81 protein-coding genes are annotated in these 81,064 nt (G+C 40.2%); 9 read left to right on the top strand and 72 right to left on the bottom strand.

Annotated features, from left to right (window positions below):
* Window positions 1–196 precede the first annotated feature (196 nt).
* The 17 genes from glf to yaaA all read right to left on the bottom strand — a co-directional run bounded on the left by glf (window position 197) and on the right by yaaA (window position 18,062).
* Window positions 197–1,309 carry a UDP-galactopyranose mutase gene (gene glf, locus K5Q22_RS07945; protein ID WP_205014365.1) on the bottom strand — a complete coding sequence of 371 codons (1,113 nt, stop codon included), beginning with the start codon at window positions 1,307–1,309 and terminating at the stop codon, window positions 197–199.
* A gap of 581 nt (window positions 1,310–1,890) precedes the next feature.
* The gene (locus K5Q22_RS07950) at window positions 1,891–2,601 is read right to left on the bottom strand and encodes an NTP transferase domain-containing protein (RefSeq protein WP_024407540.1); all 711 of its coding nucleotides are present in this window, start codon (window positions 2,599–2,601) and stop codon (window positions 1,891–1,893) included.
* Window positions 2,601–3,677, bottom strand: coding sequence for an alanine--glyoxylate aminotransferase family protein (locus tag K5Q22_RS07955; protein ID WP_024407539.1), 1,077 nt, complete (start codon window positions 3,675–3,677; stop codon window positions 2,601–2,603). The genes K5Q22_RS07950 and K5Q22_RS07955 overlap by 1 nt, the downstream gene beginning before the upstream one ends.
* Window positions 3,678–3,729: 52 nt before the next feature.
* Entirely contained in the window at window positions 3,730–5,295 is a 1,566-nt protein-coding gene (locus K5Q22_RS07960; RefSeq protein WP_024407538.1) for a lipopolysaccharide biosynthesis protein, read from the bottom strand.
* Window positions 5,292–6,494, bottom strand: coding sequence for an EpsG family protein (locus K5Q22_RS07965; protein WP_024407537.1), 1,203 nt, complete (start codon window positions 6,492–6,494; stop codon window positions 5,292–5,294). Before K5Q22_RS07965 ends, K5Q22_RS07960 begins: the two co-directional genes overlap by 4 nt.
* A complete protein-coding gene (locus tag K5Q22_RS07970) occupies window positions 6,484–7,623 on the bottom strand; it encodes a glycosyltransferase (RefSeq protein ID WP_024407536.1) in 1,140 nt (379 codons plus the stop codon). Before K5Q22_RS07970 ends, K5Q22_RS07965 begins: the two co-directional genes overlap by 11 nt.
* Before the next feature lie 32 nt (window positions 7,624–7,655).
* The gene (locus K5Q22_RS07975; RefSeq protein WP_024400838.1) at window positions 7,656–8,186 is read right to left on the bottom strand and encodes a DapH/DapD/GlmU-related protein; all 531 of its coding nucleotides are present in this window, start codon (window positions 8,184–8,186) and stop codon (window positions 7,656–7,658) included.
* A gap of 28 nt (window positions 8,187–8,214) precedes the next feature.
* Window positions 8,215–9,051, bottom strand: coding sequence for a phosphorylcholine transferase LicD (locus K5Q22_RS07980; protein ID WP_205014366.1), 837 nt, complete (start codon window positions 9,049–9,051; stop codon window positions 8,215–8,217).
* A gap of 24 nt (window positions 9,052–9,075) precedes the next feature.
* Complete coding sequence (locus K5Q22_RS07985; RefSeq protein WP_050571174.1) at window positions 9,076–10,077, bottom strand: Ldh family oxidoreductase; 1,002 nt, start codon at window positions 10,075–10,077, stop codon at window positions 9,076–9,078.
* A gap of 9 nt (window positions 10,078–10,086) precedes the next feature.
* Window positions 10,087–10,689, bottom strand: coding sequence for a sugar transferase (locus K5Q22_RS07990; RefSeq protein WP_029743428.1), 603 nt, complete (start codon window positions 10,687–10,689; stop codon window positions 10,087–10,089).
* Complete coding sequence (locus K5Q22_RS07995; RefSeq protein WP_105134080.1) at window positions 10,686–11,510, bottom strand: aldolase/citrate lyase family protein; 825 nt, start codon at window positions 11,508–11,510, stop codon at window positions 10,686–10,688. The genes K5Q22_RS07990 and K5Q22_RS07995 overlap by 4 nt, the downstream gene beginning before the upstream one ends.
* Before the next feature lie 242 nt (window positions 11,511–11,752).
* The gene (locus K5Q22_RS08000; protein WP_044674302.1) at window positions 11,753–13,579 is read right to left on the bottom strand and encodes a nucleoside-diphosphate sugar epimerase/dehydratase; all 1,827 of its coding nucleotides are present in this window, start codon (window positions 13,577–13,579) and stop codon (window positions 11,753–11,755) included.
* A gap of 29 nt (window positions 13,580–13,608) precedes the next feature.
* Entirely contained in the window at window positions 13,609–14,340 is a 732-nt protein-coding gene (cps4B, locus tag K5Q22_RS08005) for a capsular polysaccharide biosynthesis protein Cps4B (protein WP_024400834.1), read from the bottom strand.
* Between the two features lie 40 nt (window positions 14,341–14,380).
* Window positions 14,381–15,064: a tyrosine-protein kinase gene (locus K5Q22_RS08010; protein WP_024407532.1), complete on the bottom strand. Its 684-nt coding sequence runs from the start codon at window positions 15,062–15,064 to the stop codon at window positions 14,381–14,383.
* Window positions 15,065–15,073: 9 nt separating this feature from the next.
* Window positions 15,074–15,763 carry a YveK family protein gene (locus tag K5Q22_RS08015; RefSeq protein ID WP_024407531.1) on the bottom strand — a complete coding sequence of 230 codons (690 nt, stop codon included), beginning with the start codon at window positions 15,761–15,763 and terminating at the stop codon, window positions 15,074–15,076.
* A 17-nt stretch (window positions 15,764–15,780) separates the two neighbouring features.
* The gene (locus tag K5Q22_RS08020; protein ID WP_105242330.1) at window positions 15,781–17,226 is read right to left on the bottom strand and encodes an LCP family protein; all 1,446 of its coding nucleotides are present in this window, start codon (window positions 17,224–17,226) and stop codon (window positions 15,781–15,783) included.
* A 101-nt stretch (window positions 17,227–17,327) separates the two neighbouring features.
* The gene (yaaA, locus tag K5Q22_RS08025) at window positions 17,328–18,062 is read right to left on the bottom strand and encodes a peroxide stress protein YaaA (protein ID WP_205014367.1); all 735 of its coding nucleotides are present in this window, start codon (window positions 18,060–18,062) and stop codon (window positions 17,328–17,330) included.
* Between the two features lie 122 nt (window positions 18,063–18,184).
* Between yaaA and K5Q22_RS08030 the strand changes: the two genes are divergently transcribed.
* Window positions 18,185–19,444, top strand: coding sequence for a PLP-dependent aminotransferase family protein (locus K5Q22_RS08030; RefSeq protein WP_205014368.1), 1,260 nt, complete (start codon window positions 18,185–18,187; stop codon window positions 19,442–19,444).
* A 253-nt stretch (window positions 19,445–19,697) separates the two neighbouring features.
* Here the strand turns inward: K5Q22_RS08030 and K5Q22_RS08035 are convergent, their stop codons facing one another.
* Complete coding sequence (locus tag K5Q22_RS08035) at window positions 19,698–20,549, bottom strand: DegV family protein (protein WP_205014369.1); 852 nt, start codon at window positions 20,547–20,549, stop codon at window positions 19,698–19,700.
* 126 nt (window positions 20,550–20,675) lie between these two features.
* On the opposite strand from K5Q22_RS08035, the gene K5Q22_RS08040 reads away from it, so the two are divergent.
* Window positions 20,676–21,080: a TetR/AcrR family transcriptional regulator gene (locus K5Q22_RS08040; RefSeq protein ID WP_044781820.1), complete on the top strand. Its 405-nt coding sequence runs from the start codon at window positions 20,676–20,678 to the stop codon at window positions 21,078–21,080.
* 24 nt (window positions 21,081–21,104) lie between these two features.
* Here K5Q22_RS08040 and proC read toward each other — a convergent pair whose 3' ends face one another.
* From proC to K5Q22_RS08060, 4 genes are all read right to left on the bottom strand, one after another.
* Complete coding sequence (proC, locus tag K5Q22_RS08045; RefSeq protein WP_205014370.1) at window positions 21,105–21,890, bottom strand: pyrroline-5-carboxylate reductase; 786 nt, start codon at window positions 21,888–21,890, stop codon at window positions 21,105–21,107.
* A 9-nt stretch (window positions 21,891–21,899) separates the two neighbouring features.
* Entirely contained in the window at window positions 21,900–23,138 is a 1,239-nt protein-coding gene (locus K5Q22_RS08050) for a glutamate-5-semialdehyde dehydrogenase (protein WP_205014371.1), read from the bottom strand.
* 64 nt (window positions 23,139–23,202) lie between these two features.
* The gene (proB, locus tag K5Q22_RS08055) at window positions 23,203–24,279 is read right to left on the bottom strand and encodes a glutamate 5-kinase (RefSeq protein ID WP_205014372.1); all 1,077 of its coding nucleotides are present in this window, start codon (window positions 24,277–24,279) and stop codon (window positions 23,203–23,205) included.
* 148 nt (window positions 24,280–24,427) lie between these two features.
* Window positions 24,428–26,896 carry a bifunctional DnaQ family exonuclease/ATP-dependent helicase gene (locus K5Q22_RS08060; RefSeq protein WP_398578141.1) on the bottom strand — a complete coding sequence of 823 codons (2,469 nt, stop codon included), beginning with the start codon at window positions 26,894–26,896 and terminating at the stop codon, window positions 24,428–24,430.
* A 107-nt stretch (window positions 26,897–27,003) separates the two neighbouring features.
* On the opposite strand from K5Q22_RS08060, the gene K5Q22_RS08065 reads away from it, so the two are divergent.
* Window positions 27,004–27,642, top strand: a complete 639-nt coding sequence (locus K5Q22_RS08065; RefSeq protein ID WP_024379851.1) for an MBL fold metallo-hydrolase — start codon at window positions 27,004–27,006, stop codon at window positions 27,640–27,642.
* A 46-nt stretch (window positions 27,643–27,688) separates the two neighbouring features.
* Here the strand turns inward: K5Q22_RS08065 and K5Q22_RS08070 are convergent, their stop codons facing one another.
* From K5Q22_RS08070 to rplK, 13 genes are all read right to left on the bottom strand, one after another.
* Complete coding sequence (locus tag K5Q22_RS08070; RefSeq protein ID WP_205014374.1) at window positions 27,689–28,192, bottom strand: GNAT family N-acetyltransferase; 504 nt, start codon at window positions 28,190–28,192, stop codon at window positions 27,689–27,691.
* Window positions 28,182–29,204, bottom strand: a complete 1,023-nt coding sequence (locus K5Q22_RS08075) for a PhoH family protein (protein ID WP_205014375.1) — start codon at window positions 29,202–29,204, stop codon at window positions 28,182–28,184. Before K5Q22_RS08075 ends, K5Q22_RS08070 begins: the two co-directional genes overlap by 11 nt.
* Before the next feature lie 78 nt (window positions 29,205–29,282).
* Complete coding sequence (locus K5Q22_RS08080; protein ID WP_009910192.1) at window positions 29,283–29,498, bottom strand: YozE family protein; 216 nt, start codon at window positions 29,496–29,498, stop codon at window positions 29,283–29,285.
* A 5-nt stretch (window positions 29,499–29,503) separates the two neighbouring features.
* The gene (locus K5Q22_RS08085) at window positions 29,504–29,959 is read right to left on the bottom strand and encodes a DUF1801 domain-containing protein (RefSeq protein ID WP_105212061.1); all 456 of its coding nucleotides are present in this window, start codon (window positions 29,957–29,959) and stop codon (window positions 29,504–29,506) included.
* A 9-nt stretch (window positions 29,960–29,968) separates the two neighbouring features.
* On the bottom strand, window positions 29,969–30,889 hold the full coding sequence (locus K5Q22_RS08090; RefSeq protein WP_205014376.1) for a 2-dehydropantoate 2-reductase: 921 nt from the start codon (window positions 30,887–30,889) through the stop codon (window positions 29,969–29,971).
* Window positions 30,890–30,898: 9 nt separating this feature from the next.
* Window positions 30,899–31,753 (bottom strand): RNA-binding virulence regulatory protein CvfB, encoded by an 855-nt coding sequence (cvfB, locus tag K5Q22_RS08095; RefSeq protein WP_024384950.1) that lies wholly within the window; start codon window positions 31,751–31,753, stop codon window positions 30,899–30,901.
* A gap of 131 nt (window positions 31,754–31,884) precedes the next feature.
* On the bottom strand, window positions 31,885–32,442 hold the full coding sequence (gene frr, locus K5Q22_RS08100) for a ribosome recycling factor (RefSeq protein ID WP_024384951.1): 558 nt from the start codon (window positions 32,440–32,442) through the stop codon (window positions 31,885–31,887).
* Between the two features lie 192 nt (window positions 32,443–32,634).
* On the bottom strand, window positions 32,635–33,369 hold the full coding sequence (gene pyrH, locus K5Q22_RS08105; RefSeq protein ID WP_015445263.1) for a UMP kinase: 735 nt from the start codon (window positions 33,367–33,369) through the stop codon (window positions 32,635–32,637).
* Between the two features lie 166 nt (window positions 33,370–33,535).
* A complete protein-coding gene (locus K5Q22_RS08110; RefSeq protein WP_044683815.1) occupies window positions 33,536–35,176 on the bottom strand; it encodes a polysaccharide biosynthesis protein in 1,641 nt (546 codons plus the stop codon).
* Window positions 35,177–35,430: 254 nt separating this feature from the next.
* Complete coding sequence (gene yghU, locus K5Q22_RS08115) at window positions 35,431–36,219, bottom strand: glutathione-dependent disulfide-bond oxidoreductase (protein WP_205014377.1); 789 nt, start codon at window positions 36,217–36,219, stop codon at window positions 35,431–35,433.
* A gap of 8 nt (window positions 36,220–36,227) precedes the next feature.
* On the bottom strand, window positions 36,228–36,518 hold the full coding sequence (locus K5Q22_RS08120; RefSeq protein WP_012775208.1) for a hypothetical protein: 291 nt from the start codon (window positions 36,516–36,518) through the stop codon (window positions 36,228–36,230).
* A 106-nt stretch (window positions 36,519–36,624) separates the two neighbouring features.
* The gene (gene rplA / locus K5Q22_RS08125; protein WP_004194879.1) at window positions 36,625–37,314 is read right to left on the bottom strand and encodes a 50S ribosomal protein L1; all 690 of its coding nucleotides are present in this window, start codon (window positions 37,312–37,314) and stop codon (window positions 36,625–36,627) included.
* 40 nt (window positions 37,315–37,354) lie between these two features.
* A complete protein-coding gene (gene rplK / locus K5Q22_RS08130; RefSeq protein WP_002935890.1) occupies window positions 37,355–37,780 on the bottom strand; it encodes a 50S ribosomal protein L11 in 426 nt (141 codons plus the stop codon).
* A 154-nt stretch (window positions 37,781–37,934) separates the two neighbouring features.
* Between rplK and K5Q22_RS08135 the strand changes: the two genes are divergently transcribed.
* Window positions 37,935–38,303, top strand: coding sequence for a DUF3397 domain-containing protein (locus K5Q22_RS08135; RefSeq protein WP_029171884.1), 369 nt, complete (start codon window positions 37,935–37,937; stop codon window positions 38,301–38,303).
* 369 nt (window positions 38,304–38,672) lie between these two features.
* Here K5Q22_RS08135 and K5Q22_RS08140 read toward each other — a convergent pair whose 3' ends face one another.
* The 10 genes from K5Q22_RS08140 to K5Q22_RS08185 all read right to left on the bottom strand — a co-directional run bounded on the left by K5Q22_RS08140 (window position 38,673) and on the right by K5Q22_RS08185 (window position 49,217).
* Window positions 38,673–39,059, bottom strand: a complete 387-nt coding sequence (locus tag K5Q22_RS08140) for a VOC family protein (protein ID WP_105151183.1) — start codon at window positions 39,057–39,059, stop codon at window positions 38,673–38,675.
* Window positions 39,059–41,428, bottom strand: a complete 2,370-nt coding sequence (locus K5Q22_RS08145) for a DNA translocase FtsK (RefSeq protein WP_205014378.1) — start codon at window positions 41,426–41,428, stop codon at window positions 39,059–39,061. Before K5Q22_RS08145 ends, K5Q22_RS08140 begins: the two co-directional genes overlap by 1 nt.
* 125 nt (window positions 41,429–41,553) lie before the next feature.
* Window positions 41,554–42,912 (bottom strand): glycoside hydrolase family 32 protein, encoded by a 1,359-nt coding sequence (locus K5Q22_RS08150; protein ID WP_205014379.1) that lies wholly within the window; start codon window positions 42,910–42,912, stop codon window positions 41,554–41,556.
* 18 nt (window positions 42,913–42,930) lie between these two features.
* On the bottom strand, window positions 42,931–44,541 hold the full coding sequence (locus K5Q22_RS08155) for an ABC transporter substrate-binding protein (protein WP_205014380.1): 1,611 nt from the start codon (window positions 44,539–44,541) through the stop codon (window positions 42,931–42,933).
* Window positions 44,542–44,795: 254 nt separating this feature from the next.
* Window positions 44,796–45,683 (bottom strand): carbohydrate ABC transporter permease, encoded by an 888-nt coding sequence (locus K5Q22_RS08160; RefSeq protein ID WP_029171889.1) that lies wholly within the window; start codon window positions 45,681–45,683, stop codon window positions 44,796–44,798.
* 9 nt (window positions 45,684–45,692) lie between these two features.
* Window positions 45,693–46,613 (bottom strand): sugar ABC transporter permease, encoded by a 921-nt coding sequence (locus K5Q22_RS08165; RefSeq protein WP_074391520.1) that lies wholly within the window; start codon window positions 46,611–46,613, stop codon window positions 45,693–45,695.
* Between the two features lie 155 nt (window positions 46,614–46,768).
* Complete coding sequence (locus K5Q22_RS08170; protein ID WP_205014381.1) at window positions 46,769–47,758, bottom strand: LacI family DNA-binding transcriptional regulator; 990 nt, start codon at window positions 47,756–47,758, stop codon at window positions 46,769–46,771.
* Window positions 47,759–47,861: 103 nt separating this feature from the next.
* The gene (locus K5Q22_RS08175) at window positions 47,862–48,401 is read right to left on the bottom strand and encodes a hypothetical protein (protein WP_174854217.1); all 540 of its coding nucleotides are present in this window, start codon (window positions 48,399–48,401) and stop codon (window positions 47,862–47,864) included.
* Complete coding sequence (locus K5Q22_RS08180; RefSeq protein ID WP_024407510.1) at window positions 48,402–48,779, bottom strand: VOC family protein; 378 nt, start codon at window positions 48,777–48,779, stop codon at window positions 48,402–48,404.
* A gap of 84 nt (window positions 48,780–48,863) precedes the next feature.
* Window positions 48,864–49,217 (bottom strand): DUF2500 domain-containing protein, encoded by a 354-nt coding sequence (locus tag K5Q22_RS08185; protein ID WP_044683780.1) that lies wholly within the window; start codon window positions 49,215–49,217, stop codon window positions 48,864–48,866.
* A gap of 143 nt (window positions 49,218–49,360) precedes the next feature.
* Here K5Q22_RS08185 and K5Q22_RS08190 point away from each other — a divergent pair, with 143 nt between their 5' ends.
* Complete coding sequence (locus K5Q22_RS08190; protein ID WP_205014382.1) at window positions 49,361–50,164, top strand: peptidylprolyl isomerase; 804 nt, start codon at window positions 49,361–49,363, stop codon at window positions 50,162–50,164.
* A gap of 264 nt (window positions 50,165–50,428) precedes the next feature.
* Here K5Q22_RS08190 and K5Q22_RS08195 read toward each other — a convergent pair whose 3' ends face one another.
* From K5Q22_RS08195 to K5Q22_RS08310, 24 genes are all read right to left on the bottom strand, one after another.
* The gene (locus tag K5Q22_RS08195) at window positions 50,429–51,304 is read right to left on the bottom strand and encodes a class C sortase (protein WP_136628142.1); all 876 of its coding nucleotides are present in this window, start codon (window positions 51,302–51,304) and stop codon (window positions 50,429–50,431) included.
* A gap of 21 nt (window positions 51,305–51,325) precedes the next feature.
* Window positions 51,326–52,864, bottom strand: coding sequence for a SpaH/EbpB family LPXTG-anchored major pilin (locus K5Q22_RS08200; RefSeq protein ID WP_205014383.1), 1,539 nt, complete (start codon window positions 52,862–52,864; stop codon window positions 51,326–51,328).
* A complete protein-coding gene (locus K5Q22_RS08205) occupies window positions 52,851–57,083 on the bottom strand; it encodes a SpaH/EbpB family LPXTG-anchored major pilin (protein ID WP_205014384.1) in 4,233 nt (1,410 codons plus the stop codon). The genes K5Q22_RS08200 and K5Q22_RS08205 overlap by 14 nt, the downstream gene beginning before the upstream one ends.
* A 343-nt stretch (window positions 57,084–57,426) precedes the next feature.
* Entirely contained in the window at window positions 57,427–57,957 is a 531-nt protein-coding gene (locus K5Q22_RS08210; protein ID WP_205014385.1) for an ECF transporter S component, read from the bottom strand.
* Window positions 57,954–58,802, bottom strand: a complete 849-nt coding sequence (locus tag K5Q22_RS08215) for a pyridoxamine kinase (RefSeq protein WP_205014386.1) — start codon at window positions 58,800–58,802, stop codon at window positions 57,954–57,956. Before K5Q22_RS08215 ends, K5Q22_RS08210 begins: the two co-directional genes overlap by 4 nt.
* A gap of 351 nt (window positions 58,803–59,153) precedes the next feature.
* Window positions 59,154–59,843 carry a 5'-methylthioadenosine/adenosylhomocysteine nucleosidase gene (locus tag K5Q22_RS08220; protein WP_015647163.1) on the bottom strand — a complete coding sequence of 230 codons (690 nt, stop codon included), beginning with the start codon at window positions 59,841–59,843 and terminating at the stop codon, window positions 59,154–59,156.
* An 8-nt stretch (window positions 59,844–59,851) separates the two neighbouring features.
* Window positions 59,852–60,172 (bottom strand): cell wall synthase accessory phosphoprotein MacP, encoded by a 321-nt coding sequence (gene macP / locus K5Q22_RS08225; RefSeq protein WP_029171900.1) that lies wholly within the window; start codon window positions 60,170–60,172, stop codon window positions 59,852–59,854.
* 10 nt (window positions 60,173–60,182) lie between these two features.
* On the bottom strand, window positions 60,183–60,728 hold the full coding sequence (locus K5Q22_RS08230) for an NUDIX hydrolase (RefSeq protein WP_004194850.1): 546 nt from the start codon (window positions 60,726–60,728) through the stop codon (window positions 60,183–60,185).
* Window positions 60,729–60,736: 8 nt separating this feature from the next.
* Window positions 60,737–62,119, bottom strand: a complete 1,383-nt coding sequence (gene glmU, locus K5Q22_RS08235; protein ID WP_205014387.1) for a bifunctional UDP-N-acetylglucosamine diphosphorylase/glucosamine-1-phosphate N-acetyltransferase GlmU — start codon at window positions 62,117–62,119, stop codon at window positions 60,737–60,739.
* Between the two features lie 304 nt (window positions 62,120–62,423).
* Window positions 62,424–62,738, bottom strand: coding sequence for a hypothetical protein (locus tag K5Q22_RS08240; protein WP_205014388.1), 315 nt, complete (start codon window positions 62,736–62,738; stop codon window positions 62,424–62,426).
* Between the two features lie 65 nt (window positions 62,739–62,803).
* Entirely contained in the window at window positions 62,804–63,277 is a 474-nt protein-coding gene (locus K5Q22_RS08245; RefSeq protein ID WP_205014389.1) for an ASCH domain-containing protein, read from the bottom strand.
* Window positions 63,274–63,555: a hypothetical protein gene (locus tag K5Q22_RS08250; RefSeq protein ID WP_162495987.1), complete on the bottom strand. Its 282-nt coding sequence runs from the start codon at window positions 63,553–63,555 to the stop codon at window positions 63,274–63,276. Before K5Q22_RS08250 ends, K5Q22_RS08245 begins: the two co-directional genes overlap by 4 nt.
* Window positions 63,556–63,565: 10 nt before the next feature.
* Complete coding sequence (locus K5Q22_RS08255) at window positions 63,566–64,264, bottom strand: 3-oxoacyl-ACP reductase (protein WP_205014390.1); 699 nt, start codon at window positions 64,262–64,264, stop codon at window positions 63,566–63,568.
* Window positions 64,257–64,493, bottom strand: coding sequence for a DUF2829 domain-containing protein (locus tag K5Q22_RS08260; protein ID WP_004194840.1), 237 nt, complete (start codon window positions 64,491–64,493; stop codon window positions 64,257–64,259). The genes K5Q22_RS08255 and K5Q22_RS08260 overlap by 8 nt, the downstream gene beginning before the upstream one ends.
* Before the next feature lie 347 nt (window positions 64,494–64,840).
* Window positions 64,841–66,496, bottom strand: a complete 1,656-nt coding sequence (locus K5Q22_RS09880) for an AAA family ATPase (protein ID WP_172047320.1) — start codon at window positions 66,494–66,496, stop codon at window positions 64,841–64,843.
* The gene (locus tag K5Q22_RS08270) at window positions 66,493–67,518 is read right to left on the bottom strand and encodes a hypothetical protein (protein WP_205014391.1); all 1,026 of its coding nucleotides are present in this window, start codon (window positions 67,516–67,518) and stop codon (window positions 66,493–66,495) included. Before K5Q22_RS08270 ends, K5Q22_RS09880 begins: the two co-directional genes overlap by 4 nt.
* 92 nt (window positions 67,519–67,610) lie before the next feature.
* Window positions 67,611–68,435 carry a hypothetical protein gene (locus tag K5Q22_RS08275; RefSeq protein ID WP_239514878.1) on the bottom strand — a complete coding sequence of 275 codons (825 nt, stop codon included), beginning with the start codon at window positions 68,433–68,435 and terminating at the stop codon, window positions 67,611–67,613.
* A 1-nt stretch (window position 68,436) separates the two neighbouring features.
* A complete protein-coding gene (locus K5Q22_RS08280; protein WP_205014392.1) occupies window positions 68,437–69,231 on the bottom strand; it encodes a hypothetical protein in 795 nt (264 codons plus the stop codon).
* Window position 69,232: 1 nt separating this feature from the next.
* The gene (locus K5Q22_RS08285; protein WP_024384973.1) at window positions 69,233–69,550 is read right to left on the bottom strand and encodes a PadR family transcriptional regulator; all 318 of its coding nucleotides are present in this window, start codon (window positions 69,548–69,550) and stop codon (window positions 69,233–69,235) included.
* Window positions 69,547–69,711 carry a hypothetical protein gene (locus K5Q22_RS08290; RefSeq protein WP_044668039.1) on the bottom strand — a complete coding sequence of 55 codons (165 nt, stop codon included), beginning with the start codon at window positions 69,709–69,711 and terminating at the stop codon, window positions 69,547–69,549. Before K5Q22_RS08290 ends, K5Q22_RS08285 begins: the two co-directional genes overlap by 4 nt.
* Before the next feature lie 176 nt (window positions 69,712–69,887).
* A complete protein-coding gene (locus K5Q22_RS08295) occupies window positions 69,888–71,891 on the bottom strand; it encodes an ABC transporter permease (protein WP_205014393.1) in 2,004 nt (667 codons plus the stop codon).
* Window position 71,892: 1 nt separating this feature from the next.
* Entirely contained in the window at window positions 71,893–72,651 is a 759-nt protein-coding gene (locus K5Q22_RS08300) for an ABC transporter ATP-binding protein (protein ID WP_024382815.1), read from the bottom strand.
* Between the two features lie 95 nt (window positions 72,652–72,746).
* The gene (locus K5Q22_RS08305; RefSeq protein WP_205014394.1) at window positions 72,747–73,739 is read right to left on the bottom strand and encodes a HAMP domain-containing sensor histidine kinase; all 993 of its coding nucleotides are present in this window, start codon (window positions 73,737–73,739) and stop codon (window positions 72,747–72,749) included.
* Window positions 73,732–74,415 (bottom strand): response regulator transcription factor, encoded by a 684-nt coding sequence (locus tag K5Q22_RS08310; protein ID WP_024384978.1) that lies wholly within the window; start codon window positions 74,413–74,415, stop codon window positions 73,732–73,734. The genes K5Q22_RS08305 and K5Q22_RS08310 overlap by 8 nt, the downstream gene beginning before the upstream one ends.
* Window positions 74,416–74,584: 169 nt before the next feature.
* Here K5Q22_RS08310 and K5Q22_RS08315 point away from each other — a divergent pair, with 169 nt between their 5' ends.
* Window positions 74,585–75,772, top strand: coding sequence for a DUF2974 domain-containing protein (locus K5Q22_RS08315; protein WP_205014395.1), 1,188 nt, complete (start codon window positions 74,585–74,587; stop codon window positions 75,770–75,772).
* 9 nt (window positions 75,773–75,781) lie between these two features.
* Here K5Q22_RS08315 and K5Q22_RS08320 read toward each other — a convergent pair whose 3' ends face one another.
* From K5Q22_RS08320 to K5Q22_RS08330, 3 genes are all read right to left on the bottom strand, one after another.
* A complete protein-coding gene (locus tag K5Q22_RS08320; protein ID WP_205014396.1) occupies window positions 75,782–76,912 on the bottom strand; it encodes an aminotransferase in 1,131 nt (376 codons plus the stop codon).
* 92 nt (window positions 76,913–77,004) lie between these two features.
* On the bottom strand, window positions 77,005–77,625 hold the full coding sequence (locus K5Q22_RS08325) for a DsbA family protein (protein ID WP_221868610.1): 621 nt from the start codon (window positions 77,623–77,625) through the stop codon (window positions 77,005–77,007).
* A 172-nt stretch (window positions 77,626–77,797) separates the two neighbouring features.
* Complete coding sequence (locus K5Q22_RS08330) at window positions 77,798–78,178, bottom strand: hypothetical protein (protein ID WP_205014398.1); 381 nt, start codon at window positions 78,176–78,178, stop codon at window positions 77,798–77,800.
* A 151-nt stretch (window positions 78,179–78,329) separates the two neighbouring features.
* Here K5Q22_RS08330 and K5Q22_RS08335 point away from each other — a divergent pair, with 151 nt between their 5' ends.
* From K5Q22_RS08335 to K5Q22_RS08345, 3 genes are read left to right on the top strand one after another with little or no spacing between them, the layout of a single operon-like run.
* Window positions 78,330–79,055, top strand: a complete 726-nt coding sequence (locus K5Q22_RS08335) for an ABC transporter ATP-binding protein (RefSeq protein WP_205014399.1) — start codon at window positions 78,330–78,332, stop codon at window positions 79,053–79,055.
* A gap of 1 nt (window position 79,056) precedes the next feature.
* Entirely contained in the window at window positions 79,057–80,163 is a 1,107-nt protein-coding gene (locus K5Q22_RS08340; protein WP_205014400.1) for an ABC transporter permease, read from the top strand.
* A gap of 34 nt (window positions 80,164–80,197) precedes the next feature.
* Window positions 80,198–80,812, top strand: a complete 615-nt coding sequence (locus K5Q22_RS08345) for a TetR/AcrR family transcriptional regulator (protein ID WP_205014401.1) — start codon at window positions 80,198–80,200, stop codon at window positions 80,810–80,812.
* The last annotated feature ends 252 nt before the right edge of the window (window positions 80,813–81,064 follow it).

Raw genomic sequence — 81,064 nt, forward strand, 5'->3', positions numbered from 1 at the left:
CAAGAAAATAGTCCAAGATAATAGAGATAAAAAGAAAAACACAGACAGTACGGCTGGATTTCATCAAAATCAGCTTGAATCTATCTGTGTTTTTTATTTACTGGCTAGTTTTTGCCCAGCCTCTTTTTTGATTAACATTTTAAGAGCATTCCGACTTCTGCCAAGAATCAATTACTACTTTGATGACTTCTCAAAATCATTCCCCAACTTCACTTCTCACACACTGCAAGGCTGCTCCGATGACTTGGTGCATATCGTAGTAACGATAATGACCAAGACGCCCACCGAATATGACATTCTCTTGTTGTTCTGCGAGGCGTTTATAAGCAGTATAAAGTTTGTTGTTACGATCATTGTTCACTGGATAATACGGCTCATCGCCTCGTTTCCAGGTCTTCGAATACTCACGTGTAATAATGGTTTTCGGTTGTGTACCAAATTCGAAATGTTTGTGTTCGATAATACGAGTAAATGGCGTTTCACTATCTGTGTAGTTCACAACTGCATTCCCTTGATAGTTTTCCATATCCAATACTTCTGGCTCAAATCGAAGGCTACGATATTCCAATTCACCAAGTTGGTAATCAAAGAACTCGTCAATCATTCCTGTAAAGACAATCTTTGGATAGGTAGCTAAATAGTCTTCCTTATTGGCAAAGAAATCAACATTTGTCTCCACATCAATATTATCATGTTCCAACATTTTTTCAACAATCTGCGTGTAACCGCCGATTGGAATACCTTGGTAGCTATCGTTGAAATAGTTATTATCATAAGTCAAACGCACGGGTAAACGACGGATGATAAAGGCAGGTAACTCCGTACATGGTTTTTCCCATTGTTTCTCGGTGTATGACTTGATCAATTTTTCATAGATGTCTGTACCAACTAGTGAGATGGCTTGTTCTTCCAAGTTCTCAGGCGTTTTTCCTCCCAAAACAGCTCGTTGCTCTGCAATCTTCGCTTCTGCTTCCGCAGGGGTCACCACGCCCCACAGTTTATTGAAAGTATTCATGTTGAATGGAAGATTGTAGATTTCACCCTTGTAGTTGGCGACTGGTGTGTTTGTATAGCGATTGAACTCCGCAAACTGATTCACATAATCCCAAATTTCTTTTTCAGAAGTATGGAAAATATGTGCGCCATATTCATGGACTTGAATACCTTCTACTTCTTTTGTATAGATGTTACCTGCAATGTGGTCTCGTTTTTCGATAACCTTTATTTTTTTACCCTTTTTAGCTGCCTCATGAGCAAAGACTGCACCGAACAGCCCTGCGCCAACAACTAGATAATCGTATTTTTTCATATTGTTTTTACATTTAACTTTCTAAGGAAGTCAATTCTCCAAATCTTTTACTAGACTATCGTTTATATCATATCTCATTACCAATAAAGAATGAGTTGTGATAATCTCTTCCCTAAAACCTTTCAATTAAAGCTTGCAATACCCAATATTATAACAGACAATACAACCTTCATCAAGTTTAGCAATAATAGAGAGAATAGTAGGAAATAAATAATATATAGTCATTTGAATTAGCTTTGATACATCGTCACTTTCGACTTGCCGTACTCTAGTACAGTCTGCGCCTCAGTTCCTTGTCTGAAAGCTAATTCATTCGACTATAAAAACTCTAAAAACATTTACTAAAAAATTTTTAAAACTATATATATGTTTACACTAACAACAATATGTAGTATTTCGAAAACATCAAAAAAGGCGACTTCCAAACTAGAAAATCGTCTTTTCTTGGCTCTATAATTTCTGCAGTGGGTAAATCCACTGTAGAGATTATGGAGCCTTTTTGAGTATAGAAAAAAAGAGAGAACGAAGTTCGTCCTCTCTATGTGTTAGCTGGCATTTACCCACTACAGTTGATAAAGAGCTCAAATACTGTTATTTTTCACGAAAGAAATGATATTTTCATAGTCCTCTATATAATCTACTTCTGCCCAAAAGTTACCTGTTACAGAAGAAACATAAATAGACTCATCTCTTGTCATTGAATACAGTATTTCTTCCCACCATTGTCCATGCTCTTGGTGGTTAATCTTATTGAGGAGAGTTCGATTAAATTTTGGTAAAAATTCTTTATTAATAATCGCTGCACCAATATATTCACCCGTTGTTTCTTCAACAGATAGCTCTTTACCATATTTTATCAATTTTTCAGCTTCATAATAAAATTTATAATCCGCTTCTTCTTTCCTCGATTCGTCCGAAAACAGGACAGGTGACTTTTTCTCACTAAGAATCTTATCTAATGTTTTGGTATCTAGGAAAACATCAGCATTCATGATGAATAAATCATCATTCAACTCTTCTCTAGCAAACCACAACGAAGCAATGCTATTTGTTACATCGTAAAATGGGTTATAGTAGAATTTCACATTATAATCTTTTAATACTTCTCTAATCACATCTTGACGATAACCAAGAATTATAGAAATATCATCAAAACCATATCGATTAAACATAGATACAGTATACTCAATTAATGTCTGTTTCTCCGTCAAATTCACTGTACATTTAGGTCTATCTTGAATATAACGACTAATTCTTGTACCTCTTCCAGCAGCAAGTAAAATAATTTTCATTATCTAATAATACCTTCCTTTTTTAACTGATCAAGTGCATTGAATAGAGTATCGTAGTCTGTTTTCTGCAGATTCCCGATATGTCCGACACGAAAAACCTTATCACTTAATTCTCCGCCATTTGGACAAATCCATATTCCAAAACGATGTTCCAATTCTTGAAAAATCCGCTTTGCTGAGACCCCTTCAGGTACACGTAACGCCGTGACTGCGTTTGATGGAGAAGTGGTAACAAATTCAAAATTATATTGAGAAACTTTTTTTCTAAAATAGGTTGCTAATTCTTGTGTCTTTTGAATTTGTTGTTCAATACCTTTTTGAGAAAGACGCAATAATTTTTCATGTAACTGCAAGATAATTCCGACAGCAGGTGTGAAGGGAGTTTGTCCTCTTTCACCATCTTTTAATGCTCTCTTTAAATTTTGGTAATAAGTTGGGTTGAGATTATTATTAATGCGGTCTTGAGCTTTTTCAGAACATAATATCAAAGAGACACCAGGTGGAAGCGCTAATGCCTTTTGAGAACCTGCAATCAAAATATCAATCCGAGCACTACTAATGTTAATTGGATCTGCTAAAAATGAGCTAATGGCGTCCACAACAAAAAATAAGTTATGTTCCTTACAAATATTCCCGAGCATTTCTATGTCATAAAGAACCCCTGAAGACGTTTCATCCGCATTAACAACTAGTCCTGTAAAATCTGAAAACTCGATATTTTGAAAATGCTCTACTGTCAATTCCTCACCAAATTGTAAGTCAATGGTTTCAAATGGTATACTATAACAATCTGCAATCTCGCAGAACCTTGCACCAAAACTTCCTCCATTGATAATTAATAATTTATCTTTTTTGGTAAAACAATTTAAAATAGTTGCATCCATTGCTAAAGTTCCAGAACCAGTCAATGTGATCAACCTAGTTTTTTCATCAGCCGATGTGAGTTGCTTCATCATCCTCTCGTTATCAAACATAATTTGAGAAAATGCATCTGTCCGAAAATAAGGTATCTCTTCTGAACCGATAGCACGAGTTGCTTCATCCATTAAAACAGGACCAACTGAAAAATTTATCATATTCTCTCCTTTAAATGCCAAAACTTATAGAAATTCTATTGTTAATAATTAGCTAGCTCCTACTAGTTTTCAAGTATTTTAAAATCATATTTTGAAATTTTAAAAGTAATTTTTTAAAATATTGGAATTCTTCAGTTTTCCAAAATAATAATGAAATGATACTTGAAACGACAACAACACATAGAACAACTCCTTGAATAAACCCCAAAAAGCCATTAAAGTGAAATAGGGTGACTAAATAACTACACACCAAACTTGCAACTAAAGTGATGACCGAATACTGCGCTAATCGTTTAAAATAAGTCACAGTCGAACGTTTCAAACCATATTTAAACAGAATATATGGTTCAATCCATAAACTTGTTATTGTTGTACTGATAATTGTTCCCAAAAAAATACCAACTAACCCTAATTTAAATCCAAGATAAATTGAAATAATAATATTTAAAATCGCTTCGGCCAATGCTTTGTACCTATCATTCCAAAACAAACCATAAGCATCCCTATATGTCATGACCGTTCTACGAATTTGATAAATATAAAAATTTATCACAATAGTAGCTAACACCAACTTATCAAGTATCAAATGATTACCAAACCATGAACCAATCAATAAGTCGATACAAGCAAAAATAGAGACCGATATAATGCAATCAATCCAAAAATTTAAAAAGAATATTTTATAAAAAATGCTTTCTGACTTTTCAACATTCTCTGTTGCACCTAAATTACCGATACTGGCTGTCAGGGCCATAAAAAACTGTGCAATAACAATATTGAGAGCATTTATAATCAGTTGATAATTAGAATATACCCCAACAGCGACAATTCCAATAATTTGTGCGATCAAAATATTATCTGTCGAATTGACTACAGAACTCCCTACTTTGTGAAATAAAAGTGCAACTGTATTCTTTTTAATGCTGTCTGTTGTCTCTTTACTAACTTTTTCAATATCTTTTTCTTTTAAGAACGGATATAACTGATCCGCTTTCCTTGAAATTAAAATATTCTCAAGTACTGTACTAAATAGTGCAATAAGCAAAAATATAATAAAATCTTTGGTTAGAATTAAGAAGATAATTTGAAGAACATTCATTAATACAAAGAAAATGTAACGATATAATGTCGCAAGATATCTTTTCTGATCTGAAATAACTAATGCTCTTTTAAAGCTATAAAAATACGATACTGATGAATTTAAAACAAATAGAAAAAATATTAGATGTTTATGTGGAATCTCTGAGGTCTCAGTTGCTTTCATAAACATATCTAAAAATGGTAATAAGAATATACCGATTCCTAGAATAATAAATCCAATTACTGTATAAACTTTGCGATATAGAGCCATCAAACTTTTTATTGCAGGAATATCATTTTCTGCCAAAGGCTTATATAAACTATAATTAATAGCAGTACCAACCCCTAACTCAGCTAGAGAAAGCAAACCAACAATATTAGTATACAGACTATTTATCCCTAAATAGACCTCACCTAATTGTCTAATAAATATAATCCTTGCAACAAAACTAACAATTATCCCTATACCTTGACCTGAAACTGCTGTAATAATGTTGATTAATGAATTTCTTGTTCTACTCTGTTTTTCCATAATCATTTTGTCCATCCATGAATCTGATTGTAGATAACATCCGATATTGGCTGGTCTCCACTAAAAATTGTATTATAGCTAAAATACTCATTCTCTCCTAAAAATATACTAATAAAAATCATATAAATAAACATGATAATATATAATAATATTTTTAAACGTTTCTTATTTTCAACTTCAAGTGATGAAAACATCGTTGGTAGAATCAAAATGATAAATTGGTAAAAATAAACTGCAATACGATTGATGATCCATTGTCTAATAGATAAAATATTTATTGCAAGTCCGATTATTAGAAATATAATTTCACGGTATCGCCTTTCATCTTGCTTTTTGATTTTATCTTTATACTTTAAAACATAATAAATAAGTATACCATGCATTATTGCCATTCCTAGTACAGCCAGTACTAGACGTATTTGATCAGAGCGTCGCCAATTAACATAAATTTCATAACCAGATGCAGAAGGAATTAATTTAAAAAATATCGCAAATAAAGTATTTAGGTTTAAAGCAACTACGAGTCCGCCTACTATTGCCAAATAATATTTATTAAACGTAGGCTTGAATCGTGACGCAAAAAATAAAATGACCAGAACTAAACCAGAAGAGTAATGAAAAAGCATTGCTCCTACAGCAAACAATATCGTTCTAAAATATTTTCTTCTACTAAAAGCGAGGTAAGTAGCCATTACAAAATTCATTGCAATATACTGTTTTAGTATATTATTAGAATATGCATAATAGCCAAGAAACATATACGTTAACAATGCACAAGTTGTATCCTCTACCTCTGATCTAATTAAATAAAAAAGGTAAGCATATGAAAATACTGCAATAACTGCAAAAATAGCATACTGATAATCTGTAATTTGCTTAATGATGTAGGATAAGGCAAAATACCCACTCTGTGATTGAAAAAAGACTTCTTCAAATGAGTTATATCGTATCAATATTTGGTCAAAATAAGTGTAATAATTATAAAAATCAGATCCTGTATTTAACCGTATTGCAGAAACGATTGTCATTATCAGATAGATAATCATATCTGAACTATGTAGTAGCGGTTGCTTCTTTCCATTGTTTCGTGACAAGTAAAGAACTGTCTCAGAATTTTGCAAAGTTCTATATAGAAAGACTAAACATAGACTGAAGGTGGCATAGAGCACTCCCCACGAAAACATATGCAAATATCTATCTATCATTTTGAACTCCTAAATAAATATTCCTCATCATCTGACAACAAACTTCGACGTTATAGGGAGACTGTCGCATTATTTTATTTTGCTGATGCCTATAGTCTTCCCTAGGTAACTCTTTCAATATAGCTTCCGCCCATAAGAACTCGCTACCATCAGAAAAAATCGGTAAATAACTAACGTTTCCTGTAACATTTGTCTCTATCGGAATAGTATCTGAAACAAGGGTTGCTGTGCCCGAAGCTTGAGCCTCTACTGTAACTATACCAAAACCTTCAAATAACGATGGTAAAATAAAAACATCCATTGCGGAGAAAAATCTATCCATGTCATTGCGCTCACCCAAAAATATAATATTCTCAGCTAAACCATACTCTACAACTTGTTCTTCAATAGTTTTTCTTAGTTCTCCCTCTCCTGCCAACATTAACTTCGCGTCAGGAGATTTTTTGATAACTTCTGCCATTATTTTCAGCATGAATGGATGGTTTTTTTGCTCTTGAAAACGTCCTATATTACCAATTAGAAGCTCATTTCCTATTCCAAATTCATTTCTAAAAGATTGTCGCTTCTCCAAGCTATATGCAAATTTGACCGTGTCAATTCCATTTGGAATAATTTCAACACTATTGGAATCCACTAGATTCTCTGGGAAAATCCACCTTGCTGCACCTGTTGAACAAGCTAAATAAACATCTCCATAGCGAGCGACTTGCCTCTTCATGACATTTTTCAATTTTTCCTTAAAACCACTTTTTTCTGGAATAAAATTATGAGAATGTAAAATAACTGTTTTTATTCCTACCGCTTTAGCAGCTCTGGAAGCTAGATAATGGAAGGATAGACCCCCACTATTAATGTGAACAATATCCGGTTGATTTTCACTATAATATTCCTTTAAGGCCTTATACAGCTTTACTTGTTTAGATAAGGTATCTGCAAAAATAGGGATTTCATCAATATGACCTCCTCTATTTTCAATATCATTCCTATACATATCATATGTTGTTTTACCGCAAGTCAAGAAAGTGACATCAAATTCCGCCGGTGATAAACTATTAAATATATTTAAAAGAAATGACTCTATACCACCATACAATCCCTGACAAGAATTTATTAATAAAACTTTTTTCATTTTCAATTATATGCAATCTAACGTGTAGTCCTCTATTTTTTAGACTCAAATAGACTCCACATCGCTTCATGCAACTCCTTACCTTCTTTTTGTTCAACAAATTGCTTATAAGAGTTTAGACGAGTTTCATAAAGTTCATCCATATCACCAATTTTTCGAGCTGGTACACCACCATAAATTCCAGATTCTGTAATCGAGCTTGCAACAAGAGCACCAGCAGCGATAAAAACATTGTCGCAAATCGAAACATTTGGTAAAATAGTCGCTCTTGCACCTATAAATACATTATTCCCGATTTCAATACATCCATAAAATTTAGGTAACTTCTCAGCTTTATAATTATTGAAAACCTTTTGCGACACATCGTGGTTGATAAACATAACATCTGTAGCCACTGCAACATTGTCATGGAATTTTATCAGTTTTGGATCTGCTGGGATTTTCCTAGGACAAAAATAAAAATTTTTCCCCGTTTGTCCAAAAATATTAAACTTTTCAATCCACTTTGTTCTAATAACACCTGATGGCAATAGATAGATGAACAATCTCATCAATAAATACATAGTATTCCCTCCCAATTACGATTCTCAATTAATTTAAAAACTCGAAATCAAAATCTTCATCAACCCATGCTTCAAATCCATGTTTTGGTTCCTGCTGTTCCACAGGTGGTAACTGCATATAATCACCATAATATTCTCTTAGATGGGAATCAAAATGAGAGTAGGTATAGCTAGCAATACCTTCAAACTCTAACGGTACTGCTCTTTCAAAATCTGTTTTTAGACAAATCTCTTTTGAAGCTTGATAATCTGCATTTGTTGAAATATATTCAGAAGTTTCATAGTTATATTTCTGTTGCAATTTCAAAATTTTTACTTTATATTTTTCAACGTTTGTCGCTTTATAGAATCTTTGGAAGAAAAAGCCAAAACGTTTTGCAATAGAAGTATGAACGTGATTGAAATCAGCTCTGCAAAGTGCATGCTCTGCTCGCAACAGAAACATACGTGCATAGTATAATTTTTGAATAAAAGGATTTGCACTAATACCATCATATACAAAAACACTGATACCGATTTTTAAGTCTTCTGGTATCTTATATTGTTTTGAGTTCATTTTTGAATGTTCATAGACAATAACAGGGATATAACCGTTAAAATCAGGATTAGTTGCCGGATCAATAATTTTACAATCTGAAGAAATTTTACCACCAGAAAGTGCTATCAATTTTTCATAATCCGTACGACTCATACAAATATCAATATCATCATCCCACGGAATATATCCACCATGTCTAATAGCTCCAATAAGAGAGCCTCCATGTAAGTATACATTTATGTCATTTTTACTGCAAAACTCCATTAACGTTTTGTAAATATAAATACTAATTAATTGCAGTTCTCTCAAAGTATTAACTTTTTTCATACTATCCAATCTATTCTAACTCTCTTAATCTTCAAAAATACGAACAAATTCAGTATCAATTAATATTCCATCGCGAATTGATTTTTTCAAATTTCTAACAGTTCCCTCGCCTGGATACCTTACATTCTCTTCAGAATGGATTTTTCTAATATATGTATCCATTTTTTGGTAAAACTCACTTCCTAAAACTTGCTTAGGATCGATTGCAATAAATGTTTGACCAACATTCATACCAGACTGCGTCTGTTCAGAACTATAAAATTTATTTACAGTATCAGCAAATGCTGCCCCACTAATAACACCAGATAATACGTCTAAACATAGTGCAAGTCCATATCCCTTATGTTCTGCCAAAGGAAGTACTGTTCCTGATAGTGCACAATTGGGGTCAGTCGTGGGATTTCCATCCTTATCAAGTGCCCAACCTTCTGGAATATCTTCACCTAGCTTCTGAGCGATTCCAATTTTTGACTTAGCCACCTTGCTAGAAGCCATATCGAATAAAATCGGTCCCTCTTGCTCTCCTGGGATTGCAATGGATATAGGATTAGTTCCAATTAACGGCTTTTTCCCTCCCCATGGAGCCATTGCTGCAGGTGAATTGCTAAAGGCAACCCCAATTAACCCTTTATCTGATGCCATCTTTGTATATGTAAACGCTGCTCCGAAAGTATTCGCATTGCGTGAAAAGACCGTATGCATTCCATATTTTTCTGCTTCTTCAATTGCAATCTCCATTGCCTTTGTTGCAGTATACATTCCAACTCCATTATCCGCATCTACAACTGTAAATGAGGGAGACGAATTTAGAACTTTCATCGATGGTGTAAGATTGTATTTCCCCTCTTTGACACGTTTTAAATGCGGTAAAACCATTCTTATACCATGCGATTCGATTCCGCCTGCTTCAGTCAAAATCAGATTTTTCGAAATAATTTCTGCATCTACTTCTGACAGTCCTGCCTCTACAAAAAGACTAGTAAGTTTTCCTGATATTTCTTCTATTGATAAATGCAACTGTGACATAAAACTCCTTTAAACCGTTTTATTCGTATTAATATTATCTTCATTCTTCAATACTTTGATAATAGTTGTAAAAAAAATCTTCACATCAAGCCAAAAACTAATATTATTAGCATACCAAATATTCATTTGAATTCGTTCATTCCAATTTACTGTTTTTCGACCGTGTATCTGAGCCCAGCCAGTAACACCTGGTCGAAGCGAAAACATCACTCGCTCTGCATCTGTGTATTCTTCAAACGTTTTTGGATGATAAGTAAGTGGCGGCCTAAATCCGATTAAACTCATATCACCTTTTAAAATATTGATAAATTGTGGCAATTCGTCAATACTTGTCTTACGAATAAAATTACCAACTTTTGTAACTCGTGGATCACCTTCAAACGAGTACTGACCTGACCCCATTTTCTCTGCACCGACAGTCATAGAGCGAAATTTATAGACGGTAAATTCCTTTCCATACCTTCCCAATCTTTTTTGTTTAAAAATAGCTGGTCCGGGAGAATCTAACTTAATCGCTAGATAGGTCAATAATAATACTGGTGATAAAGCAACTATTCCCACTACTGATACTAAAATATCAAAAATTCTCTTAACAATTAAGTATAATTTCATTTCTTTTTATTTCTCACAATCACATCTATTTTTTTTTGCATCGTTTCAAAATTTTCTTCAAATTCTGCGTCATTTAACTCTGATAAATTTTCTTCAAATTCCCTTAATTTTCTTAACTCATTTCTAAAAATATCCTCTATATTCGATAATTCTGTCACTTTCTCAGCATTACAGAAGCTACGTGAAAGAATTGCGCGAGTTGACCCAAGTCTATAATGCTCCTTAACAATCATCTCTGCTGGCAGCTCTCCTAACCCCAGTCTAGCAATCCCACCAAATCCATATGGAATTTTAGCCTTATTTAGTTTTTGTGTAATTTCTGCCACTACACCATTCGTCAGTAATTCAAACATGAATGTTAGTCCCATATCTAAATGAAGATCATTTAATCCAATATGAATTTCATCAATCCCATTCAGTGTTAAAATACTATCAAGGTTATTAAATGCTTCTTTTGTTTCTAATAAGAGAACAACTTTTGCTCTACCACCAACAAAATCAATAAATTGAGATACATCTGCCTTTGTTCGCCACATCGGCAACATAATTAAGTCAGCTCCCGACGCAATAACCTGCTCAATTTCTTGTTTGGAAGAATCATTTAAGGGGTTGACTCGCACTAACATCTCTGAAGTAGTCAATTTGCTAGAAATCAATCTTATATCACTGATCTTATGTTGAGATTGGACTGTGTCCATATTTTTTTGGCGTTCTGCTTTCCCAAGAGTCTCTAAATCTACCCAAATCCGTTCAACACCATACTTTTCAGCAATTAAAGCAACATCTAGCTGATTCGTAATATACATTAATGTTAGTCCCATAATATAATCTTCATCTCCTCTTGTAGCCTTACAAAAGTTCAGTTAAAATGTCGGAAACATTCTAACTTCTGTCAACCAAACTTCTCATAAAATCTGACAACAATACAAACTATTTGTAAATATCTAATTTTTCCGAACTCTACGAACTGGGTCATATCTGTTCACTTTTCGAGGTATTCCAACCTTCCTAGAACTTAAACATCGTTTAAACTCTAGGAAAGTAAAAATAACTTTTACTTTCTTTATTCTTGTTTTGCAAATTCAAGCAAGGCAGTTCTCAGTTCTTCCTTATCTTTTAATAGGAGACCATTGATAAAGGTTTGAACGACCTCTTCTTCTTTATTGGTGACACGACCGACGAAAATCTTTTCGTGAATTTGTTCGCTAACACGTTCTTCAGTGGATAGTAACTCTTCGTAGAGTTTCTCTCCAGGACGAATTCCAGATTCCACAATTCCAATTTCATCTTCTGTATGACCACTTAATAAGATAACTTTTCGAGCTAACTCTAGTATCTGTACTGGTTCACCCATGTCTAAGACAAAAATTTCACCACCTTTTGCCAAATGTCCAGCTTGGATAACCAAACGACTTGCCTCAGGAATCGTCATGAAATAACGAGTCATCCTAAAGTCGGTAACCGTAACAGGTCCACCTTTTCTAATTTGCTCTTTGAATAGCGGAACAACACTTCCACGACTACCTAGAACATTCCCAAAACGGACTGCTGCAAATTGAGTCTGACCTGGCTCGTTTAAACCTGTAACAATCATTTCTGCAACACGTTTAGTCGCTCCCATTACATTTGGCGGATTAACAGCTTTATCTGTTGAAACCATAACAAATTTAGTAACCTTTGCAGTTTTAGCCGCCTCAGCCACATTCTTCGTTCCAAAAATATTATTCTTCACTGCTTCATGTGGATTATATTCCATCAAAGGAACATGCTTATGCGCTGCAGCATGATAAACAACATCGGGTTGATATTCAGCCATTATGCTAAAAATCAATGCTCTATCTTGAATATCTGCAATGAGAGGGACCAACTCAATCTTACCTTGGTACTTTTCCAGTAACTCTCGATGAATGAGATAGATTGAATTTTCTCCATGTCCAAGCAACAACAAGCGTTTAGGCGTAAACTTAGCAATTTGGCGACATAGCTCTGAACCGATAGAGCCACCTGCTCCTGTGACAAGGATTGTTTTCCCTTTGAAAAACTGATTCAATTCATCCTGATCTAAAACAACCTCTGGTCGACCAAGAAGGTCTGCTACGTCAATTTCCTGAAAGGCACTGACAGACATGTTCCCCGCCATAATGTCTTCAATGCTCGGCATATTATTGACGGTCACTCCTGTAGTGTTACAGATTTCAACAATCTTCTCTCTCTCCTTACCATTTAAAGAAGGGATGGCAATCGTCACTTGGTCAACAGCTAATTCTTCTACCAATCGTGGAATATCATTACGATTTCCTAAAACTTTAGCGGTACGGATAAATGTTCCAAGTTTATTTGGATCACGGTCAACTATACCGACAATTTCAAAATTCAATTTTCTATCTTCGACGGTATTGATAAAAATATTCCCACCATCTCCAGCACCTACTACTAAGATTCTTAGTGGGCTATCCTTCTTTCGAATGGCATTTTTTCTCGTCTCATGTAAGACTTTCCAAATAATCCTCGGAGTAATGAGCATTACATACGACAAAAATAAGGATACTAAGATGAAACGATAACTAAAGGTCTGCCATAGAATCATTGAAATGATTAAAAATAATGAGTAAGCGGATATTAAACTCAGTCCTATTTTCACATAACTTTGATACCCAGTATACCTGGTAATTAGCGAAAAAACCTTTAGTCTAACTGAGATAATCAGATAGAATATTAAAACAAATAAAACTGCAAGAATGAAGCGTTCATCTGGAATGTCAATAATAACATCCAAAAACAGCCTGCTCAAAATCATGGAAACTGTAATAAGACACGTATCCATGCACATGAGTATCAATCGTTTACTGTTGCGCTCTAAAAGTTTATCGGTAACAGTTCCTAAATCCATTTTTCTCTCCACAATCTAGAGTAACCAGTTTAAATCGCCTGGTTTTTTAATAGCATAAGAGGATTCTTTTTCAGCAACGCTTTCGCTTTATCTTCGCCAAATTCCTCTGTTATTAACTTATAAGCCTCCCTCATAAACGGAGGTCTACTAGATAAATTATGCATATCACTGGCAACACAATGTACTAAATCCTGCTCTAAAAAATACCGAGTGCGTTTTTTAAATTCTTTTGCTCGATCGCCAATTAAAGCGGGCTTCAGCACATGGTTACTATTTACCTGAGTATAGCATCCCTTGTCAATTAGCTCTTCTACTCTCTCTGCATGAAACGCTAAGGCATCATATCGTTCTATATGAGCAAGTACGGGAGTTAACCCAAGTAGCGTCACTTCGTTCACTGCTTCTTGAATCTCTTTCCAAGGAGTATTCATACTGAATTCCAAGAGAATATAGCGCGAGCCATTAAGTGTTGGTACTTTCTTTTTTTCAAGTTTGCTTAAGATATCTTTACTATAATACAATTCAGCACCATAGCACAATCGTATTTCAGGATAAACTTCTGCTACTGCTTCTTTAAGTTGAAGAAAGTTAGTCATGATAACTTTTTCTGGTGTTTCAAACATTCCTTTTCGTCTATGAGATGTCGCTACGATATAGCGAACACCTTGACGATAAGCTTCGCCTATCAAACTTAGGCTCTCTTCAATAGTTTTGGGGCCGTCATCCACACCAAATATGATATGCGAATGAATATCAATCATATTAATACCTACTTATCAAACTTATACCATCAAGAGGAAATCATTTTCTGCCGTAATTTCCGTAATTTCCATATTCACCATATTTTTCAGTGACCACATCATACTTGTTCAATATAACTCCCAAGAACGGCGTCCCTGTTTGTTCCAGTTGTTCTTTTACTTTCTTAACAGCTGAGCGTCTTACATTCCCAGCTTCTACTACTGCAACCATCGCATCACATTTCTGCGCAATGATAGCTGCATCAATCACCAATCCTAGCGGTGGACAGTCAACAATGACATAATCATAGTAGCGACGAAGTGTAGCTATTAAATTCTCGAAATTCTTACTTTGTAACAGGGCAGTAGGGTTAGGTGAAACCTTTCCTGACTCAATGACGGTCAAGTTTGGAATATCTGTATCGCATAATCCTTGAGACAAGTCTGTTGTCCCTGCTAAGTAATCCGTCAAACCTGTAATCTTTGTAACAGGTTTGAAAAAACCAGACATGACTGAATTTCGGATATCCGCATCCACCAAAACGGTCTTATAACCTGAACGAGCATAGGCAATAGCGAGACTAGCCGCAGTTGTACTCTTACCTTCATTTGACTGAACAGAGGTAATACCAACAACCTTAATATCTGCTCCGCTAAGCTGAATATTAGTACGGATAGCATTGAAATATTCCTCGGTTTTATTTACTATCTCTCTTTTTGTACGTGCAATTTCTAACGTTGCCATATTGTTCTCCTATTTCAATTTCTTCGAATCTGGCACCACACCAAGCAAGGTCAAGCCCATAACTTCTTCCACATCTTGTGGACGTTTTACGCGATCATCCAAAACTTCCATAGCCAAGATAATTCCCGTTGCCAAGATACCCCCAGCTAATAAACCAAGCAAGATATTTCGTTTTGTATTTGGAGTGGTTGGTTCTTCTGCTGGGACTGCTTCTTCAAGTGTCGTCACATCGCTTACCTTGGTGACCTCAACAATCTTTTGTGCTGCAAAGGTGCGAAGGCTATTTGCAATACGTGCCGCTTCATTTGGATCCGCATCACGCACGGAAATAGAAACGATACGAGTATCAACAGGAATAGAAACTGAAATTTTTTCTTTCAGACTCTCTTTCAGATTCAATTCCGTTGCTACTTGTGTCAATACATCTTGTGATAGGATAATTTCCTTATAGTCTTTTACCAAATAGGTACCCGCTTGTAGCTCTTGGTTGGTCAACCCGGCACCAGCTTCTACATTTTGGCTTACTACATAGATACGAGTTGTCGCATCATATTGAGGTGCCACTAAAAAGCTACTGTAAACAAATGCCAACCCCGCAGTCAACACTGCAGTTAAGAGAATTAAAAATTTCTTTCTCCAAATTGTTTTTAGTAAGAATAAAACATCGATTTCGATTGCATTTACTTCTTGGTTGTTCATATTTTCTCCTAAAATCTTTATTTTTCAACAAGTACAGACTGAATCGCTGCCTTTGCTTGCTCCAGACTGTCTTGGTTAATTTCCATCATATAAAGTTGTGATCCAGGCATCGCATAAGAAGATAAATCTGAGCGTCCTGTTCCTGTCAATGCTTGTGACTCTACTGTAAATTGTGTTCCTGACTCTAATTGGGTATTTACCAAGCCCATAATCGTTTCTAAGCTCAAATCTGTTTGGATAGATCCTTCCAAACCAGTTAGAATAGCTTGATAATTCGCTAGATTATCTGGTGAACTCAATTTTTTTATGAGGGCTGCAATGACTTTCTCTTGGTTTTGACCGCGATCATTATCCCCTCCCTCAAGTGAGTAACGTTCCCGAACAAAACCTAGCGCTTGCTCTGCATTTAAGTGAACCTGACCAACAGGAAAATAATAGCCACCAACACGACTTGTAAATTCTTGGGTATTTTCTACATCAATACCACCAACCAAATCAATCAACTGTAAGAAGGAAGTGAAGTTGAGTCGGATATAATTACTGATGTCGATACCATAAAGATTTTCTAAGGTATGCACAGAGGCATTGACACCATAAATCCCAGCATGTGTTAGTTTATCGTATTGATTTTGCCCGCCATCTGCGATAGCAACGTATGAATCTCGTGGAGTAGTTGTCAATAAAATCTTATGTGTCGCACGATTGACAGTCATAATGATATTGACATCTGAACGAGAGACCGTAGAAATCGGTCCATAAGCATCAATACCACTAATATAGATATTAAAGCTATCTCCACTCACCTGCTCAGTAGCTGTTTCAACAGTCTGAGTCACTTTGAAACTATATATTTTTTTCACTTTTGAAGAAAAGTCTGGATCTTCATTTTCTAAAATATTGGTAAAAACCCCGTTGAAGACCATCGCTTGACTCTCACCATTTATCATAGATTGGTAGGCTGTCAGGTAAGAGGTCGCGGGGCTAGTCACTAGTTGAGTAGACTCCATTTTGGATATGTCATCCAATAAAGCGGTGATGTTATCTTGGTCGTATTCGGCAGGAGATAAAATACTAGTAAGCTGACGAACATCCGTAATATCACTATTTGCTGGGACGAGGATGCTCATTTCATATTCTGAAAATGTCGAATTTGAATTTAGTCGTGTCGAAAACTTAACAACTTCTTGCATTCCATATACTCCAACTGAAGTAATAAAGAGTGAAAAAACAAGTAAGAGTGCTGTAAAGACACGCGCTTTCTTACGCCACATCAATAATCCAGTCAATACTGCCACTCCTACTAGCAAAAGCGTCACAATATAATTTAAATACCGGAAATCTAAGATATTATAGCGATACATGGTCACTAAGAATAGACATAAAGTAATGGCGTAAAGTCCCCAAAGCGCAAAATTTATCAACTTGAGCTTAGACGATTTTCTCCGTCCGCTTCTCTTTTTCATAAACAACCTTCCTTTTTACTTATAACTTACCCATTATACCATAGAAATCAAGATTTTTCTAGATACGCTCGACATCAGAAAACGTTATCTTGTTCATTATTTCACATTTTGATTGATCGGATGAAGGTCAGTTGGTTTTCCGTTGATTCGGAAGCACAATATTCAAAACCATCCACCTTAAAATCTTGAATGTCCGATAATTTCTGAATATTGTTCTTAGCCAACCAGGACAGCAATCTTCCTCTACCTTTTTTTGATATAGTCGAGTGAACTTTTAGCTGACCTGCTTTTTCTTCCATGAAAAGAATTTTAACTAATCTTTTCTGAATCTGTGGAGAAAACACCTGCTCAAATTCTGACGAAGCCAACGAGAGAATCAGTTCATCATCACCAACTTCTTGGTCATAATACGGTCGCCAGTACTGTTTCAAAGACTGATTGCCTATCTTTAAGCTCCCTTGAAAATCTAAGCGGTGAGGTGAAATGAATTCAAAAGGATGAATCAATCCGTATAAGGCTGTCGCAACACGAACGTGGTCACGTAGGTAATTTTCTTCTTTCGAACCTATACCTCGCCTATCCATATAACGATACATAAGACCATCATATAACTGCCAGGCTGGATAGGTTTTTGCTTGACCTGTCCTGATTCGATGCCAACGATCAGCTTCTAACTCAGCCTTTTCTTCATTCAATTTATAAAAGGCAGCCATCTTTTTTACATCAAATTGACTTATGGCATCCAGCACCGGCTTGCTTCGATCAGACAGGGGATAAAACGAGGCATTCTCTAGATTTGTATTTACTTCTTTTGCATTAGGTATAATTATTTTCATCACTTAATTATACCATAGAGTAGCTTAATTCCTGAGCCTCAACCCCATTATTCATATATTGTATTTCTGCAACTTTTCCTATATACTAGCTAGTAACATAGTCTATAAAAAAGGGGGCCTAGATGAAAAAATATCAAGTTATCATCCAAGATATTTTGACTGGAATAGAGGAACACCGATTCAAACGCGGAGAGAAATTACCTTCTATCCGTCAACTCAGCGAGCAATATCATTGTAGCAAAGACACTGTCCAAAAGGCTATGTTGGAATTAAAGTACCAAAATAAGATCTACGCTGTCGAAAAAAGCGGTTATTATATCTTAGAAGATAGAGATTTCCAAGACCATACTGTAGAGCTCAATCCTGCAGACTTTCAAGAATTACCCTATGAAGATTTTCGGATTTGTCTAAACGAAAGTCTTATTGGGCGGGAAAATTACCTATTCAACTACTATCACCAGCAAGAGGGATTAGCAGAATTGATTTCCTCCGTTCAAAGTCTGTTAATGGACTATCATGTCTATACAAAAAAAGACCAGCTGGTTATCACAGCTGGTAGTCAACAAGCTCTATATATTCTCACACAAATGGAAACCTTGGCTGGAAAAACGGAAATCTTGATAGAGAACCCTACCTACTCACGAATGATCGAGCTCATTCGGCATCAAGGAATCCCCTATCAAACAATTGAACGGGATTTAGATGGAATTGACCTAGAAGAATTGGAAAGTATCTTCCAAACTGGAAAAATTAAGTTTTTCTACACAATTCCTCGCTTGCACAACCCTCTCGGTTCAACCTATGATATAGCAACAAAAACAGCCATCGTAAAATTAGCAAAGCAATACGATGTCTACATCATTGAGGATGACTATTTGGCAGATTTCGACTCTAGTCATAGCCTACCTTTACACTATATTGATACAGATAATCGTGTCATCTACATAAAATCTTTTACACCGACACTCTTTCCTGCCCTCCGAATCGGTGCAATCAGCCTTCCTAATCAGCTACGTGATTCCTTCATCAAACATAAGAGTCTAATCGACTACGATACCAATCTTATCATGCAAAAAGCTCTCTCACTCTACATTGATAACGGTATGTTTGCACGGAACACACAGCATCTTCATCATATTTATCACGCTCAGTGGAATAAAATAAAAGATTGTTTAGAGAAATACGCTTTGAATATCCCATATCGAATTTCCAAAGGGAGCGTGACCTTTCAGCTAAGCAAGGGGATTCTTTCGCCTAGCGTCCAACACATGTTTGGAAAGTGTTATTATTTCAGCGGACAGAATGCTGATTTCTTACAGATCTTCTTTGAACAAGATTTTGCAGATAAGCTGGAGCAACTTGTGAGATATTTGAATGAATGAAATCTAATAGCCTCATGCAAATAATCCCCCTCGAACTTAAAAGACGAGGGGGATTATTCTATAGTGGAAATTACATCCCAAAATTGTTATACTCTTCGAAAATCAACATTATCCGTTGTCAAGAGCCTTGATGAGTGAAAAGATCCAGTGGAGGTTTTCAGCCTGTTACCTTGAAATAAGATAGTAACAGAGTTCTATCTTCGACTTCATTTCCTAGGCTACTTTTGATTTTCATTGAGTATTACTCTGTGAATCACGCTTTCACTTCATAGCCCATCAAAAGTCCGCCTTCTTCAGCATAAAAACTGCATAGACCTGATGTTGCAACTTCGTCAATCACAGCCGTTGGAAAACTTGCTTTTACCAACTCTGAGAATTGTTGGAAAAACTTGGCATTGTTGCGGTGGGCCATGACAATTCGACCACCATCATAGCCTGCTTTTTTCATTTCTTCAAAGGCTGCTGTCACAGATTTCTTATGACCACGCGCCTTTTGAAGCAACTCTAATTTTCCTTCAGCACTTGCCTCACCAACCATACGGATATTGAGAAGACCAACGACAGTGCCTACCAATTTGCTCAGCCTTCCATTCTTAACAAGATTATCAACCTTCGCTAAAACAAAGAGGAGCTTACTGTGTTCCCGATAGTGAGTTATCGCTTCTACTACTTGTGGAAAATCTAATCCTGAACCAATTAAGCGATTGATTTCGTCTACAAGTAAATCCATCTCCCCACTGGCTGACAAACTATCTATCAAATGGATATTGACATTCGGATGCTCTTCGATATACATATCCCTAGCTACACGTGCCGCATTAAAACTACCCGATAGCCCACCTGTAATCGTCACAACGATAATGTTCTCAGCTCCCTCAAAAGCTGCCTGATAAGCCTGCGGACTTGGACATGCCGACCCAGCTGCAGACTTAGATGCTTCCATCACCTCCATCATGTGATCAATATCCAAGCTTGCATCATCAACAAATGCTTGATCTCCAACTTGGATGGTAAGTGGCACACTAATAAATTCCGTATCCGGAGCTAGATTAGCTAATTGACGATAGTCACAGCCCGAATCTGCAACAATTTTCCATTTTGACATAATATTCTCATTTCCAATTTTACTTTTTTATTTGACAATAAATCTCTATTTACTTACAATTATATCATTAAACTACCCTATCTGAAAGCATTTTCTTTCAGATGTGACACTCGGAAAAGGAAAACTATGGCAGGTCGTAAAATTTCACCCCAATCTTTGAAAAACCTCTATCAATCAAATAAAGAAGCGAATCAACTGACTAAGGAATCAATAGAAACTGCTCTGCTATTTCTCCTAGAGAAAAAGGAGCTCAAGCAAATTTCGGTATCTGAATTGGTTCGTAAAGCGGGAGTTTCTCGTAACGCTTTCTATCGCAATTATAAGTCAAAAGAAGAAATTTTAGAGATTTATTACGAACGGACTTCCAGCAACCTTAAAAAGAAATGGCATGATTTGCAGGATAAGGTTCAAAAGGACGGCGTCAAGCAAAGCTTTGCAGATTTTGTCCAAGAACAAAAACGTAAGGCAGAGCAAAGCAAAACCCTGTCCAACGTCAGTCAATGGATCAAGGAAAAAACAAAACGGGATTAAATGTCCCGTTTTTTTGCTTGCTTTCTATTTTTTACCCAATTTTCTCGTCTTTTTGAGGGCAGCAGCGACTGCCTTGATGATGGCGTAACGGAAGCCTTCTTTTTCAAGAGCTACCACGCCTGCGATGGTCGAACCGCCTGGCGAAGTCACTTCCTGTCTCAGTTGGGCTGGGTGCTTGTCGCTGTTCAAGACCATTTGGGCGGTACCTGTTAGGGTTTGAGCTGCAAGAACTTTGGCGTCTTGAGCCGTCAGCCCGTTCTGCACACCAGCATCCGTCAAGGCCTCAATCATCTGATAGACAAAGGCTGGACCGCAGCCTGCGATAGCCGTCGCTGCGTCAATTAGGCTCTCTGGCACCTGTTGGACCTTGCCTGATTTTTCTAGGATTTGTTCCAATAGCGGAGCGAGCTCTGGATTGACCAAGCTATAGGTTGTCATGCCTTGGCCGATAGCGACAGGTGTGTTAGGCATGATACGAATGAGTTTATCTGCCGATATAAATTCTGCCAGGCTGTCAATGGTCACTCCCGCTGCCATGGAAATCCAGATTGCTGAAGGATTCTGGCTAATCTGATCCTGCAAGCCTGACAAAACGGACTCAATCAGGTGAGGCTTGACCCCTAGGAAAATGACCTCGGCCTGCTCTGCTATTTCCCCATTAGAAAAAAGCTGACCGCCCACCTTCTCTTGAAGAGCCTGGGCTTTTGCTGGGTTGTGGTTGCTGAGGAGGAGCTGGATGTCTGCCTGCTGGCTGACCGCTTGGGCCAGGGCCGCTCCCATGTTGCCCAGTCCGATAAATCCAATCTTCATCTTGTCCTCCTAACGAATGTGGCCGTCGCCTGTGATGATGTACTTGTAGGTGGTCATCTCACGCAGGCCCATAGGACCACGGGCGTGCATCTTCTGGGTGGAAATGCCCAACTCGCAGCCCAGACCGAACTCGCCTCCGTCTGTGAAACGGGTCGAGGCATTGACATAGACTGCTGCCGAGTCCACATGGAGTGTGAAAAGTTCAGCCGTTTGGCTGTTTTCCGTCACGATGGCCTCGCTGTGCCCTGTCGAGTGTTGAGCGATATGACTGATAGCCTCTTCTACGTTTGAAACGACTTTGACAGCCATGATATAGTCTAAAAATTCCGTGTCAAAATCTTGGTTGCCTGCCGGTGTGGATTGGTTGAGAATTGCTTGTGCTTGACTGTCGGCACGCAACTCCACCTGACCAGTCAGAGCTTCTTCCAAGCGAGGTAGGAATTGGCTAGCGATAGCTTCATGGACTAACAAGACTTCCGCCGCATTGCAGACTGAGGGGCGACTGGTTTTGGCGTTGACCACAATCTGAAGGGCCTTATCCAAATCCGCATCCTTGTCCACATAGACATGGCAGATGCCTGTGCCTGTTTCGATAACTGGCACAGTCGCATTTTCTACAACGGCTTGAATAAGCCCTGCACCGCCACGTGGTACCAACAAGTCAATCTTGCCTTTGGCAGTCATCAACTCTGTCGCAGAGGCACGACTGGTGTCTTGAACCAACTCAATGACCTTTGGAGAAAGACCAGCCTGTTCCAAACCAGCCTTGAGGGCTGTGACAATGGCCTGAGCCGAATGAAAGGCTTCCTTGCCTCCACGCAAAATGACTGCGTTTCCGCTCTTGATTGCAAGAGCAGCGGCATCTGAGGTCACATTGGGACGGCTTTCGTAAATCATTCCCACCAAACCAAAAGGAATGGACTTCTTGCGAATCTGCAAACCGTCTACCCGAGTGGATTCTTCCAAGACAAGTCCGACAGGATCTGGCAAGCCAATCAAGGCACGAATGCCATCCGCCATGGCTTCAATCCGTTCAGCAGTCAGGAGCAATCTATCCTGCATCACCTGGCTAATCTTGCCTTGGGCATTTTCCATATCGATGGCATTGCCAGCTAAAATTGCCTCAGTCTGAGCAACCAACTGGTCTGCCATTGCTGACAGGGCCTGGTTTTTCTGTTCTGTTGTCGCTAGATTGATTGAAGCCTTGTGGGCCAATAAACTATCTAATAATGCTTTTGTTGTTGTCATAAATTTCTCCTATTTAGTCTTTCAGTTTGCTCGTTCGTCAACATAATCAAGATAAACTGAACGACTATAAGCTCACCCAATCGTTGCGGTGAATCAACACGCCCTCCGCTCTGCCATTTGCCAACTGGTCATGCAAGTCCTTGGAGGACAGTTTAACCCGCCCTTTACCAATCAAACGATGGTCTGCTTGACTATAAACCTCTACGACCTGCCCCACTTCAAAGTCTCCTTCGAGGGCTTTGACACCAGTAGCTAACAAACTCCGTCCCTGGTGCAACATAGCATCAACTGCTCCTGCATCCACTTCAACCGCCGCGTCTGTCCGAGCATAGAAGGCCATCCACTGCTTACGTTGGTTCATGGCATGGTCATCTGCTAAAAAGAGAGTGCCACGATTGGCCTGGGTGACTGCCTGTAAGAGAGCGGTATCCTCTTTTGAAGAGCAGATAAAGACAGGTACGCCTGACTTGGTCGCAATCTGGGCCGCCTGCAATTTGGTGGTCATGCCACCTGTTCCGTTAGACGAGCCTGCTCCTGCTGCCATGGCAAACAAATCTTCCGTAATTTCCTTAATTTCAGGTAAGTGCTGGGCTGTCGGATCGCTGTTGGGATTGGCCGTGTAAAGTCCATCCACATCCGTCAAAAGCACCAAGAGGTCTGCTTTCAAGAGAGAAGCCACCTGGGCAGACAAAGTATCGTTATCCCCCACCTTAATCTCCTCAATGGCAATAGTATCATTTTCGTTGATAATAGGAATAGCCCGTTGCTTGAGCAAGACCTGCAAGGCCTGAGAAGCATTCTGATAACGTCTGGCATCCGCAAAATCATCCTGGGTCAACAAAATCTGAGCCGACACAATACCGTCTTTCATCAGATTTTGCGTGTATTCCTCAATCAGCAACCCCTGACCAACAGCCGCAGAAGCCTGCTTTTCCGCAATCTTAGTCGGTCGCTTGTCAAATCCCAATCTCCGAAAACCAGCAGCAATCGATCCTGACGTCACCAGCACAATCTGGTAGCCCTTCTGGTGCAACTGAGCCAGCTGATTGGTAATCCGAGCAATCTTGATACGGTCCAGACTGCCATTTTCTTGCGTCAGAGAACTCGTCCCAACCTTAAATACAATTGTTTTTTCTGTCATAATCTCTTCTCACAAAAACTAATATTTGGAAAATTATACCATATTTTAATCATAAAGAAAATCACTGTTATTCAGCAAGGAGAAAGGGAATATGAGTAGCATTAAAAAACGCTGGAAACAAAAGGAAGCCTTGCGGCTCCCTTTCAACTTATTCAAAAAAATCTTGAATAGCTCCTTCTATTTCTTTCGCATCCACACTTAGCATTGAATAATCTTTCTCAAAGAAGGACAGAATTTGCCGTCCATAGCGTTTGGTGTGAACACGCGGGTCCAAAACCAAGACTAGCGAATCTTGTTTGTCATGACGATTGGTACGCCCGATGGCTTGTTTGAGCTTAATCATCATCATAGGCAGGCTGTAATCGTAAAATGGATTTTTCCCTTCCTCACGCAGATGGTGATTAATTTTTTGCACAAAACGGTCTTTGGGATTGTCGAATGGCAGTCTTGTAATGACCTGAATCAATTGGTCCTGGCTGGCAAAGTCAACTCCCTCCCAGAATACGCCTGTGCCGAGTAAAATTTGGCATTCCCCTCGTTCAAATTTGCGTTTGAGTGTCATTTCCTGTCCATGCTTGTGCTGGGCTAGGTGGGGAATGTTATTGTCTTCTAACAAATCCGACACCTGCAAGAGCAGAGAAATCGATGTGAACAAGACCAAAATCGGTCGTCCCAGCTCTGCTATTTCTCCTAAAGTAGTAGCCAAATAAGCTGCATGCTCCTCCTTGGTCCAAGCCAGGATGTCGGGGAGATGAGTCGGAAAAAGTAGCTGCTGGTTGGTCACTGCCTGCGTTGGAAGCAAGTCCATGGTGAATTGCTCAAAGCCCAGCAAATCCGCTAGACTGACCTTTTTGCTGATGGTCAAGGTGGCGCTGATGCAGAAAATCTTGGTGTCTGGCAGGTAGTTGGTCGCATTTAGGAGGCTGTCCTTGGAGCCCCGCAAATAGGCAAGCCGCTTTTCTTCTAAATTTTTCTCCTCCAACCAAAAGGTATCGTAATAGTCTATGAGCTGATGCAAGTCGTTCAAATCAACATCTCCAAGCTCCACCAGGTTCTGACCAAGTTGATGAAGTTCAGCCTTTTGAACCTCTCGTTGACCATGCTGGCGAAAACGACTCAAAAAATGGTTGAGTTCAAACTGGCAAGACTCATACAAGCGTTGGTCTAGGAGCTTATCTGCCTTATCTTTCTTGCTCTGCAATGCTTGCAATAGAGCCGTTATATCCTGTGAATCCGTCACAAGATTTTCAGCAGCTAAAAGGAATTTCTGGGCCTCGTCAATCACCACCAGACGCTTATCCATGAGAGGGTCTTGATCCTTAAGATGGTTGAGAAAATAAGCGTGGTTGGTAATGAGCAATCTACTAGAGAGAGCTTGTTGGTTCAACCGTTGCCAAAAATCCCAGCCCCAAAAAAGACTTTCAGTCTCCAAATCGCCATCGTGGGCAATCTCATCAAAGTAAGCTTGATAGCGTTGTTTCTGCTTAAGCTCATCCAAATCACCTGTCGTGGTTTCGCATAACCAGACAAGCACCTGCATTTTGAATTGATTGACCAGGCGATTATCATCCTGCCTTTGCAGGGTTCTCCAGTAGCTGTCTAACTTGATAAAATGCTTGGGCGATTTTAGAGAGACAATTGGAATACGAAATATCTCTTTAAGCTTGCTCCCTTCCTTTTCCATAATCTGCTCTTGAAGGAGCTTGGTCGGTACGGTGACCAATAAAGGCTGGTCTGACTTAGCAAGTAAAGGCAAGAGATAACCGTAAGTCTTCCCCAAGCCTGCCTGTGCCTGTATAAAATGCACTTTTTCTGCATCTGCCAAGCGTTTTTCGACCACTTGAGCAAATGCAGTTTGTTTTTTGCGTTCATGCAAGCCGAGAAGGGCAATATTGGTCGAAAAATCTTCAGATAATCGGTAGGCCGACTTGATTTCTTCTGGCTTTTTCAAGACCAAGCCATGAATAGATTCTAAATCGTATGATAGGTTTTCTGACAGAACAGGCACCATTTCATCAATGACCAGACGGGATTCAAAGAGCAGATTGTCCGCCAAATCAAGAATCTTTTCAACAATAGACCTGGGTAAGCTCTTTATTTTCTCTTGAATTTTGATGAGCAAGCGCGCCGTAGCCATGGCATCTGATATGGCCGTGTGCGCCTGGTCCAAACCAAGTTCCAAATGCTCTGCAAGATTTCCCAAGCTGTATTTTTCAAAAGTCGGGAAAAATAGCTGTGATAATTCCACCGTATCTACACGTGGCGTCAACAGTTCATAGCCTTCAAAAAAGAGTGCTTCTGCCAAGAGATTGGCATCAAATTTGACATTATGGGCTACAAAAATAGCATCTCCAATCATGTCATAAATGGTACTTGCTACCTGACCAAAATCCGGAGCCTGACTTAGCTGTTGGTCTGTGATACCTGTCAGATTCTTGATATGGTCATCCAGTAGCTCATAGGGATTGATGTCCGTTGCGTAACTGTCAATGATTTCTCCATTTTCAACGAGAACAATCCCGATTTGAATGATTTTTGCATCGGTACCTGTACCAGTTGCTTCCAAATCCACAACGGCATACCGATTGCTTGTTCTTGTGTCTTTCATACTGTTCATTATAGCATATTCCCTCTCATGGAAAAAGCTCCAAACAAATTCCATGAAGAAGACGTGTTTTTTTGTTAGACTAGTAACATCAGTAACTGTTAGAAGAAGGAAAAAGAATGATTATTCACAAATCTGTCAATCCTGTCGCTTTTCAAAATACCTACTACCTTGAAAATGATACCCATCTGATTATCATTGACCCTGGAAGTGACTGGACAAAAATTCAAGCAACTATCGAAAAAATCGGAAAACCAATTTCGGCTATTCTCCTGACTCACACTCACTATGATCATATTATGAGCTTGGACATTCTGCGTGAGACATACAATTTCCCACCTGTCTATGTGGCTGAAAGTGAAGCCAGCTGGCTCTATACACCAGAGATGAATCTATCAGGTCTACCTCGTCATGATGATATGGAAAATGTAGTCTGCCGACCTGCTGAAAAAATCTTCCAATACCAAGAAGACTACCAGTTTGACGGTTTTCATTTCAAGGTAGTTCCAACACCTGGTCACTCTATTGGTGGTGTTTCCTTTATCTTCCCAGAGGATGAATGTGTCATCACTGGCGACGCACTTTTCCGCGAAACTGTGGGACGTACAGACCTGCCTACCAGCAATTTTGACGACTTGATTGCCGGTATCAGAGAACACATCTTCACCCTGCCAAACCACTATACTGTCCATCCAGGTCACGGTCAAAACACCAGCGTTGGACATGAGAAAAATTTCAATCCATTTTTTAGAATGTAAAATAAGTACTGCCCAGTTCTGATTGAACCAGGCAGTTTTTTTATTATTATTCATCTAATGCATGTTCAGCTATGACGATTGTTTTTCCAGCTATTTCTTTGACCTCACCAGTTGGACAAAATCCAACTTTGGACCAAAAATGACTGGACTGAGGATTGCTTTCTACATAGCCTAGACGCACTTTTTTGAAGTGACTTGCTAACTGAGATAGGAGCTCCGCTATGATCTTTGAGCCAAGACCCTGACCAGCCAATCTTGAATCCACCATAAAAAGTCCGATATAGGCAACCTCTGCAGTCGGATAGCCGTCGATTAGGTCTAGGATGGCAACCAGTCGCTCTTTGTCCCAAAATCCTAGAAAATACTTATCTGATAGCTCCTTACCTGGTGGACAATCGACAAGGTCATTGGCCAAACTTTCCAGACTAGGTAGGGGAGGAAAATGTTCAAAATAGAGGGGATTGGTCTGGTAGAGGCCCAAGACCTGCTCCAAGTCGGCTTCAGTTAGCTTTCGCACTTGATAATGATTTGAAAATGGATTAATCTTCATCCTCTTCACTCCGACTAGGCTCCCCAATCGTTTCAAAACTTGCTCGACTATCCGCTGCCAGAGCCTCTTCTTCATAGGCATTGATAATCTGGGCAACAACTGGATGGCGAACCACATCCTTAGCTGAAAAATGTACGAAATCAATCTGTGGAATGTTACTTAGTTTCTCCGTCGCATCAATCAGGCCTGACTTAACCTTGCGTGGCAGGTCAATCTGACTAATATCCCCATTGACAATCATCTTGGAATTAAAGCCCAGACGGGTCAGGAACATCTTCATCTGCATAATGGTGGTATTTTGCGCCTCATCCAAGATGACAAAAGCATCTTCCAAGGTCCGCCCCCGCATATAGGCCAGCGGTGCAATCTCGATAATCTCGCGCTCCATTAGGCGCGTGGTCTGCTCCTTGCCCAAAATCTGGTAGAGGGCATCATAGACAGGACGCAAATAGGGGTCTACTTTTTCTTTTAAGTCCCCTGGCAAAAAGCCTAAACTTTCGCCTGCTTCTACCGCAGGACGTGTCAGGACAATCCGCTTGACCTGTCCCCGCTTTAGGGCTGTTACAGCTAGAGTAACCGCCAAGAAGGTCTTACCTGTACCAGCAGGACCGATTCCAAACACGATGTCATGACGCTTTACGCTGTCCACGTAGAGTTTTTGTCCAAGGGTCTTCACGCGAATAGGTTTGCCGTAGTTGTCCTTGATGATCTCTTCTTCGTAGAGGGCAACGAATTTTTCAATCTCATCATTTTTGACCATGGAAATGGCCGTGACCACATCTGGCGTATTGATGACTAAACCACGACTCACCAAAACAAGAAGAGACTGGATGACAAGACGCGCCTGTTCAACATGGTCTTCCTGGCCAATGACCTGAACTTTTTCCGTACGGGCATGAATAACCACACCTAGTTCCTGTTCCATCAATCTCAGATGGCGTTCATTCGAACCAAATAGACTAAACGAATCATCTGGATGCTTGAGTTGAATATCAATTGAATGTTCTAGCAAGAGTTGCTCCTTTTCCTGTGCTTTTCTCTATTATAACAAAAATAGCCCAAACAAGGCTATTTTGTACTATTTTATCCATCAATGTCCCAAATAATCTTCCCAAATCGCATCAAAATCAGACATGGAAAAGGCAAAGCTGGCCGATTCCTCCAAAAATCGACTAACTTCATCGAAATTATCTGATTGCTTAGGAAAATCAGATTCATCAAAGGCATAATCTGCCAAGATAGCTACTGGTTCATTACTTTTCGGGTTGCGCTGAGTCATCAACCAAGAATAAAAACTTCTTCTCACTACATCTACTTTCTATGATTTTTTTCGTAGAGCTCTATATAGCGCTCCATAGACATCTTACTAACCAATTCCCCTATCAATTCATAAGGAATATTCTTGGGATTTTTCATGCGAACACAGGACTTGCCCATATCCAGTTTGGTAGGCACCTGTGCTTGATAAGCAGCAACGAACCAATCATTCAATTCTTGGTCCATATAGATTCCCATGTGGTAGAGGGCGATGTGGGCCGTTTGTGATGCCAAGGCAAGGAAAGGCAGGGGCTCTCCTGGTGTGCAATGATAACCATCAGGGTAGGCAGTAAGCGGCACATAATAGTTAATCATACCTCCCAAGATGCCTACTTCAAAACCAGCTGGTAACTGTTCCACAATCACTTGATGGAGCCGTTCAACCGCTTCCTTCCGATTCTCAGGCAAGGCAGCCATATATTCTTCAATCGTTTCCACTTCAATCAGCATGACTTTCTCCTATCTCAACCCCAGCATACTTTCCTTGGCGTGAACCATGTCTGTTATCATCTGACAATATGGCGTAGGGATGCCTGCTCGCTTACCTTTGAATACAACTGCTCCATTCAGATAATCAATTTCTGTCTTTCGACCATGTTGGACCAAATCCTGGTGCATAGATGGATAGTGATTGGAAGCCTTCTTCGAAGCATCAGTAACATATTTCCAAATAGCTTCTTCGTCAATTCCATCTGCCTCAGACTTAGCAACAGCAATAAATTCTTTGAAAATCCCCTGTACTAGATTCAGTCCAGCCTCCGTACCAAATAATTCACCAATTGTACAGTCTAAAATGGTACAAGTTGGATTCATCACACCATTGACACAGGCTTTCTGCCAAATAGCACTGACAACATGATTGTCATAGGTCACATTTAGCCCAGCTTCATTCAGCATTTCAATAATATCCGCAACTGATTGCTCATTACCAAGAATATGCTGAACAGACATAGAACCCGGACCTTCTAAGTGAGCATGTCCAGGACCCTTTAGTCCCGCCAACCACATGGTCACCCCAACCATGATACTTTCATCTGGCACGTACCGACGCATGGTCGTCGCATGCCCCAAACCATTCAAGAGACTCAAAACCTTGGTAGTTGGACCGATTATCGGCTTAATATCCCGCAACATCTTTGGCAACTGATCAGCCTTTGTCAATAGAATGATAAAATCTGCTTCTCTCGTTGCTTCGGTCGGTTTCATGATAGGTAAGTGTACAGTTTCCTCTACATCTCCAGTCACTTTCAAGCCGTTTTCTCGAATCGCTTCGATATGCTCTTCCCAATTATCCAACAAAATCACTTCATGATTTGTCTTAGACAATTGATAACCAAACCGACACCCCATTGCCCCACTACCAGCAATATATACTAGCATAGACGCCCCCTACACCAACTCTGTTCCCAAAGAATCCTGTTTAATTTTCCCAGCCTTCATCAGACCACCAAGAGCTTTTTTGAATTGCCCTTTGGAAATACCAAAGGTGGCCTTGATGTCTTCCGGAGCAGACTTATCGTTCAAGGTCATGAAACCTCCATTGCTTTCCAGATAAGTCAATATCATCTGGGCATCATTTTCCAGCATCTCAAATGAACGTGGCTTGAGTGACAAGTTCAAGGTCCGATCAACTGCACGGTAGCCGATGACACGCGCCTCTAAAACCTGACCCAAACGTGGTTCCGCAAAGCGTTCGCTCGGATGGATAAAACCAAGCATGTTGTTGTCTGGCAAATAAACAAAAGTACCATTCATTTTCAAACGATATACAATCGCTCGCAGATTTTGGTTTTGCATATTGTCATAGGCAGGTCCAGCCATTTTCTGAAAATCTTCCTGAAAAGCTGGCAGAGCCCAAATGCGGTCCTTCTTATCGACGTCTAATTTGACGTACAACTGATCCCCTTTTTTCGGCCAGAGTTCCTTGATTTCAGGCAAAATGTCTAAGGAAACAACCACTTGCTTGTCTGGCAGACCTGTATCCACAAAGACACCCAAATCCTTACGTACCTCTGTGACAGTTCCCCAACCAAAGCTGGTACGACTCGCCCCAACTTCCTTAGTTGTCAAACGGAGTTTTTGTTTCATATCGGTATAGGCAAATCCCTTAACAGATTGACCTAGACTATGTTCTCCTTCATCCTTAGAAAGAGCAAAGGTTCTACCCTCTTTTTGGACAAAGTAAAACTGATCGTTTTCGTCAGTCACTAAACCAACGATATACTGTGCTAATAAATCATTCATGATTTTCTTCTTTCTGATTAAAAAGTGGGGGAAGTCTTGTCTAACTCCCCCCATTAGATTTCTTATTGGTTCACCACTGGAAGTTAGACAGCCCGGTGATGATCTGTTTTTGTAGCCTAAAAACGTGTTGATTAAACTTCCAACAATTCTTTTTCTTTGTCGGCAGTCATTTTATCAATTGTCTTGATAGCATCATCTGTTACTTTTTGAATATCTTTTTCAAGTGACTTCAATTCGTCTTCAGTGATTTCTTTTGCTTTTTCAGCTTTTTTTGCTTCATCCATGGCATCACGACGGATATTGCGGATAGCAACTTTTGAATTTTCGCCAACTTTTTTCACATCCTTCGCCAAGTTCTTACGCGTTTCCTCTGTAAGGGCAGGAATAACCAAACGGATAACAGTACCATCAGATTGAGGCGTCAAACCAAGATCTGAAGCGTTCAAAGCACGCTCAATATCCTTCAAGATTGACTTATCAAACGGAGTAATCAATAGAACACGTGCTTCTGGCACTGTAATACCAGCCAACTGGTTCAATGGTGTTGGAGAACCGTAGTACTCAACGGAAATACGGTCCAACAAACTAGCATTGGCACGGCCAGCACGAATGTGGCTAAATTCACGTGCCAAACTCTGATGAGATTGATTCATGCGCTCTTGCGCTTTAGCAATAATTTCTTTAGACATAAGACTTCCTTCTTTGTATTTTTTTACAGTTTTTTAGTTTACTTTTAGTACTAGGCAACGAGCCACAGGCATAATTGAAGTTAGGCAAGACAAGTTCAAATACTCCAGTGGAGTATTTGAACTTGGAAATAAGGAAACAATATTTCCTCGATCGTCGAAGTACATAAAAGAAAAATTAAATGACGATATGATTTATTTTTCTTCTGAAGAATTTGAAACGGTAGTACCGATTGGCTCACCGAAGACAACACGTTTAATATTTCCTGGTTCATTCATATTGAACACGACCAAATCAATATCATTGTCCATTGAGAGAGTTGATGCCGTCGCATCCATAATTTTCAAACCACGACTAATCACTTCACGGTGGGTCAATTCATTGAATTTAACTGCATTAGCATCTTTCTTCGGATCAGCATTGTAGACGCCATCCACACCATTTTTAGCCATCAAAATCGCATCCGCTTCAATTTCTGCAGCACGAAGAGCCGCTGTCGTATCCGTTGAGAAATACGGAGAACCAATACCAGCTCCAAAAATAACAATGCGACCTTTTTCAAGATGACGAAGAGCACGACCGCGAATATAAGGCTCTGCAACTGACTGCATCGCAATCGCTGTCTGCACACGTGTATCCACACCAAGCTGTTTAAGGGAATCAGCCATTACAAGAGCATTCATAACAGTCCCCAACATGCCTGTATAGTCTGCTTGAACTCGATCCATACCCGCTTCAGCAGCAGGTTCTCCACGCCAAAGGTTACCACCACCAATAACAAGGGCAATCTGAATACCTGATTCTGCGACTTCCTGAATCTCCTTTGCCATTTCCTGAACAGTTTTAAGATCAATACCGACACCACGTTCACCAGCCAAGGCCTCACCAGATAGTTTGATTAGAATACGTTCGTATTTAGGTTTCATCATCTCTCTCCTCTTTTTTATCCCTACTATTCTACCACAAAAACCGTTTTTTTTATACTGAAATCTCCAAGAAAAAAGGAAAATCCTCAACGAACTTTCCTTCTCACATTCTAAAACGCCTCTTTTTCCCTGCTTTTCAATAGTAGAAAATAGAGATTTTTAAAACAAACTAGCCTAGGCGCAATTTCCTCCGTAAACTCTGAGCCCGACTTCCAATTAAACGATCTAGCTGACGAGTCTTCAATGTCAAGATGACAAAAACAAGCATACCTGCTCCACCTGCAACAGCCAAGTGGATAAAGCTAGATACATAGCCATTTGCTGGAAGGATAAGATTCAGGACAAATTCAATCCCCCATACAACGAGTCCCATTACGATAGAAATCCAACTAATGGTCGCAATATCTTTTATCACTAGTCTTTCATCAATATGCAGAACCTTGTCAATTCGTCTATAGAAGAGATACAGCATAATTCCCAACCCAAATATCGTTGAGATAAAGCTACCATATACCTTAAAGACATAGATCATTGGTACTTGTAAAACGATTTTCACTAGCATCCCAATCAAGAAATAATAAATCGCTCTTCTATTTTCAAATATTGCTTGAATGACTACACTAATGACAGAATATAGTCCCAGAGGTAAAATTAAAAATAAGTTCCAAATGAATAGAGTAATGGCGATCGGCTCTGACGGTCCGTAAAAAATCGTATAGAGTGGCCCAGCTAACAGGACTGTCCCAACAATTGCCGGTATAGTGAATATAAAGAGTAATTGTAGATTATCCGCCACTAAATGAGACGCCGCCTTCAAATCTTTCTTGACAAATTTCTCTGTAATCAATGGAATAGCAACACTTCCCAAACTCAGTGAAATCCCGATAATCATCATCGTAATCTTACTTGGATTGGCAGCCATATACGAATAAAGTTCCAAAAGTTCCGAATTACTGTAATTCGTAATTCTTTCCATAACACGAATAAATGTGACTTGGTCAATAAACTGCAATAATTGAATCGTTAGACCTAAAATGATAATTGGAATCGCATCTCGAACAGTTTCCTTAATAAGTTGACCTGTATCCAAAGAAATCTTTTGTTTCTTAGCATGAAGCAACTTACCAAGGTAACCTTGCTTCCATAAAGTATAAACTAAAATCCCAACACTAGCAATCATCCCGACAAAAGCTGCAAAGGTAGATTGGACAACCGCTTCAAGATAGTCACCGCTCCCCAACTTCATAATCATAAATGTTGCTGCCAGTATCCAGATAACCCGTACCAGCTGCTCTGCAAGCTGACTGATCGCATAGGGCTTCATATCGTGCCGACCTTGGAAAAAACCACGCAAGATACTCATGGCTGGGAAGATGAAGAGAGGCGGGACTAGACTATACATGACTGGAAGTAACTTTTCCTTCGACCCCGATGCGTCTGCCAACCACGGAGCACTTAGATACATGACCCCTGCAAAGACAGCTCCAAAGACCAACATGAGCTTGAAGAATTCTCTGACCAAGTAGAGCGACACCTCTTCTTTACCCAAGACATTGTATTTAGCTACTTGTTTGGCAATAGCTGTCGGAAGACCAGCTGTTGAAATCAATAAGAAGTTGGCATAGATTTGATACCCCATACTAAAGAGGGCATTGGCTTCAGCTCGATATTCCCCTAACCAAATATACCAGGGAATAACATAGGCAACACCAAGCAGGCGACTAAGAATATTTCCAGCAGTCAACCAAGCCAAGCCTCTGGCCATTGTCGCCTGTTCTTTGGACTGCTGCATTTCAACTTTTTCGGACATTTTTCTATTACTTTCTATGTAAATATAAGACAGGAAAAACTCATACTCTTCGAAAATCAAAATCAGACGTTGTTGACTTGATTTGATGAACTTCAGTTCTATCTGCATCTACGTCGCCTAGTCTAATTCTGATTTTCATTGAGTATCAATTATTAATTTCTATTTTTGGATTTTCACAAAGTCTAACTCTTTCATTATAAACTTTTATCATACCAAAGTAAAAGAAAAACCCACCCATAAGGTGGGCAAGTCAATTAATTATCAATTGAATGATATTTCACTGTCAACCCTCGTTGTACAGCTGGGCGTTGGGCTATTTTCTCTACCCAGGACTTTAGATACTTGTAAGAATCAACATCTAAAAATTCTGCCGAACCTGGATATAGTTCTCCTTGCACCAAGCGACCATACCAAGACCAAATAGCGATATCAGCAATAGTATAAGTGTTACCTGCTACATATTCTCTAGTCGCCAATAGCTGATCCAAGAGATCTAGCTGACGCTTAGTTTCCATTGTATAGCGATTAATCGGATATTCTTGCGCTGTCGGAGCGTAATGGAAGAAATGTCCAAATCCTCCACCAACAAATGGAGCGGCGCCAGTTTGCCAGAAGAGCCAATTAAGAACCTCTGTCCGCTCTGCCCAATCTTTTGGTAGGAAGGCGTCAAACTTTTCTGCCAAGTAGAGGAGAATATTGGCTGATTCAAAGACCGAAATCGGTTCTTGCTCGGAATAATCTACCATAGCTGGTATTTTGGAGTTCGGGTTGATGGCAACAAAATCGGAGCCAAATTGATCTCCTTGACCGATATTGATGAGAAAGAGGTCATAATCAGCTTCCGAAATACTCAACTCTTTCAACTCCTCCAACATAATAGCAACCTTAATGCCATTCGGAGTCCCCAATGAATAGACTTGGAAAGGCTTCTCTCCCTTTGGTAGGTCTTGCTCAAAGCGACTGCCCGCTGTTGGACGGTTGCCGGAACGGTTGTCATTTTCATCTTCCCACTTCCAAACGAGTGGTTTTGTATATTCTGTCATGTTTTCTCCTATTTTACCTTTCCTGGAAAAAGACTGGCATAGCGATAATGGTTTTGAACCTCTTGAAGGTAATGGGCTAGTTGCACCAATTCCTTAGGCGCTCGGCAAGTCAGAGCTGTTAACTCTGCATTGATAAAGCGACTTAAGTGTCCTGCCAGTATATAGAGATTTTCCTCCTTGTCCAGCTGACCTGCTACCTCCAATATTTTTTCACGCAGGGCTTCTGAAAATGCTTCCTGCGGAAGGTTGTAGGCTGCAGAAAGGTATTTATAAAGCTCTTCTTTCTCTGCTACTTTCATTGGATAACTCCTTTTATGTAAATTGAATATAGTATAAATCGAAATCAAGTGCTTGTCAAGAAAATCTCAAGAAAAAAAGATTGCCCTAAGACAATCTTTCTATTGATTAAAGTGAGTTAGGATCAACTTTGATACCAACACCTTGTGTTGTTGTGATTGATACTGAAGTCATGTAAGTACCTTTAGCTGTAGCTGGTTTAGCTTTAGCCATTACATCGTGGAAAGCTTTGAAGTTTTCAACGAGTTTGTCAGCGTCAAATGATACTTTACCGATAAGAGCTTGTACGATACCTGCTTTGTCAGCACGGTAAGTGATTTTACCACCTTTAGACTCTTCAACTGCTTTAGCAACATCCATTGTTACTGTACCAGTTTTAGGGTTTGGCATCAAGTTACGTGGACCAAGTACACGACCAAGACGTCCAACAACTGCCATCATATCTGGAGTTGCGATAACAACGTCGAAGTCCAACCAACCACCGTTGATTTTAGCAACGAGGTCATCTTCACCAACAAAGTCTGCACCAGCAGCTTTTGCTTCTTCTGCTTTAGCACCACGTGCGAAAACAAGAACGCGTGAAGTTTTACCAGTACCGTTTGGCAATACCATTGCACCACGGATTTGTTGATCAGCTTTACGTACGTCGATGTTCAAGTTGTAAGCAACTTCAACTGACGCATCAAATTTAGCGAAGTTAGTTTCTTTTGCAAGAGCAACAGCTTCTTCTACGCTGTAAAGTTTTGTGCTGTCGATTTTTTCAAGAGCAGCACGCAAGTTTTTGCTTTTTTTAGCCATGTTATATGTCTCCTTGTAATCAGATAATCTTGGGTGCTACTTAGTCAGTAACAGTGAATCCCATAGAACGAGCAGTACCTTCGATCATACGCATTGCAGCTTCAAGAGATGCAGCGTTCAAGTCAGGCATTTTAGTTTCAGCAATTTCTTGTACTTGTGCACGAGTAACTGTTGCAACTTTAGTTTTGTTTGGTGTACCTGAACCTTTTTCAACACCTGCAGCTTTTTTCAAAAGAACAGCAGCTGGTGGTGTTTTAGTGATGAAAGTGAATGATTTATCTTCATACACAGAGATAACTACTGGGATGATCATGCCAGCTTGGTCAGCTGTACGAGCGTTAAACTCTTTTGTGAATCCCATGATGTTGATACCTGCTTGACCAAGTGCTGGTCCGACTGGTGGAGCTGGAGTAGCTTTACCTGCAGGAATTTGAAGTTTTACGAGTTTTTCGACTTTTTTAGCCATGATATAAAATCCTCCTATTGTGGTTTTGGCGGTAATTAAAGATTTTTACCTCCCACAAATATGTGTTTTACACATACCTTTTCATTATACACGAATTTCAAAGAAATGCAAGCTTTAGGTTTACTTTTTTTCACATTTTTTATAGAATGAATGTATGTTTGAATCGATTATATTTTTAAAAATAGTAGCCTTTCTATTTATCTTTCTAACCTTGGCCATTTCGATAATTGCTGTCAAGTTTTTTAGGTTGCAAAACCGAGGATGGAACTTTGCAGACATTGCCTTTCCTCTCTATGCAATTGAATTTTATCTGATTTCGGACAAGGCCTACTATAACAGTCTGCTGCCTCAGCTTGTCCTAGCTCTCTCACTACTGGCGATTGGTCTTTGTGGTTTCTTCCTTTTAAGGAAAAAGAATTTTTTATATCGCCGTTTCTTCAAGGTTTTCTGGCGAGCTAGTTTTATCTTGACCTTTTTGATGTATCTAGCTTTGGTTATTGCGGTCTTCACTTTAAAATCCTAAAATCATCCATCCTTTCATAGATGGCATAATAAATCCCCATTGCAGGCGCAGCGGGGATTCTTTTTTTATACTAAATCAGACAAGGCGACGTAGATGTATAGTTGAATGAATTAGCTTTCAGACAAAGAACTGAGGTGCAGGTTGCTAGCACAGCCTAGTGGCTGTGCTAGGTTGGAGATATAACTTGCAAAGCAAGTCACTTCTACAGAGTACGGCAAGCCGAAAGTGACGATGTATCAAAGTTAATTCAAATGACTATAGATAGAACTGACCTTCATCAAATCAAGTCAACAGCGTATGATTTTGATTTTCTAAGAATATTATTTAGTTGTCATATTGATAGGCCTCTCTGGACATGAAAAGATGGACTTATTCATGAATTTCTAGAGGGAGGCCATCTGGATCAAAGAAGAAGGCCATTTTTTTACCATCAAAATCATCTGTTCGCAGGACTTCATGTCGGATGTCCAGACGGTCAAACTCTTCCAGACAGGCTTCCACATCTGCAACCTGGAAGGCTAGATGGCGTAGACCTGTATGTTCAGGATGAGGCATGGCTGGTCTCAGCGGAGCATCTGGTTTGATGAAGATTTCCAAGATCAGATTGCCTTTTTTGACATTGAAGAGAATATCATTTTTCTCTGGGCGAATATGTTCATCCACCTGTTCAAAGCCTAGTTTTTCAACATAAAATTCTCTTGTTTTGTCATAGTCACTACCGATAATTGCAATATGATGAACTGCATCAAATTTCATTATTGTGTTTCCAATACCTTTCTAGGTTTTGTTCCTTCAGCTGGACCAATGACACCCGCTGCTTCTAGCTCTTCCATGAGGCGTGTTGCCCTGTTAAAACCAACAGACAAGCGTCGTTGAATCATAGAGGCGCTGGCTTTTTGTGTCTCAACTACCAAGGCACGTGCTTCGTTGAAAAGCGGATCTCCTCCAGCATCACCAAAACCTGCATCGCCATCACCTTCTGCCACTTCACCAGGATCAAAGGATTCATCATAATCTGCATCTGCCTGATCCTTGATAAAGCCAACTATTGCTTCTACATCATCATCGGATATAAAGGAACCTTGCAAGCGGACTGGATGGTTTTCATCAATCGGTTTAAAGAGCATGTCACCGCGGCCCAAGAGTTTTTCAGCACCGTTTTCATCTAGAATCGTCCGACTGTCTGTACCGCTTGATACGGCAAAGGCGATACGAGATGGTACATTGGCTTTAATCAAACCTGAAATAACATCAACAGATGGTCGCTGGGTAGCAAGAATCATGTGGATACCTGCCGCACGAGCCTTCTGTCCCAAGCGAATAATGGCATCTTCCACCTCCTTGCTGGCTACCATCATCAAGTCTGCCAACTCATCTACGATGACCACAATGAGAGGAAGTGGAATCTGTTTTTCTTCTGAACGGCTATTAAATTCTTCGACCTTCGCATTATAACCTTCTAAGTTTCGGACACCAATCTGGCTAAACAACTCATAGCGTTTCTCCATTTCATCCACTACTTTTTGAAGAGCTCGAGCAGCCTTGCGTGGGTTGGTCACAACGGGAATCAATAGGTGGGGAATATCATTATAGACCGATAATTCGACCATTTTGGGGTCAATCATCATGAACTTAACTTGGTCTGGACCAGCTTTCATGAGAATTGAAGAGATGATACCGTTGACAGCAACAGACTTCCCTGAACCAGTTGAACCAGCCACCAATAGGTGGGGCATACGTGCTAGGTTAAAGGAACGGACGGAGCCATTGACAGCCTTACCGAGAGGAATTTCCAGAAGCTTGTCTGGGTCTGTTTTAGATTGTTCCCAGAGCTCACGGAAAGGTACTGTAGCCACTTCGGAGTTTGGAACTTCAATACCGACCAGAGATTTTCCTGGGATAGGAGCTTCAATACGGACATCTTTAGCCGCAAGAGCGAGAGCCAAATCATCAGCTAGGTTAGAAATCCGATTGACTCGGACACCGACTGCTGGTTTGACCTCATACTTGGTTACCGATGGTCCAATCTCAGCACGCTCAACCACCACCTTGATTCCAAAACTGGCAAAGGTGTCTTCTAAAACTTTAATATTCTGGCGAACAATCCGTTTTTCATTGGACTGACTCTTAGCTTTTATAGGAGCAAATAAGTCTATGGACGGAAGTTTATATGCTAGTCTCTGCTTAGGCTTGAAATCAATTTGCACATCTATCTCGTCCTTCTCAAACTCATTTGTTTCAGAATCCTGGCTTGACGAGTTTGATTGTGCTGGTTGGTCATCTTCTGCCAACATAATAGGAAATTCATCTTCTATGTCTAAGTGGTCATATTCTGAAATAATCGGTACTTGAACAGGCTCTTCTTCTAGGATTTCACCCGTTTCTAAATCGACATGTCTATCTACCAGTGCCAAAGCCCGAGCTGACTCTTCCTCTTCCTCTAGACGAAGGCGTTCCTCTTCTAGACGAGCTAATTCTTGCTGACGTTTTTCTTCTCGTTCTGCTTTCTTCTGTGTTCGAAGCTCTGCTCTTTTTACCTGCGTCTCCGCCAACTTATCTTTGGCAACCGCCAAGCCATCGGCAACATCATAAACAGACCATGGGCTTACAAAAAAGATACCAAATGCTATCACTAGAAGACCGATGAAGAAAGAACCGACATTTGCAAAGAGGAAGGAGACTGGCAGATAGAAGATACTTCCAATCATCCCTCCGCCTAGAAATGCTGTTACCTGAAACTTAGCTAGGTCTGACAAGGCCAATTTTAGAGTATGACCGAATAGGTCACTCCCTTGATAGGTCCAGTCTAAATGAGCCTGAAATTCAATTAATAACCCGATAACAATCAGCCAGAAGCCCGATATGGTCCCTTCTCTTTCGCGTAAGACTTTGGGAATAAGAAGGTAGATAAATGCACCCGCCAATAATAGATAGGCCAGACTACCAAATAATAGCCGGAAAATATTGTAGCTGGTCACGCCAAACACACCTAAGCGACTGGCTGCAAAGGCAATGAACAAAAGCCCCAATACTCGAAGAGTAATATTTTTAACACGTTCTTGCTGTGCTAATTCTGCCTTGGTTGGGCGCCTCGTAGCCTTTCCTTTTTTACTTGTCTTTCTCATAGATACCTCAACTTTCTCAATCTCTTTATTTTATCATAATTGGGAAGAATTTTCATGATAGAAAAAACCCTGCAAATACAGGGTTTCTTTTGGAGTGAAAGAATAATTTAAGAGGGCAAATAATATTATAGAGCGTTTAGAATAATCTGACCTTCTACGTAGAAGGTTGATGTCAAGGTTTCTTGACCATCGTTAATAAAGATTTCCAAACAGTTGGTGTCAACCAAGACCTCTAGCTCTGTTGCTTGAACCGTGACCGCTCGTCGAACGGTTGACCATTCCTCTTCACCAGCTTGCTGGATCTTGAGAGAGCTGCGGTCAATGTAGACTTCTTGTTTGGCTCTATCATAGCCAAATTGAAGATAGTCTTGGTCTGCTCCCAGTTTCAAGTCTAGACTATCGTCCAGTTTGAGAGAGAGCTTACTTGGTCCTTGAATAACTTGACCAATCTCCATGTCGTCAAAGCTGTTCAAGATACTTGCTGACAAGACCTGTTTGAGTCCATTCTCACCTTGCTTGAGCAGACGAGGCAGGGTCATTTGACCATACCACTTGTGCCCAAGGTCATTGGTTACAAGCGGACGACCCCAGGTATGCATCCAGGCTATCATGACACGCTCCCCTTCTGGACCTTCAGTCGTTTGAGCTGCATAGAAATCATGCCCATGGTCGATTTCCTTGAAGGAATCTGCCACAAAGACTTTCTTGTCCCAGTCCACATGACCAGTCACAAAGATATTGGAATTGATATTGACAAAGTCATTGTCTTCTTTTTGATAGCGCATCGGCGAAACAATCAGGTATTCTTGACCATCTACTTCAAAGTAATCAGGACATTCCCAAACGTGACCTTGGTGGGCTTGGCCTTTTAAGAAGATAGACTCAAATTGCCAGTCCAGCAAATCGTCAGAACCTAGTAGGACAATACAGCCGACACCGTCTTTATGCTTGGTCGCTACAACGGAGTAATAGCGACCATCTTTCTCGAAAATCTTTGGATCACGGAAGTCATTGGCGATGACTTCTTCTGGTAGAAGTTCCTCCGTTGCGACAGGGTTCTGAGCGATTTTTTCAAAATGAATACCGTCTGTCGAATAGGCCATGTTCTGCACCTGTCTGACAGAGCCATCTTCATTGACGATGTTGCCCGTGTACATGAGCCAGAGGGTATCTTCTTTGACAATAGCAGAGCCCGAGAAACAGCCATCCTTATCGTAGTCCTTGTCTGGAGCCAGGGCAACTGGGAGATGTTCCCAGTTGACCAAGTCCTTACTTTTGGCGTGGCCCCAATGCATTGGTCCCCAAACACTTTCATAGGGATTGAATTGATAAAAGAGGTGGTATTCTCCTTTGAAATAGACAAATCCATTTGGGTCATTGATCCAGCCAATTTCTGGAACGAAATGACGTTCTGGTCTAAAAGTCGGATCAAGGGTTACTTTTTCTGTTTGAATATATGCATTGGCTTTTTCAACTGTTTTCACAGGCAGCCTCCTTTTTGATTACTGATTTTCTTTGTACTGATCGTAGTATTTTTGCTTGATAGCTAACCAGTCAGACAGACCGTAGCTTTCCAATTCTTTCAAATAGCTATCCCATTCTTCTTCGATACCGCCGTTGACAATCCATTCTGCACGTTTGCGGTAGATGAAATCGTTCATATCTGCTTCAACTTGAGCAATCTTATCCAAATCTTCTTGTTCCATGAAGACACGAGGGTAGATATCGTCATTTGTCACATAGTCAAGATAGGTTTCGTGCATCAAGTCCAAACGCCATTTAGCATCGTCTGGCATGGTTGTCACAGTTCCATAGTATTCATCAAGAATTGCAAGCGGTCCACCAACTTCTGTCTTCTGACGCAATTCACCCGGTGCAGTACCGTTCAACGGCAAATGTTTCAAGCTATCTGTAGCTTCATCGTATTCGAAGATGTTTTGTTGGTTTTCATCACCATAGGTACCCCAGTTATTTTGAACAGATTGGAGCGGAGCGTATTGGGCATCAATCCACTTGGCAGTTAATTCCAAGTTTTTATTGGCTGATGTGATGACCATGCGGTCACGTTGGAAGCCCATACCGTTTGTACGAGTAATGTGCTTGGTTCCATCAGGACCCGCCAAGACTGGCAAGATGTCATAGGTATCGTTCATACCTGTCACATTTGCCTTATCCCAAGTAAAGTAAACACCGTAGAGATTTTCACTTCCTTTAGAGATGTAAGTGTTCCAATCTTGTTCGAACGCTTCAGGATCTAGAAGACCTTTTTCTTGAAGGGTACGCATAAATTCAACACCTTCTTTATAGTCTTCATTGTCCGCTGTGAAGTCAACAGTTCCGTCATTGCTGACAACTAAGTGGTCATCATTATCACCGACACCGAATGCACCAAAAAGAATTTTGAAGTCCTCATTTCCTCCACCATTGATGAAGCCCATTGGAATTTCATCCGCCTTGCCGTTTCCGTTTGGATCCTTGGTCTTGAAGGCTTCAAGGACCTTAATCAAGTCGTCCGTTGTTTTTGGCATTTCAAGACCGAGTTTGTTCAACCACTCTTTGTTAATCCAAGCGATATCGTTAACGGTGTGAATTGATTCCTTACCTTCCCCCAACTCTTCAATCCATGGGAATGAGTAGATATGGCCGTCTGGAGCCGTAATCATTGAACGGTATTCTGGGTTCTCATCAAGAATTTTCTTGAGGTTTGGCATATGCTCATCAATCAAGTCTTCAACTGGTACGATGACCCCTTGCTTAGCCCAGTTCATCAATTCCACATCAGAAGCCCCGTCATTATGAATAGCATCTGGCAAATCACCTGAAGCAATATCTAAGTTCCGTTTTTCACCAAAGTCTGACTGATAATTTGTCCAGTCAATATGAACGCCTGTTTCCTCTTCTAATCGCTTGAAAATTAATTTTTCATTCGGATCTGCTGGAGCTAAGGGCGAACTTGCAGTCATAAACTTAAGCGTAACTGATTTTTCCAAAGGAAACTGAACATCCTTTAATTCATAATCAGGGCTTGATGCGGTATTTTTTGAACCACAAGCAGCCAATAAAACGGTACTTGCAAGAAGCGTAACAACTGTTTTTCCAAATTTGTGTTTCATCAGAAACAACCTCCTATTTTGTTTTCTTAAAAATAATTGATACTTATACTCAATGAAAATCAAAAACAGACTAGCTCCAAAGGTTTGGGGAACCTTTGGAGGTTAGAGATAGAGCGAACGTAGTTCGTTTCTACTCACGCAGATAGAACTCTGTTCCTTTTATATTTCAAGGAACAGGCTGAAAAGATCCACTGGATCTTTTCACTCATCAAATCAAGTCAACAACGTCTGATTTTGATTTTCGAAGAGTATTATTAACCTTTTAATGAACCAGCCATTATACCCTTATCAAAGTATTTCTGGAAGAATGGATACATGACAATGAGTGGCAAGCTAGAGATGACAATAGTCGCATACTTGATCATTTCTGCGATTCGTTTCATTTCATTCATAGCAGCCTGGGCACCAATCATATCCTTGGCAGGCTCACTCTGAATGAGGATTTTACGTAGCACGAGTTGGAGTGGTTCCAAGTCTGGATCCTTAATGTAAATCATGGCGTCAAAGTAAGAATTCCATTGACCGACAAAGGCATAGAGGAAGAGGACAAACATAATTGGTTTTGCCAACGGAATCATGATTTTCCAGAAAATCTGAAATTCATTGGCCCCGTCCATTACCGCTGCTTCTACCAACTCATCTGGTAAGCCTTGGAAATAGGTCCGTGCCAAGATGATATTCCAAACATTGACTGCACCAGGGATAATAATGGCCCAAACGGTGTTCAGCATTCCCAAATCTTTGACCAAGAGATAGGTCGGAACAAGTCCACCTCCGAAGAACATGGTGAAGACGAGGAAGGCATTAATCCATTTTTTCCCGACCAAATCCTTCTTAGAAAGGGGATAGGCAGTCATGACCGAAATGGCTACGGTCACAAAGGCAAAGGAGAAGGAATAAAAGAGGGAGTTGAAAAATCCACGTAGGATAGACTTGTCTGAAAATACCCGTTGGTAGCCTTCTACTGTCCAGTCCTTTGGATCAAAGCTAATTCCCTTGCTGACCAAGGCCTGTGGGTCCATGAAGGAAGCTACTAAAATGTAAGCCATAGGCACAACTGTTATGAGAACAAGAAATGCCAGCAAGATTTTATTGACAATCAGCATTCGCTTGTCAAATTTTGTGTACATTTGTGTATTCATACGAACCTCCTATAAGCCTTGTCCGTCGTTAATGCGTTGGACAATCTTATTGACTGCAATCAGCAGGATAATATTGATAAGTGCGTTAAATAAACCAACCGCTGTTGAATAAGAGTAGTCACCTGACACCAAACCGATTTTATAGACATAGGTTGAAATGATTTCAGAACTGGTTAGGTTGAGGGAGGTCTGCATCAAGAAGGCTTTTTCATAACCAACGTTCATGATGCCCCCAGCTGCCAGGATAAATTGAATGACCATGACTGGTTTCAATGCAGGCAAGTCAATGTGCCAGATTCGTTGGAAGATATTGGCACCGTCTAGTTTAGCCGCTTCAATTAAGGCCGGATCAACATTGACCAAGGTAGCCGTGTAGAGTGTTGATGCCCAGCCCATTCCCTGCCAGATACCACTTAAGATATAGAGCGGTCTGAAGAAGTCTGGGTCTGTCAGGAAGTTGGCCTCAATACCAAATAGACTAAGGATTGAGTTGACTGGCCCTCCTACTGAGAAGAAGAGGAAAATCATACCAACAATGACAACGACTGAGATAAAGTTTGGAGCATACAGCACTAACTGAATCCGTTTTTTAGCCTTATCACTCAATAGTTGGTTGAGCATGATTGCCAAAATAATGGGTGGGAGAAATCCTAGTAGTAGACCGTAGACGCTCAATTTCAAGGTGTTGGCAAGTAATGTGCCGAAATTTGGAGAAGAGAGAAACTTGGTAAACTCTTCAAACCCAATCCACTCACTACCAAGCACCCCTTTTAAAGGATTATAATCTTTAAAGGCAATCAAGACCCCGTACATGGGGATGTAACGGAAGATGAAAGTCAAGACCAAGCCTGGTAGTAACATCAGTAACAAGAGTTTCTGTTGCTTGATTCGATCCAAGAGCCCAGCTTGTTGCAGTTTTGATGTTTTCATAAGAACTCCTTTTTGAAACGTTTCAAATTTATTGATTTTAGAAAGAGGATGTGAACCTCTTTTTTGAAACGTTTCATTTTTCTTGTAAAAATAAAACCAACTGTTTATTGATGATTTTATTTTATCATTGTAACCGTTTTCTGTCAACTACTTTTTTAAAAATTTTTTGTAGTTTTTCCGTCCACATAAGAAATTGGTAACGTAACTTGGAGGGGACGCTCTCTTTTCTCGATGACATCGACTAGACAGGCAACTGCTTCTTGGGCCATAGCCTCTAGAGGCTGACGAATGGTGGAAAGTTCTAAAGAACGTTCGCTTGCCAACTGAATACCATCATAGCCGATCACCTGCACATCTTCTGGAACCCGTCGTCCCAGTTTTTCCAAGACAGCAAGTGTGTCTAGGGCTACAAAATCATTGATGGTGAAAATGGCATCAACCTGTGGATTGTTAATCAGAAACTCTTCGACTTGGCCGACAAAGTCATCATATGGCTCTTCCAAGTCCAAGACCTGACAAGGAAAACCTGCTTCTACAATCCGCTTTTCAAAGTACAATCGACGCTTTTTGGTTTCATTGATGGTTTTATTGTGCCCACCGATAAAGGCAAAATGGCGACCTCCTTTTGCAATCAAGGTATCCGCTGCCAGTTCCGCACCAGCTTGGTTGTCCGAACTGACACAAGGAATAGCCTTATTTTCATAGGTGCGGTCGATACTTACAAAAGGAATATTGGACGATAGGTAATCGTCAATGGGACTGTAGGTAATTGCAATAATGCCATCCACCTTATTTTGCTGGAGCATGGTTAGGTAATCCAGTTCCCGTTTGGGTCCTGAGATATTGCAGAGCAAGAGCTTGTAATTCTTCTTACTTAAAGCTACTTCGACATGATAGGCAAACTCTCCAAAAAATGGATGCCAGACCGTAGGAATAATTAAGGCAATGGTTTCCGTCCTGTTCTTTTTCATCCCACGTGCATAAACATCTGGAATGTAATTTAATTCCTGAATGGCAGTCTGAACTTTTTCAAGTGTGCTTTCCTTAATACCAGGCTCCTTATTAATAACTCGAGAAACCGTACCAACACTGACACCAGCTAGTCTTGCTACATCTTTCATAGTAATTGATTTTTGCTCTTCCATTGTTTGCTCCTTTCTATTTCGTTTTTGAAACGTTTCAATATTTTATATTAGAATACCATTGATAACGTTTTCTGTCAAGAAAAAATAGACCAGCCTTGCCAGTCTACATCTTCTTCTTTGGGTGTTTGTCAATGACTTCTGGGTGATTTTCCAGAGCAGCTCTGCCTTTTTCCGTCAGGGCATAGCCACGGACAGTAAAATAAGGAGCTAGTTTTTCTTCTGTCAAGTGGTCCTTGAGGGCAGTGTCGAGGTCGGCCGCCTTCATCTTGGACAGACCGGTCACGCCTTCTGCCTTGAGGATATTCTTCTTGGCAGTGGAGGTAATGTGGTCCAGCGAATCAAAGGCTGACTCTAAATAAACATAGCCTTCCGCCAACAACTTTTCCATATGGGCAGGTCCGTTGATGCCGTAAATGTACTCAAAATACTTGGAATAGGGCGTCGTAGTTGTAAAAGTGCCAAAATTGACACGCCAGAGGAGGATAATGTCCCCTGCCAGCAGACCTTCTTCTAGCCGAATCATATTGCGTTTGGGAACGGGCTTGGCCTCCAAAAGCCAGGCTGCCAGGTCACGTTCAGGGGAAATATAGGGCTTGACCTCATGGTCTTTGTACATTTCTTCAATCCGATTCTGAATTGACATTTATTTTACCTCTTGTACTGCGTAATAGTTGCCTTCTTCGTCGCTAAAGTTGAAAGTTTTCATAAATCCAAGATCCATAACTGGGTTGGCATTGACACCGCGTTCGATAAATTCTTGGTAGGTTTTTTCAACATCTGCAGATGCCATCAAGATGGATGGAATACCAAGAAACATCTCTGGATGCATTTCAGCAACTGCTGCCTTATCATGAAGAACAAATTGAACATCGCTATCTACTTTTGGCGCGATAACATAAGAAACTTGCGGACCTTGTTCTTGGCGTTCTACACGCTCAAAGCCAACTTTTTCATTCCAGAATTTTGCAGCTGCTTCAGGATTATTGACATACAGCATAACCTGTCCGATTGATTGAATCATTTTAAATACCTCTTTTGTGTTGTACGAATATCTGTTTAGACCATTATACACTATGTAGGGATATTTTCAAAAGAAAAACGACTCTTAGAGCCGTTCAAAACCTAGGAAGCGAGTCCCCTGAAAATGCAGGTTGCCTACATCTCCCTCTGCCAAGAGGGCATACTCGTCCGAGCGTACACGGAACTCCTGCCGTCTTCCCTCCCATTCAAACGTTACATAATAATTGGTTCGTGCTACTTCATTACCAAAAACATGAGTTCGTTTTGAGACAAGCTTGGCCCTGTAGGATTCTTTTGGGGCCTGATTGTTATGGTGCCATTCCATAAAATTTTTAATAATATGGAAACAAACCGTCGCTAATATGATTGCAGAAAAACTGTAGAAAAGGACCGTATGCCATACTAGGCTTCCATCTGGGCCAAACAAGTTCTCAAACATCACTATTCTCCTTTTTACATTTGTGAATATAGTATATCATATTGTTGAATTAGATACACTTTTTATACTAGATAAAAATTGAAAAAATCCATATTTCATGGTAGAATGAGCATAATTTTGAACAAGACAAGAAAGGATTTTCAATGAAAAAAATACTAGCTCTTGCTCTGGCTTCGAGCATCTTGCTAACTGCCTGCACAAACAACTCGACAGCTAATAGCTCATCTTCTACAGCATCTAGCTCTAGTTCAAGCTCGACTACGACAGCTGACACAACTGCTTCTAGCCAATATGCCAAAGATTTGGCATACGCCATTAACAATCCTAAAGCTACATTCCCCCAACTTTCCAATGAAATTGGTGAAAATGAGGCTGCTGTTAAAATAAAAACAACCGAAGGGGATATTACTATTAAACTTTTCCCTGAACAAGCACCGCTAACTGTGGAAAACTTTCTGACTCATGCCAAGGAAGGATACTATAATGGAACGATCTTCCATCGTGTCATCAAGGACTTCATGATTCAAGGTGGAGATCCTCTTGGAAATGGTACTGGTGGAGAGTCTATCTGGGCCGGAAAAGATACTACTATCGATGCTGGAAGTGGTTTTAAAGACGAGATTTCAGCTTTCCTTTATAACATTCGTGGCTCACTTTCTATGGCAAATGCTGGTGCAGGAACAAATGGAAGTCAGTTTTTCATCAATCAAAATACAACAGACATGTCTAGCCAACTTTCTAGTTCTAGCTATCCTGGTAAAATCATCGATGCTTATAAAAACGGAGGCAACCCAAACTTAGATGGCAAGCATACCGTATTTGGTCAAGTCATCGAAGGGATGGACATCGTAGATAAAATCGCTTCCGTCGAAACAGATGATAGCGATAAACCTAAAACAGATGTAAAAATTGAGTCTATTGAGATTCTGAAAGATTACACCTTTTAAAAAAGAAACAGAGTGCCCACCTCCTGTCGGAGAGTAGGCACTCTGTTTCTTTTATCACGTGAAAACCAGTTACTGTTTGCTAGGGTCTTTCAGCTTACTCTTACTCTATAAAGAAAAATTATCGGTATTCGGAAAGAAGAAAACAATCATCCCTAAGTAACAAAAGGAAGACGAAAGACATAAATTGGAGATTATGTTATGAAAACAGGGGTGTCAACTGTTTTTCACGAGTTTAAAGACATTATTTAAAGAAGCCAAGCTGGGTTAATTTCTCTCATGACTTTTACGCGACGGCTTCATTTTTCCGCAGCATTTCTTTAGCAATATAGCCAAAAAGATAAATGAAAGAGGTATTCCAATAAATAGAGGTATGTAATTGACTGGAAGGTCCGCGACTTGCTTCACTTCTGCTTCCATTATCTCCGCTTTGTATGGGATACGATGTCCCCTAACCAAAATCCTGTGGCTATTTACCATATAAGGTGTGCAAGTCACCAACGTAACATAATCCTGTCCTTCAACAATCTGTAGGCTACTAACGTCACTAGGATCAACAACTTGAATCTTGTCTACTTGGTAGGCATGAATTTCAGACTCTTTGAGCTCAATATAAAATCTATCCCCTTCAACCAGGTCTGGTAAGTCTGTAAACAATTTAGCTTCGGTCAAGCCACGATGTCCAGAAATAACCGAGTGCGTCGATTCTCCACCGATGGGGAAGGAGGTCCCTTCTAAATAGGTTGCACCACGCGCGAGAAAGTCCTCCCTGGTTTGGTCAAAAATAGGCAATCTGATTTGGATTTTAGGGATAGAAATAACGCCCAAAACGTGGTCTTCATAGACCGTTTTTAAATCTTCAACTTTTTTGGCCTCTTCGGAGAAAGGATCAAATCCGGGAGATATATTTTGATAGGCAAATTGCTTATTTTTTGCCTCCATTTCGGCTAATTTTTGTTGATATTCCTCGGTACTTTTTTGATTTGCTTGCTGCTGGTAATGTTGAATGATTTGTTGGTTCATCAAGTCATTCAAACTATTTCTAATGAATGGATAGGAGAGAATGCCAATACCACAGGCCAGAACGACCCCCATAACAGTATCCACTATTTTTCTTTTTGTATTTTTCTTGGTTCGCTCCATATTCTCCCCTGTTCATTATCATTATACTGCTTTACGACGAGACACAAAATAGGTACCTGCAAGAGCAATCATTACAGCTCCAAGTGCAACGAAAAGAACAATTCCTGTACCACCTGTAGAAGGAAGGAAACCTTTCGGTGTATTGACGAGTTTATGCGGAGCTCCTGTAGTAGTCGTATAAGAATTAGCTGTTACTTCAAATTGAGTGTAGGCTGCCATACCAGTCGGTAAAGCGTAGCCCTCTGGAGCTTTTGTTTCTTGAAGTTGGTAGGTGCCATATTCGAGACCTTTTACATCCACAATTCCTGTTGAATCAGTTGTATATTTTGTTGCTTCTTCATAAGAAGTAACCCATTGACCACCCTCGGCACTTGCTTTGAAGTATTCTGCAGAATCAGTAGTATTTTTGCGAACGACGAATTCTGCTCCCTCAAGAGTTTTAGCCTCATTGTTCACGTCAACTTTTTTAAACTTATAACCACCTGTTTTTACTGTTTCAAAATCTTCTGGTGTTTCTTTGTCCCATTTATTAATACCTGTAGTACCATCGTTACCAAAAATTGCTTTTGCGGTATTGACGATGCCCGTATCAATATATTGGAGGGAATGAATCTTCATTTGATAGCTAAAAGCAATTTCTTTATTGGCATGACTTGCTAATTTTTCAATACCTACTTCTGTTAATTTCGTTGTGACAGTGGTTTTACTACCTTGTTCTGCTACTGTTACAGTATAGTCCTCAGTTGCTACCAATACAGGACCGTCTGCCACTTTTACTGAGTAAGTAGCTGGTTCATTGATAAAGACAAGTTGGTCTGTTTCAAAACTATCTACAAATTGGAAAACATTGTACAATTTTTTAGCCACACCATCGACTAATTTGGTTGCAGCGATGTCTGCTGGGATGGTGGTTTTTAATTTATAATCAATGGTTTGTCCAATAGAGAAATCTGTTTGTTTTGCACTATTTTTTTGACTGGTAATATCTTTGTCAAACGGTGTATCTTTTGTGATATTCTTTGGATAGAGGTGAATGGATGTCAATACCGTATCATTTGTTCCCTGTTTATAGATTGGAAGGCTTACCACCAGATTATCAGCAACAGTTGTTACCCCTTCACTCGCTTGTTCTACAAAAAGATATACTGCATTACGGCCAGAAGATTTGGCATTAAGGCTGAATGTAGTACTGCCATCTGGACCTGTTGTTTGAGTTGCAAATGCAACCTTGCCTGATGGAGCCACTCCAGCTGTTCCTTTAACAGTGGCAACCGCATCATTTACCGCCTGTGATACTGACTTTGTCGCAACAGAGGCATCATAGGCTGCATAATATTCTGTCGTTACATCATAAACATCAAAGGTAATTCCAGGAAGAAAGTTAAAATCTCCTGCTAGCATTTCACCTGTATTGGTAATCGTACCTGTATAGTCCTTTACCTTGTGCAATGTAATTGATACTTTTTCTGTTTCGTCAGCCGACACAAACGGTGTCAGTAAACTGCTAAACGTACTCACTAAAAGAGTCGCTAGTAATGCAAAAAACTTAAACTTTTTCATTATATTTCTCCTTTTTAGACGAGCATCTGCTCCTATTCATCATAATGGATGATACTAAACATAATAATCCGATAACTGCTAACGATGTTGTTGCTGTCCCTGTTTTAGGAAGCTGAATCCGAGGTTTTTCAACATTATATATTGATAAAATCGGCCCTTTCGTAAAAGTAGAGGTAGAGATAGTAAATGTAATCGGCTTTTCATTTAAGATGTAGCCTGATGGCGCTTGTATCTCACTTAGAAGATAGGTGCCATAACTCAATCCCTTTATCTCAAAATGACCTTGGGCATCGGAAGTCAGTTGAACAACATCCTTTTCCTCAGGGGCTACCTTTTCAAATTGATACCTTCCTTCCTTATAGGTAAGGATTGTTTGATTAGCGGGATGCTTGATAATAAATTTTGCATTGGCTAAGGGAGCCTTGTTTCCGCCTGCCTTTTGCTTGATAAATCGAAAACCGCCTGTCATCACCTGCTCCCTATCAACTAATGGAGTTAGATCTCCAGGATAGAGAGTTGCTGTATTTATCAATGGTTGATCTATTGCAGCTTCATCGGTAATAACCATATTGTAGGTAAGGTCTAGTGTTTTTCCGCCAAACTGAGTGAGTTTTGCAATATCAAACGATAGTTTAAAACGATTTTCTGACTGGCTGATTGACTCTATGAGACCCGCTTGTTCCTGTCCATCAATCGAGACTCTCAGACTTTCACTGATAAATTCCAAACCTACATCATAAACATCTTCTAATTCATAACTTGCTAAGTTTACAATATCTTGTGGAAGAATAGTAGACAGACGGTAATGAATGGGTTCTCCCAAACTGTAACTGTCCCTCTTTCCATCTATTGTTTTATCAAAAGTAAAGGTTCCCTGTGATTTGGGATAAACCGATATTTGAGACCGCTCTTTCCCTTGATCATCTAACAGGGGTAATACTACTACAAGCGGCTCCATAGGTGTGACTGCAACAGGTGTTACCGTTTCCCTGATGAGGTAGACCGCCGGGTGGTCTCTACTTATTTTTTCTACAGTAAAATAAGCCTTTCCTTTATCGTCCGTTACAGCCTGACCTACTTTCTCACCTTGGACATTTTGCGCCTTACTCAATGTTTCCTGCACCTCTAGTCTCGATAAGGATTTCAAGTGGACCAGGTCGTAAAATTCATTCGTAACATCAACAATTTCCAAGTATGCCCCTGCTACTGGACTTCCTGATTTGTATTGAGTATCCGTTACTGGATAAATCAGACGATTGACCTCAATGGTGACCTGCCCTTGCTCTTGTGCAAAAATCCTAGTATTCTGCCCAATAAGCCCTGCTGTTGCAATGATGATCACAAAAAGCCATTTGACAAATCGCTTTCGTATGAAAAAGAGTGAAGCAAGAATCGTCAGACTGCCACCAATGACGATATAGGGGACAATCCCATTCCCACCTGTAATGGGTAACATTGACTTCCGCTTATTATAGACTGCTAAAGTACCTTTGTAGATAGTGTCGTCTGCCCTAGTAAATTCAAACGGCCTCGAATCTTCTTCTCCATCTGCTTTCGTATAAGTAATATTGATACCATCTGTTTTGGATGTGGTTATCGTAAAGTAACCTTCTAATCGTATAAAACCATCAATCGTCTGACTTTCAACTAAATAATAGGTTTTATCAGCTTTTAGAATATCCTTTCCAAAAACAATTTTTCCTTCTGAATTTGTTCTGACTCTTGCCAACTCTCCAGAAAAAGTATCTCCATTACGTATTGAATAAAGTTTGAATTCAACATTCTCAAGCGGTCTTTGGAATGTAGAGGATTTTTTCTCCAAGAATAACTCAAAATCCCTAGGTTGATTCGTAACGGTTGTTGTATCAAAGATATAATTATGATACACTTGGTCAACTTCCAGACCCTCACGATATGCTACTACAAAACCATCTTCATTTGGATAATATTGCTGACCAAGTTGGTAACCTACCGGAGCTTGTTTTTCCTCCCATCGATACCGCCCAGCAGCGAGATTTGGAATGCTGATTTTTCCTTCTAGATTCGTAGTGAATTCTGTTTTCCCACTATAGCTGACAGGAATCCATTCAGAACCAACTTTTTCCTGTAAAGCAAAAACAGCTCCTTGCAAGGCAGCATTGGTGTCACTACCTTTTTTCTCTAAGTTGATTTGGAACAATCGTTCATTTCTTTGACTAGCCATATAGCTGTATTTATTATCGGCTACAGTAGTAAACGCTCCACTCAGAATCGTTTTAGAATTGTATCCATTCGGTACGGACACTTCTTTCCAAAAGAGATTTGGTACATCTGGAAAATACTGGATGCTGATTTTTCCATCTTCTCCAATTTGCTCAGAGACTTGGCCATCTGCCCCTATAGAATAGGATTTGCCAGATAGAAATTGTTTGGCCTCGCCCTCTATTCTTGTCCAATCAAAGCCAGTGTTATCTGCCTTGATTTTCAGATAATGTGAGATGTCATTTTCAATCTTTGAAATAACAAAGGGCACATCATTTATCGCCTGACCCGTATCTGCATCCGTTTTTATTAATTCAAGTTGATATAATTTTTTATTTGTAGCCGTATAAACAAAGGCATTTTCTTTGAGAGATTCCGCATAATTAACAACAAAACCATCCTCATTTGGATAATATACCTGATCAAGTTGGTAGCCCTCAGGAGCTGCTATTTCTTTCCAACGGTAGGTCCCTTCTGTTAATTGCGAGAGTTTCAAAATCCCCTCTTCTCCAACTACACCTTGATAGAATCGGTGTGAGCCTGTAGAAATCTGAGAAACTGTTCTTCCAGTCCTTGGGTTGTAAAATTCCAGAGGAATCCACTCACCTGTATCAGGATTTTTCTTTTCAATTTCAAAGATAGCATCAGAAACTAAATTGCCATCCTGATCTTCTTTCCTCAATTCAGCATTGTAATACGAGATTGGTAATTGCACCATCTGAACGGCCTGATTATTCAGGAAACCTCCTGTCGACCCTGAGAAGCCCCAGTAAACCGTATGATTTAGATCTGAAATACCAAATACCTTTTCAAGGGAATAGTCACCTGTTCCGATTTCGACATCATAAGAGATAACATCCGTACCATCTTTGGAGCGATCGTCGCTATATTCGATATTACGGGACCCCTCATGACCTTGCTTGTATATCGTATAATTCAAATTCCCTGTATTACTAGCAGTATCTGGTGTCCAAGTCACCTCGAGGCGATGCCATCTACCATCTGCTAAACTACTGGTTGGCCAGTTAGAAATATTCCAACTGTAAGGATTAGTCTTATCCGCTACCTCGCCATCCCATCCCAAACTAAGCTTTATTTTATGCTTGTTAGCTGTTTTATCTGGCTCTTTATTGTAATTTGCTCGATTATTTTTAAAATCATTTAATAAATTTATGGCAATGTGACCGTACTGCGTATTGCTGTGGTTCTCATTGTAGATAATCGAAGTCAGGTCATTATCTGAATGTTGGGTAGTATCATTATCGTTGAAAAAGGTATCAAACTCCAATGTAATCCCATTTTCTACACCACGCCAAAAATCAACCATATTATTTTTTTCACTGCTGACGTTTGCGCTAAAGTTTGAACCATATACCCCCAAGCCGTTCCCCAGAGCACCGTAGGCATTTATTCCTGTATTGCTCAGGTCTCCCGAACCAATCTTACTCCCCGCTTGCATATCTGCAATGGATTTTCTATCATTGTGCATCGTGAAGGTAATACCATCCGCACCACCGAGACCATTAAAATTCTTATCATATTGGGTTCTGTTCCCTAGATAAACATAACTAACCATCTGAAAGGGTTCGTTGAGCTTAATTTTATTCTCTTCCAAACTCCACATAACCCCTGATTGCCATCTGGCATCACGTGTGATGACGGCTACGGATGTATCAATATCCGTGACATAGGAACGATTTTTAGCCAACTTACCTGTCTGAACAGCATCATCGGATATTGAACCTGTATATATCAGCTGTGGATAATGAAACATATCCGCCATATCTACAGTGTTAGCTATAGCAGGAGGGGCAGGTAGGGCGCTGGCAACATAGTTGCTGTCTTTGGTAGGCCACTCACGCAAACTTTGGTCAGGAAAGTCCGTATAAGGACTCCATGCCACTGTTTCCAGCGAGCCACTAGCTAAGGTTACAAAAACAACCAAAAGCCCTGCCAATAATTTCCTTAAAAACTTCATAGGCATCTCTCTTTCATTTATTTAAAAATCAAGAACATCACTATACTGTTTTCTTTCGACAATCTCCACTTTGTCTTTACGCAAACGTTTTCGTAAAGCATAATAACACATTTAAGATTAGCTGGCAAGCTTCCTGAAAAAGCTATCTAATCGCAGAAAAACCCTTATTTGTCCATGTTTTCAATGCATTTTTATACATTTTCATAAAAAATTAAATAAAATTGATACCGATAACAATTTTAAAAATCTATTCAAATTGAGCAAAAATATAAAATACAACAATAAAAGTACCCCCATTGAAATACCTTGTATTCAATGAGCGTACTTTAACACTTTATATAAATTATTTTCTCTTATATAACCTTTTACATACCTGATAAAGAATAGGTACAGCAATGATGGTCGTAATTGCAGTGCCATAGGTTCCTAAAATCCTACCCAAAGCAGCTAAAAATGATGCTGATGGCGTTAGTCCACCGACTAAACTCCCCGTCAATGTGTACTTCAACAGGTTCAAGATAATTTTTGTGAGGGCTGCAACTATCCCAACCAACATAATATTTGATAGACTATCGTTTGCCTGTAGGAATTTCTCATAAAATAAGTGGAGGACAAAACAGACAATGAGTGATTCTAGAATGGTAATCCAAGCAACGGAAGCATATCCCGACAGTAAATCAAAGATGCCTAGACCGAGTGAGGCTGCCAATGCCCCTTTTTTGGCACCAAAGATTAGTACTCCTACTACCACCAGAGCATTGCCTAGATGGACAAATTGACTCCCAAAAGGAATACGAATAAAGAAGACAACCACACAAATAAGGGCTGCAAATAAACTAACTTCGGTTAATTGACGCAATCGATTCTGTTTCATAATTTCTCCTTTAATGTTTGAAATGCCTGTTGTAATGCTGCTAGAAAAGGTTCGAAGGAAATCCCAAATTTCAAGTCTCTATCCAAAGCGAGAGTACGCTCTAAACTCTTATCAATAAAATCTAAAGCTAGAGGGATAGCTTGATGGAGACTGATTTGTTGGATGGTTGCTACTGCTAACAAGGTAGATAGAATGTCACCTGTTCCAAAGAAATTTGCTGGATATTTTTTAGATAAATAGGTAGTAATTCCCCCTGTTTCCTGCTGAAAATAGGCTACACCTATTTGGCTATCATCAAAGGAAATCCCTGTCAGTACAATATCTGCCGACACCTGCTCTGCCAAAGATTTTACTAAATCCTCAATATCATGAATATCGTAGGAATCTCCCAAATAATCCCTCCCTGTCAAAAAAGCTGCCTCTGTTACATTGGGGAGAATGAGCTTGGCCGACTGAATCAATTCTTTCATGGCTTCTACATAGGTAGGGGGGAAACCTGTATACAACTTCCCTCCATCCCCCATGACCGGATCAACAATCAACGGTGTCTCTGTTTGTTTAGCATACATAGCCAACTGACTTAGCTGCCGAGGATTTCTACAGTAGCCAGATAAGATGCCTGCCAACTCTAAATTCAAGTTCTTCCACTGTTCAAAATAGGCTCGATTCAAGTCAGTCATATCTTCAACGACAACATCTGGAAAACCACCCGTATGAGAAGAAAGTAGTACCGTTGGTAAAAGAATCGTTTCTACCTGACAGGCTGCTGCAATTGGGATGCTAGTGGCTAGGGCAACCTTGCCCACACCAGGCAAATCATTTGCAAGCAATAATCGCTGAACCATAACAACCTCCTAAATTATTTTTCTTTAACAAAATTGTAAAGTATTTTCACGAGCTTTTCAATAACTCTTATCATAAATTGTATGGGGACAGATGGCTGAAACCTTATAATATCGGGCTCAAATAACTACATAAGAAAAACAGTAACAACTTTTTGCTACTGTCATCCTATTTCAATGTATTGTTGTCAGAATCTGCTTATACTCAATGAAAATCAAAAGTAGCCTAGGAAACGAAGCCGAAGATAGAACTCTGTTACTATCTTATTTCAAGGTAACAGGCTGAAAACCTCCACTGGAGCTTTTCACTCATCAAGGAAGTTGACAACGGATAATTTTGATTTTCGAAGAGTATTAATTTTTCTCCAGAAAGGCAATCAGGGTCTGGGCAGAACGTTCTCCTGCTTGAATAATAAATTCATCAAAGGTGATATTGGCATCTCCCTGAGCTGTATCACTCATAGCACGGATAACCAAGAATGGCTTGCCTGTATTGACAGCTGCTTGAGCGATAGCTGCTCCTTCCATCTCTACGGCAAGGACTTCTGGAAAATGAGTTTTGATTGTAGCGATTCTCTCCTGACCTGCGATAAAACTGTCACCTGTCACAATCAGACCCACATGGCTAATCATTTCCTGCTCTGCTAAAACAGTTCTTAGCTGTTCTAACAAGACTTGGTCTGCTGGATAATACAATTCCTGCCCTGCCATTTGTCCGTAAGCATAGCCGAAAGCCGTCACATCCACATCGTGGTAAGCCAATTGATTCGCTACAACCACATCACCGATGGCAATACCTTCGGCAACAGCTCCTGCCGATCCAGTATTAACAATGACATCAACTGAAAAACGATCTGCCAAAACAGCCACGGACATAGCTGACATAACCTTACCGATACCTGACTGAACAAGAACGACTTCATGTTGACCGATTCGTCCCTGATAGTAAGTTCGACCCAAGACATCGATTTCAGTTGCATCTTGTAGATGCTCGACCAAAATCTTTAATTCCTGAGGCATGGCTGCGATAATTCCAAATTTCATCTCTTCTCCTAAATAAATAATACTGCAATGATAAACATTATCAGTAAGATGATGACCCAAAAAAGGATTTTGTTTACCTTACTGCGGAAAGCTTCTCGCTTGATGGTTTCGATACGGCGACTTTTTACTACAGTAGGTTTGACCGGGATTCGGATCGTTTGTCCCTCTTCATATCCCTGATAATCTTCTTCTAGATATGGATCGAATAGAGCATCTTCCATTGATATATCCTGGTTTGGACGATAGTGTCCAAACTGGCTAGATTGGTCGGAATACTGTTTCTTTTTCACTTTCTCTAAAATTTCATCCGTCAACAAGGGCTTGCCCATTGCTAGTTTCCTACTTTCTCATGAGTTGTAAATATTGGATAGCCATGATGGTCTTTGCATCACAAATATCGCCAGTAGCCACCAAGTTCAAAGCCTCTTCCAAGGTTACCTCATGTAATTCGATAACCTCATCTTCATCCATTGGACGAGGATTTTCAACCTTGATAAGGTTATCTGCTAAATAAAGGCGAATCCGTTCATTACAGAAACCGATGGCTGAATAGAAATCTGCCAACAAGGTCAGTTTGTCACTAGTATAGCCTGTTTCTTCTTCTAATTCACGCAAAGCAGCATCTTCAAGCGTATCTTCTTCGCCCAGCTCCAATTTCCCCGCCGGAATTTCATAAATAGTACGTTCAATAGCCTTGCGGTATTGTTTGACTAAAATCATTTTACCTTCTGGGGTGACGGCTAAAACGCAAACTGCTCCCTTGTGGAAAATGAGTTCGCGCTTACCAGTTCCACCATTTGGCAGGGCAACATCATCTACTACTACATCAAAAATGTGCCCTTTAAAAATTTCTGTCCGCTCAATGGTTTTTTCTTCAAAATTCATACGATTACCTATTTTTGACTTGGATGGAACGGAAAACGAGTCGCATAACCTTCTTTGTTTTCTTGACGACCACGACCAATACCGATGGCATCCTCTGGAATATCTTTTGTAATAACAGAACCTGCAGCCAACAAGGCATTGTCCCCAATAGTTACTGGTGCAATAATGGTTGAGTTAGAGCCAACAAAGGCATTATCTCCAATGGTTGTTTTAAATTTATTTTTACCGTCGTAATTGACAGTGATGGTGCCAGCACCAACGTTAACATTATTGCCAATCGTTGCATTTCCTAGGTAGGTCAAATGACCAGACTTCGTTCCTTGACCAAGTGTAGAGGCCTTGATTTCCACAAAGTTTCCAACATGAACATCTTTTTTCAAGAGACTGCCTGGACGAATATGGGCGTATGGTCCTACCGTCACCCCTTCTTCAATGACAGATTCTTCAATGTCTGAGTTGCTGATGACGACATCTGCTGCAATTTTCGCATCGCGTACACGAGTACCATTGGTTAAGACAGTGCGTTCACCAATCACCGTTTGACCTTTCAAGACAACATTAGCTTCGATAACAGCTTCTGCGCCAATCTCAACATCAATATCAATATAGGTAGCATCTGGGTTGATAAATGTCACACCATTGACCATGTGTTTTTCATTGATTCGTTTGCGCATCACAGCTTCTGCAGTCGCAAGAGCGACACGGTCATTGACACCCAAACTTTCATCAAAATCACGCAATACATAGGCACCAACCTTCTCGCCTGCCTGACGGAAAATCGAAATAACATCTGTCAGATAGTACTCACCTTGGGCATTATCCGTATTTATGTCTTTAAGCGCTTCAAAAAGACGTTTATTATCAAACAAGTAGGTTCCTGTATTGATTTCTTTCACTTGTTTTTCAAAATCGTTGGCATCTTTTTGCTCAACAATTTTTTGCACTTCCCCATCAGCATTGCGAATAATCCGACCATATCCGAATGGGTTATCAGCCTGAGCTGTCAAGATAGTCGCAACATTCTTGTGGCTGACATGGAAGTTAATGAGGTTCTTCAAGCTTTCTCCTGTAATCAGCGGTGTATCCCCTGCGATAACAAGGGTCTGACCTTCCAAACCTGCAAGAGCTGGCTCAGCCATCATAACGGCGTGGCCTGTCCCCAACTGTTCAGATTGAAGGGCAAACTCTGACTGCCCTTCGAGAACAGTCTGCACCAATTCTGCCTTATGACCGACAATGGTTACTGTTTTAGCAGGTTCCATGGCATCTACAGCCCGTTTGACATGCTCCAACATGGTAATTCCTGCCACTTTGTGTAAGACCTTTGGCAAGTCAGACTTCATGCGAGTTCCCTTACCCGCCGCTAGGATAATTGCATAGTTATTGCTCATAGTTTTCTCTCTTTTCAATGATATACTCCTATTATAGCAAATTTTGATGTTTTTGGAAAATAGCGGAAGAAGTGAAATAGAACTCGACAAAATGCAAAGTATTCCTCTCACTTCCAAACATCTAGTCTGGGCTAACTGTAGTCCCTGAATGATGTGAACCTACTACCGCCAACATCTCAACCTTTTCCTCGCTTCTACCTTTCTAGGTTTAGGCTGAATCACTTCACTGAATAGCCTAGACTGTTTTGATGCCAGGTTCAAGAAAGATGCTACAATCTAGGATAGAAAAAGGAGCCTGAGCTCCTTAGAATGTTAGATGAAAGCCTCGTTGACCATCTTCTCTTGCTTTCTCTGTCAAGGCTTTAAACTCTTCCCAAACAGGGCGTTCTTGGTCTGTAAAACGGAGATTGGCGCCTGGAAGACTAGCCTTAGAAATGATCTGCACAAATCCTGACAAACTATTTGCCAAAGCCACTCCTTCCTTACTAGCCACATCTTCCTTGGCAACAAGCAAGGCCGACTGCAACTTCCCTGTCTTCTCTTTGCCAATCTCCTCCTCTTTTCCAGCAAGAATAGAAGAAAGCTGGTCCAATAAATTGATGACACGTTCCTTATTCATAGGAACCTCCTTGTTTAATTTTATATTATTATAATATAAACAACTTAAAATAAACAAGCAAGGACCTAATTTTTAGGGTAAACCAATTCAAATTCTTCACAGACGACTAACATATCTTCTGAGAAGGACAGGCCTGCTTCTGCCAGCCAGATAGTGAAAAGCTCTTCATGGACCTGTCGCCAGTGGATCAGACTGTTCGCTTTTATGTCAGACAAGTCACCTTCCTGACGGAACTCGCCCTCCTTATAGGCATGTTCTTTCGTCACTTGGGAAAAGGGCGTCACATAGACCTTGGTGGTCTGGATAATACACACAGCCTGACCTTGTCCGTCCAGAATGATGTCATAGCCACCAGCTGTAGGGATTTCTTCTCCCTCTACTGTGTAGAGGGCATGAGCAGAGCTGGTCGAAGTTTTGATACCCCTAGCCACCAAATCAGCCAGTCGATCAGCTTCCGCCCCAAAGGCCCAGGCCTCCGGCTCAGGACCTGCTTGGGAATTGGAGGCAAGAAAATCTTGCCAGAGTTGTGTTGGGGTCATAGGGGGACCTTTCTAGAAATTTGCCAATTCTTTGCTTGATCAAGTAAAGCCTCAAATCCATAAGGGATTTGATTTAGAAGTGTTTCGGTTATCCCAAACTGGAGTATCTCAACTAAAGCAATTAATTGAACATCTGCAATGTCATGAATATCTCCACAAAGAAATTGCCACATCCCATCTTCCAAGTCGTGACTGATATAGGTTATCGTTTTATTCTCTTCACTTATGTGTTTACAGATCACCACTGCTACATGAGGATTATCATCAAAAATCAACATCACTTCCCCCCTACTTCAAACTCCAGCCACCGTCAATGGTGATGATTTGACCTTGCATAGAAGCCAGTTTTCCGCTGGCCAGCATGAAGGTTAACTCTGCAATCTCTTGAGGCTGTGTCCAGCGTCCGATAGGGGTCTGGTCTGCCACCCAGTCTGCTAGGCCACCAGGCTCAAAGTCCTTCTGGGTCATGCCTGTCTGGACAGCACCAGGAGCGATGCCGAAGACCTGGACCTTGTCCTTGGCATAGTCCAGTGCCAGCTGCTTGGTAAAACCTGCCAAAGCGTGCTTGGAGGCGGTATAGGCAGAGCCTCCTCCACCTGCTAGGTTGGAGGCAATGGAGCACATATTGATAATAATACCCGACTGTCTGTCCACCATTTGCTGCAGGTAGGGGCGGGTTAGTCTGGTCACCGCAAAAAAATTAACCGCGAAGATGCGAGCTAATTCATCCTCCGCAATATCGAGGTGGGGGCGGTAATCGTCTAGAATGCCTGCGGTGTTACAGAGGACATCAACTGTCTGGCACCATGAAAAGACTGGGCTTAAATCGCCAGTCAGGTCCAGCTGTAGAAAGTGGAAATCACCTGCTAAATCAGGCTTGCTGGCCAGATCAATCCCGTACACACGCCAGCCATTTTCCAAAAAAATCCCTGCCTGCGCAAGGCCAATGCCACTGGAAACGCCGGTGATGAGAGCTGTCTTAGTCATGGACTTCTACCCAGTCGGTCGCAAGGACGTCGCAAGGGGTCGGGCTCCACATGGAGAAGCCTTCGCCCTCGCCTGTCACGTTGATGAGGAAGTAGGGCGTCGCCTCCAGCTTTTGCCCGTGGACCTCAATGGTGTCAAAGAGCTGGACGTAGTTCTCCGCCCCGCCCCAGCCTGTACGAACGTACTTTTTCTTGGCTTTCAAGCCTGGTAAAATCTCTTCAAATGTCATGGTTTTCTCCTTTGTTTTTCTTTATTATACCAAAAAATCAGACTGCTCAACAGGGCAGTCTGATTTTGTTTATTTGACACGCTATGAGAAGTATATCGCAAATTTATCGACTTCATATTTAACTATTGCCAATATTTCAATAAATAATTATTGTAAAAATATAATTAAAAATCACTCAAATATATGTGCTTCGATGTATTTTTATCCAGCTATATCCAACATCCAAGTCTTTTTCTGATCCAAACAAGATAAAGTAAAACCAATATTCTCACTAATGTGGATATCTAAAATATTAAATAATCTGTCCCCATTTATACAGAACAACTATAAATGAAGAATTATAAAATTCACTTGAACATTTCTCTGCGCAACTGAGTTGCTTCAAGAAATTTTTCTTGTTCTTCCTGCGTCAAACTCTCAAAATATTCTTTGATCTGATTAACATTAATATTTTGGAATTTAGTACATCCATCAGGAAACTTTTCATTATACATTTCTATTAATTTTTCACGTAACAAAGGCTCACTTATAAAATTAATTTCTTTTAACAAATCTGCTGGTTCTTTAGTTAACATTTCATCTTCTGATTGTAGCTGATCAATAATTTGGTTAATCTTTTTAAGTGCAAATTCTCCATATATTTCCTGAATAAACAAGTCATCATGCATAATTTCCTGAATGTTTTTTGCGAAGGTATTCTGATTAGGTTGTACTTCTGATAAGCCTGTTTCCATATTTTTCTTTAATGCAACTACATTACCAGGCTTAATATCTGAAAGCATGAATGGAGAATGGGTTGTAAAAATGAACTGGAAAGTGGGATAATTTCTGCCTTCTTTGATTGTTTCATCTGTCTTCTTATTAACCCAATCAACTAAAAATTTCACCAGTTGACGTGACCACTCTAAATGTAATCCCGATTCAATTTCATCAATAACCATCACCCAGTTTGAAAAATCTGGCTCACCAAAAGCTTCATTAATATAAGACAAGACAGAAATTAAATTTGTCTCACCTATCGACATGAAAATTTCAGAATTATGAAAACACTCTGTATAGATTAGCAAATCCCTCGCACTTCTGTTTAGTTTTTTGTATTGAAGGTAGAATGATTCACAACGATCTCTTAAACTAGAGTTATAGCTAATTAAAATTACGTTCTCTTTGATTTGTACAATATCATCCTTCTCTAAAGCATGCACCAAATCAATAAATTCCATAAAATTCGAAATAAAAATATTATAATCTTCAATAGACTCCACATCAGATTTCCACTGTGCTAAAAAATCATAATATGTAATATCACCTGATTTTAATCTATCACTTGTCTCAGCGTTATATGGTAGTTTCTCAGTATCAAATATATTGAATAGATAGTTAATAAATATTTTATCGATTAAACTCTCATTAGCATGCTCAGGAAATTTTTCTTCAAATCTATATAATAATGCACTCAATTGCACCAACATATTCTTGGAATGAATAACTTTTGATTTTCTTAATTCGTCAAAAGTTAAAAAATAATTTGGAAAATGATCTGCATCGTATTCATAATATGCAATAGCCCCTCCACCATAACTGCCTCCTGATCCCTCTCTAATCTTTTTTGTACTACAATTTTTTATCTTTATATTTTGTCTATTATTATATTTTTCAAAATCTTTCTCATTGCTAATTTCCATGGAAATACTATCGATAAAGATTTTTTCATCATCCGTGTAGATTGAAACCATTTTTACATTATCTATCGCAGCTTTTGTATTAGAATTATGACGTAAAATAAAATCTAAAATTGTACTCTTCCCTGTTCCATTAATACCAACAATTGGTGAAAAATTATATATTGACTTACCATAGAAATCTGATAAATAATCTTGATTCCTTTTCACAATTAAAAACTTGTCATCCCAAGTGTAGTCAATAAGAAATTCATCAGATAATCTGATTATTTGTTGCTTGAATAAACTTAGGTATTCTTCTATTATAATTCCAATTAATTTCACTTTGAATCTCCAATCAATCTAATATTCTTTCCAATATCCGCCATCATCTTAGATAATGGACGTTTTCCATAATCATCTTCCTCTATAAAATTACCAAGAATGGCTCGATTGATTTCTGACATATCGAGTCCTATTTTTTTGTAATTACTAACTAACTTTTCCTTATACGTCCCAGTATAGATGCGTTTTTTCCATAATAGTTCTTCAACTATATCTGTGTGCAGCTGATAGTTCTTTTCTAGATTAAGATAGTCAAAATCCTTCTTGAATTCCTCATGAACTTTGCAAGTAATTGTGATGGAGTCCTTAGAAAAAATAGGGGACTTTTGATTTGGCTGTGGTTGCCAATTAAAAATTATTAAATCATCACTTCGGAATCTTTTATCATAAGGAGAAAGTTCAAAGTCTTCATAACCCTTCTTATTGTTGCAGCCATAACAGGATGGAATTAAATTAAAAAAAGACAAGGCAAAAATTGGGTATTTGCGACCTCCTGCCCTAGCTGATTTTGAAAAGAAATGATCTAGCTGACTATTATTTGTTCCAGAATTATAAGTCCTTTTTCCTTTCTCTCCTTTTTCTTCTGTTACATTAACATAGTTTCTATTACAGTAGGGACAAACTACAATACCTGTCAATTTCACAAATTCCTTTTTATCAATACTTTTATATTTATTAATAAGAAAATCATCAATTTTTATATATTTGGGTTGCTGTCCACTACATCTTCTTTGGGGGATTTTATATTTTTCCTTATTATACTTGATTCTGACATATCTTGAATCAATATATTTTTTCATTGCTAATAAATCTTCATATGGAGCAATCATTATTTGAAAAAAATAGTCATAACTGTTTCTATTGTTTCCATCTTCAAAATAATCCTTTTGAAATAGCAATAGATAATCTTTTACCCAAAGATTTAATTTTTCTTTTTCAATCTTTGAAAAGCTATCATATATTTTTTTACAATACACTTTGGCTGCATGTTCAAATTGTTCGTCTACTGTAATTTGTATCATCTTAAGTCTCTCCGTTTAAATATCTACATTGTACTGTCATTAAAACTATTGGTACTATTGCAAAAAATAGTTCCAAACTTAATGTATGATTTTTATCTCACCACTTCTTTTTTCAAAATGAAAAATGTACCGACAAGTGTAGTGATTAGGGCAAGAACCATAAAAATCAAGGGCAACCAACCTGTCCAGTCTCTCGGTCCGTAGCCAAACTGAGCCGCAATGACCTGACTAAGTCCACTAATAACAACTAAAACATAAGCTGGAATAAGGGTATCAACCAAGGCTGACTTACTGCGGTAGTAGAAGAGACCAGCTGCGATTCCTAAGATTACCAAGAGACTGGCCCACAAGGGCAAGGTAATCCCCTCATAAAACTGCCGACTAATCCAAAAACGCAAGACAATCAACCCCACAAAGCTAAGCCCCCAAGTCCCCATCAGCAGATAGGACTTGATTTTTGACCGTTCATAGACTAGGTTCTTTAGGATGAAAAAAGCAGAGCTGGGTAGAATGAGCGCCAGAAGCAAATCGCACAGCAAGCCCCGCCATTCTAGGACCATTTCACCAGTCACTCCAAACAAACCTAAGAAAAAACAACTAATATAGACAAGGGAAATCAATCCTGTTAACCGCAGACCATAGTACCAGCGAATGGGCGGCAGGTCAGACAAGAGTTCATCCGCCATTTGCTTGCTATCTTTACCTAAAAAATCCTCTGCTGACTGACCATCCGCTTGGGTATCCAAGACATCTTGGTAGATTGAAAGCAAGAGTTCGGTCGCCCTTTCCTCCTGCTCATGAAAGGCTGATGCCAATATCAAGTAAGCATGGAGCTTACGCATATAGGCCTTGTTTTCCTTGGTCAACTTCCCCTGTAAGTTGCTAATAGTATTCAAATTTTCCTGTTGCTTGTTCATCTTACTTCTCCTTTTTCGATACCAACAACCAAACACCTAGCCAACTAGAAATGGCAGGAATGAGCAACAATAGTAAGTTTAGCCAAACTGGGACGGTCATGACCATATTTACCACACCGCCAACAATCATAAAGAGATAGGTCGGGAAAAAGACGTAACGAACTAACTTTTCCTTTTGGAAAAATAGCAGAGCCAGACCAAGAACGGTCAGTGGAACGACAAGCCCCCAGCCAGTCAGAACAAGGTCAGGTTCCTTGGGCATTACCCAGAGACGAAGTCCGCAAATCACAAGAAAAAGAAGGGGAATGCAGAGAAAGCTTGCCCATATCTTGATTTTGCTAGTCTGGTAAATCAAACCGCGAATGATGAGGAAAATCCCTGCGGGGAGGAGGAGGCTAAGTAGCGCGTCGCAGATCAAGCCCAGCCAGTTGAGGGAGATGGTTCCTGTCCCTGCAAAATCCATCAGCCATTGGCTACCAAGGTAAATGATGAGCATGAGGCCGCTCAGGTTTGCGACTTCCACGAAACCAATCGGAGGGAGATAGCTGAGTAGGTCGTCCGCCATCTGCTTGCTATCTTTACCCAGATATTCTTCGGCAGAATGACCGTCTTGCTGGGCATCTAGCACATCTTGGTAAATAGACAAGAGCTGAGCAGTTACTGCTTCTTCCTTTCTATGAAAGATAGAGGTAATCATCATATAGCCATTGACACGACCCATGTATTCCTTGTTTTCCTTGGTCAACTGCTCTTCAATTGTTTCAATCTGCTTGCGGTATTCCATGTGTTTGCTCATCTTATTCTCCTTTCAATCGCTGAACCTTTTGGACCAATTCCGTCCACTGGCTCCAAAAATCTTCTAGATAAGCCTTTCCCTGGTCTGTCAGATAAAAATACTTCCTGTCCGGCCCGTCTGGCGAGGGCTTATTCTGACTAAAAATCAGGCTATTTTTTTCTAACTTCTGAAGGAGGGGATAGACTGTCCCTCCGACCATGTTTTCAAAGCCCTGATTTCTCAACTCCTGAACCAGCTCATAACCATAAATCTCCTTCTGACTGATAATTTGTAAGACACAGCCATCCAGGACTCCCTTGAGCATCTGGGTTTCTTTCATAAGTCCTCCTCTTCCTCTACAAAAAATCCAAACAGCAAGCCTGACGCTAACATGGTGCCTAAGATCAAAATAGAATCCAAGGCCCACCCTGTTATAATGGCCGTCACAAGCGTGATACCTGCTAGTTTCCAATTTTCCCGACTTTTCTTATCCAACTTCATACTGCCTCCCTACCTAGTTTGTAATACCAACTAGTTTGATAAAAATAAAAGTGATTTTCTTTGTCTTCTATCACTAGTTTGTTTTACCTATTAGTTTTGTATCTATAGTGTAACACAAGGTAGCTAGTTTGTAAAACAAAATAGTGGAAAAATTAAAAACTTGGGTCACCCCAAGTTTAGGAAATAATCTGTTTGTAAGATCGTGTTGTGATGGCATAGACCACTAGGTAGAGTAGGAGATAGCCACCACAGATGCCTGCTGTCACCTGCAACATAAGCCCTGCATTAACCACGCCGATAGACAAAAGAATGGACGATAGCATCTTATAAGCAAAAGCAAGGTGGACAAAGGCAAGTAGGATAGGCAGGAAAAAGACGGTCAGCAATTGCTTGCGAATGGACTGTCTCGTCTGATCCTCATCCAGACCAACCTTGGTCATAATGACGAAGCGATCTCTGTCTTCATAGCCTTCTGAAATCTGTTTGAAGTAAATCACCAGCACCACCGCCATCAAAAAGATGAGCGAAAGTAAGAGGCCGATGAAGAAAAGTGAACCTGCAAAACTGAAGAAACCACGCATCGCATAGGCACGATAGGCCAGAATGATGGAGTTCGTTACATTCTGTAATATATTGGACTCCCAAAGCTCACTTTCAAAACGTCCTGATAAAAAGGCGTCATGGCTATCTACCTGCTCTTCTTCTGATAAACTGCTTTCAAAGCCCATATAATAGCGATTCTCAGCTTGATTTTCAAAAACAGCCAAGTCTTGAACAACAATGACCAGATACTGGCTGAGAAGGAAGGAACCATGGTCTGGTAGATGTCCTAAAGTCACATTCTTGGGCAAGACTTGGACAACTTCCATCTCCTTTTCATCAAAGGTGAGGGTTTGACCAGCTTGATACTGGACTCCCTTACTAAAAATTGCCACTTGGTCAGATGCCAACTGGAGTGCTTCTCCTGTCATCTTTTCATAGCTGGCTTGATCAAGGACAAAACCGATCCCCACTCGATCAGAGAAATCCATACCAGCGGCCTCTTCATCCGTCAAAAATCTTACTTGCTGGTTTGTCACCTCAGAAAAATAGGCTTGCAGATAAGGATAGACTACCTTACTTTCAACTGGAATATCTGTCTCTTCTAAGATAGCTTCCGCCCACTCCTCCGTTTGTTCTTTTGAAGTGGTTGGTTGCATTCCAAAATCAATAGAATAATCATTTGGATTTTGATTGGCGATATAATCTTTACCACCGATGTAAATATTGAGTCCTCCAACCATGGTCACCAAAAACATGCTAGAGAGGATAGTAATGGTCGCAAGGCCCAGAGCATTTTTCCGCATACGGAAAATCAAGTTGGATACAGAAATGAAATTATCTGGCTTATAATAATAGGTCTGACGGTTCTTTAGCCAGTTTAATAGACTGATAACACCTGCGTGGAAGAGCAGGTAGGTCCCAAGGATAACCAGAAGAGTCGCTCCAAAGAAACTTGGAATAGCCTGCATCGGACTGGTCACTAGTTGGGCAATGGTATAGCCTGCCCCCAATAAGATAAGAGCTAAGAGGGTCTGTAGCCAGAGTAAGCCTGATTTCTTATCCCCACGCTTCTTACCTTGAACCAGTTTGAGTGAGTCGGTCAAGCCCAGTTTTCCAATATTAAAGAGGCTGACCAAGGCAAAAATCCCAAAGAGATAGATAAGTACAGTGACTAGACTTTTCAACTGGAAGGTTGAAGCTAGAACCACAGGCATCTGCATGGCTTTCAGCAAGAGGGCATAGAAGAGTTTATCTAGAGCCAATCCCAAGAGCAAGCCAGATAGAATGGTACCGACTGAAAAGACCAGATTTTCTAGAAAAGTCATCAAGAAGAGATGTTTTTTCTCCAGACCAAGAATGCTATAGACACCAAACTCTTTTGACCGCTGCTTCATAACAAAACTATTGGCATAGAAGACCATGATGGCAACGGCCAGCATAACCACAATCATACCAAAGCCCAGCACTTGAATCACCCCGTTGGCCCCCTTGACCTGACCTAAATCAGGATGAAAGGCAAGCGAGGCAAATATATAGGCAATGGCTGTAGACAAAATGGTCATCAGGGCATAGGGAAAATAGAGTCTGCGGTTCTTTTTGAGATTGGTCAGAGCCAATCGAACGGTTAGTCCAAACATACTACTCACCTCGATTCGCCATAAGTGTCAAGGTATCTGAAATCAGCTGATACATTTCCTGACTGGTTCTCTCACCTCGGTAGATTTGATTGTAGAGAATGCCATCCTTGATGAAGAGGACCCGTTTGGCACGACTAGCTGCTACTGTCGAGTGGGTTACCATCAGAATGGTTTGCCCTTCTTGGTTGATTTTTTCAAAAATATCTAGAAGAGTTGCCGTTGATTTAGAGTCGAGGGCCCCAGTCGGCTCATCCGCTAAGAGGATTTCTGGCTGGGTAATGATGGCCCGCGCCACCGCAACCCGTTGCTGCTGACCGCCTGAAATCTCGTAGGGCATCTTGTCTTGCAAGGTCGCAATTCCCAGACTATTGAGCGTATGAACGAGTCGCTTGTTCATCTCATCAATCGGATAGCGAGACAAGACCAGAGGCAAGAGCACATTGTCCTTGACAGAGAGGGTGTCTAAGAGATTGAAATCTTGGAAGACAAAGCCTAATTTCTCCCGACGAAAGGCTGCCGCTTCCTTGCTCTTGATAGACTGAGTATCCAATCCGTTAAGCAAGACCTTGCCCTGCGTTGGCTTATCAAGGGTTGCCAAAATATTGAGCAAGGTGGATTTTCCAGAACCAGACTCACCCATGATGGCGACATATTCACCCTTTTCCACTGTAAAATGAATATCCTTCAAAGCCTCAACCTGTCCCGCCTTAAAGAGAGAACTGTATATCTTTTGAACGTGTTGAACATCTAAAACTGACATAACTTGACTCCTTTTCTTTTTCTACCTTCATTCTACACGGTCCCAAGATAAACTACCATAGCCTTAGCTTTCATTTACATGACAGTTTTGTAAGATTAATCAAAAATCAACTCCACTTCTTTGATACCGATTCGCACCTCTGTTCCCCGACCCACTTTTGATTTTAGCTTTAGGGAATAGCCCAGCTCCGCAGCAATTTTCCGTGAGAGATAGAGCCCCAGACCCGAAGATTGCTGGGTTCTGCGGCCATTGAAACCTGAGAAACCACGCTCAAAGACCCGTTCCAAGTCACTCTCAGCAATCCCAATTCCCGTATCGCGAATGACCAAATCATCTCCATCCAAAACAATCGAAATGGTCCCCTCCTGACAATACTTGAGGGCATTAGATAAAATTTGCTCTATTAAGAGGCCCAGCCAGCGTTTGTCTGTCTTTACGCTCCTATCCAGCTGACCCAGATTCAGGCTGGTATTGACCTGAATGAAAAAGAGGGAATACTTTCTTACTAGATTTCTGACCAGTTCATCCAAATTGACTGATTCGATAACCAAATCATCATGGAAGGATTGTAGACGGAGATAGTTCAAGACCAGACCTGTGTATTGCTCAATCTTGAAGAGTTCAGATTCCAGTTGGTGCCGGACTGGACTACTATCTACTTCCTTGACCAAGAGCTGACTGGCTGCAATAGGCGTTTTCATTTGGTGGGCCCACAGGGTGTAGTAGTCATCTAATTCTGTCTGTTCCTGACGTTGTTTTTCCAGCAGGAGCTTGTTTTGGACTTCTAGTCGCTCCACTCTCTCCTGCAAACAACGCTCACTGGCTGTCCCAGTAGCCACTTTCTGACCACGCCAGATTTTTCCAAAGCGGGAAAATTCCCTGACAAAATCCCAGAGGAGGGCGAGAATCCAACAAATACTGAGGAGGAGGATGGCATAGAAAATCAGGTTTCTTTTGATGTCAAAGAGGCTACTATAAGCCAGAATAGCCACAGCAAAAACGGCGTAGGCTATCAGAAAAATCAAGCGATGACCAAGCCATGAGGTCAAAAATCCTGGTACTAATGAGCCAAAATCATCCTTATTCATGTGTCCACACCAGGCCGTAGCCCACTCCTTTCTTGGTGGCAATCAAATCTGGCAGACCCAGTTCTGCCAACTTTTTACGCAGGCGAGCAATGTTAACCGACAAAGTATTGTCATCCACAAAAATATCACTGTTCCAGAGTTCTCTCATCAGCTCCTCACGGCTGACCACCTCCTTGCCATGCTCAAAAAGCACCCGTAATATCTGAAATTCATTTCGTGTCAACTCCTCTACAGCCTGTCCATATGACACCTGCATAGTCTTCAAATCCAAGGATACCTCTTCAAACCAGAGTAGACTTTGTTCACCTACAAAATCGTAAGTTCGCCGCAAAAGCCCCTGTATTTTGGCTAGGAGAACCGTCATTTCAAAGGGCTTGGTCACATAGTCATCCGCCCCCATATTGATCGCCATAACAATATCCATTGGCTGGTCATGGGAAGACAGAAACATAATGGGCACACGGGATGTCTTGCGAATTTCCTGACACCAGTAATAGCCATTGAAAAAAGGCAGGCCAATATCCAGTAAAATCAAATGGGGCTGAAACTCCTCCATCTGTTCCAAAACCATCTGAAAATCCTTGACCTCTTGCACCTGGTAACCCCAGTTTATCAAATTTTTAGCAACTAGTTGGCTAATCGTTTTATCGTCCTCGATAAGAAGAATTTTCTGCATAACTATCTCCTTTCATATCCCTACTATTTATTATAGCTTACATTGGAACAAATTTGAGTATTTTTATACATTTACACAAGAAGTTGACTAAAAAACCAGGTCATCAGTGGTGCAGATTTGTCATTCCCCACATATTTCGTTATACTAGATAAAAAAGGAAAGGACTGCTATGCCGAATTTATTAACCTATATTGAAGAAACTCAATACGATAATTTTTATGATAAACCTATCAATAAGATAGATATTCTGGCTCTGACCGAACTTTCCTACCTCCCTTTTGATAATCTGGTCCCCTACTCTTTTACAGAAAATGGTGTACGACTTGATCGGTTGGCAACGGCCTTTGAAGAGACCTACAAAAATAATTTTCCTCCCTTTTCTATGGTGACCAAAAACCGCCTAGCCTTACTTGGACTTCTAGCCAAATCCAAACGCTTCAAATCTATCAAGGCATTTGGCTTCGTTGACGATTATCAGTTGGAACAGGAAAAGCAGTTTTCAGCAATCAGCTATCGCATTGACCGAAAAACAATTGTGACTTGCTTCAGAGGAACAGATGACACCATTATCGGTTGGAAGGAAGACTTCCACATGACCTATATGGATGAAATTCCTGCCCAACGTGCAGCGAGTGGCTACTTAGAAAAACTTATGATGCAGCAGATGGGCCATTTTTATCTGGCCGGTCATTCGAAAGGCGGAAATTTAGCCCTCTATGCAGCATGCCAGCAAGCTACAGACCAACAGGATAGAATCCTAGCTATCTATCCCTTTGATTCACCTGGCTTACACAAAAAACACTTGGAAGCACCTAGTTACCAAGCTATTCGCCAACGGATTTTCCCTGTCATTCCCCAGAATTCAATTGTCGGTATGATGTTAGAAACACCAGAAAATGCTCAAATCGTTCAGAGTAATACCCTCGGCATTCTACAACACATCAGTTTTTCTTGGGAGGTTGACGGAAGCGACTTCAAACTAGCCCCTGCCCTGACCAGCGATAGCCTACAAACAGACCAAGCCTTAAAAACTTGGACGGCTAGTTTAACAGACGATGAATTACGAGACTTCTTCGATTTGTTTTTCGGCATCTTCATCAAAGCAGGAATTGAACGTTTTAGCGACATCACGGTAAATCCCCTACAGAAATTACAGGAAATTGATCGACTGAGAAAAGAAGTAGCTCCAGAAGAAGCTGAGATGATGGACAAACTCATTCGGCTACTCTTTGACACCCGCTACCAAATTTGGAGAGATAATCTCAACACTATCTTACCAAGTCCAGAAATTTCCTTACCCGATTGGCGAACTTTTTTTCAACGTTCGATAAATAATGAAGATAATCAAGAAAACTAGCTTAGAATTCTAAGCTAGTTTTTCTGTGCCAAATCTTCTTAAAAATTGGGATAGTTTTTCTAATCCTTTGATTAGAGTTTCTTGTTCACAGGCAAAACCTAGACGGACATAGCCGTCACGTTCAAATCGATTACCAGGAACTAGGAGAACACCGTATTCCTGCAGAAGTTGCAAGCAAAAATCTTCCATGGGCATATCCACTGCAATCTTGACAAAGCTGGTCGAAACAACCGCTGGACGGATATAGGAAACGAGGGGTTCATTCTCAATCCATTGGTCCAAAATTGCTAGATTTTCTTCTAAAATGCGCCGATTTCGTTCTAGAATTTCTTGATAATGGGCCAAAGCTAATTGAGCCACCAGATCGTCAAAGACACCTGCACAAATCATAGTGTAATCCCGATAATCCCTCAATATATCTGTCACTTCAAGATTGGCAGCCACCCAACCAATGCGAATACCTGGCAGGGAGTAGGTCTTGGATAAGCTATTTACAGCAATTCCTTTATCATAGACTTCTATAATAGATGGCACATCCAGCTCAGAAAAGGAACGATAGACTTCATCTGAGAGTATGTAAGCTCCAACTTCACCAGCAATTTCCGCCAATTCTTCCAAATAGGTCCTATCCATAACAGCGCCTGTTGGATTATTGGCATTGTTGATGCAAATCATCTTAGTGTTAGGACGAATGAGCTGACGCAGTTTTTCCAAGTCTGGCAACCAGCCATTTTCCTCCTCAATCTGCCACAAATCCACTTCTGCTCCCAAGGACTTTGGAATATCGTAGAGTTGTTGGTAGGTCGGATAAAGGGAAATGACATGATCTCCTAGCTCAATCAAACTATAAAGAACTAACAAGTTGGCCCCTGTTGCCCCGTTGGTCTGGAGAATTTGTTCTGGCTTGACGCCTGTATAGAGTTGACTAACCGATTTTTTAAATGCTGGCGAACCTTCTATCCAGCCATAGTTGAGCTTGGTGCCCTGCAATTTCTCATAAAAATCCTCAGGATTAGTGCCCGACAAGGCAAACAATTCCTCCAAAGTCAATGAAGAAATGGACACCCCTGCTATATCATAAATCGCGCTATTTTCATGGACATTCAGCCATTCCTCAACGCCAAAACGTGGTAATTTCATTAAACTTCCTACTTTTATTTATTCTGCCCTTATTGTACCATATTCTTTCAAAAAATGTATAAATATGCAGTAAAAAATGAATGAAGCAATAGCTAGTTGTCTTGAAGGAGCTGGTCCAAATTCATTTCTAATTCTGCCAAGGTCATGGCTTGCCCACGGACATCATAAAACGTGCCATTTTTCTCTAAGAGCAGGGTTGGATAGGATTGGACGCCCAACTGACGAGCCTGGATAAATTCTGGTGAACTGTCTTGCTGGAAAATATGAGCCAGGTCAGTTTCGACTTGCTGTCTATCCAAGCTGAACTGCTCTGCTATTTTTCCATAGGTGCTAATGTCAGAGAGGGAGAGACCATCTTGGTAAAAAGCCGACTGGATAGCTGTAACGATGGCGTAGTGCTGGTGGTTGGGAAGGCGGTCCTTGAGGTAGGTCAAGGCCAAGGCTGGGTGAAGGGAATTCAAGACCAGCTTGCCCTCTGCTAAGGTTGACTGGTAGGCCTGGCCAAAGGTCACGCCATAGTGGGCAGCGATGCGGCTGTTAGCCCCTGGAATGTGGGGATAGGCTGCAATGGGCTGGCTGCGCTCCCCGATAAATAGGCCACCTGATACGATTTCCAATTCTAAGTCTGGATGGGCTTGGAGTAGCGGTTTGAGATGGGCACCAAATCCATAACACCAGCCACAGTAGGCATCCCAAATGTAATATAGCTTCATCATAAACTCCTTATCTTTGTGATAAAGCTATCATAATCCAATACTTCTATTTTGTAAAGTATCTTGTTTTTCTATTGTATAGCTTTTTCAAAAAGAAAAAGAGCAAACTATATTGCTCTTTATTGAACGCGATGCCTCATCTCTCCTTGCTCGGAATGACTGGCAATAGGATCTAAGGTCTTTCAGCTGCTTCTGAGTGTAGGGTGGTTGTCCCTGAAAATTCTTTGCGTTTCATGTCCATTTGATGCGTATACATGGCATTGCCAGACCAGACTTTTTCATGGGTCATAATCTTGAACAATTGATTCATGGGCAAGGTTTTGAGCATCCCCAGGATGAGCTTGGGATTTTTGTAGTAGTGACTGACATCTACTTTTGTTTTCAAATGCGGAGCGGTAAACTTGAAATCCCGTCCTCCGATATTGACACCCAATCGATAACCCTTTGGAATGATAACAGACGTCGGCCAGATTTTGGTCACGTGATCCACGGCGATGCTAATGATAACCACCACTCCGTAATTTTTAGCACTAGCAATCATACCTAAATTCACAAAAATTGTGAGTAATAAAAAACAACAGAATTATTTTATCATCAATACACAAAATTTTTCCTCTTGACAAGTGAGTGAGTACTCACTATAATAGTTTTTATTCTTATAAGTGAGCGAATACTCACTCACAAACTAGAAAGAAGGTTTATCAATGGAAAAACTCATTGATTTGAAAGACTTGAACAAAGCTTTCTCTGCACAAACAGTGTTAAACAATGTCACTCTTGAAGTCAACAAAGGTGAAATTATTGGTTTGATTGGTCCCTCTGGGGCTGGAAAATCAACCATGATTAAAACCATGCTAGGAATGGAAAAAGCAGATAGCGGGACAGCGCTGGTACTCAATACTCAGATGCCCAATCGTCATATCTTAGGTAAAATTGGTTATATGGCACAGTCAGATGCTCTCTATGAAGCTTTGACTGGTCTGGAAAATTTGGAGTTTTATGGACAAATGAAAGGTATTGCCAAAAAAGAACTAACTCTACAAATTCACCATGTAGCTAAGGTCGTCGACTTACAGGAGCATCTTGACAAATTTGTATCAGGCTATTCTGGTGGAATGAAACGTCGCTTATCACTCGCAATTGCCCTGTTAGGAAATCCTGAGTTGCTAATTTTGGATGAACCAACAGTAGGAATTGACCCTTCCCTTCGTCGAAAAATTTGGACAGAACTTGATGCTATCCGTCAAAAAGGACGTTCTGTTTTTATCACAACTCATGTCATGGACGAAGCGGAGCTGACTGACAAGGTTGCGCTTCTGCTACACGGAGAGATCATTGCCTTTGACACGCCGCGAGATCTCAAAGAGCGATACGGCGTTAATACGGTAGAAGATGCCTTTTTAGCAGCAGAAAATAAGGAGGAACTCTGATATGCGTACCTTAGCCATTTCCAAAAAAGTACTAAAAGAATTGCTACGCGACAAGCGTACCTTAGCTATGATGTTTGTTGCACCTATCCTCATCATGTGGCTGATGAATGTCATGTTCTCTGCCAATAACACAACTTCCGTTACCATTGCTACCGTTGACGTCCCAAGTAGTCTAGTTAAAAATCTGGACGATGTGGGTCACATTTCTATTAAAGAATACAGCAACAAAGAAAATGCACAAAAAGAATTGGATGACCAAGCAGTAGATGCCATTCTCACAGCAAGTGGTAATGGATATGATGTGACCTACTCCAACACAGACTCTTCAAAGACAGCTCTAACCCGTCAGGCTATTAAGTCTGTTCTTAGCCTATCAAGTGTTAACGAACTCATAAGTCAGCTCAAGCAAGCTACTAGCAAAAATCCAAGTCTAGCCGCTCTCCTTCCTACGAACGACAGCAAATCTACAAATCTGACTGAATACTACGACTATGGTAATAAAGATACTGATTTCTTTACTAAAATGATTCCTATCCTCATGGGTTTTATGGTTTTCTTCTTTGTTTTCTTAATTTCAGGAATGGCTCTTCTAAAAGAACGTACCACTGGTACTCTCGACCGATTACTGGCAACTCCTGTTAAGCGTAGCGACATCGTCTTTGGTTACATGATTTCCTATGGTATTCTTGCGGTTATTCAAACCATCGTTATAGTAGTTTCGACCATTTGGCTCCTTGACATTGAAGTTGTGGGAAACATTATTAATGTTATTATCGTAAATTTCCTTCTAGCACTAGTAGCATTAGCTTTTGGAATTTTATTGTCAACCTTAGCGAAATCAGAATTCCAAATGATGCAATTTATACCACTAGTAGTTATGCCACAACTCTTTTTCTCTGGCATTATTCCGCTAGATAGTATGGGAGATTGGGTGCAATACCTCGGTAAAATCCTTCCTCTTTCTTACTCTGGAGATGCTCTGACCAAGGTTATCATGTATGGTGATGGACTGAGTAGTATTTCTTTTGATATCTTGATTTTACTAGTTTTTCTCTTCATTTTAAGTACTGCAAACATCATCGGTCTCAAGCGCTATCGTAAAGTATGATATAATAAAGAAAATCACTGAAGAGGAGCTTGACATGACTAAAGAGAACATTGTGTTTTCTTTTGAAAAACACTTAGAAACAGCCAAGATGCCTGCAGGTAAACGTAAAACTATACTAGCAGCAATGACATTGTTTGCACAGCAAGGTTTCCACGGAACATCCACTATGCAAGTAGCCGAAGTGGCTAAAGTTAGTCAGGCAACTGTATTCAAATATTTTAAGACCAAAGAAGACTTATTATTGGGGGTATTACAACCTATGGCAGAACTGCTTAGTACCCCCTTTATAAACACTATGACACAGTTTGACAATAAAGAGGATATCGTTCACTTTTTCATCCATGATCGCTTCGCTTTTATTAAAGCAAATCGCTCCTTAGCAAAAATTATTCTACAAGAACTCCTGACAAATCCTGAAACTAGGAAAATTATCAGTAAGCAGATCAGTCGGTTAGCTCCCTCAATTAACTTGATTGAAAATCGCTTGTGTCAAGGAAATCACCTCAAGAAATCCGAAGTGATACGCACTGCCATAGCTCCTTTTTTCACCTACCTCATGCAGATGATTATTTTTGAGACAACTAGCACAGATGAAAAACGAGACCTTGAGCTTATCGAACAACAAATCTTAAAACTCTTATCCGAGTAAAAGTGATCATTGAGATGATTAATTTATCTCCTAATTAATTAGATTAAGAATATGAAGAAACTGAAATCAAAAAAGATATCTTGTTTCAAAAAATCATTCATCCATAAAAGCTTCATAGTGACAAAAAAGAGGCTGGGCAAAAACTAGCTTCTCACAATAAAAAAACGAGCAATTCCAATTAGGAGTTGCTCGTTTTCCATTTCATGCTTTATAATTATAATAACCACAAAACAACTAGAAAGGCATGAAAAT

The organism is Streptococcus sp. 2018162 (genome assembly GCF_019754175.1).
Lineage (GTDB): Bacteria > Bacillota > Bacilli > Lactobacillales > Streptococcaceae > Streptococcus > Streptococcus hashimotonensis.

Bases quoted from the DNA above. Each gene is read 5' to 3' on its own strand.
- glf (WP_205014365.1), bottom strand. From the start codon at position 1,309: ATGAAAAAATACGATTATCTAGTTGTTGGCGCAGGGCTGTTCGGTGCA.
- K5Q22_RS07950 (WP_024407540.1), bottom strand. From the start codon at position 2,601: ATGAAAATTATTTTACTTGCTGCTGGAAGAGGTACAAGAATTAGTCGT.
- K5Q22_RS07955 (WP_024407539.1), bottom strand. From the start codon at position 3,677: ATGATAAATTTTTCAGTTGGTCCTGTTTTAATGGATGAAGCAACTCGT.
- K5Q22_RS07960 (WP_024407538.1), bottom strand. From the start codon at position 5,295: ATGATTATGGAAAAACAGAGTAGAACAAGAAATTCATTAATCAACATT.
- K5Q22_RS07965 (WP_024407537.1), bottom strand. From the start codon at position 6,494: ATGATAGATAGATATTTGCATATGTTTTCGTGGGGAGTGCTCTATGCC.
- K5Q22_RS07970 (WP_024407536.1), bottom strand. From the start codon at position 7,623: ATGAAAAAAGTTTTATTAATAAATTCTTGTCAGGGATTGTATGGTGGT.
- K5Q22_RS07975 (WP_024400838.1), bottom strand. From the start codon at position 8,186: ATGTATTTATTGATGAGATTGTTCATCTATCTATTGCCATCAGGTGTT.
- K5Q22_RS07980 (WP_205014366.1), bottom strand. From the start codon at position 9,051: ATGAAAAAAGTTAATACTTTGAGAGAACTGCAATTAATTAGTATTTAT.
- K5Q22_RS07985 (WP_050571174.1), bottom strand. From the start codon at position 10,077: ATGTCACAGTTGCATTTATCAATAGAAGAAATATCAGGAAAACTTACT.
- K5Q22_RS07990 (WP_029743428.1), bottom strand. From the start codon at position 10,689: ATGAAATTATACTTAATTGTTAAGAGAATTTTTGATATTTTAGTATCA.
- K5Q22_RS07995 (WP_105134080.1), bottom strand. From the start codon at position 11,510: ATGGGACTAACATTAATGTATATTACGAATCAGCTAGATGTTGCTTTA.
- K5Q22_RS08000 (WP_044674302.1), bottom strand. From the start codon at position 13,579: ATGGATTTAGGAACTGTTACCGATAAACTTTTAGAGCGCAACAGTAAA.
- cps4B (WP_024400834.1), bottom strand. From the start codon at position 14,340: ATGATTGATATTCATTCGCATATCATATTTGGTGTGGATGACGGCCCC.
- K5Q22_RS08010 (WP_024407532.1), bottom strand. From the start codon at position 15,064: ATGGCAACGTTAGAAATTGCACGTACAAAAAGAGAGATAGTAAATAAA.
- K5Q22_RS08015 (WP_024407531.1), bottom strand. From the start codon at position 15,763: ATGAACAACCAAGAAGTAAATGCAATCGAAATCGATGTTTTATTCTTA.
- K5Q22_RS08020 (WP_105242330.1), bottom strand. From the start codon at position 17,226: ATGAAAAAGAGAAGCGGACGGAGAAAATCGTCTAAGCTCAAGTTGATA.
- yaaA (WP_205014367.1), bottom strand. From the start codon at position 18,062: ATGAAAATAATTATACCTAATGCAAAAGAAGTAAATACAAATCTAGAG.
- K5Q22_RS08030 (WP_205014368.1), top strand. From the start codon at position 18,185: ATGAAAAAATATCAAGTTATCATCCAAGATATTTTGACTGGAATAGAG.
- K5Q22_RS08035 (WP_205014369.1), bottom strand. From the start codon at position 20,549: ATGTCAAAATGGAAAATTGTTGCAGATTCGGGCTGTGACTATCGTCAA.
- K5Q22_RS08040 (WP_044781820.1), top strand. From the start codon at position 20,676: ATGGCAGGTCGTAAAATTTCACCCCAATCTTTGAAAAACCTCTATCAA.
- proC (WP_205014370.1), bottom strand. From the start codon at position 21,890: ATGAAGATTGGATTTATCGGACTGGGCAACATGGGAGCGGCCCTGGCC.
- K5Q22_RS08050 (WP_205014371.1), bottom strand. From the start codon at position 23,138: ATGACAACAACAAAAGCATTATTAGATAGTTTATTGGCCCACAAGGCT.
- proB (WP_205014372.1), bottom strand. From the start codon at position 24,279: ATGACAGAAAAAACAATTGTATTTAAGGTTGGGACGAGTTCTCTGACG.
- K5Q22_RS08060 (WP_398578141.1), bottom strand. From the start codon at position 26,896: ATGAACAGTATGAAAGACACAAGAACAAGCAATCGGTATGCCGTTGTG.
- K5Q22_RS08065 (WP_024379851.1), top strand. From the start codon at position 27,004: ATGATTATTCACAAATCTGTCAATCCTGTCGCTTTTCAAAATACCTAC.
- K5Q22_RS08070 (WP_205014374.1), bottom strand. From the start codon at position 28,192: ATGAAGATTAATCCATTTTCAAATCATTATCAAGTGCGAAAGCTAACT.
- K5Q22_RS08085 (WP_105212061.1), bottom strand. From the start codon at position 29,959: ATGCTGATTGAAGTGGAAACGATTGAAGAATATATGGCTGCCTTGCCT.
- K5Q22_RS08090 (WP_205014376.1), bottom strand. From the start codon at position 30,889: ATGCTAGTATATATTGCTGGTAGTGGGGCAATGGGGTGTCGGTTTGGT.
- cvfB (WP_024384950.1), bottom strand. From the start codon at position 31,753: ATGAATGATTTATTAGCACAGTATATCGTTGGTTTAGTGACTGACGAA.
- frr (WP_024384951.1), bottom strand. From the start codon at position 32,442: ATGTCTAAAGAAATTATTGCTAAAGCGCAAGAGCGCATGAATCAATCT.
- pyrH (WP_015445263.1), bottom strand. From the start codon at position 33,369: ATGATGAAACCTAAATACGAACGTATTCTAATCAAACTATCTGGTGAG.
- K5Q22_RS08110 (WP_044683815.1), bottom strand. From the start codon at position 35,176: ATGTCCGAAAAAGTTGAAATGCAGCAGTCCAAAGAACAGGCGACAATG.
- yghU (WP_205014377.1), bottom strand. From the start codon at position 36,219: ATGACAGAATATACAAAACCACTCGTTTGGAAGTGGGAAGATGAAAAT.
- K5Q22_RS08120 (WP_012775208.1), bottom strand. From the start codon at position 36,518: ATGAAAGTAGCAGAGAAAGAAGAGCTTTATAAATACCTTTCTGCAGCC.
- rplA (WP_004194879.1), bottom strand. From the start codon at position 37,314: ATGGCTAAAAAAAGCAAAAACTTGCGTGCTGCTCTTGAAAAAATCGAC.
- rplK (WP_002935890.1), bottom strand. From the start codon at position 37,780: ATGGCTAAAAAAGTCGAAAAACTCGTAAAACTTCAAATTCCTGCAGGT.
- K5Q22_RS08135 (WP_029171884.1), top strand. From the start codon at position 37,935: ATGTTTGAATCGATTATATTTTTAAAAATAGTAGCCTTTCTATTTATC.
- K5Q22_RS08140 (WP_105151183.1), bottom strand. From the start codon at position 39,059: ATGAAATTTGATGCAGTTCATCATATTGCAATTATCGGTAGTGACTAT.
- K5Q22_RS08145 (WP_205014378.1), bottom strand. From the start codon at position 41,428: ATGAGAAAGACAAGTAAAAAAGGAAAGGCTACGAGGCGCCCAACCAAG.
- K5Q22_RS08155 (WP_205014380.1), bottom strand. From the start codon at position 44,541: ATGAAACACAAATTTGGAAAAACAGTTGTTACGCTTCTTGCAAGTACC.
- K5Q22_RS08160 (WP_029171889.1), bottom strand. From the start codon at position 45,683: ATGAATACACAAATGTACACAAAATTTGACAAGCGAATGCTGATTGTC.
- K5Q22_RS08165 (WP_074391520.1), bottom strand. From the start codon at position 46,613: ATGAAAACATCAAAACTGCAACAAGCTGGGCTCTTGGATCGAATCAAG.
- K5Q22_RS08170 (WP_205014381.1), bottom strand. From the start codon at position 47,758: ATGGAAGAGCAAAAATCAATTACTATGAAAGATGTAGCAAGACTAGCT.
- K5Q22_RS08175 (WP_174854217.1), bottom strand. From the start codon at position 48,401: ATGTCAATTCAGAATCGGATTGAAGAAATGTACAAAGACCATGAGGTC.
- K5Q22_RS08180 (WP_024407510.1), bottom strand. From the start codon at position 48,779: ATGATTCAATCAATCGGACAGGTTATGCTGTATGTCAATAATCCTGAA.
- K5Q22_RS08185 (WP_044683780.1), bottom strand. From the start codon at position 49,217: ATGTTTGAGAACTTGTTTGGCCCAGATGGAAGCCTAGTATGGCATACG.
- K5Q22_RS08190 (WP_205014382.1), top strand. From the start codon at position 49,361: ATGAAAAAAATACTAGCTCTTGCTCTGGCTTCGAGCATCTTGCTAACT.
- K5Q22_RS08195 (WP_136628142.1), bottom strand. From the start codon at position 51,304: ATGGAGCGAACCAAGAAAAATACAAAAAGAAAAATAGTGGATACTGTT.
- K5Q22_RS08200 (WP_205014383.1), bottom strand. From the start codon at position 52,864: ATGAAAAAGTTTAAGTTTTTTGCATTACTAGCGACTCTTTTAGTGAGT.
- K5Q22_RS08205 (WP_205014384.1), bottom strand. From the start codon at position 57,083: ATGAAGTTTTTAAGGAAATTATTGGCAGGGCTTTTGGTTGTTTTTGTA.
- K5Q22_RS08210 (WP_205014385.1), bottom strand. From the start codon at position 57,957: ATGAAACAGAATCGATTGCGTCAATTAACCGAAGTTAGTTTATTTGCA.
- K5Q22_RS08215 (WP_205014386.1), bottom strand. From the start codon at position 58,802: ATGGTTCAGCGATTATTGCTTGCAAATGATTTGCCTGGTGTGGGCAAG.
- K5Q22_RS08220 (WP_015647163.1), bottom strand. From the start codon at position 59,843: ATGAAATTTGGAATTATCGCAGCCATGCCTCAGGAATTAAAGATTTTG.
- macP (WP_029171900.1), bottom strand. From the start codon at position 60,172: ATGGGCAAGCCCTTGTTGACGGATGAAATTTTAGAGAAAGTGAAAAAG.
- K5Q22_RS08230 (WP_004194850.1), bottom strand. From the start codon at position 60,728: ATGAATTTTGAAGAAAAAACCATTGAGCGGACAGAAATTTTTAAAGGG.
- glmU (WP_205014387.1), bottom strand. From the start codon at position 62,119: ATGAGCAATAACTATGCAATTATCCTAGCGGCGGGTAAGGGAACTCGC.
- K5Q22_RS08240 (WP_205014388.1), bottom strand. From the start codon at position 62,738: ATGAATAAGGAACGTGTCATCAATTTATTGGACCAGCTTTCTTCTATT.
- K5Q22_RS08245 (WP_205014389.1), bottom strand. From the start codon at position 63,277: ATGACCCCAACACAACTCTGGCAAGATTTTCTTGCCTCCAATTCCCAA.
- K5Q22_RS08250 (WP_162495987.1), bottom strand. From the start codon at position 63,555: ATGTTGATTTTTGATGATAATCCTCATGTAGCAGTGGTGATCTGTAAA.
- K5Q22_RS08255 (WP_205014390.1), bottom strand. From the start codon at position 64,264: ATGACTAAGACAGCTCTCATCACCGGCGTTTCCAGTGGCATTGGCCTT.
- K5Q22_RS08260 (WP_004194840.1), bottom strand. From the start codon at position 64,493: ATGACATTTGAAGAGATTTTACCAGGCTTGAAAGCCAAGAAAAAGTAC.
- K5Q22_RS08270 (WP_205014391.1), bottom strand. From the start codon at position 67,518: ATGATACAAATTACAGTAGACGAACAATTTGAACATGCAGCCAAAGTG.
- K5Q22_RS08275 (WP_239514878.1), bottom strand. From the start codon at position 68,435: ATGAACAAGCAACAGGAAAATTTGAATACTATTAGCAACTTACAGGGG.
- K5Q22_RS08280 (WP_205014392.1), bottom strand. From the start codon at position 69,231: ATGAGCAAACACATGGAATACCGCAAGCAGATTGAAACAATTGAAGAG.
- K5Q22_RS08285 (WP_024384973.1), bottom strand. From the start codon at position 69,550: ATGAAAGAAACCCAGATGCTCAAGGGAGTCCTGGATGGCTGTGTCTTA.
- K5Q22_RS08290 (WP_044668039.1), bottom strand. From the start codon at position 69,711: ATGAAGTTGGATAAGAAAAGTCGGGAAAATTGGAAACTAGCAGGTATC.
- K5Q22_RS08295 (WP_205014393.1), bottom strand. From the start codon at position 71,891: ATGTTTGGACTAACCGTTCGATTGGCTCTGACCAATCTCAAAAAGAAC.
- K5Q22_RS08300 (WP_024382815.1), bottom strand. From the start codon at position 72,651: ATGTCAGTTTTAGATGTTCAACACGTTCAAAAGATATACAGTTCTCTC.
- K5Q22_RS08305 (WP_205014394.1), bottom strand. From the start codon at position 73,739: ATGAATAAGGATGATTTTGGCTCATTAGTACCAGGATTTTTGACCTCA.
- K5Q22_RS08310 (WP_024384978.1), bottom strand. From the start codon at position 74,415: ATGCAGAAAATTCTTCTTATCGAGGACGATAAAACGATTAGCCAACTA.
- K5Q22_RS08315 (WP_205014395.1), top strand. From the start codon at position 74,585: ATGCCGAATTTATTAACCTATATTGAAGAAACTCAATACGATAATTTT.
- K5Q22_RS08320 (WP_205014396.1), bottom strand. From the start codon at position 76,912: ATGAAATTACCACGTTTTGGCGTTGAGGAATGGCTGAATGTCCATGAA.
- K5Q22_RS08325 (WP_221868610.1), bottom strand. From the start codon at position 77,625: ATGAAGCTATATTACATTTGGGATGCCTACTGTGGCTGGTGTTATGGA.
- K5Q22_RS08335 (WP_205014399.1), top strand. From the start codon at position 78,330: ATGGAAAAACTCATTGATTTGAAAGACTTGAACAAAGCTTTCTCTGCA.
- K5Q22_RS08340 (WP_205014400.1), top strand. From the start codon at position 79,057: ATGCGTACCTTAGCCATTTCCAAAAAAGTACTAAAAGAATTGCTACGC.
- K5Q22_RS08345 (WP_205014401.1), top strand. From the start codon at position 80,198: ATGACTAAAGAGAACATTGTGTTTTCTTTTGAAAAACACTTAGAAACA.